Source organism: Pandoraea sp. NPDC090278, assembly GCF_044772185.1.
Taxonomy (GTDB): domain Bacteria; phylum Pseudomonadota; class Gammaproteobacteria; order Burkholderiales; family Burkholderiaceae; genus Pandoraea.
Genome location: NZ_JBIVYJ010000007.1, coordinates 56,817 through 172,159, shown reverse-complemented (window position 1 = coordinate 172,159; position 115,343 = coordinate 56,817). Strand labels below are relative to the sequence as shown.

General features: G+C 63.2%; 81 protein-coding genes, 1 tRNA gene and 1 riboswitch (2 of these 83 cut by a window edge). Of the genes, 40 read left to right on the top strand and 42 right to left on the bottom strand.

The genetic code is table 11. From position 1 onward, the window contains the following. A protein-coding gene (locus ACIQWO_RS23610) for an MFS transporter (protein ID WP_402829439.1) crosses the window boundary here: on the bottom strand, positions 1–323 show its beginning. 1,060 nt of this gene lie to the left of the window's left edge; the window shows 323 of its 1,383 coding nt (coding positions 1–323); the start codon lies at positions 321–323; the stop codon falls past the left edge of the window. A 57-nt stretch (positions 324–380) separates the two neighbouring features. Beyond that, complete coding sequence (locus ACIQWO_RS23605; RefSeq protein WP_402829437.1) at positions 381–1,019, bottom strand: GNAT family N-acetyltransferase; 639 nt, start codon at positions 1,017–1,019, stop codon at positions 381–383. A gap of 825 nt (positions 1,020–1,844) precedes the next feature. On the opposite strand from ACIQWO_RS23605, the gene ACIQWO_RS23600 reads away from it, so the two are divergent. Then, complete coding sequence (locus ACIQWO_RS23600; protein WP_402829435.1) at positions 1,845–2,141, top strand: H-NS family nucleoid-associated regulatory protein; 297 nt, start codon at positions 1,845–1,847, stop codon at positions 2,139–2,141. A 274-nt stretch (positions 2,142–2,415) separates the two neighbouring features. On the opposite strand, the gene ACIQWO_RS23595 is transcribed toward ACIQWO_RS23600, so the two are convergent. Then, positions 2,416–3,693 carry an ATP-binding protein gene (locus ACIQWO_RS23595; RefSeq protein WP_150576303.1) on the bottom strand — a complete coding sequence of 426 codons (1,278 nt, stop codon included), beginning with the start codon at positions 3,691–3,693 and terminating at the stop codon, positions 2,416–2,418. Beyond that, complete coding sequence (locus ACIQWO_RS23590) at positions 3,690–4,409, bottom strand: response regulator (RefSeq protein WP_039400753.1); 720 nt, start codon at positions 4,407–4,409, stop codon at positions 3,690–3,692. The genes ACIQWO_RS23595 and ACIQWO_RS23590 overlap by 4 nt, the downstream gene beginning before the upstream one ends. Before the next feature lie 627 nt (positions 4,410–5,036). Between ACIQWO_RS23590 and ACIQWO_RS23585 the strand changes: the two genes are divergently transcribed. The 5 genes from ACIQWO_RS23585 to ACIQWO_RS23565 all read left to right on the top strand — a co-directional run bounded on the left by ACIQWO_RS23585 (position 5,037) and on the right by ACIQWO_RS23565 (position 15,595). Then, complete coding sequence (locus ACIQWO_RS23585; RefSeq protein ID WP_402829432.1) at positions 5,037–6,401, top strand: MdtA/MuxA family multidrug efflux RND transporter periplasmic adaptor subunit; 1,365 nt, start codon at positions 5,037–5,039, stop codon at positions 6,399–6,401. Between the two features lie 52 nt (positions 6,402–6,453). Continuing rightward, positions 6,454–9,639, top strand: a complete 3,186-nt coding sequence (locus ACIQWO_RS23580; RefSeq protein WP_402829430.1) for an MdtB/MuxB family multidrug efflux RND transporter permease subunit — start codon at positions 6,454–6,456, stop codon at positions 9,637–9,639. After that, a complete protein-coding gene (locus tag ACIQWO_RS23575) occupies positions 9,636–12,800 on the top strand; it encodes a multidrug efflux RND transporter permease subunit (protein ID WP_402829428.1) in 3,165 nt (1,054 codons plus the stop codon). The genes ACIQWO_RS23580 and ACIQWO_RS23575 overlap by 4 nt, the downstream gene beginning before the upstream one ends. A 223-nt stretch (positions 12,801–13,023) precedes the next feature. After that, positions 13,024–14,538 (top strand): efflux transporter outer membrane subunit, encoded by a 1,515-nt coding sequence (locus ACIQWO_RS23570; protein WP_402829426.1) that lies wholly within the window; start codon positions 13,024–13,026, stop codon positions 14,536–14,538. 418 nt (positions 14,539–14,956) lie between these two features. Next, on the top strand, positions 14,957–15,595 hold the full coding sequence (locus tag ACIQWO_RS23565; RefSeq protein ID WP_402829424.1) for a response regulator: 639 nt from the start codon (positions 14,957–14,959) through the stop codon (positions 15,593–15,595). A 36-nt stretch (positions 15,596–15,631) separates the two neighbouring features. Here ACIQWO_RS23565 and ACIQWO_RS23560 read toward each other — a convergent pair whose 3' ends face one another. After that, a complete protein-coding gene (locus tag ACIQWO_RS23560; protein WP_402829422.1) occupies positions 15,632–17,854 on the bottom strand; it encodes an FUSC family membrane protein in 2,223 nt (740 codons plus the stop codon). 290 nt (positions 17,855–18,144) lie between these two features. Between ACIQWO_RS23560 and recC the strand changes: the two genes are divergently transcribed. Genes recC through recD form a run of 3 tightly spaced genes read left to right on the top strand, consistent with a single transcriptional unit; the run spans position 18,145 to position 27,673 of the window. Further along, complete coding sequence (gene recC, locus ACIQWO_RS23555; RefSeq protein WP_402829420.1) at positions 18,145–21,579, top strand: exodeoxyribonuclease V subunit gamma; 3,435 nt, start codon at positions 18,145–18,147, stop codon at positions 21,577–21,579. Next, entirely contained in the window at positions 21,576–25,484 is a 3,909-nt protein-coding gene (gene recB, locus ACIQWO_RS23550; protein WP_402829418.1) for an exodeoxyribonuclease V subunit beta, read from the top strand. Before recC ends, recB begins: the two co-directional genes overlap by 4 nt. Next, complete coding sequence (gene recD, locus ACIQWO_RS23545; protein ID WP_402829416.1) at positions 25,481–27,673, top strand: exodeoxyribonuclease V subunit alpha; 2,193 nt, start codon at positions 25,481–25,483, stop codon at positions 27,671–27,673. The genes recB and recD overlap by 4 nt, the downstream gene beginning before the upstream one ends. Here recD and ACIQWO_RS23540 read toward each other — a convergent pair. Further along, on the bottom strand, positions 27,621–28,982 hold the full coding sequence (locus ACIQWO_RS23540; protein WP_402829414.1) for a hemolysin family protein: 1,362 nt from the start codon (positions 28,980–28,982) through the stop codon (positions 27,621–27,623). The genes recD and ACIQWO_RS23540 overlap by 53 nt on opposite strands. A gap of 836 nt (positions 28,983–29,818) precedes the next feature. On the opposite strand from ACIQWO_RS23540, the gene ACIQWO_RS23535 reads away from it, so the two are divergent. After that, positions 29,819–30,601, top strand: a complete 783-nt coding sequence (locus ACIQWO_RS23535; RefSeq protein WP_402829412.1) for a hypothetical protein — start codon at positions 29,819–29,821, stop codon at positions 30,599–30,601. Positions 30,602–30,781: 180 nt separating this feature from the next. Here ACIQWO_RS23535 and thiC read toward each other — a convergent pair whose 3' ends face one another. Beyond that, entirely contained in the window at positions 30,782–32,698 is a 1,917-nt protein-coding gene (gene thiC / locus ACIQWO_RS23530; RefSeq protein WP_402829410.1) for a phosphomethylpyrimidine synthase ThiC, read from the bottom strand. A gap of 73 nt (positions 32,699–32,771) precedes the next feature. After that, positions 32,772–32,870, bottom strand: a riboswitch (TPP riboswitch). 99 nt (positions 32,871–32,969) lie between these two features. Continuing rightward, a complete protein-coding gene (locus tag ACIQWO_RS23525) occupies positions 32,970–34,625 on the bottom strand; it encodes a hypothetical protein (protein WP_402829408.1) in 1,656 nt (551 codons plus the stop codon). Positions 34,626–34,927: 302 nt separating this feature from the next. Here ACIQWO_RS23525 and blaOXA point away from each other — a divergent pair, with 302 nt between their 5' ends. Beyond that, positions 34,928–35,806, top strand: coding sequence for an OXA-62 family carbapenem-hydrolyzing class D beta-lactamase (gene blaOXA / locus ACIQWO_RS23520; RefSeq protein WP_402829406.1), 879 nt, complete (start codon positions 34,928–34,930; stop codon positions 35,804–35,806). Between the two features lie 72 nt (positions 35,807–35,878). Here blaOXA and wrbA read toward each other — a convergent pair whose 3' ends face one another. The 3 genes from wrbA to ACIQWO_RS23505 form a co-directional block, all read right to left on the bottom strand. Further along, positions 35,879–36,511, bottom strand: a complete 633-nt coding sequence (gene wrbA / locus ACIQWO_RS23515; RefSeq protein ID WP_402829404.1) for an NAD(P)H:quinone oxidoreductase — start codon at positions 36,509–36,511, stop codon at positions 35,879–35,881. 113 nt (positions 36,512–36,624) lie between these two features. Continuing rightward, complete coding sequence (locus tag ACIQWO_RS23510) at positions 36,625–36,918, bottom strand: hypothetical protein (RefSeq protein WP_402829402.1); 294 nt, start codon at positions 36,916–36,918, stop codon at positions 36,625–36,627. Between the two features lie 255 nt (positions 36,919–37,173). After that, entirely contained in the window at positions 37,174–38,124 is a 951-nt protein-coding gene (locus ACIQWO_RS23505; RefSeq protein WP_402829400.1) for a LysR family transcriptional regulator, read from the bottom strand. Between the two features lie 244 nt (positions 38,125–38,368). Between ACIQWO_RS23505 and ACIQWO_RS23500 the strand changes: the two genes are divergently transcribed. Both ACIQWO_RS23500 and ACIQWO_RS23495 read left to right on the top strand, forming a co-directional pair. Then, the gene (locus ACIQWO_RS23500) at positions 38,369–39,436 is read left to right on the top strand and encodes a bile acid:sodium symporter family protein (RefSeq protein ID WP_402829398.1); all 1,068 of its coding nucleotides are present in this window, start codon (positions 38,369–38,371) and stop codon (positions 39,434–39,436) included. A 307-nt stretch (positions 39,437–39,743) separates the two neighbouring features. After that, complete coding sequence (locus tag ACIQWO_RS23495) at positions 39,744–41,261, top strand: DEAD/DEAH box helicase (RefSeq protein WP_402829396.1); 1,518 nt, start codon at positions 39,744–39,746, stop codon at positions 41,259–41,261. 127 nt (positions 41,262–41,388) lie between these two features. Here ACIQWO_RS23495 and gluQRS read toward each other — a convergent pair whose 3' ends face one another. From gluQRS to ACIQWO_RS23480, 3 genes are all read right to left on the bottom strand, one after another. Continuing rightward, positions 41,389–42,330 carry a tRNA glutamyl-Q(34) synthetase GluQRS gene (gluQRS, locus tag ACIQWO_RS23490; RefSeq protein WP_402829656.1) on the bottom strand — a complete coding sequence of 314 codons (942 nt, stop codon included), beginning with the start codon at positions 42,328–42,330 and terminating at the stop codon, positions 41,389–41,391. Between the two features lie 37 nt (positions 42,331–42,367). Continuing rightward, positions 42,368–43,261, bottom strand: coding sequence for a sulfurtransferase (locus ACIQWO_RS23485; protein ID WP_402829394.1), 894 nt, complete (start codon positions 43,259–43,261; stop codon positions 42,368–42,370). Positions 43,262–43,376: 115 nt separating this feature from the next. Further along, the gene (locus ACIQWO_RS23480) at positions 43,377–44,432 is read right to left on the bottom strand and encodes an anthrax toxin-like adenylyl cyclase domain-containing protein (RefSeq protein ID WP_402829392.1); all 1,056 of its coding nucleotides are present in this window, start codon (positions 44,430–44,432) and stop codon (positions 43,377–43,379) included. Between the two features lie 169 nt (positions 44,433–44,601). Here ACIQWO_RS23480 and ACIQWO_RS23475 point away from each other — a divergent pair, with 169 nt between their 5' ends. The 3 genes from ACIQWO_RS23475 (at position 44,602) to ACIQWO_RS23465 (ending at position 49,532) form a co-directional block, all read left to right on the top strand. Then, the gene (locus tag ACIQWO_RS23475) at positions 44,602–44,811 is read left to right on the top strand and encodes a hypothetical protein (protein WP_402829390.1); all 210 of its coding nucleotides are present in this window, start codon (positions 44,602–44,604) and stop codon (positions 44,809–44,811) included. Positions 44,812–44,977: 166 nt separating this feature from the next. Next, positions 44,978–48,568 carry a DNA polymerase III subunit alpha gene (gene dnaE, locus ACIQWO_RS23470; protein WP_402829653.1) on the top strand — a complete coding sequence of 1,197 codons (3,591 nt, stop codon included), beginning with the start codon at positions 44,978–44,980 and terminating at the stop codon, positions 48,566–48,568. A gap of 112 nt (positions 48,569–48,680) precedes the next feature. After that, positions 48,681–49,532: a glycosyltransferase family 2 protein gene (locus ACIQWO_RS23465; RefSeq protein WP_402829388.1), complete on the top strand. Its 852-nt coding sequence runs from the start codon at positions 48,681–48,683 to the stop codon at positions 49,530–49,532. 69 nt (positions 49,533–49,601) lie between these two features. Here ACIQWO_RS23465 and ACIQWO_RS23460 read toward each other — a convergent pair whose 3' ends face one another. Further along, positions 49,602–50,354, bottom strand: coding sequence for a glycosyltransferase family 2 protein (locus ACIQWO_RS23460; RefSeq protein WP_402829386.1), 753 nt, complete (start codon positions 50,352–50,354; stop codon positions 49,602–49,604). A gap of 27 nt (positions 50,355–50,381) precedes the next feature. Next, positions 50,382–52,190 (bottom strand): DNA helicase RecQ, encoded by a 1,809-nt coding sequence (recQ, locus tag ACIQWO_RS23455; RefSeq protein ID WP_402829384.1) that lies wholly within the window; start codon positions 52,188–52,190, stop codon positions 50,382–50,384. Positions 52,191–52,353: 163 nt separating this feature from the next. On the opposite strand from recQ, the gene msbA reads away from it, so the two are divergent. The 5 genes from msbA (at position 52,354) to rfbC (ending at position 57,380) form a co-directional block, all read left to right on the top strand. Then, positions 52,354–54,105, top strand: a complete 1,752-nt coding sequence (msbA, locus tag ACIQWO_RS23450) for a lipid A export permease/ATP-binding protein MsbA (protein ID WP_402829382.1) — start codon at positions 52,354–52,356, stop codon at positions 54,103–54,105. A 97-nt stretch (positions 54,106–54,202) separates the two neighbouring features. Continuing rightward, positions 54,203–54,787 (top strand): peroxidase-related enzyme, encoded by a 585-nt coding sequence (locus tag ACIQWO_RS23445; protein WP_402829650.1) that lies wholly within the window; start codon positions 54,203–54,205, stop codon positions 54,785–54,787. 28 nt (positions 54,788–54,815) lie between these two features. Then, positions 54,816–55,880 (top strand): dTDP-glucose 4,6-dehydratase, encoded by a 1,065-nt coding sequence (gene rfbB / locus ACIQWO_RS23440; protein WP_402829380.1) that lies wholly within the window; start codon positions 54,816–54,818, stop codon positions 55,878–55,880. Between the two features lie 8 nt (positions 55,881–55,888). Beyond that, positions 55,889–56,776 carry a glucose-1-phosphate thymidylyltransferase RfbA gene (gene rfbA / locus ACIQWO_RS23435; protein WP_402829378.1) on the top strand — a complete coding sequence of 296 codons (888 nt, stop codon included), beginning with the start codon at positions 55,889–55,891 and terminating at the stop codon, positions 56,774–56,776. Between the two features lie 55 nt (positions 56,777–56,831). Further along, positions 56,832–57,380, top strand: a complete 549-nt coding sequence (rfbC, locus tag ACIQWO_RS23430; protein ID WP_402829376.1) for a dTDP-4-dehydrorhamnose 3,5-epimerase — start codon at positions 56,832–56,834, stop codon at positions 57,378–57,380. Here rfbC and ACIQWO_RS23425 read toward each other — a convergent pair. The 15 genes from ACIQWO_RS23425 to ACIQWO_RS23355 form a co-directional block, all read right to left on the bottom strand. After that, complete coding sequence (locus ACIQWO_RS23425; RefSeq protein WP_402829374.1) at positions 57,368–58,594, bottom strand: cation diffusion facilitator family transporter; 1,227 nt, start codon at positions 58,592–58,594, stop codon at positions 57,368–57,370. The two genes, rfbC and ACIQWO_RS23425, sit on opposite strands and share 13 nt — an antisense overlap. Before the next feature lie 82 nt (positions 58,595–58,676). Beyond that, the gene (gene rng, locus ACIQWO_RS23420; RefSeq protein WP_402829372.1) at positions 58,677–60,146 is read right to left on the bottom strand and encodes a ribonuclease G; all 1,470 of its coding nucleotides are present in this window, start codon (positions 60,144–60,146) and stop codon (positions 58,677–58,679) included. 41 nt (positions 60,147–60,187) lie between these two features. Then, complete coding sequence (locus ACIQWO_RS23415) at positions 60,188–60,787, bottom strand: nucleoside triphosphate pyrophosphatase (RefSeq protein ID WP_150576337.1); 600 nt, start codon at positions 60,785–60,787, stop codon at positions 60,188–60,190. Between the two features lie 219 nt (positions 60,788–61,006). After that, on the bottom strand, positions 61,007–61,810 hold the full coding sequence (gene ugpQ / locus ACIQWO_RS23410; RefSeq protein WP_402829648.1) for a glycerophosphodiester phosphodiesterase: 804 nt from the start codon (positions 61,808–61,810) through the stop codon (positions 61,007–61,009). Positions 61,811–61,815: 5 nt separating this feature from the next. After that, positions 61,816–62,910, bottom strand: coding sequence for a sn-glycerol-3-phosphate import ATP-binding protein UgpC (locus ACIQWO_RS23405; protein ID WP_402829369.1), 1,095 nt, complete (start codon positions 62,908–62,910; stop codon positions 61,816–61,818). Between the two features lie 2 nt (positions 62,911–62,912). Then, positions 62,913–63,758 (bottom strand): sn-glycerol-3-phosphate ABC transporter permease UgpE, encoded by an 846-nt coding sequence (gene ugpE, locus ACIQWO_RS23400; RefSeq protein WP_150576340.1) that lies wholly within the window; start codon positions 63,756–63,758, stop codon positions 62,913–62,915. After that, positions 63,755–64,651, bottom strand: a complete 897-nt coding sequence (ugpA, locus tag ACIQWO_RS23395; protein WP_402829367.1) for a sn-glycerol-3-phosphate ABC transporter permease UgpA — start codon at positions 64,649–64,651, stop codon at positions 63,755–63,757. Before ugpA ends, ugpE begins: the two co-directional genes overlap by 4 nt. Positions 64,652–64,798: 147 nt before the next feature. Continuing rightward, on the bottom strand, positions 64,799–66,130 hold the full coding sequence (gene ugpB / locus ACIQWO_RS23390; RefSeq protein ID WP_402829365.1) for a sn-glycerol-3-phosphate ABC transporter substrate-binding protein UgpB: 1,332 nt from the start codon (positions 66,128–66,130) through the stop codon (positions 64,799–64,801). A 354-nt stretch (positions 66,131–66,484) separates the two neighbouring features. Further along, positions 66,485–66,955 carry a 23S rRNA (pseudouridine(1915)-N(3))-methyltransferase RlmH gene (gene rlmH, locus ACIQWO_RS23385; protein ID WP_402829363.1) on the bottom strand — a complete coding sequence of 157 codons (471 nt, stop codon included), beginning with the start codon at positions 66,953–66,955 and terminating at the stop codon, positions 66,485–66,487. A 24-nt stretch (positions 66,956–66,979) separates the two neighbouring features. After that, the gene (gene rsfS / locus ACIQWO_RS23380; RefSeq protein WP_257958438.1) at positions 66,980–67,417 is read right to left on the bottom strand and encodes a ribosome silencing factor; all 438 of its coding nucleotides are present in this window, start codon (positions 67,415–67,417) and stop codon (positions 66,980–66,982) included. Between the two features lie 61 nt (positions 67,418–67,478). Then, entirely contained in the window at positions 67,479–68,210 is a 732-nt protein-coding gene (locus ACIQWO_RS23375; RefSeq protein WP_402829360.1) for a nicotinate-nucleotide adenylyltransferase, read from the bottom strand. A gap of 13 nt (positions 68,211–68,223) precedes the next feature. Then, complete coding sequence (hemF, locus tag ACIQWO_RS23370) at positions 68,224–69,159, bottom strand: oxygen-dependent coproporphyrinogen oxidase (protein ID WP_402829358.1); 936 nt, start codon at positions 69,157–69,159, stop codon at positions 68,224–68,226. Between the two features lie 156 nt (positions 69,160–69,315). Beyond that, positions 69,316–70,224: a mechanosensitive ion channel family protein gene (locus ACIQWO_RS23365; RefSeq protein WP_402829356.1), complete on the bottom strand. Its 909-nt coding sequence runs from the start codon at positions 70,222–70,224 to the stop codon at positions 69,316–69,318. Positions 70,225–70,525: 301 nt separating this feature from the next. Further along, positions 70,526–71,803 carry a phosphoribosylamine--glycine ligase gene (gene purD, locus ACIQWO_RS23360; protein WP_150576348.1) on the bottom strand — a complete coding sequence of 426 codons (1,278 nt, stop codon included), beginning with the start codon at positions 71,801–71,803 and terminating at the stop codon, positions 70,526–70,528. A gap of 2 nt (positions 71,804–71,805) precedes the next feature. Beyond that, positions 71,806–72,531: a YebC/PmpR family DNA-binding transcriptional regulator gene (locus ACIQWO_RS23355; protein WP_402829353.1), complete on the bottom strand. Its 726-nt coding sequence runs from the start codon at positions 72,529–72,531 to the stop codon at positions 71,806–71,808. Positions 72,532–72,998: 467 nt separating this feature from the next. On the opposite strand from ACIQWO_RS23355, the gene ACIQWO_RS23350 reads away from it, so the two are divergent. Both ACIQWO_RS23350 and ACIQWO_RS23345 read left to right on the top strand, forming a co-directional pair. Continuing rightward, complete coding sequence (locus tag ACIQWO_RS23350; RefSeq protein ID WP_402829645.1) at positions 72,999–74,459, top strand: helicase HerA-like domain-containing protein; 1,461 nt, start codon at positions 72,999–73,001, stop codon at positions 74,457–74,459. Positions 74,460–74,623: 164 nt separating this feature from the next. Further along, complete coding sequence (locus ACIQWO_RS23345) at positions 74,624–75,541, top strand: DMT family transporter (RefSeq protein ID WP_402829351.1); 918 nt, start codon at positions 74,624–74,626, stop codon at positions 75,539–75,541. 77 nt (positions 75,542–75,618) lie between these two features. Here ACIQWO_RS23345 and upp read toward each other — a convergent pair whose 3' ends face one another. Then, entirely contained in the window at positions 75,619–76,269 is a 651-nt protein-coding gene (gene upp, locus ACIQWO_RS23340; protein ID WP_402829349.1) for a uracil phosphoribosyltransferase, read from the bottom strand. A gap of 187 nt (positions 76,270–76,456) precedes the next feature. Here upp and ACIQWO_RS23335 point away from each other — a divergent pair, with 187 nt between their 5' ends. The 3 genes from ACIQWO_RS23335 to ACIQWO_RS23325 all read left to right on the top strand — a co-directional run bounded on the left by ACIQWO_RS23335 (position 76,457) and on the right by ACIQWO_RS23325 (position 78,747). Then, the gene (locus ACIQWO_RS23335) at positions 76,457–77,236 is read left to right on the top strand and encodes an SDR family oxidoreductase (RefSeq protein ID WP_402829348.1); all 780 of its coding nucleotides are present in this window, start codon (positions 76,457–76,459) and stop codon (positions 77,234–77,236) included. A gap of 64 nt (positions 77,237–77,300) precedes the next feature. Continuing rightward, positions 77,301–77,714, top strand: a complete 414-nt coding sequence (locus ACIQWO_RS23330) for a methylglyoxal synthase (protein ID WP_402829347.1) — start codon at positions 77,301–77,303, stop codon at positions 77,712–77,714. 58 nt (positions 77,715–77,772) lie between these two features. Further along, positions 77,773–78,747 (top strand): quinone oxidoreductase family protein, encoded by a 975-nt coding sequence (locus ACIQWO_RS23325; RefSeq protein ID WP_402829344.1) that lies wholly within the window; start codon positions 77,773–77,775, stop codon positions 78,745–78,747. Positions 78,748–78,846: 99 nt separating this feature from the next. On the opposite strand, the gene ACIQWO_RS23320 is transcribed toward ACIQWO_RS23325, so the two are convergent. Further along, complete coding sequence (locus ACIQWO_RS23320; RefSeq protein WP_402829342.1) at positions 78,847–79,128, bottom strand: YkvA family protein; 282 nt, start codon at positions 79,126–79,128, stop codon at positions 78,847–78,849. Between the two features lie 414 nt (positions 79,129–79,542). Between ACIQWO_RS23320 and ACIQWO_RS23315 the strand changes: the two genes are divergently transcribed. Continuing rightward, positions 79,543–81,033, top strand: coding sequence for a gamma-glutamyl-gamma-aminobutyrate hydrolase family protein (locus ACIQWO_RS23315; RefSeq protein ID WP_402829340.1), 1,491 nt, complete (start codon positions 79,543–79,545; stop codon positions 81,031–81,033). Between the two features lie 149 nt (positions 81,034–81,182). On the opposite strand, the gene ACIQWO_RS23310 is transcribed toward ACIQWO_RS23315, so the two are convergent. Together ACIQWO_RS23310 and ACIQWO_RS23305 are read right to left on the bottom strand one after the other, a co-directional pair. Next, positions 81,183–82,343 (bottom strand): porin, encoded by a 1,161-nt coding sequence (locus tag ACIQWO_RS23310; protein ID WP_402829338.1) that lies wholly within the window; start codon positions 82,341–82,343, stop codon positions 81,183–81,185. 840 nt (positions 82,344–83,183) lie between these two features. Beyond that, a complete protein-coding gene (locus ACIQWO_RS23305) occupies positions 83,184–84,449 on the bottom strand; it encodes a sigma-54-dependent Fis family transcriptional regulator (RefSeq protein WP_402829336.1) in 1,266 nt (421 codons plus the stop codon). Between the two features lie 181 nt (positions 84,450–84,630). Here ACIQWO_RS23305 and ACIQWO_RS23300 point away from each other — a divergent pair, with 181 nt between their 5' ends. After that, the gene (locus tag ACIQWO_RS23300) at positions 84,631–85,575 is read left to right on the top strand and encodes a LysR family transcriptional regulator (RefSeq protein ID WP_402829334.1); all 945 of its coding nucleotides are present in this window, start codon (positions 84,631–84,633) and stop codon (positions 85,573–85,575) included. A 45-nt stretch (positions 85,576–85,620) separates the two neighbouring features. Here the strand turns inward: ACIQWO_RS23300 and ACIQWO_RS23295 are convergent, their stop codons facing one another. The 3 genes from ACIQWO_RS23295 to ACIQWO_RS23285 all read right to left on the bottom strand — a co-directional run bounded on the left by ACIQWO_RS23295 (position 85,621) and on the right by ACIQWO_RS23285 (position 89,376). After that, positions 85,621–86,376 carry an SDR family NAD(P)-dependent oxidoreductase gene (locus ACIQWO_RS23295; RefSeq protein WP_402829332.1) on the bottom strand — a complete coding sequence of 252 codons (756 nt, stop codon included), beginning with the start codon at positions 86,374–86,376 and terminating at the stop codon, positions 85,621–85,623. Between the two features lie 102 nt (positions 86,377–86,478). Beyond that, positions 86,479–88,341, bottom strand: a complete 1,863-nt coding sequence (locus ACIQWO_RS23290; RefSeq protein ID WP_402829642.1) for a TRAP transporter large permease subunit — start codon at positions 88,339–88,341, stop codon at positions 86,479–86,481. Between the two features lie 15 nt (positions 88,342–88,356). Beyond that, positions 88,357–89,376, bottom strand: a complete 1,020-nt coding sequence (locus ACIQWO_RS23285; protein WP_402829330.1) for a TRAP transporter substrate-binding protein — start codon at positions 89,374–89,376, stop codon at positions 88,357–88,359. Between the two features lie 674 nt (positions 89,377–90,050). On the opposite strand from ACIQWO_RS23285, the gene ACIQWO_RS23280 reads away from it, so the two are divergent. From ACIQWO_RS23280 to ACIQWO_RS23265, 4 genes are read left to right on the top strand one after another with little or no spacing between them, the layout of a single operon-like run. Next, a complete protein-coding gene (locus tag ACIQWO_RS23280; protein ID WP_039400636.1) occupies positions 90,051–91,217 on the top strand; it encodes an acetyl-CoA acetyltransferase in 1,167 nt (388 codons plus the stop codon). A gap of 28 nt (positions 91,218–91,245) precedes the next feature. Continuing rightward, positions 91,246–92,823: an acyl-CoA synthetase gene (locus ACIQWO_RS23275; protein WP_402829328.1), complete on the top strand. Its 1,578-nt coding sequence runs from the start codon at positions 91,246–91,248 to the stop codon at positions 92,821–92,823. Further along, positions 92,820–93,356, top strand: a complete 537-nt coding sequence (locus tag ACIQWO_RS23270; protein WP_402829326.1) for a hypothetical protein — start codon at positions 92,820–92,822, stop codon at positions 93,354–93,356. The genes ACIQWO_RS23275 and ACIQWO_RS23270 overlap by 4 nt, the downstream gene beginning before the upstream one ends. Beyond that, a complete protein-coding gene (locus ACIQWO_RS23265) occupies positions 93,353–93,766 on the top strand; it encodes a PPC domain-containing DNA-binding protein (protein ID WP_402829324.1) in 414 nt (137 codons plus the stop codon). Before ACIQWO_RS23270 ends, ACIQWO_RS23265 begins: the two co-directional genes overlap by 4 nt. A 97-nt stretch (positions 93,767–93,863) precedes the next feature. Here ACIQWO_RS23265 and ACIQWO_RS23260 read toward each other — a convergent pair whose 3' ends face one another. Next, positions 93,864–94,616 (bottom strand): alpha/beta fold hydrolase, encoded by a 753-nt coding sequence (locus ACIQWO_RS23260; protein ID WP_402829322.1) that lies wholly within the window; start codon positions 94,614–94,616, stop codon positions 93,864–93,866. A 94-nt stretch (positions 94,617–94,710) separates the two neighbouring features. Between ACIQWO_RS23260 and ACIQWO_RS23255 the strand changes: the two genes are divergently transcribed. Beyond that, a complete protein-coding gene (locus ACIQWO_RS23255; RefSeq protein ID WP_402829320.1) occupies positions 94,711–95,490 on the top strand; it encodes an AraC family transcriptional regulator in 780 nt (259 codons plus the stop codon). Positions 95,491–95,584: 94 nt separating this feature from the next. Here ACIQWO_RS23255 and alaC read toward each other — a convergent pair whose 3' ends face one another. Beyond that, the gene (alaC, locus tag ACIQWO_RS23250; RefSeq protein WP_150740250.1) at positions 95,585–96,802 is read right to left on the bottom strand and encodes an alanine transaminase; all 1,218 of its coding nucleotides are present in this window, start codon (positions 96,800–96,802) and stop codon (positions 95,585–95,587) included. Positions 96,803–96,998: 196 nt separating this feature from the next. Between alaC and ACIQWO_RS23245 the strand changes: the two genes are divergently transcribed. Continuing rightward, on the top strand, positions 96,999–97,328 hold the full coding sequence (locus ACIQWO_RS23245) for a multidrug efflux SMR transporter (protein ID WP_046293992.1): 330 nt from the start codon (positions 96,999–97,001) through the stop codon (positions 97,326–97,328). A gap of 35 nt (positions 97,329–97,363) precedes the next feature. On the opposite strand, the gene rocD is transcribed toward ACIQWO_RS23245, so the two are convergent. Beyond that, the gene (rocD, locus tag ACIQWO_RS23240; protein ID WP_402829318.1) at positions 97,364–98,569 is read right to left on the bottom strand and encodes an ornithine--oxo-acid transaminase; all 1,206 of its coding nucleotides are present in this window, start codon (positions 98,567–98,569) and stop codon (positions 97,364–97,366) included. A 195-nt stretch (positions 98,570–98,764) separates the two neighbouring features. Here rocD and ACIQWO_RS23235 point away from each other — a divergent pair. Next, a tRNA-Arg gene (locus tag ACIQWO_RS23235) sits at positions 98,765–98,841 on the top strand. A gap of 16 nt (positions 98,842–98,857) precedes the next feature. Here ACIQWO_RS23235 and ACIQWO_RS23230 read toward each other — a convergent pair. Next, a complete protein-coding gene (locus ACIQWO_RS23230; RefSeq protein WP_402829316.1) occupies positions 98,858–99,871 on the bottom strand; it encodes a LysR family transcriptional regulator in 1,014 nt (337 codons plus the stop codon). Between the two features lie 122 nt (positions 99,872–99,993). Here ACIQWO_RS23230 and ACIQWO_RS23225 point away from each other — a divergent pair, with 122 nt between their 5' ends. From ACIQWO_RS23225 to ACIQWO_RS23205, 5 genes are all read left to right on the top strand, one after another. Further along, entirely contained in the window at positions 99,994–100,983 is a 990-nt protein-coding gene (locus tag ACIQWO_RS23225) for an MBL fold metallo-hydrolase (protein WP_402829314.1), read from the top strand. A 175-nt stretch (positions 100,984–101,158) separates the two neighbouring features. Beyond that, the gene (locus tag ACIQWO_RS23220) at positions 101,159–101,920 is read left to right on the top strand and encodes a hypothetical protein (RefSeq protein ID WP_402829312.1); all 762 of its coding nucleotides are present in this window, start codon (positions 101,159–101,161) and stop codon (positions 101,918–101,920) included. Between the two features lie 2 nt (positions 101,921–101,922). After that, positions 101,923–102,456, top strand: coding sequence for an RNA polymerase sigma factor (locus ACIQWO_RS23215; protein ID WP_402829310.1), 534 nt, complete (start codon positions 101,923–101,925; stop codon positions 102,454–102,456). A gap of 22 nt (positions 102,457–102,478) precedes the next feature. Further along, positions 102,479–103,480, top strand: a complete 1,002-nt coding sequence (locus ACIQWO_RS23210; RefSeq protein WP_402829308.1) for a FecR family protein — start codon at positions 102,479–102,481, stop codon at positions 103,478–103,480. A 157-nt stretch (positions 103,481–103,637) separates the two neighbouring features. Continuing rightward, on the top strand, positions 103,638–115,343 hold the 5' portion of the coding sequence (locus ACIQWO_RS23205) for a filamentous haemagglutinin family protein (RefSeq protein ID WP_402829306.1). The gene runs 498 nt beyond the window's last position; only the first 11,706 of its 12,204 coding nucleotides appear in the window; its start codon is at positions 103,638–103,640; its stop codon lies beyond the right edge, outside the window.

Here is a 115,343-nt window from a genome sequence, read left to right as displayed (position 1 = left end):
CCGCCCACGCCTTGCAGGAAGCGGGCAAAGACGAACGTCGGCAGCGAAAACGACACCGCGCAGAGAATCGAACCGGCCATGAAGATGCCGATGGCGGTGCGGAACACATTGCGCGCGCCGAAGCGGTCGGAGACCCATCCGCAGATCGGAATGAAGATGCCCAGCCCGACCACGTAGGCGGTGAGCGCCATCTTCAGTGAAATCGGATCCTGATGGAGGTCGCGTGCCATGGCTGGCAGCGAAGTGGTGATCACCGTGGCGTCGATGTTCTCCATGAACAAAGCGCAGGCGATGATGAGCGGAATGATGACGGCGCGCGACACGATGGGGGGAACGGCTGGCGCAAAGAGTCAGATTGTCCCACGATTTAAGCGCCTGCTTCAATCTCGCAAGCGACGCTCATCCCTTGTTTGCCGCCAATCGGCGGCGTCCAGCCGGTAAAGCACGTGACGGCGCAGCCGGTGGCCGGGCGGAATCAGCGGGTGCAGAAAGTCTTCGTCGGGGCAGTGGTGCATGCCGATGCGTTGCATCACCGCGCGTGAGCGAACGTTGGCGGGCACCGTGAAGGAAACGAGGTCGTCCATGCCTAGCGTCTCAAAGGCGTAGTGGGCTGCGGCGTTGGCCGCTTCCGTCGCATATCCCGCCGACCACCAGGCGCGGGCGAGCCGCCAGCCGATTTCGACGGCCGGGACGAAGGGCGCGTCGAACCCGACGCGCATCAGTCCCACGAATCCAGCGAACGGCGTGACGCCAGGGATCTCCAGTGCCCACGGGCCGTAGCCGTGGGTGTCCAGATGCTGTGCCAGCCGGAGCGCGACTGCGTCGCTTTGTGCGCGATCGAGCGTCGTCGGAAAGTGGCGCATGACTTCCCGATCGGCGTTGAGCGCGGCGAACAGAGGCAGGTCGCTGGTGCGCCACTGGCGCAGGATCGTGCGGCCGGTCGTAATCGTGGGGGCCTCGGTGTCGAAAGGCGAGCGTGAATCCGAGGCCGTCGTCGATGTCGTCATGCGTTCTTTCATGCGTCCCAATCCGTAGGAGATCGACGCCAATTCAATTCGGGATTTGGCGATTTCGGTTAATCAGCAAAGGCTTAATTCGACCGTCAGGGTTATGGCATTCCATCCGGGGGGGGGGGCGACGGCACTGGCTTTGGCAGGCATCGGCATGCTGGCGAATTAGCTTATCTTACGAAAACTTCCCGGATTCGTGAAATCAGATTCCCGTATGGGTTTGACGTATACGTCAACAAAAATGACAGTTTGCCTCACGTCGCGATTTATCCCTATGCCGACTTGTGGACGCTCTTCGCCTGAAATGTGGACGATATGTCGACGCATTTTGCTAAATCCTCAACTCAAGTTATCCGTAAATTGCGGCAGTTGGTTGAGAATTGTCCGAATGATTGCAGTGCTTCGGATAACAGAATGATCGGATTGCGCTTAAATATTTGTGATCGTATATTTTGATGCGTCGATTTATGTGAAAACGTGATGCAATGGGCGACTTGGCGGGATAGGCGAGGAAAGCTTTCTAAGCCTTGCGGCATGAAGCGTGAACCAATAGTGCCGTGTGGAGTCCTCATCACCGGCCAGAGGATTCATCTCATATTGCGAGGGAATTGACGGTGACCCCAACTTGTTTTCGGAGGGGTTATGGGGTGAAGGACTGTGACGGTAATCCCGGATATATGCCCCGATTCTGTGCATTTTCTGAAGTGTCCCTCGGACAATTCAATGCAATTTCTGCGTCCACAGACTCATTTGATGGAAATGCGGTTTTCAAATTATTAAAACTCGTGCTATTTTAAGTGGCGATCCATTTTTAACAAGGTAAGGACACGTCAGATGGCAACAAGCTATAAGGAACTCGTCGCGCAACGCGACAAAATCGAAAAGCAGATCGAAGAGGCCCGCGCCCGTGAAGTGGCTCAGGTCATTGCCGCAGTCAAACAGAAGATCGAGGAATACGAGCTCACCGCGAAGGATCTCGGTCTCGCTACGACGGACGGCCGCCGCCGCCCGGCCCGTGCACCCATCGCTCCGAAGTACCGCAACCCCGAGACCGGCGAAGTTTGGTCGGGCCGTGGTCGCGCGCCGAAGTGGATTGGCAAGAGCCGCGAGAAATTCCTGATCGCGAAGTAATTCGCCGGCGTTAGCCGGACTGGCATTGCCGGTCACATGCCAGGGAGGTTGGGGAGTCAATATTGCTGTGCCTCACTCGCACAGTCTTTGCCATCTCCATCGTGTCCCTGTGAGCAGTAAAGCGCAGCCCAGTAGTCGCATTGCCCCCCAACCCGGATCGCCTGGCTGTGGCTTGATGTGATGCAGTGCCGTAAAAGTCAAAACCCGCCGTTCGTTAATCGACGGCGGGTTTTTTCATTGGCTGGGAATTGGCGCGGGCGTCGGGGGATTTGTCTTATCCCTCAGCGCTGGGATCGTCGGGCGGGAACATCAAGGTGACTTGTAGGCCACCGGAGGCGCGGTTGGCGAAGGAGACGCGTCCGCCGAGTTGCTGGGTGAGCTTATCGACGATGGCGAGACCGAGGCCGCAATGGGCATTGCCGCCGCGCGCCGGGTCAAGGCGCACAAACGGGCGCACGATGCGGTTGATGTCTTCGTTCGGAATGCCGGGGCCGCTGTCCTCGATCACGAGGCGCCAGCCACTTGCGTCCTGCGACGTGCGGATCGTCAGCGGCGCGCGGCCGTACGTCACCGCGTTATCGAGCAGATTGTTCACGATGCGCTCCAGATACGTCTGGCGCAGTTTGAAGCCTGGCCCGGCCTGCAAATCCAGGTCGATGGTGTATCCCTGATCGAGGAACGGCGCGATCAGCGATGGAATCCGGGCTTCGACCGGCGAGGCGGCGCTGTCGAGTTCCACGCCTCGCGCGAACAGCAGGAACTGGTCGACGATGCGCGTCATCGATTCGGCGTCGCGGGTAATGCCTTCGCTCATCTGTACGTCGTCGAGCATCTCAGCGCGCAGACGCAGCCGGGCGAGCGGTGTTTTCAGATCGTGCGCAATGCCGGCGAGCATCGTATTGCGCTCGCGGTCGGTCTGGACGATGTCCTGACTCATGCGATTAAAGCGCTCCGTCAATTGCCGCAGCTCCAGCGGGCCGCGCTCTTTGACCTGCGTTCGAACGCGATGGGTCGCCAGTTGTTCGGCGGCGGCCGCCATGTCCCGCACCGGGCGTTGCAACTGCCACGCGGCGAACAACGCAAAGATGACGGTAATCCCCAGTACGGCGGCCAGGCCCGGCAGAATCGTCGCTGTCCCCGGCGGATTTCTTACAGACAGTACGGGGGTCGCAATCCAGTAGTCACGGCCGGGCAGACGCGCCCAGATCCGTGGCGGCGGCGTGCGCTCCACGCGCAATTGCGTACCGGCGGGCAAACGGCGGGCGAGTTCGGTCGTCAGGCGTGCGCTTTTGCTGGCCGGTTCGAAAACATCGCCATGCGCGAACGAGACGGGCACGACCTGAACGAGATCGGGCAGCGTGAGCGTCGAATTGCCTTCGTGGACCTCGGACGCCGCCTTGATGATGAACGCCATCTGTTCGGCGGCGTTCTGCACGCGCATCTCATCGTGATCGCTGCGAAGGATCGTGAGATACGAGAAGTGACTGATGACCAGCGCCGCGATGATAAGCACCGCGAGCCGGCCGAACAGCGTGTCAAAACGGCCTTTCATGCGGTGGCCATGTCGGCGCGTTGGCCGTCGGGAACAAAGATATAGCCGCGCCCGCGCACGGTCTGAATAAAGCGCGGGCTTTGTGCGTCCTCGTCGAGCAGACGGCGCAGGCGCCAGATCTGCACGTCGATGCCGCGATCGTTCACGTCGCTGTCGGCACCGTAAAGCAATTCGATAATGCGTTCACGGGACAAGACCTGCATCGCGTGGTTCACCAGTAGCCGCAGCAGGCCGTATTCGCCATCCGAGAGCGTGAGCAATTGCGAGTCGCGCGTCAGCGTGCGGCTGCGAAAATCGAGCATGAACGGGCCGAACGCGTAATTCTCGCGCTGTTCCGGCACGGCGGCGTCGGGCGTCTTGCGACGGCGCAGCACCGCGTTGATACGGGCGAGCAGTTCGCGCGGGCTGAAGGGCTTGCCCAGATAATCGTCGGCCCCGATTTCCAGTCCGACGATACGGTCGATTTCGTCGCTGCGTGCGGTGAGCAGAATCACCGGCACGTCGTCGTTACGTGCGCGCAGATCGCGCAGGGCGGTCAGACCGTCCACCTTGGGCATCATCAGGTCGAGCACGATCAGGGCGGGGCGCTCGCGCTCAAGGCGTGCGGCCAGCCCTTCGCCGTCGTGCATGACCGCGACGGAGAAGCCGTGGCGGCTCAAATACTCGCGCAGCAGATCACGCAGATCGGGATCGTCGTCGACAACAAGAATCTTCATATTCGCTCGGACAGGTTGTGTCGTCATGATAGTGGCCTCGCTGCGCGGCTTTGTACGTGTTTTGTTTCCGGAAATTACAGTCTTGGTCGCCTGTAACGATGCGTAATAATAGTGCGAGCCGCGATAACGCAGGAAACACGCACTAATTTCATCGACGTCGAGTAAGCTTCGGTCTCTTAATCAGACTGCCTGATTGGCCCTGACGGAATCGGTTTTGCCAGTGTTTCGTCGCGCGTCATCCTTAACAGGCGGTCGGTCTGGCAGTAAATCGCACACCCAATCGCACGTCTCATCTCACGGGACGCTGCGCCAAGGCACTGCACAGCGATGCACGGCAAGGCGATGCAAGGCATCGGTGGACACGATCGGCGGGCAGGTGCGAACCATCGTTCGTCCAGCCGGTCATTTAGCAGCGTCGGACAATTCCGATCGACGGCACAGAAGAAACGCTTGTAACAAGCCATCCCATCGAGCTGTTACAACCGTCTGCTATGCTGGTCAGCCAATGAGGTGCATGCCGCTGTTTCGGGGCTTCCCGGGCAGTTTGCCGCGCCGCAGCAAACCAAAGAAAAGAACGTCGTCCGCATTGGACGAATCCGCCAACTACTCCGCTGTTACGAGGAAGTCATGACCGAGCACGGTCCCCACGGTTCCGAAAAACCGAACGGTTCTGAGCGTTCGCCTGCCCCGCAGGTGCCGCCGACACCACCGGTTTCGCTGACATCCACCGAGCCGTCGCGCAAGCGCCGCTGGCTTGTGCCGGGCATCCTCGGACTGATCGTCGTGCTTATCGCCGGGGGTGTTTACTACCGTCTGCACTCGCAGAACGCCCAGGGACCGGCACAGGCCGGTGGACGCCGGGGCGGGCCGCCAGCAGGCATGGCAGGCACGGGTGCACCGGCTACACCGGTCACGGCAGTCGCGGCGAAGACCGGCGATCTGCCGGTGTTCCTCAACGGGCTGGGCACCGTCACGCCGACACGCAGCGTCACGGTGCACTCGCGCGTGGACGGCCAGCTCATGAAGGTGCACTTCAAGGAAGGCGATCTCGTCAAGGCGGGGCAACTGCTCGCGGAGATCGATCCGCGTCCGTTCCAGGTGCAGGTCACCCAGATGGAAGGCCAGTTGGCGCGCGATCAGGCGCTGCTCAAGAATGCGCAGCTCGACCTCGCGCGATACGAAACGCTGCTCAAGCAGGATTCGATTGCCACGCAGACGGTCGACACGCAGCGCGCGCTCGTCAAGCAGTACGAAGGGACGGTCAAGTCCGATCAGGGCCAGCTCGACAATGCCCGCCTGCAACTGACCTATGCGAGCGTCACGGCACCGGTCTCCGGCCTCGCAGGCCTGCGTCAGGTCGATCCGGGCAACATCATCCATGCGTCGGATACCAACGGGATCGTCATCATCAACGAAGTCACGCCGATCACCGTCGTCTACACCATTCCTGAAGACAACCTGCCGAAGGTCGTCAAGCGCTCGCGCGGCGGTGAGACGCTGCCCGTCGAGGCGTTCGACCGGGCAGGCAAGACCAAGCTGGCCGACGGCAAGCTCGCCTCCATCGACAACCAGATCGATACGACGACGGGCACGGTCAAGCTCAAGGCCGAGTTCGCCAATGCCGACGGCATGCTGTTCCCGAATCAGTTCGTCAACGTGAAGATGCTGGTGGACACGCTCAAAGGCGCGACGCTCATCCCGAGCGCGGCGGTTCAGCGCGGCACGCAGGGCAGCTTCGTCTACACCGTCCAGCCGGATCAGACGGTCAAGCTCAAGACGGTGAAGCTCGGACCGACCGACGGCACGAACATGGCGGTGGAGTCCGGGATCGATCCGGGTGAGAAGCTCGTGATCGACGGCATGGACAAGCTGCGCGATGGCGCGAAGGTCGAAGTGATCACGGCAGAGAGCCGAGCCGCAGCGGTTGCGCCGCGTGCCCCGGGCGAGAAGCGTAACGGCAACGGCGGTGCGCATCGCCGTCAGGCGCAGTGAGCGGCATCCCGCAGTGAGCCACACCCAGCAGTGAGCTAGATTAACGTCGCTAATGAATCCGTCACGTCAGTTTATTCTCCGACCGGTCGCCACATCGTTGCTGATGCTGGCGATTCTGCTCGCCGGTTTCGTCGCTTACCGGCTGTTGCCGCTCTCGGCACTGCCGGAAGTCGACTATCCGACCATTCAGGTCGTCACGCTCTATCCGGGCGCGAGCCCGGACGTGATGACCTCATCGGTGACCGCGCCGTTGGAGCGTCAGTTCGGGCAGATGCCGGGACTGAACCAGATGTCGTCGACCAGTTCGGGCGGGGCGTCGGTGATTACGCTTCAGTTCTCGCTCGACCTCGGCCTCGACGTGGCCGAGCAGGAGGTGCAGGCCGCGATCAACAGCGCCAGCAACCTGCTGCCGAGCGATCTGCCGATGCCGCCGATTTACAACAAGGTCAATCCGGCGGACACCCCGATTCTGACGTTGGCGATCATGTCGAAGACCATGCCGCTGCCGAAGCTGCAGGATCTGGTCGACACGCGCGTGGCGCAGAAGATTTCACAGTTGCCGGGCATTGGTCTGGTGAGTATTTCCGGCGGGCAGCGACCGGCCGTGCGCATTCAGGTCAATCCGCGTGCCATCACGTCCTATGGACTGAACATCGAAGACGTTCGTACTTCGATTGCGGCCGCCAACGTCAATCAGGCGAAGGGGAGTTTCGACGGTCCGCTGCGCGCTTCGACCATCGACGCGAACGACCAGTTGGCGTCGGCAGACGAATATCGCAATCTCGTCATTGCCTATAAGAATGGCGGGCCGATCCGCCTGTCCGACATTGCCGATGTGATCGACGGCGCGGAAAACACCAAGCTCGCCGCGTGGGCCGACACCACTCCCGCCATCGTGCTGAACGTGCAGCGTCAGCCGGGTGCGAACGTGATCGAGACCGTCAATAAGGTCAAGGCGTTGCTTCCGCAATTGCAGGCAGCGCTGCCGGGCAGCATCGACGTGCAACTGCTGACCGATCGCACCACGACGATCCGAGCGTCGGTCTCGGACGTTCAGTTCGAACTGATTCTTGCCGTCGCGCTGGTGGTGATGGTGATTTTCGTTTTCCTGCGCAACGTATCGGCCACCATTATTCCGAGTGTCGCGGTGCCGCTCTCGCTGATCGGTACCTTCGGCGTGATGTATCTCGCTGGCTTTTCGATCAATAACCTGACGCTCATGGCGCTGACCATTGCGACTGGCTTCGTGGTCGATGACGCCATCGTGATGATCGAGAACATCGCCCGGTATATGGAGCAGGGTGAGAAACCGTTGCAGGCGGCGCTCAAGGGGGCCGAGCAGATCGGCTTCACCATCATTTCGCTCACGTTCTCGCTGATCGCCGTGTTGATTCCGCTGCTGTTCATGGGCGACGTGGTGGGGCGTCTATTCCGCGAGTTCGCGGTGACGCTGGCGGTATCGATTCTGATTTCGGCCGTGGTGTCGCTGACGCTCACGCCGATGATGTGCGCCAAGTTGCTGCGCCATGTGCCTGACGAGAAGCAGGGCAAGTTTTATCGCAAGACCGGCGAGTTGTTCGATCGCATTATTGCGAAGTACGGCGAATGGCTCACGTGGGTGCTCGACCGCCAGACGGCCACGCTGCTCGTCGCGCTCGGCACGCTGGTGCTGACGGTGTTGCTCTATATGTGGGTGCCCAAGGGCTTCTTCCCGGTGCAGGACACCGGCGTGATTCAGGGCATTTCCGAAGCGCCGCAGTCCATCTCGTTTGCGGCGATGGGCGAGCGTCAGCAGGCGCTGGTCGCGGAGGTGCTCAAGGATCCCGCAGTGGAATCGGTGTCGTCGTTCATCGGTGTGGATGGCGTGAACGCTACGCTCAACAGCGGGCGTCTGCTCATCAACCTGAAAGACAAGGCGACGCGCGGGATCGACGCCTCCGAGGTGATTCGCCGTATTCAGCCCGAAGTCGCGAAGGTCCCCGGCATCGCACTCTATATGCAGCCGGTTCAGGATCTGACGATTGAAGACCGCATCAGCCGCACGCAGTATCAGTTCACGTTGCAGGATCCGAGTCTGGATACGTTGGGCGTCTGGGTGCCGAAGCTCGTCGACAAGCTGCAACACGTGCCGCAACTGGCCGACGTGACAAGCGACTTGCAGGTCAACGGCTTGCAGGCCTATGTGGAGATCGATCGCGATACGGCGAGTCGTCTGGGCGTGACACCTGCGGCTGTCGATCAGACGCTATATAGCGCCTTCGGTCAGCGTCTGATTTCCACGATCTATACGCAGGCGTCGCAGTATCGCGTGGTGCTGGAAGTGGCTGACGACTTCCAGCGCGGGCCGGATGCGCTCAAGGGCATTTACGTCGCATCGACGACTGGCGTGCAAGTGCCGCTCACGTCGTTCGCGAAGATTATCGAGAAACCCACACCGCTGGCGATCAACCATCAGGCGCAGTTCCCGGCGGCGACGATCTCGTTCAATCTGGCCAAGGGCGCATCGCTCGGCGAAGCGGTGAAGGCGATTACCGAAGCGGAACAGTCCATCGGCTTGCCGGTGAGCACGCAGACGACTTTCCAGGGCGCTGCGCAGGCGTTCCAGGCGTCTCTCTCGAATACGTTGTGGCTGATTCTTGCGGCGGTCGTCACGATGTATATCGTGCTGGGCGTGCTCTACGAGAGCTACATCCATCCGATCACCATTTTGTCGACGCTGCCGTCAGCGGGTGTGGGCGCGCTGCTTGCGCTCATGGTCTCGGGCAACGACATCAGCATCATCGCGATCATCGGCATCATTCTGCTGATCGGTATCGTGAAGAAGAACGCCATCATGATGATCGACTTTGCGCTCGAGGCGGAGCGCGAACACGGCATGGCGCCGCGCGAGGCGATCTATCAGGCGTGCCTGCTGCGTTTCCGGCCGATTCTGATGACGACGATGGCCGCCGTGCTGGGCGCGCTGCCACTGATGCTCGGCTCCGGTGTCGGCTCCGAGTTGCGTCAGCCGCTGGGTATCACGATGGTCGGCGGTCTCATGGTCAGTCAGGTGCTCACGCTCTTCACCACGCCGGTGATCTACCTGTGGTTCGACCGCTGGGCAATGCGGGCACGTGCATGGCGCGAGCGCCGCTTCGGACCGTCGGATAGCGAGGGGCACGACGGACACGATGGTCATGGTGGCCCGGGTGGTTCCGGTCCTGTCGGTGCGGTGACAACGGACGGTCCGGCACGATGAACCTGTCGGCTGTCTTCATCAAGCGCTCGGTCGCGACCGTTCTGCTCACCATCGGGGTGACGCTGGCTGGCATTGTCGCCTTCGGGCTGTTGCCGGTTTCGCCATTGCCGCAGGTGGACTTTCCGACGATCTCGGTGTCGGCGTCGCTGCCCGGCGCGAGTCCGGAAACGATGGCGGCCAGCGTGGCCACGCCGCTGGAGCGCTCGCTCGGACGCATCGCCGGTGTGACGGAAATGACGTCGAACAGCTCGCTCGGCTCAACCCGCATCACACTGCAATTCGACCTTTCGCGCGATATCAACGGCGCGGCGCGCGACGTGCAGGCGGCGATCAACGCGGCGCGCAGCTTGCTGCCGACGGGACTGCCGAGCAATCCGACCTACCGCAAGGTGAACCCGGCGAGTGCGCCGGTGATGATCATTGCGCTGACGTCCGAGAGCATGACGCGCGGTCAGATGTACGACGCGGCATCGACCATCCTCGCGCAGAAGATCTCGCAACTCGAAGGGGTGGGCGATGTGACGGTGGGCGGCAGCTCGCTGCCAGCCGTACGCGTCGAACTCAATCCCACGGCGCTCAACAAGTATCAGATTCCGCTGGAGACGGTGCGTACGGCGATTCAGGCCGTGAATGCGAACCGACCGAAGGGCGCGCTTGAAGACGGCGACCGCCGCTGGCAGATTCTTGCCAACGATCAGGCGAAGACGGCCAAGGAATACCTGCCGGTCATCGTCGCCTATCAGGACGGGCGTCCGGTGCGACTCTCCGATATCGCCGACGTGGTCGACTCGGTGCAGGACGTGCGCAATGCCGGTTCCGCCAACGGCAAGCCCTCGGTGCTGCTCATCATTACGACGCAGCCCGGCGCGAACATCATCCAGACGGTCGACGGCATCAACAAGATACTGCCGAACCTGCGCGCTTCGATTCCGGCGGCGATCAATCTCGACGTGGTGATGGACCGGACGCCGACGATCCGGGCGTCGCTCAAGGAAGTCGAGCGCACGCTGCTGATCTCGATCGTGCTCGTGATCATGGTCGTGTTCCTGTTCTTGCGAAACTGGCGCGCCACGCTGATTCCGAGCGTGGCCGTGCCGGTCTCGCTGATCGGCACGTTCGGGATCATGTATCTGTGCGGCTTCAGTCTCGACAATCTGTCGCTCATGGCGCTCACGATTGCGACCGGCTTTGTCGTCGACGACGCCATCGTGGTGCTGGAGAACATCTCGCGGCACATCGAAGAAGGCTTAAGTCCGTTCGCGGCGGCGCTCAAAGGGACGCGCGAAGTCGGCTTTACCGTGCTCTCGATGAGTATTTCGCTGGTGGCGGTGTTCATCCCGCTGCTGCTCATGGGCGGCATCGTCGGCCGCCTGTTCCGCGAATTTGCGGTCACGCTGTCGGCGGCGATCATGGTCTCGCTCGTCGTGTCGCTGACGACCACGCCGATGATGTGCGCGCGGCTGCTCAAGGGGCGAGCCGCACCGGGTGTACCCGCTGGCACCGCGCCGCTTGCGCCTGAACCGCCCAAACCACCGTCCATCTGGATGCGCATGGGCAACTGGACCGAGCGCATGTTCGAGGCGATGCTGCGCGAGTACGAGCGCTCGCTCGCTTGGGCATTGCGCCACGGTCCGCTCATGCTGCTGATCCTGCTGGCGACGATTTGTCTGAACGTCTGGCTCTATATGGTGGTGCCGAAAGGCTTCTTCCCGCAGCAGGACACCGGGCGCATGATCGGCTTCATTCAGGCCGACCAGGCGATCTCGTTCCAGGCGATGGAGAAGAAGCTCGCGGACTTCATCAAGATCGTGCAGGCCGATCCCGATGTCGCAACGGTCACGGGCTTCACCGGCGGTTCGAACCGCAACGGCGGTTCTATGTTCGTCACGCTCAAGCCGCTGGGCGAGCGAAAGCTCACGGCCGATCAGGTGATCGCACGTTTGCGGGGCAAGCTGGCCAAGGAGCCGGGCGCGATGCTGTACCTGCAATCCGTGCAGGACATTCGCGTGGGCGGACGTTCGAGCAATGCGCAGTATCAATACACCTTGCAGGCGGATGACCTCCAGCAGTTGCGGGAGTGGGAACCGAAGGTGCGCAATGCGATTTCGCGTCTGCCGAATCTCACCGACGTGAACACCGATCAGCAGGACAAGGGCCTGCAGACCACACTCGACGTCGATCGCGACCAGGCGTCGCGGCTCGGTCTGACGATGAGTCAGATCGATAACGTGCTCAACGACGCGTTCGGTCAGCGCCAGGTCTCGACCATCTACAACCCGCTCAATCAGTACAAGGTCGTGATGGAAGTGGCCCCGCAATGGTGGCAGAGTCCGGAGTCGCTCAAGGACATTTACGTGGTGACGTCGGCGGGGGCTCAGGTGCCACTTTCGGCATTCGCACGTTATCGTCCGACGAATACGGCATTGGGCGTCTCGCACCAGGGCCAGTTCGCTGCGAGTACGATTTCGTTCAACCTGCCGGCGGGCGTCTCGCTTTCGCAGGCGCAGGCGTCGATCAACGATGCGGTGGGGCGTCTTGGCATGCCGACGTCGGTGCAGGGCAGCTTCCAGGGCACGGCGCAGGCGTTCCAGTCGGCATTGTCCTCGCAGCCCATTTTGATTCTGACGGCGCTGTTGACGGTGTATATCGTGTTGGGGGTGCTCTATGAGAGTTACATCCACCCGCTGACGATTTTGTCGACGTTGCCTTCGGCAGGCGTTGGCGCTTTGCTGGCGCTGCTGCTGTTCAATACCGAGTTCAGCATCATCGCGCTCATCGGTGTGATTCTGCTGATCGGCATCGTGAAGAAGAACGCGATCATGATGATCGACTTCGCGCTCGATGCCGAACGGCGTCAGAACCTGCCGCCGCGCGAGGCGATCTTCAAGGCGTGCGTGCTGCGTTTCCGTCCGATCATGATGACGACGATGGCCGCCATGCTTGGCGCGATTCCGCTGGCGCTGGGCTCGGGCGACGGCGCGGAACTGCGCCAGCCGCTCGGCATTTCCATCGTGGGCGGTCTGCTCGTGAGTCAGGTACTCACGCTCTATACGACGCCGGTGGTGTATCTGTATCTCGACCGTGTGCGGCTGCGCTGGATGCGTTGGCGTGCACGTGGCCAGACCGGCCACAGCGACGTGGGGGAGGTAGGCCATGGCTGATGCAATGCGCGACGCGCGCTCGTCGACGGCTGCCCTGACTCCACGGACTCCCGGGATTTCCTCGCCGTTTGAACCCTCGGTTGTCTCAGTTAATTCAGTGACCTCTGTTGCGGCCGAAGGGCCGATGTCCGCCATGCCTCGTACCGTGAATCGTCAAATGTCCAACGTTCGCTCACACGCCGCTGCCGTGAGGGTGGCGAATGTGCCAGGGCGTGGTTTTGGAATGTCGCCGCGTGTGCGTCGTTCGGCAACGTTCCTCGCGGCGAGCGCGGTGCTGTGGCTTGCGGGCTGCGCGCTGGGGCCGGACTATGTTCGCCCGGAGATCGACACGCCTGCGGCGTTCAAGGAAACCGGCGACTGGAAGCTGGCCGAGCCCAACGACGCGGCCGATAAGGGCGACTGGTGGGCGATTTATCAGGATCCGGTGCTTGCCGATCTGATGTCACAGGTCGACATCAACAACCAGAACATCAAGCTGGCCGAGGCGAACTATCGTCAGGCGCTGGCGGTAGCGGGGCAGGCCCGCGCGGCTTTCTTCCCGACGATTGGCGCTAGTGCCGGTGTGACGCGCAGCAGCTCGCGCGTGAGCAATACGGCCGTCAGCGGATCGGGCGTGGGGGGGATTTCCAACAGCTACAGCTTGTCGGGGACGGCAAGCTGGGAACTCGATATCTGGGGCAGCGTGCGCCGGTCGGTGGAAGCCGGGAACGCGAGCGCCGAGGCAAGTGCGGCGGATCTGGCGAACGCACGTCTGTCGGCGCAGGCATTGCTCGCGCAGAACTACTTCGACCTGCGCGTGACGGATGCCCAAAAGGCGCTCCTTGGGCGCACCGTCGCGGCCTACGAGCAGACGCTGAAACTCACGCAGAACCAATATGCCGTGGGTGTCGCGCAGCGCTCGGACGTTATTCAGGCGCAGACTCAACTGCAGCAGGCTCAGGCGTCCGCGCTCGATATCGAAGTGACGCGTGCCCAACTGGAGCACGCCATCGCGTTGCTCGTCGGCAAGGCTCCGGCTGTGTTCTCTCTGACGCCCGCGCCGTTGCGCGCCGCTTTGCCGCCCGTGCCGGTCAGCTTGCCGTCGAAACTGTTGGAGCGTCGTCCCGACATCGCGTCCGCGGAACGTTCGGTGGTCGCCGCGAACGCGAAGATCGGCGTGGCGAAGGCCGCATTCTTCCCGACGCTTTCCCTCTCGGCCACGGGGGGCTTCCAGAACAACAGCTTTGCCGACTGGCTGACGTTGCCGAGCCGTTTCTGGTCGGTCGGCCCGGCACTCGCGGCCACGTTGTTCGATGGCGGCCTGCGACGCGCACAGACCGACGCAGCGATTGCCGCCTACGACGCGCAAGTCGCGACGTACCGCCAGACCGTGCTCACGGCATTCCAGGCTGTCGAGGACAATCTGGCTGCGCTTAATTATCTGGGGCGTGAGGCGGCCGTACAAAATCAGGCGGTGCAGTCGGCTCAGGAAGCGGCGCAACTGATCCTCAACCAGTACAAGGCCGGGACCGTCGGATTCCAGAATGTGCTGACGGCGCAAGCGACTGCATACACCACGGAGCGTACAGCCCTGACCATTCTCGGCCGACAGTTCACGGCGAACGTGTTGCTCGTGACGGCACTCGGCGGTGGGTGGCATGGACTGCCACATGACGGGACGGCAGTAAGCGGCGCGGCCAGCAGCGGGACCGACGCGCCGAACGGCGGTAAGGCTTCGGGGCCTTCCGCGCAGGAATAACTACGCATCTCGGGAGGCGCGCAACGCGCCGACCATTAAATCCAGCGCAGGTGTTTAAGGTAATTCCGACTTTCTCAATCGGAATGCCGGAAACCCGCGCTGCGAATCTTCCGAATGCCGGTGACGCGAGTAGCACAAACTCCCGCGTTATGTGGCTGTGCAATTTCACGTCCGTGCAAGGCACTTCAAGTAGTTAGCGTGCAGTACCCGCTCTATCGGGCAGTATGCGGGCCTCTCGTGGATGGACCACACCGCGTGGCAAGCTGCTGTGTCCGATACGACTATGTGACGTTTCCCATCCGGTCGCCCCGTTCCCTTTTTGCCAGAATGGACCCGCTTCGTTGTGACGGCCGACGCGAAGCACCGCGTGCCTCGCGCGGTCACCACGGTCTGCCAAACGAAGAAAAAGGGGGGACAAATGACGATCAATGTCGTGGTCGCTGACGACCATCCGATTGTGCGGTTTGGAATACGACGCCTGCTCGAAGAGCGGGACATGATCCACATGGTCGGGGAGGCGGGAAACTCGTCGGAGCTGGTCAATCTGCTAGCCAAAGCGCCGTGCGACATCCTCGTCACCGACTTCTCCATGCCCGGCGGCAACTTCAAGGACGGCCTCTTTCTCATCGGCTATGTGCGCCGCTACTTCCCCAACATCAAGATCATCGTCGTCACGATGCTGGAGAATCTCGCCATTCTGCGGGGCATGCTCAAGCTTGGCGTGCACTCGATTCTCTCGAAGCTCGATGAGCAGAGCTCGATTGCCGACATCGTTTGTGTGGTGGCCGATGGCAGCCGCTATATTCCCGCAGGCCTGGCGACGCGCTTGCACGACTCCGTGATCGATGACCTCGAAATCGATGCGTCGAAGCTCTCGGGGCGCGAAGTCGAAGTGGTGCGCTTGTTCGTCTCCGGGCTGACCATCAGCGAGATCGCGTTCCAACTGAGTCGCAGCGTCAAGACCGTGAGCTCACAGAAGACCAACGCCATGCGCAAGCTGGGATTGGATCGGGACGTCGATCTCTATCATTACGCGACGCGATCGGGCATCACCTGAAGCACAGGCGAGCCGGTCCGGCGCGGCATGACGGGTTCACGCGGGCAGACGAATAGCCCGCATGTCGCGCAGAATCAGCTCGCCCGCGCGCAACATCTGTTTGAGCTGATGCACGACCTGCTTGATCTCCTGCACGTGAGCGTCGACCGCGTCGGGTTGCTGTTCCTGCGCGACGACCAGGGCATCGAGACGCTTCGTGTAATCGCGCATCGCTTCGGTGGCCGCTTGCGTGTCCGTCGGCACGGACGCCGCCGGTGCCGCGACCGCCTGTGAGAGCAGGTCGCTGATCGCGCCAACCACCTGTCCCAACTCACCGCTCTTGTCTGCTGCGATTTGCCGCGGCAGCACGTCCGACAGGCCCGTGATGTACGACGCCATCACGTGGTTCTGCACCAGCAAATCGTTCAGCTCTGCAACCGCGACCTGCTTGGACTTCGGTTCGAGCATCATCCGCTTGAAGGCAGCACCGAAATTCCCGAAGGCAATGTGCATGTCCTTGCGTGCCATGCGATAGGCGAAGTCGTCGCGTTTGCCGTCCAGCGCGGCGCTCGATTCGAGATAGGTGCGCGTGGACTGCACCGCGTTGCGGATCAGCGGACCCATCAATCGGTATTCCCAATACGGGAACAGATACGAACACACCAGCGCAATGGCCGATCCGATCAGGGTGTCGATGGCGCGCTCGCCGATCACCGAGAGCGAGCCCGGCAACAGGAAGTGGAACAGCAGCAGCACGTACGACGACATGAAGACAACCGACAAGCCGTAGTTGAACAACGACAGGCTGTTGCCCATGACCATGCAGAAGAACATGAGCGCGAGCAGAATCCAGGCCTTGTGAACGAAGGACAGGATCACCAGCACGCTCACACAGCCGATCAGCGTGCCGGTCAGACGCTGTGCGTTCTTCTGCTTCGTCAGGCTGAAACCCGGCTTCAAAATCACGATGATCGTAAGCAGTACCCAGTAGCTGTGATCCTGCCCGGCGAGCAACGACCAGTTTTCGCAGATGAGCAGCCCGGCGGCGATGGCAATCGTCACCCGCAACGCGTGACGGAAACTTGGCGACGAAAAAGTCAGATTCTTCCAGAGAAGTTTCGGAGAAAAGCTCTGTCGCGACGTGAAACGTTGCAGGGCCTGATCGATCTGCACTTCGGTTGCGCTGCCTGCGGTGCTCACATCGGTGTTGCGGTGCATCCGCTCGACGATACGCGTGGTGCTCCACACGCGGCGGAACGTGCTGGTGAGCGCCTGATAGGCTTCCGGGGATTTCTGTTGCAGCGACTGCTTGCGCATCAGTTCGATTTCGTACTCGATGGCCCGGAATTCCGCGCGCCAACTGCGTTGTGCCCGCGAAGGCTCGTTGGTCGCAATGGCGTAGCCAATCGCATCCACCTCGATGGCGATCTTGCGGATCATGTCGCGGAAGAACAGCAGCACGTCGTTATTGGCGAACTCGCGACGCAGCATCGGGTAGTCGGTATGCACCGACACCACCGTCTCATGCAGATCGACGATGTTGATGAAGAGATTGAACAGCATGGTGCGGCGCGGTTCCAGCGCACCGATGCGCAGCCGGGGCAGGTTACGCAGAATGATCTCGCGCGCCGCCTGCTGCTTTTCCACCACATTGACCTGTGCGGCGATCAGACGGCGATAGCAGTCGTCGATATCGGTCGACGTATCGTAGAAGGCCGCTTTGGCTTCCAGATACTCGGATGTGACGAAGAAGCACTCCGCCAGCGTTTGCTGCTCGATGCGAAACCACCAGATGCGACAGACGAACAGGCTGAAATAGGTGTACCAAAGCCCGCCAGCGAGCACGGCCCCGGCGTCGAGCACCGCCTGATGGCGCGTGAGGTCCGCTTCGACGTTGAGGACCATCATCATGAGACAGGCGAAGCTCACGAGCGACGCGCGCAACCCATAGACCACGAGCATCGACAGACCGAACGTCAGAATCAGCGAGGTGATCCAGAGTTGCCACGGCTGTGCGGCCGTCGCCATGCCGGTGATCAGGACCGTCAGTGCACCGAGGAGTGTGCAGCTCAGCAGTTCGGTGTGCTTGTGACGCAGCGGCCCGTTGATGTCGACCACGCTCGCGCAGAGCGCGCCCGAGGCGACCTCGATGCCGAGCAGGTGCTTATCCATCCCCCAGAACAGGACGAGCGCAGGCAGGATGACGCCGACTGCCTGCCGGGTGCCGCTGAAAAAGTAGTGGCTATAGAGAAACTTCTTGATATCGGTCTGGTAGTCCATGCGTCGGGTGCGAGGGTTCCGCAGCAAAGCTGGCCGCGCGATGGGGTGGGGCGCGGCGCAGTGAGAGTCTAGCCGATGCCCGGCGTGCCGCGAAGTGGGGATACCGCTGGTTACACGCGAGCCGCCGAAGCGGGCTAGGCGAGCGCGCCGGGTATGGCGTCGGGGCGCCTTCAACTCGCAATGACCCCACCGTCACCCATGACGGGGTGAGCTTTCGGATCTGTCCGATGGGCTTTGGCACAGGGCATTTGTTATGCTTGCGAACAGACTCGCTAAGCCGCCACGCCCGCATGCTCCATCTATTCTTCTCCAATCGGTTCACCACGCTCGAAGCCGCCCTGTTGCGCGATATCGCTCAGGCACCTGAGGCGTCGGCGGGGGCAGTGAATCCCTTCGAGACGGAAACCATCGTTGTGCCGAGCGTGGCAGTGCGCCGTCGGCTCGAACTGGACTATGCGGACGTCTTCGGCGTGTGTGCGAACGTCCGTCTGACGTATCTGGCGCAATGGCTCTGGGACATGGCAGGCAAACTGCTCACCGTGCCGGAAAGCTCGCCGTTCGCGCCCGACCGGCTGGTCTGGCCGCTGTACCAGTGTCTCGCGCAACCGTGGGTTGAGGCATCGCCGCGGCTGGCCGGTTATCTGGCCGGGGCAGACGACGTCATGCGATTCGAGCTGGCCGACCGACTGGCCCACATCTACGATCAATACCTGACTTACCGGCCGGACTGGCTGGAGCGGTGGCAATCCGGTGAAGTCATTTCGCCAGGGGCGTCGACGGCCTGGGGCGATGCCCAGCGTGCCGACGAGGCTTGGCAAAGTGCCTTGTGGCGACAGGTGTTGGCGCATCTGGAGATTCGCGAGCGCCACCCGACGCTGCGGGCCATCGACCGGATCGAACAGCTCACGCCGGAAACCGTTCCTGCAGGCTGGCCGTCCCGAGTCTGCGTGTTCGCGCTGTCGTCGATGCCGCCGCTTTCGATGGCGCTGCTCAAGGCCATGTCCCGCCTGATCGACGTGCATCTTTATGTCCTTAACCCCTGCGAGAGCTACTGGTTCGACATCGTGCCGCCGTCGCGGCTGTCGTATCTGACCCAACGCGATGGCAAGGCACACCGCGAGGTGGGGCACCCCTTGCTGGCGGAATGGGGACGACAGACGCAGTCGCACATCGACGCGTTGTACGCGGACCTTGCGCCGCAGGCGGTGGAGGATCGGGCGTTGTTTCAGCCGAATCCAGAGCCCACGCTGCTGGCCGCCTTGCAGAACGGCATTCTTTCCCTGGACGATGGTCGTCATGGCGCACCCGATGGCGTCGCGGCCGATGGCTCGGTGCAGGTGCACGTCTGCCATAGCCTTGCGCGTCAGATCGAGGTTCTGCACGATCGCCTGCTGGCGTGCTTCGACGAGATCCCCGATCTACGTCCCGACGATGTGCTGATTACCGTGCCGGACCTTGGCCGTGCGGCACCGCTCATCGACGCCGTGTTTGGCACGGCAACGCCCCGTATTCCTTATCTGGTGACCGGCCTGCCGCCGACGCGGACCAACCCTGTCGCACGCGCCTTCGCGTCGATTCTGGCATTGCCGCAGCAGTGGGTGGCGGCGTCGAGTCTTGTCGAGCTTGCTCGGACAGAGGCGGTAGCGCAGCGTTACGACCTGGGCGGCAATGTGCTCGACGCCATTCAGAACTGGCTGCACAGTGCAGGCGCACGCCGGGGCTGGCGCGGAGACGCCTTGCTGCGGCTTGACGGTACTGGACAGACCTCACGTGACGGCGCGATGACCGGCGCCGGTGCGGATGTACCTCCTGCGTTGGAGCGCCATACGCTGGGCGACGCCATGATGCGCCTGTTCCTCGGCTACGCCTTGCCGGATGACGCCATGCCGGTCGACGACTGGCTGCCTGTCGGCGGGATCGAAGGCGGCAAGGCCGAGTTGCTGGGGCAACTGGCGCGACTGATCGACGATCTCGACATGACGGCGGTGTCGCTCCAGACCGAGCGGACTGGCCTCGCGTGGCGGGATCAGTTGCTGGCAATGCTGGAGCAGTTCTTCTCGGATGAGCCACGTTTTGCCGATGACGTCGCCGAAGTGCGTATGGCCATCGAACAGATCGGCACAGCCATTGCCGACGGTGCGCCCGAGGTGCGCGTGCCGGTGGAAGTGGTGGCGCGCGTGCTGGCCGACGCGCTCGACGATCCGACGCGCGGCGGGGTACCGTCGGGACGCGTGACGTTTGCCGCGATTCCGAGCTTGCGTCTGTTGCCGTACCGCGTGGTCTGCATGATCGGCATGGACGATGGCGTCTTACCCGGGCGCGTGCGCGCCGACGAGTTCGATCTCATGCGTGCGCTGCCACAACGCGGCGACCGCCAGCGTCGCGATGACGAGCGCAATCTGTTCCTCGATTTGATGCTGAGTGCGCAAGACCGCTTTCTCATCACCTACACGGGGCGAAGCGTTCGCGACAACGCGCCGTTGCCGCCATCCACCGCTGTGGACGAATTGCTGGACTTCACGGGGCAATTGCTCGCACCGGCATCGCAGGGATTCGACCTCGACGAGCAACGCAAAGCGCGTGAGACGCTTGTTGTCCTGCATCCGCTTCAACCGTTCTCACCCGCGTACTTCGATGGGCGCGAGCCGTCGCTGTACAGCTATGACGTCGCTAACGGCGAGGCGGCTCAGCAACTGGCTGGTCAATTGGCACCCCCTGTGCCGGACGCAGCCGCAACGCCATTCGTCCACGAGCCATTGCCCGCCATTGCGCAAACGCATCTGACGTTGGACGACCTGCTGCGCTTCTGGCGTCACCCAGGGCGGGCGTGGGCGCGCGACCGGCTGGGCCTGTCGCTCGGCGACATGCTCACCGAAGTCGACGACGAAGAGCCGTTCGTACTCGACTGGTCGGGGCGCGACGCGCTCGCCGCGCGGCTGCTGCCGCGACTGTTGCGCGACGGGGCTCAGGATGCTCGGGCACAGGCGGCGGCGATCGAGCGCATTGCGAACGTCAGTCATGAGCTGCCAGGCGGCGCGACGGGTGCGGTATGGCGTCGACGTGAACTCGGTGGACTGCGCGCACTGGCCACGCAAGTGAGGGAAGCGCAGGCGGAGGGCACCCAGGAATTGCTCGTGACGTTGCCGCTCAAGCCCGCGCTCCCACCGTCGTGGACGGGATCGACGGATGCGATCTGGCACGGCGATGCTACGTTGTCCGCAGAGTGTTTGCTGCAAGGGCGTCTAGCGCCGGTGTCGCGCCACGGACTCGTCATGTATCGCTATGGCAGCATGCGTCCGAGCGATCTGCTTGCCGCCTGGCTCGCCCACCTCGCGCTATGCGCACATTTGCAGCAGCCGGAGCATGCGGGGCTTGAGGTTGCACCGCGAACGCTCTGGTACGGAGAGGACGAGACATTTGCGCTACGTCCCGTGGACGACGCAGCGGCGCTGCTCGCGCAATGGGTGGCGTTGTATCGCCTTGGGCAGACCCGACCGTTGCCGTTCTTTGTCCGGAGCGCGTGGAAGCTGGCGAGCACCGGAAAAATGACAGATGCCGAAAGCGCATGGTCCGGCTCTGCATTCGCGCGCGGCGATGCCGACGATCCCTATACCAAGCTGATCTGGCGGGGCGTCGAAGACCCGCTGGCGTCGCCGTTCGACTTGCTGGCAAACACGATGTTCGGACCGATGGTGCAACACCTTGAAATCGTGGAGGGCGCATGACGCAACTCATCGACCTCGACGTTTTCGGTTGCAATCTCGATGGCGTCTGCCTGATCGAAGCGTCGGCCGGTACAGGCAAGACGTGGAACATCTGCGCGCTCTATGTCCGGTTGTTGCTCGAGAAACAACTGACCGTCGAGCAGATTCTGGTCGTGACGTTCACGAATGCCGCAACGGCAGAATTGCGTGAACGGATCCGGGGACGACTTGCCGGATTGGTCGCAGCGATGGCCCCGGTCTTCGATGAGGGCGAAGGCGAGGGTGGCGGCGAGGACGGTGACGATGGCGCAGACGACTTCCCCGACTTCGACCCGGACGCCAGCGACGATCCGCTGTTCAACGTGATGATCGCCGGGCTGATCGAGCGTGGCGAGATGTCGCCGAAGGCGATTCGCGAGTGCCTTCAGCGTGCGTTGCGCGGTTTCGATCAGGCGTCGATTCACACCATCCACGGCTTTTGCCAGCGAGCGCTCGCCGAAGTGCCGTTTGCTGCCGGGCTGCCATTCGCTTATGAGCTGGTGCCGGACGACAACGGCGTGCGCCACGATTTGGCGGTGGAGTTCTGGCGTCGCGTCGTTGAGCCGATGGCGGCGCAGGATGACAACTTCGCTGCATGGCTGGTGGACCGCAAGCGTTCACCGGGCACGCTCACGGATCAATTGGCGCGTCGCCTGAAGAAGCCGATGTCCGAGTTGCGTTGGCCGGAGGCCGTGCAAAGCGATGCGGAGGCATCGCCTGACTCGGCCTTGCTGGCGACGTATTCGGCGGCATGCGATTGCTGGGAAGCCGAAGCATCGGTGATTGCCGACCTGATGCGCGCAGTACTACCTTCCTACAAGAAGAATATCTACAACGAGACGTCTCTCCCGCAGGCCGTCTCGGCATGGCAGCGATATCTTGGCGCGCGCGACGCCGGTGCATTGCTGGGGCCGAAGGCCGAGTTGCTGACGACGACGCGGCTCGCCAAGGACATCAAGAAAGGGGAGACGCCCCCCGACCATCGCTTCTTTGAAATGGCGGACGTACTCGTCCGGGCGCGCGCGGATGCTGACGAGCGCTACGCGATGCAGTGGCTGCGCATCCTGCGTGAGTGGCTGATACAGGCGCCGGAACAGTTGGCGCTGCGCAAGCGCGAACTGCGCGTGGTGTCGTTCGACGACTTGCTTGGCAATATCGCGCGCGCGTTGCATCAGCATCCCGATCTGGCGGACGCGTTGCGCGAGCGCTATCCGTGCGCACTGATCGATGAATTTCAGGATACCGATCCGCTGCAATTCGCCATTTTCAGCGCCGTGTACGGACATCGGTCAGCCACATCGGATGACGTCTCGGGCGAAGTGACGGACGAAGTGGCGGACGAAGCGACGGAACAAATGGCAGCGGCCAGCGGGCGCGGCCCGATGTTCATGGTCGGCGATCCCAAGCAGGCCATCTACAGTTTCCGTGCGGCGGATCTGCACACGTATCTGGCCGCGCGCGAGAACGCCGACGCGGCGTACACGCTCGCCGTCAATCAGCGCTCGACGCCAGCCATCATCGAAGCCGGTAACCGCTTGTTCGGTGCCAACGATCGTGCGTTCGTGCTGGACGGGCTCGCGTATCCGCCGGTGCGTCCGGGCACGCGTCGTCGTCCTCCGTTGACGGACGTACGGGCCGTCGCCGACTTTACGGTCTGGTGGCTGCCCGACGCCGACGAGCCGCTACCCAAGGACGAGGCGCAGCAAGCGTGCGCCCGCGCAACGGCGGCCGAAGTGGCGCGCTTGCTGGCGGGGGCGTCGCGTGGCGAGGTACTGGTCGGCGACGAGCCGCTCGCACCCGGCGATATTGCCGTGATCGTGCAGACGCACCGTCAGGGAGCGTTGATGAAGTCGATGCTCGCCGAGCATGCGGTAGGGAGCGTGGAGTTGACGCAGGACTCGGTATTCGCGAGCGAAGAGGCGGAAACCTTGCTGCGTGTGCTTCGCGCAGTGGAGGCCCCGGGCGATGTTCGAGCGCTTCGCGCAGCGCTCGCGACAGAGTTGTTCGGACTCGATGCCACGGCGCTTTACCGCATGCAGACAAGCGATGCCTCGGATGCGGAAGCGATCGCGTGGATCGAGCGCCTGCAACGCTATCGTCAGTTGTGGACGGATCGTGGGTTCTCGGCGATGTGGCGCACGCTCATGCGCGAGCTTGGACTTGCGGCACGGTTGGTCGCGCAGTCGGGTGGAGAGCGTCGTCTGACCAACTTCATGCATCTGGCTGAGCTTGCACAAGCGCGATGGGCAGAACAGCCGGGCATGCCTGCGTTGCTGCGCTGGCTGGCGTCGCAGCGCAATGCCAGCGGCGGCGAGGAGGCGCAACTGCGCCTGGAGTCGGATCAGAATCTGGTCCAGATCGTGACCGTTCACAAATCGAAGGGCCTTGAGTACGGCGTGGTGTTCTGCCCGTTCCTTTGGGACGGGGCGGTGCGCGACGGTGGCGGTCTCGAGGGTCTGGAGTACCACGATGGTGCGACGGCCGTCATCGACTTTACCGACGCAGCGGGCAAAGGTTCGCCTGCCGCTGCCGCGTTGCGACAGGAACAATCGGCGGAGCAGGCGCGCCTGCTTTACGTTGCGCTGACGCGCGCGGTGTACCGCTGCTATCTTGCGGCGGGCATCTATTCGTCGCGTCGTAGCGTGAAGGAAGCGTGCGGCGGCATGCTCAACTGGCTTGCGGCCGGGCAAGGGACGACGTTCGACGCATGGATCGCTTCGACCATCGACGCCGATGAGCGCGTCGAGGCGATTCGCTTGGCGTGGAAGGCGCTCGTTGGCGGGCCACTTGACGTCGTGCCGTTGCCCGTGGGCGATGCGCTCGACGGCGATACGCGCGTCGTGCACGATGCCGCGCCAGAACTGACTACGCGCGCGAGTACGCGAGCCTTGCGCGAAGCATGGCGCATCGGCAGCTTCTCCGGGTTGCTTGCGGGCATGCACACCGGACCGCAACTGGGTGGTGGGCAGTTGAGCGCACCGGAGCGCACGCGTCCCGATTACGACGCGCAAGCCAATGCGGGACCGACGTTTGCGCTGCCGCCGGAAGGCGATGACGCCTGGCCGCCTGCAGACGACATTCTTCGCTTTCCGCGTGGCCCGGCTGCCGGGGAGAGCTTGCACCGAGTGTTCGAACTGGCGGACTTCCAGTCGCGTGCCCAATGGTCGCATGCGGTGTCGCGGGCGCTACGCGAGCGTCCGCCGGGACGCGGTGCGGAGCAAAACGATACGTGGCGCGCCATGATGACGAACATGCTGAGCGACACGCTCGCCACGCCGTTGCGCCCAGGCATGCAACTGGCGGATGTCTCGCTGGCCGAGCGTCTCACCGAGATGGAGTTCACGTACCCGGCGGATGCGGTGTCGCTTGACGCACTGCGCGGCCTGTTGCGCCAATTCGGGTATCCCGATCTACCGTTGGACGCGACGGTCCTGCGGGGCTATCTCAAGGGCTTCATCGATCTGGTGTTCCGTCACGGCGGTCAATGGTGGATTCTCGATTGGAAGTCGAACTACCTCGGCACGGCTCCCGAGAACTACGGCGGCGACGGCTTGCGCGAGGCCATGGCCGAGCACGGCTATCACCTCCAGTACTTGCTTTACACGCTGGCGCTGCATCGTTATTTGCGGCGTCGCTTATCTAATTACGATTACGACCGCGATATGGGCGGCAGCCTCTATTTGTTTGTGCGGGGCGTGCGTCCCGATTGGGCTAACGCGCATCTTGCTGGGGATGAAGTTCCGGGTGTTTTCTTCGACAAGCCTTCTCGGGAAATGGTCGACGCCCTCGATGGACTGTTCGCCGCAGGTGAAAACGCGGCGCTGGCTCAGGCGCTCTCGCTGGACACGAACAGTGCTTCGGTCGGGACCCGCGAGGAGAACGCATGAGCGATAGACGCCATATGGGCGATGCGTCCGGCGCACCGCTGGCCGACAGCGGCGTGGTGCGACTGGCGCAAGGTTTCGCGCGTCGCATGGGATTGCTCGCGCGAGGGAACGGGGCTGACGAGGTTACGTGCCGCTACGTTCGACGGGCGGCGCTCGAAGTGAGCCTCGCCACGTCGGAAGGTCACGTGTGCGTGCCGCTCGACAACCTGCTCGACGCGCAGGCCAGCGGCGAACTGTTTCCCGGTGACGCACCGGCCTTGTCCGTCTGGCGAGACGCGCTCTTCGCAAGCGGCTTGTGTGCGCCCGCCAGTCTCGCGCACGTACTTGCGGGCGATGGACAGACAGACGCCTATCCGCTCTTGCTCGACGATCAGGACCGTCTGTATCTGGCTCGCTACTATCACTATGAAGCGCGCCTAGCCCTCGCGCTCGGACGAAAACTGACCCTGAGCGACGAGGCGACTTCAGCATCGACGGCACCGACTTCGGCGATCACGGAGGAAGACCGTAAGCGCTTGCAACGCTACTTCCGCGATGGTGTGTTGCACTCGCCCGAAGGCCAGCGCGAGCCGAATTGGCAGATGGCGGCGGCGGCGCTCGCATTGCAGCGCTCGTTGGTCGTGCTCAGCGGTGGCCCGGGAACGGGGAAGACGACCACCGTTGTCGGTCTGATCGCGTGTCTGCTGGAGCGTGATGCCAACCTGCGCGTCGCGCTCGCGGCACCCACCGGCAAAGCGGCACAGCGCATGCAGGAAGCGCTGACGGCACGTCAGGACTTGCCGGAAGCTGTGCGACTCGCGCTCCCCGAAGCGGCGGTGACGTTGCATCGACTGCTCGGGGTATTGCCGGAATCGGCGGAGCAGGTCGGGCGACGCTTTCGTCATCACGCAGGCAACCCGTTGCCTTACGATCTGATCGTGGTGGACGAAGCGTCCATGATCGATTTGTCGATGGCGACGCAACTGTTGGAAGCGGTGCCGGAGGGGGCGCGTCTGGTTTTGCTGGGCGACAAGGACCAGTTGGCGGCCGTCGAGGCGGGAGCGGTGTTCGGCGAACTGAGCGCCCAGCGGGTGTTTTCGCCTTCGATGCGCATGCAATTGCTGTCGGCACTCGGCTGGCCGTCAAACGACCTTCCTGGCTCGGGGCCGTTGGCCGTGAGTCGCGACAGCGTGTCGAAAACCAGCGTTGTGCCGACGGCGCAAGCCAGGGCACCACGCGGTTTGGAGGACGCCGTCGTCTGGCTGGAACGCACCTATCGCTTTGGCGCGAACTCGGCGATTGGCCGTCTGGCTACGGCCATCAAGACAGGGAAGGTCATCGATGCGCGTAAGGAGTTCACTGTTGCCGAGAGCGAGTCCGGCCGCATGAATGCCGGACGAGGGGAGGGTGTCGCACTCTCAGGAGCCAATCCGGTGGACCGCGTGCTCTTGAGCGAAGATGGCGGAATCCAGTTGTCTCCAGCAACACTGAACGCGCTGGCGGATGGCTACGGCGAATACCTCGATGCGCTCGCTCAGGCGTTTACGACGATTGAGCAGTTGGGCGATCCCGCTGCGGCCACGACGGCCGACATTGCGATGGTCGCGCAGCCGGTCTTTGCTGCTTTTGGGAAGTTTCGCGTGCTGTGCGCGACGCGGGGCGGCCGACGGGGCGTCGAGTTTCTCGGCGCACAACTGACGGCGCTGCTAGCGCGTCGTGCGGGCGTGGCGTTGGGCGCGGGTGGCGGTGCGTGGTTTGCGGGGCGTCCGGTGCTTGTGACGCAGAACGAATACGCGCTGAACCTCTTCAACGGCGATATCGGCATTGCGTTGCCGCTGGGTCCTTCCGGTACGTTGCGTGTGACGTTTGCTACGCCGGACGGCGGCTATCGTCTCTACTCGCCTGCGAGTTTGCCCGCGCACGAAACGGCGTTCGCGATGACGATTCACAAGTCGCAGGGATCGGAATTCGAGCGCGTCGCAATCGTGCTGCCCGAGCAGGCGAGCCGGGTGCTATCGCGAGAACTGATTTATACGGGGGTCACGCGTGCGCGCCGGGAGGCGTGGCTATATGCGCCGTGGCCCGTGATCGCGTCGGCCATCGCGCGCCCGACGCAGCGCGATGGCGGTTTGACCGACCGCCTGACAGAGGTGCTGACTACGATGTCTGATTTTCCGGCGGGTTCGCGTTCAGCTTTGCCGCTGCGATAGCGGCCTCGGCAACGGCACCGATGCGGGTGACGAGCAACTGGTCGATCTTGTAGTTGTCGATGTCGACCACTTCGAACTTGTAACCCGCCGCTTCGGTGGCTTCCGACTTCTTCGGAATGCGCTTGAGCTGATAGATCATGAATCCGGCGATGGTCTCGAACTCGCCCTCGCCGGGGAGTTCGTCGATATCGAGCGCCTTTTTCACGTCCTCGACCGACGTGACACCGTCAACGAGCCAGGAGTGCTCGTCACGCTGCACGATCTGGTCTTCGTCGGCCGGGTGGACGACGTCGCCCATGAGCGCGCCAACGATGTCGTTCAGTGTCACGACGCCGACCACCAGGCCGTACTCGTTGATGATGACGGCGAAGCCCTCGCGGGTTTCCTTGAAGCGTGCCAGCGCTTCGGACAGGTTGAGCGTGTCCGGAATCACCAGCAGTTTCTTGGCGTAGAGACGATCCAGATTGCGGATCACGCTGGAGAGGTCTTCGCTCGCAATGCGCTGGAGCAGGTCCTTCGAGTCGACATAACCGAGCACGTTGTCGATTTCGTCGCGACACACGAGATACTTCGAATGCGGACTTTCCGTGATTTTCTGACGGATGCTGCGCTCGTCTTCGGCGATGGTGAAGTACACCACGTCGTCGCGGAAGGTCATGACCGAGCCAACGGTACGCGACTCCAATTCGAACACGTTCTCGATCAGATGCAGTTCCTGCTTGCGCAGCACACCGGCCTGCGCACCGGCACCGACCATCGCTGCGATGTCTTCCGACGTGATGTTGTCGATCGCATGGGTGGGTAGCTTGAACATACGCAGAAACAGGTTCGCTACGCCGTTGAAGACGTAGACCAAAGGACGCAGGATTTTCAGGCAAAGCAGCATCGGATCGATGATGGCCATCGCGACGCGCTCAGGATTGACCATAGCGAGACGCTTCGGAATCAGATCGGCAAACTGGATGAAGGCGATCGTAATGAACAGGAACGAACCGATGCCAGCCAGTCGGAGCGCGAGCGCCTCGTCGGTGAAAGGGAAGAACCAGTCGAACAAATAGCCGGTGAGGAAGCTCTCGCCGAGCACGCCGCCGAGCACGGCGACGGCATTCACGCCGATCTGAACGACGGTGAAGAAATTGCCCGGCTGCTCCTTGAGCGCGAGCACTTTGACCGCCTGTTCGTCGCCCTTCTCCATGAGCACCTGAAGTTTGGTGCGCTTGGCCGCAGTGAGCGAGATTTCGGCGGCGGAAAAGAAGGCGCTTGCCAGCACCAGCAAGAGAATACTGAAAAGAAAACCGTAACCACTCATATTGTTGTCCCTGAAAGTGCGAGTGCGGATACATAGCCGCGACGCAGGCCGGACCGGTTCGCACGGGAGTGGGTCCGGGAGCAGGGAGACATTTCAAAACAAGGCCGGCGGGCCATCATTTTGAGATGCCTTCGGGCTGGAGCGCGGGAGCAGCGTACCCGCAGGGCGGGTCGCGTCAGCCGCGTCGGCTGTACCGCTGTCCGATAGCATGCCATAAGTTCGGGGCACTCCGACAGCGCGACCCCTGCGTACCCGACGCGCACCGGACGCATTCAGGCGGCCCGGCTGTCCACTCCGAGGCGGTCGCTTGCACGAGCTACGAGAGCCCGCGTGCAGAACCGAAAAGTGCCGAACGACCGTTCGGGCATCGTGGACGCCGTCTTGACGACGCCTCCCGGCGACATCCGAGCTTTGTCGGCGTCTGTGGGGCGCGGCGCAGGCGACGTCGAGACCGTGGTGCACACCACGGATCTCCCTTTCCCCAATTTGAGGACTTTTCGATGACTTTCGGTATGCAATTCGCGAATCACGCCCCCGCTATGGGCGGACTTGCCCCGATGCCCGCCACACTTCATCCCGGCGGAATCAATAACGTCGTGGACATGCCGCTTACGGGCATCTCAAATATACGAAGCGCTCGCCTGGACCATCCTAGGACCCCGAGCGCGTCTCAGACGACCGCCGCTGCGCAATCGTCGAGTCACGCCGCTCGGGACATTGGTCGTCGTCAGTTCGAAGCCGACTTTGCGAGCGTATCGTCGCAAGAGAATCGGTCCGGTGAGACATCTTCGGGCGGGCTCGTGGATGTCGACAGTGTTGATGTTCTTGAAGCGCCCATGACCGGTGAAGCGCTGACGTCCTTTCTCGCGCCGCGTGTCGCGCAACCTGTCCTCCCGCCTGCGGCACTGGCAACGCTGCACGTCTGCGCCGGTTCGCATCAGGTCAGCACGCGTGTGGCATCGCTGGACGGGCGCAATCACCCGGTTGTCATGCCGGACGGACGCAGCGAACGCGCGCAAGTCTGTCGCGACATCGTCAACGGTTCGTTGCTCGGCACCGACGGTCGCAATGGCACGGTGCCGTACGAGCCGACGCGTGCCGACGTGACGAAGACGGTGGCGGACACGGCGCGCCGATGGACCGGCAAGCCCGCACTGGCAGGCAAGAAGGAGTGGTCGACAGCATGTTCCGTGCGCGAGGCGCCGTCGAAGTTCATCGGCAAGCTGAACGCGCGTCTGCAAGCAGGCACGCGTCCCATGCCCACGAGCGAAAGCACCGAGTGGATGCTTCGTGTGGGGTTTGCTGCCGGTCTGCCGATGCATCAGGCGATTGTGCGCGGCGATCTGCCCGCGTCCATCGGGTTGGGCACGGACGAGTGGGCGAAGCTCGCGCTCGGCGTCGAACAACTGGGCGAGCGTCACTGGGACATGCGCCACACTGAAGTGATGGATGCCGCCGCCATGCCCGCGACCAACACGGAGGCGTTCACGGCGCTGGCAACCTCGATGTCTTCGGTTGCCAAGCACATCGCCACGGAGCGGTTACGCAACTATCTCACGCAGCGTGGCGTGCCGACGGTGCCAGCCGCCGTCACCAGTGAATCGCCTTCCGTCGCATAACGACGATTTCAAACCTTTCGGTGATGCCGTCCGCTTGACGTAGACGGCAGTCGACAACGTCATCGCAATAAAAAAACGTGCCCGGTTTTACCCGGGCGCGTTTCGTTCGCTACGTGATGATTTGCGGCACACGACGGCGGCGTAGATGCCACCGTCGCGCACGCATCCCTCTCGCGCTAATCAGGTGCGACGATAGATTTCGGCGCCGCTCTTCACGAACTCGACCGCCTTGACCTCCATCCCTTGCTTGAGGGCGGCTTCGTCGGTGAGTCCTTGCTTGGCGGCGTAATCGCGCACGTCCTGCGTGATCTTCATCGAGCAGAAGTGCGGTCCGCACATCGAGCAGAAGTGAGCGACCTTGGCCGAATCCTTCGGCAGCGTTTCGTCGTGGAATTCACGCGCCTTGTCCGGGTCGAGGCCGAGGTTGAACTGGTCTTCCCAACGGAATTCGAAGCGTGCTTTCGACAGCGCATTGTCACGAATCTGCGAACCCGGGTGACCCTTGGCGAGGTCGGCTGCGTGGGCGGCGAGCTTGTACGTGATGATGCCTTCCTTCACGTCGTCCTTGTTCGGCAAGCCAAGGTGTTCCTTCGGCGTGACGTAGCAAAGCATGGCCGTGCCGTACCAGCCGATGGTGGCCGCGCCGATACCCGACGTGATGTGGTCGTAACCCGGGGCGATGTCCGTGGTCAGCGGTCCGAGCGTGTAGAACGGGGCTTCGTCGCAGTACTCGAGCTGGAGATCCATGTTCTCCTTGATGAGCTGCATCGGCACGTGGCCCGGGCCTTCGATCATGACCTGCACGTCGTGCTTCCACGCGATTTGCGTGAGTTCGCCCAGCGTCTTGAGTTCGGAGAGTTGCGCTTCGTCGTTGGCGTCGTAGATCGAGCCGGGACGCAGACCATCACCCAGCGAGAACGCGACGTCATACGCCTTCATGATTTCGCAGATCTCTTCGAAGTGCGTGTACAGGAAGCTTTCCTTGTGATGCGCGAGGCACCACTTGGCCATGATCGAGCCACCGCGGCTGACGATACCCGTCATGCGGTTAGCCGTCATCGGCACATACGCGAGACGCACACCGGCGTGGATCGTGAAGTAGTCGACGCCTTGCTCGGCCTGCTCGATGAGCGTGTCGCGGAACATTTCCCACGTCAGATCTTCGGCCTTGCCGTTGACCTTTTCGAGCGCCTGATAGATCGGCACCGTGCCGATCGGCACCGGGCTGTTACGCAGAATCCACTCGCGCGTTTCGTGAATGTGCTTGCCGGTCGACAGATCCATGACCGTGTCGCCGCCCCAGCGGATCGCCCACGTCATCTTGTCCACTTCTTCGCCGATCGACGACGTCACGGCCGAGTTGCCGATGTTCGCGTTGATCTTCACGAGGAAGTTGCGGCCGATGATCATCGGCTCGGATTCCGGGTGGTTGATGTTGTTCGGGATGATGGCGCGCCCGCGTGCGATCTCGTCGCGCACGAATTCCGGCGTGATTTGCTCGGGGAGGCTGGCACCGAAATGCTGTCCCGGATGCTGGCGCGAGAGCAGCTTCGCGAGACGCTCGCCCTGCGGACCGGCGGCGCGCACGCTTTCGATGTATTCCTGACGACGCAGGTTTTCACGAATCGCGATGTATTCCATTTCGGGCGTGATGATGCCCTGACGCGCGTAGTGCATCTGCGTCACGTTCTTGCCCGCCTTGGCGCGGCGCGGCGTGCGATGCAGGCCCGGGAAACGCAGGTCAGCGGTGGCGCTGTCGTTAGCGCGCTCAAGGCCGTAGGCCGAGGACAGGCCCGGCAGGGCTTCGGTGTCGCCGCGCTCTTCGATCCACTTCGCGCGCAGCGCGGGCAGGCCGGAGCGGATGTCGATGGTCGCGTTCGGATCGGTGTACGGGCCCGAGCAGTCGTAGACGTAGATCGGCGGATTCTTCTCGCCGCCGAAGCTCGTGGGCGTGTCGGCTTGCGAGATTTCGCGCATCGGGACCTGAATGTCCGGGCGCGAGCCTTCGACGTAGATCTTGCGGGAATTGGGCAGCGGTGCGATCGCAGCTTCGTCCACGCGCGCGTTGGCTGAGAGGAACTTCGGATTGGCGTTCATGCAATGTCTCCTGGCGGGGCACGTGTTGACGCCGACAATTTCGGCGCAAAGCGGCTCAGGAGCATGAACGGGGGCGAGGAATTTCTACGCTCCCTGCGCTGGCATTATCCAGATCAGGTTCTAAGGGTATTTCTCACCCACAACTCACGTTGCAGGACCCCTGCGCTTAGCTTTGCGGCAACGATACACCGACACGCGGGGCAAAACAAGCACGATGTGTCCCGAAAAACGTGAACTGAAAATGGTGCGGTGCGACATATCGATGGGCGCGTCAACCGTCCTGCGCCACCCGCACTTCGCGTTGAAAGTCGCGCGGCATCAGACGTAGCGCATCGCGGAAAAAGCGACGGTCGGGCGGCGGCAGCATCGGCAGTACACGACCGAGTGATTGCGCAGCGTGGAATGCCTGTGGCGAGTCGCCGTCCTGATGCAGCGCGAACCACAGCATTTCGAACCACAGGTTGGCGAGCTGCAATGGCTCGAAGCGCACGCGTCCTTCCTCGTGGTCGGCGAGCGTGGTGGCCACGACATCCGTCCAACGCAGGAAACCCTTGGCGCGGGAGAAGGGCGCGCCGAATGGCTGGACGGCATCGAGAAAGGCGTCGACCGCGAGGGGCGTACTCGCGCGCAGCGTCTCCAGATCGGGATCGCGTCGCACCGGCACAGCACCGCGTGCAATGCGCAGCAGGAACACCGTATTCCAGACGGAATTCCCGCCCACGCCGAAGCGATCGCAAATCCACTCTGATAAACCGATCCATCGCAATGCCTGACGCTGGACTTCGGCCGCCGCAAGTCGCCTGCCCGGATCGATCAGTGCCCCTTGCCAGAACAGCCAGAGCGACAGACCGATGTTGGCGGCGACGTGCTGGGCCAGCTCGATGGAGTCGGCTTCGAACGCCGCTTGCAGGGCGTCCGAGAAGGCGGCCAGCGCGTCGGCGGCGGATTGCGCACGGGCAGGCATCGGACCATTGCGCGCGGCGTGCGATTTGTGCAGCAATGCCTGGAGATTACGGCTTTCAAAGCGGATGCGCGGGTTGTAGACGAGGCACGGGGCGAGCGACGCGTCGTCGCTGATGCGTTGCAGATGCGCGAACGCGCCCGGCTCGTCACGCAATGCGTAGGCCTGCCATGCCTGCACGATCCAGTGCATGGCGCGTAACGTCGGCGAGCCGGGCTGGCTCGCACCGAAGGTGGCCGCGAGCGTGGCTAACGTCTGCTTCGTACGCGCGGCGTCTCCCATGCGACGCCACACGATGGTCTCGGCAAGCAGCGCAATGCCACGCTGTACGTCGTCCACGGCACACACTTGCGCCGCATGGAACGACGGGATCGCGCCCGTGCGCTGACGTCTGGCTTCGCTTTGCGTCGAAGGCGGCGACGGCGCGAAGAACACGCCGTCCTGCATGTCGCGCTTGCCGAGCGTCAGGTGATGCCAGAACGCAATGTCCTGCATGACGTAATCGAGCGCGGGTGGCTGGGCGTCGGGCGTGCTGTCCTGCGGCAGACCGAGAAACGCGGCGATAGCGCGGCGCGGATCGGCAGGGGTCGTGTCGCCGATGGCGACCTTGATGCGCGACATCTCGTGCGCGGCGAGCCAGAAGGGGCCTTTTCCACGTCCGCGTGTCGGCAGCAGACGCACGTCGGCTTGACGGTCGTCGCCCCAGCCGACCGCGACGCCCCATCGCGCAAAGTCCGAAAACGCGCGACTGATGAGCATGCGCAGATCACCCCCGAGGCCTGCCTGACCGAAGCGGATCTTCAGCGACGCAAGCGTCACCGGCGACGCCTCGAAATGCGCCGCGTAATAGACGCGCATCAGCAACCACAGGCTTTGGTATCGCACCGGCTGACCGTCGATTTTCTGCGGCGCGTCGAGTCGCACGACGAGTGCGGGAGCGAGCGACGGCTCGGTGGTGTCGTTCATGTTGACTGAGTGACTCGGGCAGCAAGCTTGGCAGGGACCGGCGACGCGCGTTGTGGCGCGAACCGCGTGCGCACGTTCCACGCATTCGTGGAAGGGGCGAGCCGATGATACGGCGGTTACGTCGGTTACGGTAGCTTTGCTTTGCAGCTGCCGAAACGCACACTAAGCTGCAAACGCTTTTGAAAAAGCAGTGCCTGGCCAGCGCGACTTGTATCGGCAGTGATGACGCTTCGACGTCGCTGCCACACCCGGTGTGTCATCTGTATGTCACCCACTAGCTTCTTGAAAATAAGGATAACGAAATGAAACGAATTCTCTCTCGCTGGCGTCGCGTGGCCATCGTGCTGCGTCTCGCGTCGGCGGTCGTCGCGTATGGTGTGCTGCCTTCGCCAGCACACGCGCTGGAATTGGCCCGGGCGTCGGCGGCGGGCGCACCTTCCGTCGCTGCTCCGGTCCACCTGACCGAGCGCGCCGACTGGGGCAAGTTCTTCGCGGCAGAAAACGTGAAGGGCACGGTCGTTGTGCTCGACGGCAAGACGCAGACGTATCAGGCGTACGATTCGGCGCGCGCCGAGCGGCGCATGTCCCCGGCGTCGACGTACAAGATATTCAACAGTCTGCTGGCGCTGGAATCGGGCGCGCTGGACAACGAGCGCGAGACGATTCCGTGGGACGGCAAGCCGCGCCGGATGAAGGCGTGGAATGCGGAATTGAATCTGCGTGACGCGTTTCGCGTGTCTTGCTACCCGTGCTATCAGGTCGTTTCGCACAAGATTCCGCGCGCGTATGCGCAGGCGAAGCTCGACGCCGTCGGGTACGGTAACCGGACCATCGGTCGCGTGAACGACACCTATTGGGTGGATGACAGTCTGCAGATCTCGGCGCGCGAGCAAGTCGATTTCCTGCAACGTCTGGCGCGCGGCACGTTGCCGTTCTCGGCTCGTTCGCAGGACATCGTCCGGCAGATTTCGATTGTCGAAGCGAACGCCGACTATGTGCTGCACGGCAAGACCGGCTGGTTCGTCGACAAGAAGCCGGATATCGGCTGGTGGGTGGGCTGGCTGGAGCGTGACGGCAATCTGACGATGATTGCGCTGAACATCGATATGAACGGTGAGGCCGACGGCCCGAAGCGCGCGCGTATCGTGCGTGAGGTGCTGAAGAACCTGAAGTTGATCTGAGCCTGATACCGTGCGACGCGAACGTCGAGTGACGTCGCGTCGCGCGTGTTGCCGGTGATTTGCCGACGCGTTTTACAGAGCGCGTCCGTGTTTGAGCGCGGCGGCGATTTCCGCGACGTGACGGCCTTGCGTCCGTGCAATCGTCAATTCGTTTTCGCTCGGATGACGTGAGCCGTCGGCACCGGCGAGCGTCGTGGCACCGTAGGGCGTACCCCCGGTGATCTCTTTCATGTTGGTGAGTGCGGGTTCCGTGTACGGCACGCCGACGATGATCATGCCGTGGTGGAGCAGGGTCGTGTGGAAGCTGGTGATCGTCGTTTCCTGTCCGCCGTGCTGTGTGCCGGTGCTTGCGAACACGCTGCCGACTTTACCGGCCAGCGCGCCCTTGGCCCAGAGGCCGCCGGTCTGGTCGAGGAAGTTGCGCATCTGCGCGGTCATATTGCCGAAACGCGTCGGGGTGCCGAAGATGATCGCGTCATATTCGGCGAGCTGGTCGACGCGCGCGACAGGCACGCTGGCGAACGCGGCGCGGGCGGCCTTGGCCCCGCTCTTTTCCAGCACTTCATCGGGGACAAGTTCGGGGACCTGCATGACAGTGACTTCGGCGCTGGCGACGCTGCGTGCGCCTTCGGCGACCGCTTCGGCCATCTTGTAGATGTGCCCGAACATGCTATAGAACACCACCAGGATCTTGGCGTTGGCCATGGAATTCTCCTTTGGGGTCGAAAGATGCAGGCGTCGCGGACCGTCGGCCGCGCGAGGCGAGCCGTTTCATCATAGTCGACGCGGATGACGCTTTAGCGCAAGCGCGATCAGCTTCAGCGCAGCCGCGAGCCGATAAGACAGCCCAGCGCCAGCGCTGCCATGAGCACCGCCACGCTCGCCGACACACCGCCCGCCAGTGCGAGTCCCGTGGCTGCCAGCCCATGCGCCATCACAGCGGCGGGCACGAGCAGCATGACGCTCACGACACACCAGCGCATGACATAGCGCCACATGAAGCGGCTCACGATCTGCATGCGCGCGTCGAGCTGATGCCGCTGCCAGAAAGACAGATCGGCTGCCGCGTGGAAGAGCCACAGCGGGCTGAAGTATTTGATGAACAGGTCCATGGCGACGTACCGGAAACACAATGCCCGCAGGGCGCGGGCATGTCGTCGAGGCACGATGGCGGGGCAGACGCCCGATGGCACAGTCACGCACTTGGGGGGAGTCGACGCACTGGCATTGTAGCAGGCGCTCACTTACTTTGATGTGTCGAGACCTCTCTCGGTCAGGTGATTTTTCTCTGAATTTCGCTCAATGGTGCGCAAACTTCCTGTATCCGCTGGTTATTCCCATCATGTCAGGGGCAGTTGCCTAGCGTGTCACTTGCGAGGCTTGCCCGACGCAAGCGAGTGCGGCGTATTGGCTGTGATCTGCTGGATCAATTCCCAGACGGATTGGGCGGCGGGGGAGAGCGTCCGGTTCTTGCGGCGCACCAGCATGATGGTCCGGTCGATCTGCGGCGTGAGCGGCAGGGCCACGAGGCGGCTGTCCGCTTCCGGGCTGTTCGCCGCCAGTCCCGGCATGGCAGGCAACGCCAGCGCAGGCATGATGCTGATGCCGATACCCGCTTCGACCATTCGGAAGACGGTGATCGCGTGCCCGACTTCCTGCGCCACGTGACAGTACGCACCGTGTTCGGCCAGCGCGCGGTCGATCAGCGGTCGGCTGCCGGACGCGTAGTCGAGCAACACCAGCTTTTCGCCATTGAGTTCCTTCCACGTCACCTCGGTCTGCTTCGCAAAGCGATGTGAGCGGTCGCACACCACGAGGAACGGCTCGACCATGATGGGTTCGCCTACCAGATCGTCTGTACCCTCCGAGGCGACAATCACGCCAAAATCCACTTCGCCGTGCCGCACGCTGTCGGTCGCCAGTGTCTGGACCTGATCGCGCAGCATCAGCGTGATGTCGGGATAGCGGGCGGCGCACGCCGAGATGCACTCGGGCATGAGATTCGCGGAAATGGTCGGCGCACTGGCCACGCGAACGCGGCCACGGCGCTCTTCCGCCAACCCGTGCGTGTCGCGCAGGGCGCTCTCCAGTTCGTCGAGCACCCGGGCGAGGGTGGCCGAGAGGCTAGCGCCCACTTCGGTCAGCGTGACCTCCCGCGTGGTGCGGTCCACCAGCTTGAGCCCGAGTTCTTGCTCCAATTCCCGGATGCAGCGGCTCACGGCTGGCTGAGTCAGGCCGATATCCTCGCCCGCGCGGCTGAAACTGCCGTGCTCGGCCACTGCGAGGAACACTTTGAGCTGGCGCAGCGAGATATTCATGCGTCTTTGGTATGAATAAAATTTTTAAATGAATTTGTATTTTAACTACCCTTGCGCTCTAATACGTAAAAACCCGTAGCGCGAGCGCACACTTCCGGTCACTTTCCGGTCAATTTTTGACGCCTGGGACCTCCAGGAACGACAGTCGACCTCGCTGACGGCCCTCAATGCCGTCGTGTCCCGTGTTCTGGCGGAACGGGCTTTGTCATTTCAGACGTATCCGAGAGAGTATTCAAGAGCACCGATGGCCAGACCGCGTTTCCTTCCCGACAATTTCACGTTGATGCTGGTGGCTACCGTTGCGCTGGCCAGTTTCCTGCCCGCGCACGGCGAGGGCGAAGTCGCCTTCAACCTGCTGACCAACGTGGCGATTGCCGCATTGTTCTTTCTGCACGGCGCGAAGCTGTCGCGCGAAGCCGTGCTCGCCGGTGCGACCCACTGGCGTCTGCATCTGCTGGTGTTCGCCAGCACGTTCGCCATTTTCCCGATCGTCGGCGTGGCGCTCAAGCCCGTGCTGTCGTGGATGGTGACCCCGGAGTTGTATCTGGGCATCCTCTTCCTGTGCACGCTGCCCGCCACGGTCCAGTCGGCCATTGCCTTCACGTCGATGGCGCGCGGTAACGTGCCCGCTGCGGTGTGCAGCGCATCGGCGTCCAGCTTGTTCGGCATTTTCATTACGCCGCTGCTGGTCGGCCTTGTCGTGATCCATCACGATGGCAACAGCGGCGCGTCGCCGTTCGACTCCATCGGCAACATCATGTTGCAACTGCTCGTGCCGTTCATTGCCGGTCAGTTGTCGCGCAAGGCCATCGGCAAGTGGGTGGAGCGCAACCGCGGGCTGCTCAAGATTGTCGATCAGGGCTCGATTCTGCTGGTTGTCTATACCGCGTTCAGCGAAGCCGTGAACACGGGACTGTGGCATCAGATTCCCCCGCTGGCGCTGCTGGGCCTGCTGGGCTGCTGCGCGGTCATTCTCGCGATCATGCTTGCGATCACGACGTATTCGGCACGCTGGCTCGGATTTTCGCGCGAAGACGAGATCACCATCGTCTTCTGCGGCTCGAAAAAGAGTCTGGCGAGCGGCATTCCGATGGCCAAGGTGCTGTTCGCGACCGGCTCGCTCGGCGCGATTGTCCTGCCGCTCATGCTGTTCCATCAGATGCAACTGATGGTGTGCGCCGTGCTGGCGACGCGTTACGCCAATCGTCAGCGGGCCGCTCAGGCCGCGAAGGCCGTGGCCGGTAAGGCCGCGCCCGGTGCCAAGCCTGGCAAGCCGGAGAGCGGCAGCGCCAACGCAGGCGCGGGCCGCTGAGCGCCCGACGCACCCGTGCTTCGACGCATTCGCCAACGCATAACCCCACGCGTTATCCGACAGACACGGCCCGGCAAGGGCCGTTGTCACACGTTGGTCGTGCGCAAGTGCTAGAATTGCGTCTGTTTCGCTTCTTGACGACCACCCCGGTCCGGCGGCGCCCGACGCATCTGTTACCTGACAGACCCCTCTCGCGCCAGCCTTGAGCATGGCGCGCAGCGCCCCTTGAATCTTCGCGAGTGAGCTTTGATGCGGAAACCCTTCCGCGTGGCGGCCCCCGTTTTTTTAAAAGAGATGTCCCTTCATCATGGCTGATGTAAATGCTGTTCCGACCCCCGGCTTCGATAGCTTTGGGCTGCATGCGGACATCTTGCGGGCCATCGCCGAGCAGGGCTACACCCAACCGACGCCCATTCAGGCACAGGCCATTCCGGTGGTGCTGTCCGGTCGCGACGTCATGGGTGCCGCACAAACGGGGACCGGTAAGACCGCCAGCTTCTCGTTGCCGATCATCCAGCGTCTGCTGCCCGATGCCAACACGAGTGCATCGCCCGCCCGTCACCCGGTGCGTGCGCTGATCCTCACGCCGACGCGCGAACTCGCCGATCAGGTGGCCGACAACGTGCGTTCGTACGCCTGTCACACGGCATTGCGTAACACTGTGGTGTTCGGCGGCGTCGACATGAACCCGCAGAAGGACGCACTGCGCCGTGGCGTGGAAATTCTCATCGCCACGCCGGGCCGTCTGCTCGACCACGTCGAACAGAAAACGGTGAACCTGAGCCAGGTGAAGATGCTGGTGCTCGACGAAGCCGACCGCATGCTCGACATGGGCTTCCTGCCGGATCTCCAGCGCATTCTGAATTTGCTGCCGAAGCAGCGCCAGACGCTGCTCTTCTCGGCCACGTTCTCGAACGACATCAAGCGGCTCGCATCGAGCTACCTCACGAACCCGGTCACGATCGAAGTTGCGCGTCGCAATGCGACGGCCGATACGGTCGAGCAAGTCGTCTACGAAGTGGATGAAGACGACAAGCGCGCAGCCGTGGTCCAAATTCTTAACGAGCGCGATCTGAAGCAGGTCATCGTGTTCGTGAACAGCAAGATCGGCGCGAGCCGTCTGGCGCGTCAGCTTGAGCGCGACGGCATCGTGACGGCCGCCATTCACGGCGACAAGTCGCAGAACGAGCGCATGCAGGCGCTCGAAGCGTTCAAGCAGGGCGGGATTCGTGCGCTTGTCGCGACCGACGTCGCCGCACGCGGCCTGGACATCTCCGATCTGCCGGGCGTCATCAACTACGACCTGCCGTACAACCCGGAAGACTATGTGCACCGCATCGGCCGTACGGGTCGTGCCGGTGCGTCGGGTGAAGCGCTCTCATTGTGCGCGCCGGACGAGCGCAAGCAACTCGTGGAAATCGAGAAGCTGATCAAGCGCGAACTCAAGCGTGGCGAGTTGGTGATGGAGCGCCGCAGCCGTTCGCGCGACGACCGTGGCGATCGTTACGAACGCAGCGACCGCGGTGAGCGTGCGGAACGTGGCGAGCGCAGTGATCGCAGCGAGCGTGGAGAGCGTCACAGCCGTCATGACGGCCTGCGCGCTGGCCGCAGCGGCGGCAGCACGCCGCGTCGCGTGCGTCCGGAAGATGAATTCTTCTACAAGCCGTACGAGCCGTCGCCGTCGGCCGGTGAGTCGCAGCGCGACCATCGTGCGTCGCATGACGTTGCTGCACCGACGACCTTCGGTGCGCCGTCGGAAAAGGCCCCTAAGCGTCAAGTCGCTGCACTGCTCGCGGGCTTCCCGCGCAAGGCACAGGACCGCTAATCCAAGGCCAAGCGCCGGGTGCGGTAGTTTCACGCACCATGCAGTCGTGAAAAAGCCAGCGTACATACGCTGGCTTTTTTCATTGAGCGGCCGTATTCGGACCGTGCTGGACAGTGAGCCGACGATGTCAGCGTACGTGTTGCGCCTGCCACGCGAGCGTGGCCGCCGCGTAGAAGTCGTCGCGATGAGAGATGTCGGCGAGTGCCGCGGGTAACCCGAGGTGCGAGGCCGCCTCTTTGAGGGATGCGAGGACCGCGTCGGGTGAATCGAGCGACAGCGGCGCGGCACCGTTCTGCTTGCTCAGCTTCTCGCCGTCGTCGGCCATGACGAGCGGCACATGCAGATAGTGAGGCTTCGGTGCGCCGAGGCAGGCTTGCAGGTAGATCTGACGCGCGGTCGAGTCGAGCAGATCGGCCCCGCGCACGATGTCCGTGATGCCCTGCAACTGATCGTCGACGACGACCGCCAACTGGTAAGCCCACTGTCCATCGGCACGCTTAAGCACGAAATCCCCGACTTCCGTCGCCAGATCCTGCGTCTGCGATCCCATCCAGCGGTCTTCGAAGTGCATGCGCGCGGCATCGCCATCCGGCACCCGAAGACGCCATGCGCGGGCCGTCTTGCCGTGCAGTCCCTCGCGGCAGGTGCCCGGGTAAGCCAGTGTGCTGTGACGCGCATGCACGCGCGTGAGCGAGTCCGCAATTTCGCGACGAGTGCATCCGCAGGGATAGACGAATCCGCGTGTCGTCAGGGCCCCGAGCGCCTGCTCGTAAAGCGCATGACGACGGCTTTGCCAGACAATCGGTTCGTCCGAATGCAGGCCGAGACGCGTGAGGGTGTCGAGAATATTGTCGGCAGCACCGGGCACGCTGCGCGGTTCGTCGAGATCTTCCATGCGGACGATCCAGACGCCGCCGTGCGCCCGGGCGTCGAGCCAACTGGCCAGTGCCGTGACGAGTGAGCCGCGATGCAGCGGCCCGGTCGGGGAGGGGGCGAAGCGTCCGCGATAGCTGCCGACGCTTGCACGGGCCGACGACGTCGGGTCGTCGGCAGATACGGTGGCGGGTATGGTGGCGTCGCGCGCCGTAGCCTGCGCCACCGGGGACTCAGGCCGACGTTGCCGTGACAGCCGCAGCGGTATCGGCGGCATCAGCGGCGGTGGCACCTGCCTTGTCACCCACGCACGCCGGGCACTGCTCGCCTTCGATGTAATCGGGGCTGCACTGATCCTCGGCCGTCACCACGGCGCGGCAGGCGAAGCACTGCTTGGTCGTCGACGGGGCGAGGTCCGGCGTGAGTGCCGTGCGGTAGTCGAACACGAAGCAGTCGCCCTGATAGTGCGCGCCGCCCACGTCTTCGAAGTACTTGAGAATGCCGCCGTCAAGCTGATACGTGTGCTCAAGCCCGATGTCGCGCATGTAGATGGCGGCCTTCTCGCAGCGGATGCCGCCGGTGCAGAACGACACGATGGTCTTGCCCTCGAAGTCTGCGCGATGTGCGGCGATAACGTCAGGGAATTCCGAGAATTTCGTGAGACGGTAGTCGACAGCGTTGTCGAACGTGCCCACGTCCACTTCGAAGTCGTTGCGCGTGTCGAGCATCACCACCGGACGGCCTTCGTCGTCCTGTCCGGCGTCGAGCCAGCGCTTGAGCGTGGCGGGCTCGACACCCGGTGCACGTCCGTCTGCCGGTTTGATGACTGGCATCTTCATGGTGATGATCTCTTTCTTCTGGCGCACGAGCATGCGGCGGAAGGGCTGATCGTCCGAGAGACTTTCCTTAACTTCCAGATCGGCAAACCGGGCGTCGGCGCGCAGGCCCGTCAGGAAGGCATCGATCGACTCGCGCGAACCGGCGAGGAACAGGTTGATGCCTTCCGGGGCGAGCAGGATGGTGCCTCTCAGATCGAGCGCGTTGCAGCGTTCAAGCAGGGCCGGGCGCAGGGTCGCGATGTCGTCGAGCGTGACGAACTTGTACGCAGCGATGTTGACGATAGACATGGCAACGAAATTCCGCAAAAGCGTGAAGCAATAAACCGCCATTATCGCCGATTCGGTGCAAGTTCGCGCTTGATTCAGGACAAAGCGGGTCAATTCGGGACCCGTGCAGCAAGCCTCAAGTGGGTGCTTCGACAGACAGACGCGGGCTGAGCTTGGCCGCGTAGCCCATGGATCGGAGCGTGTCCATCACGTGGCGCAGGCCGTCGAGGCTCGATGCGCTCAACGGCTCGGCCCCGGGCACGAAGAAAAGCGGGGCGTCTGAGCTGGAAAAGCCGGGAGAAAACGGATTGCCGTTCTCGGGGTTGTGCCAGAAGAGTTTGCCGCCAGTGTAGCCGTCGCTAGCGACAGCAGTGTTAAGCGCATCGACGATGGTGCGGTGAAAGAGCGGAATGTTGCCCATATTCGGGTCTTCCGGCTCGCTCGCCCCCTCGCTGATGGACCGCAGGTATTGGAACGCGCGATGGCTTGCCGGGTTTTTCGGGCCGACGAGGATGCGTGGCTGCACGGGCATGGGAGGTAGGTCGATGTCGCGTTGCCAGCGGGAGAAGATGCAGAACAGGTCGTAGTCGGCAGTAATCGGTAGCGCGCTCGCCTTGAGCGCCTTGTCTCTGGCGAATCCTCCCGGCAGCTCCGGTGGGTTTGTCATGACAGTGACGGGACGCCCGGCATCATCGAATACGCTGAGCGAGTTTTGCGTGGACCGGCGCAGTGAGAAGTTCATTTCGCCAGCCGGATAACGTGCACGGTAGGTTGTGCCGCCGACGTGGGTCATCGCGCCGAGTTCGATGAGTTCCGCGACGCGCACCGATGTGAGTCGTAAATCGACCGCACGGGCCCCGGCTTGCAGCGAACTGGCAACGGCGCGGGCTTGTTTGTCCCATTGCGCGACGCCCACCTTCGAATACTTCGGCTCGATAGGTACGAATCCTGCGGTTGGCCCACTCCCGCTCGACTTCGCTTTGACGTGGAAATTCTTGGAAGGAAAGCCCTCGCGAAGCAACGACTGCCCGTGCGCGCTGGGTCTGCGCAGGCCGATGACGACGTTGTACCGGTTGGCAACGCGCTGGATCGACTCGGCGAAGAGCAACGTCGACGCACCGAGCCGAAGGTGAGCGCAGGCCTCATTGGTGCCCGTGGTGGGAGCGGTCCAGTCAACGACATCGGTCTCCATATTGCGCGCACTGAGCAGCGCGCGTCGCAAGCCATCGACCGTGGAGTGACCGATGCGCCAGGCGTCGGGGTCCGGTTCCGCTTCGAGAGGCGTGCTGTTGCCAGACGGGTCGGGTGTATTGCCGTCGTTACTCTCGTAGCCCGATTCGCCTTGATCGACGGGCGTTTCGGTGACAGAACAGGTCGGGGCGTCCAGCGGAGTGCCGGAGGGTGAAGGGGACGAGGAGGACGAGGAGGATGCGGAGGATGCGGAGGAAGTCGAGCGCGACGAACTTGTTGCCGAAGCGTTTGTGGATGACGTCGTGCTGGGCAACGTGAGAGGCGTGGGCGTCCCGAAGCGCGAGATTTGCATGCGAAGCCGTGTGGAGATCTGGTTTTAGAATGCGACGAGGGGCGTCGCACATTTCGTTTTCACTCTAGATGGCCGCGTCACGGCCGGGATTGCCGTATTCGCTCGCGTTCCACCGAGGACCCATTCGAATTCGGCAGGAATCTCGTTCGGCATCGATTCTCCGAAGACGGTCAATCTGGGGGCGCCGCGTTACAATACGGCCCATGTCAGAACCTCGCTTCGTCCACCTCCGTCTCCACTCCGAATATTCGATCGCCGATGGCATCGTGCGGCTCGACGACGTCGTCAAGGCCGCCGCCAAGGATGGTCAGGGCGCGCTCGCGCTCACCGACCTCGCGAACATGTTCGGAGCCATCCGTTTCTATAAGGAAGCCCGTGGCAAGGGCGTCAAGCCGATCATCGGCTGCGACGCCTGGATCACGAATCCGGTCGACCGCGACAAGCCCTCGCGTCTGCTGTTGCTCGCGCGCGACCGGGAAGGCTATCTGAATCTGTGTCAGTTGCTGTCCAAGGCGTGGCTCGGCAACCAGCACCGGGGACGCGCAGAGATCGAGCCGTCGTGGCTTCAGCCCGACGGCCTCGCCCGTGGCCTGCTGGCGCTCTCCGGCGCGCAGATGGGCGACGTGGGCGCGGCGTTGGCCGCAGGCAACCCCGACCTGGCGTTGCAATGCGCGAAACACTGGGAGAGCGTTTTCCCGGGCGCGTTCTACATCGAACTGCAACGCACCGGCCAGCAGGGCATGGAGACGTACGTGCAGCAGGCGGTGCAACTGGCGGCGAAGGCCGGGCTGCCGGTCGTCGCCACGCATCCCATCCAGTTCATGACGTCCGACGATTTCACCGCGCACGAGGCGCGTGTGTGTATTTCGGAAGGCGAGATGTTGGGCAACGCCCGCCGGGTGCGCCGTTTCACGCAGGACCAGAGTTTCCGCACGCAGGACGACATGCTGGCCGCGTTCGAGGACGTGCCGTCCGCGCTGGCCAACACCGTCGAGATCGCAAAGCGTTGCAACCTGACGCTCGAACTTGGCAAGCCGAAGCTGCCGCTGTTCCCCACGCCGGACGGCATGTCGCTCGACGACTATCTCGTCCAGTTGTCCAAGGAAGGGCTGGAGACGCGTCTCGCGCAGTTGTTCCCGGACGAAGCCGAGCGCGACAAACAGCGTCCCGAGTATTACAAGCGGCTCGATTTCGAGACCGGCACCATCATCAAGATGGGGTTCCCGGGCTACTTCCTGATCGTGGCCGACTTCATCCAGTGGGCGAAGAACAATGGCGTGCCGGTGGGACCGGGCCGTGGCTCGGGGGCCGGTTCGCTCGTCGCCTATGCGCTGGGCATTACCGACCTCGACCCGCTCAAGTACAACCTGCTGTTCGAGCGTTTCCTGAACCCGGAACGTGTGTCGATGCCCGACTTCGACATCGACTTCTGTCAGGACGGCCGCGACCGCGTCATTCAGTACGTGAAGGAAAAGTACGGCGCGGACGCCGTCTCGCAGATCGCTACCTTCGGCTCGATGGCCGCCAAGGCAGCGGTGCGCGACGTGGGCCGTGTGCTCGATCTCGGCTACAACTTCGTCGACGGCATCTCGAAGCTGATTCCGTTCAAGCCGGGCAAGCATGTCACCATCGACGACGCGCTCAAGGAAGAACCGCAACTCGCCGAGCGCTTCCAAACGGAAGACGAAGTCAAGCAGCTGATCGAGCTGGCGCAGCGGGTGGAAGGGCTCACGCGTAACGTCGGCATGCACGCGGGCGGTGTGCTAATCGCCCCGGGCAAGCTCACCGATTTCTGCCCGCTCTACACACAGGGCAGCGGCGAAGACGCCAGCGGTGTGGTGAGTCAGTACGACAAGGACGACGTGGAAGCCGTCGGTCTGGTGAAGTTCGACTTCTTGGGCCTGACCACGCTCACGATCCTGAACTGGGCCGAGCGCTACATCAAGCGCCTGCATCCGGAGATGGCGGACTGGTCGCTCGAACAGGTCTCGCTCACGGACCCGGCCGCGTTCAGCATTCTCAAGAAGGCCAACACGGTCGCCGTGTTCCAGCTGGAAAGTCGCGGCATGCAGGGCATGTTGAAGGACGCCCAGCCTGACCGCTTCGAGGACATCATCGCGCTGGTGGCTTTGTATCGTCCGGGCCCGATGGATCTGATCCCGAGCTTCTGCGCGCGTAAGCATGGCCGCGAGAAGACGGAATATCCGGATCCGCGCGTGGAGCCGGTGCTTCAGGAGACCTACGGCATCATGGTCTACCAGGAGCAGGTGATGCAGATGGCGCAGATCATCGGCGGATACTCGCTCGGTGGCGCCGACTTGCTGCGCCGCGCGATGGGTAAGAAGAAGGCCGAGGAAATGGCCGAGCACCGCGAGATTTTCGCCAAGGGTGCCGCCGAGAATGGTCTGACGCGCGAAAAGTCGGACGAAATCTTCGACTTGATGGAGAAGTTCGCGGGCTACGGCTTCAACAAGTCGCACGCCGCCGCGTATGCGCTGCTGGCCTACTACACCGCGTGGCTGAAGGCCCACCATCCTGCCGAATTCATGGCCGCCAATATGAGCTTGGCCATGGACGACACAGACAAGGTCAAGATTCTTTACGAAGATTGCCTGGCCACGGCCAACGGCTTGGGCGTTCTGCCGCCGGACGTCAACGTTTCGGCCTATCGCTTTGAACCGGCGGACTCGAAGACCGTGCGTTACGGTCTGGGCGCCATCAAAGGCAGCGGTCAGTCGGCCATCGAAGAAATTCTGCGCGCCCGCGAGGGCAAGCCGTTCACGGACCTGTTCGACTTCTGCGCACGGATCGACCGTCGCGTGGTGAACCGTCGCACGATCGAAGCGCTGATTCGCGCGGGCGCGTTCGATTCGATCCACGACAACCGGGCGCAGTTGATGGCGTCGGTGCCGATGGCGATGGAAGCGGCTGAACAGGCGAGTGCTGCCGCCAATCAGGTCAGCTTGTTCGATCTGGGTGACGAAAGCCTGCAGGCGCCGCTGGAACTGGCCGACGAACCGGCATGGACCGACAAGCGCAAGTTGCAGGAAGAGAAGCAGGCGCTCGGCTTCTACCTGTCGGGTCACATGTTCGACTCGTACTCGGACGAAGTGCGACGCTTCGTGCGCACTCGCATTCGTGATCTGTCCGAAGGGCGTGATCGTCTCGTCGCTGGCGTGATCTCCAGCATGCGTACCATGATGACGCAGCGCGGGAAGATGCTGATCGTCCAGCTCGACGACGGTACGGCCACGCTCGAAGTCACGATCTTCAACGAGCAGTTCGAAGCGAACAAGCACCTGTTCAAGGAAGACGAACTGCTGATCGTGCATGGCAATGCACGACCGGACAGCTTTACGGGTGGCCTGCGTTTCAACGTCGAAAGTCTGATGGACCTCGGCCGCGCGCGTGCGCGCTTCGCCCGGGCGCTCAAGCTGTCGTTCAACGGTAACGCGGACTGGACGCGTCTTCGCGCCACGCTGCAACCGCACTGCACGATGTACCGAGTGGCCGCCACGGCGGGCGCGGGCGGTGGTGGCGGGTTCAATGGCGGCGGCGGGTTTAATGGTGGTGGAGGCGGTGGCTTCGGTCGACGTAACGGTAATGGCAACGGCGATGGCGACGCGGATAAGCAAAACGGCCTGCCGGTGCATATCGTCTATCGCCGTACGGACGCCGAGTGCGAGTCGCGTCTCGGCGATGAATGGAAGGTGCAGCCTGGCGACGAGTTGCTGGGCGAACTTCGTCAGTGGCTCACCACCGACTCGGTACAAGTCGTCTATTGATGCATCGGTGTTAGCAAGGCAGCGCTGGTTGGCTGCCTTTCGCTAGCTGGCGCGTTGGCGTAGTCGCGTAATGTGCCCGTTGCCCGCCGTTCGATATCACAAGGAAATCCGGATGTTCTCCATCATCGTTCCGACCTGGAACAACCTCGCCTTGCTGCAACTCTGCGTACGCAGCATCCGACAGAACTCGCGTTACCCGCATCAGATCATCGTGCACATCAACGACGGTTCCGACGGTTCGCTCGACTGGGTCCGGACCGAGGGGATCGAGCATACGGCGTCGCCCGATAACATCGGGATCTGCTACGCGGTGAATCAGGCGGCGGCGCTGGCGCGCGAGAAGTACATCGTCTATCTGAACGACGACATGTATTGCTGCCCGGGTTGGGACACGACATTGATCGAGCGCGCCGAGGCGCAACCGGACAAGGCATTCATGCTGTCGGGCACGATGATCGAGCCGGTGGATACCGGCAATCCTTGCGTGCTGGTGCAGGACTTCGGCCGTGACGTCGATACGTTCGACGAGGCGGCGCTGCTCGCCGCCGTGCCGACGTACAAGAAGCCCGACTGGTTCGGCGCGACGTGGCCGCCCACGCTCGTGCATCGCGACTGGTGGTTCCTTGTCGGCGGCTACAGCACGGAACTGAGTCCCGGCATGAGCAGCGACAACGACTTCTCGATGAAGATGTGGGGCGCGGGCGCGCGTCGCTTCGTCGGCGTGGGCGCAAGTCTCGTCTATCACTTCCAGTGCAAGAGCACCGGCAAGGTGGTCAAGAACGACGGGCGCACGCAATTCCTTCGTAAGTGGGGCATGACACAGTCGATCTTCGATCGCTACTATCTGCGTCGCGGCACGCCGGTGCCGTCGGGCAGCGATGGCCGTCTCGCCGAGCCGGTCGACGACAGCAAACTCCGCTGGCAGTTGTTCCGCTCGCGCATCAAGCGGGCGCTGGCGAAGTAAGCCCGGAAGACGCCGCACGCGGAATGAGAAACGGACGCCAATGGCGTCCGTTTTGCTTTGGGGCCGTCGTCAGACGTCGCCGCGTCGTAGCAATGCGTACTTCAGGAATGCACTGCGAGCGTTCATGCGGGCAATCGACGCACCGGCAGCACCGTCGAGAAAGCCGCGACGTAACACGTAGGTCCGAACGAACGCCCATCCCCCATTGATCCACGGCTTGAGTGCAGAGACACGTTTGCCGCGCAGCGACATTTCCTTGGCACCGGCGCGTGCGTATCGCTGCACCTTGTCCTCGACCTGACGGACTTCCGTGTAGCTGTAATGGAGCAGGTGATGGGTGAGGGTGCCGATCTCGCCGTCGACGATCACACGCTCGTGCACGAGATTGTCGGAGAAGCGTCCGGCTTCGCGGCGAAACAGGCGCAGCACGTAATCGGGATACCAGCCGCAATGCTTCACCCAGTGCCCCAGAAACTGCGACAGACGCGGCATGCGATAGCCAGCGTGGGATGCACTCCTCATCGCCGCCGCGATCTCAGCGGCCAGTTCCGGCGTGACGCGCTCGTCCGCATCGAGCGACAGCACCCACGGTTGCGTAGCGAACGACAGCGCGCGATTCTTCTGCGGCCCAAAGCCCGGCCAGTCGGGCGTGATGTGGACATCCGCCCCGGCAGCGCGTGCGATATCGGCGGTGCCGTCCGTACTCGCGTTATCCACCACCACGATCTGCGAGGCGAACGCCTTCACCGATGCAATGCAGTCGGCGATGTTGTGACGCTCGTTGCGCGTGAGGATCGTGACGGTCAGCGGTAATGTGGGCATGAGCGGGGCGTGGGCGGGACGTGGAACTCAGGCGTTCAACAATTCGACGAGCGCTTCGCCGTAACGCTCGATCTTCGCTTCTCCGAGGCCGGTGATATCGACCAGTCCTTCGCGGTGACGCGGGCGGCGCTGAGCAAGTTCTCGCAGCGTACGGTCGTGAAGGATAACGTACGCGGGGACGGCCTGCGTCTTCGCCATTTCCTGACGCCACGTGCGAAGCTTCTCGAACAATTGCTGATCGGCTGTATCCAGCTCGATGGCCTGCGACGACGCGTATCCGGCAAAGCGGCTCTTTTTGCTCGCCGTGGGCCGCTGACGTCGCAGCGACACGACCGTCTCACCCTTGAGCACCGGACGCGCCGCCGCATTCAACGTGAGCGCCCCGTACTGGCTGCTGTCCGGTTCGATGATGCCGTGGGCAATCAGTTGACGAAACACAGCCCGCCAGCCCTGATCGTCCATCTCGCCGCCCACCCCGAAGGTCGGCAGGCTTTCATGGCCGAACTGACGAATCTTGTCCGTGCTGCGCCCGCGCAGCAGGTCGACCAGGTGGCCTGCGCCAAAGCGCTGGCCCGTACGCAAGATCGCCGACAGCGCTTTTTGCGCCGCAATCGTGCCGTCGAAGACTTCCGGGGGATTCAGGCAGACGTCGCAGTTGCCGCAGGGCTCGCTCGACTCGCCGAAGTACGACAGAAGCACCGTGCGGCGGCAGCGAGGGGCTTCGCAGTAACCGAGCAGCGCGTCGAGCTTCTGGCGTTCGATGCGCTTCTGGAGGTCGGGCGCGTTCGACTCGTCGATCCGGCTGCGGTGGACCACCACGTCGTTCAGGCCGTACGTCATCCAGGCTTCGGCCGGTTCGCCGTCGCGCCCGGCGCGTCCCGTCTCCTGATAGTAGGCTTCGAGGCTCTTGGGCAAGTCCAGATGGGCGACGAAGCGCACGTCCGGCTTGTCGATGCCCATGCCGAAGGCGACGGTCGCGGCCATGACCAGCCCTTCCTCGCGCAGGAAACGCTGCTGGTGCGTGCGGCGCACTTCGGCGTCCAGCCCCGCGTGATACGGCAGCGCCGGAATGCCTTGCGTTTCCAGCCACGCGGCCGTTTCTTCCACCTTTTTGCGCGACAGGCAGTAGACGATGCCCGCTTCGCCGCGATGCCGACTCAGAAAGGCCAGCAACTGTTTGCGCGGGTTGTCGCGGTCGACGATTTCGTACCGGATATTCGGTCGGTCGAAGCTGGAGACGAACAGGCGTGCGTCCGTCAGGCCGAGCCGCGTTTGAATTTCCTCGCGCGTCGCGGCGTCCGCCGTGGCCGTGAGCGCAATACGCGGCACACGCGGATAGCGCTCATGCAGCGCCGAGAGCTGGATGTACTCAGGACGGAAGTCGTGCCCCCATTGCGAGACGCAGTGGGCCTCGTCGATGGCGAACAACGCCAGTTGCCCGCGTTCGTCGAGTCGGTCGAGCAGATTGAGGAAGCGGTCGGTCAGCAGCCGTTCCGGCGCGACGTACAGCAAATCGAGTTCGCCTCGCGCGGCGCGGCGTTCGATATCGACCGCTTCGTCGAAAGCGAGACTTGAATTCAGATAGGCAGCGCGGACCCCAGCCTGGAGCAGGGCGTCGACCTGATCCTGCATGAGAGCGATGAGCGGGGAGACGACGATACCGATGCCCGGGCGCAACAGCGCGGGGATCTGGTAGCAAAGTGACTTGCCGCCGCCCGTGGGCATGAGCACGAGTGCATCGCCCCCGTCGGCCACATGGTCGACGATGGCGGCCTGATCGCCACGGAATGCGTTATAGCCGAATACGGTACGGAGAACTTCGAGTGCGCTTGCCATGCGCCGGAGTATACCGGTTCCACCCGGCGTCCGGCGTGCCAACAGCCCTTGAAATCTGGCGTTAGGGCGATTTTTGGGGCGCGGTCCGAGTCCGCGTCGGACACGTCCCGACGGGACCGGCCGGTACGTTAGAATAGCGGTTTTCCCGCTGTCCCCGACTTACATGAGCGCACCGCACAAGCCCACCGGACCGATTCTGCGACGTCTGCTGGGCTATCTTCAGCCATATTGGCACATGGGCCTGCTGGCCGTTCTCGCCATGGCGCTGGTGGCGGCCACCGAAGCGGCCATCCCGGCAGTTCTCAAGCCGGTGCTCGACAAGGGCTTCTCGGGCGGCGATCCGTGGAAGCTCTGGTACGTCCCGGCCGCCGTGATCGGCCTGGCCGTGATCCGGGGTCTGGCTCAATATTCGGCCAACTACATGCTGTCGTGGGTCTCGAACCGCGTGCTGCTCGACTTGCGCGTGAAGATGTTCGAGCGTCTGCTGCACGCCCCGGCCGCCTACTACCAGCGCGAGACGACCAGCACGCTTATCAACGCGATCGTCTACGAAGTCAATCAGGTGCTCGGCGTGCTCACTACGGTGCTGATCACGCTCGTGCGCGATTCGCTCACCGTCGTCGGCCTGCTGGGCTATCTGTTCTATCTGAACTGGCGTCTGACGCTGGTCGTGGCCATCATTCTGCCGCTGATCGGCTGGCTGGTCGGCAAGATCAACCGCCGCCTGCGCCGTCTCAATCGTGAGCAGCAGACGCTGACCAACGCGCTGTCGTATGTGGTCGAAGAGGCGGTCGGTGGCTACAAGGTCGTGAAGATCCACAACGGCGAAGAGTACGAGAAAAACCGCTTCGACCGGATGACCAGCACGCTGCGCGGTTACGCCATGCGCGTGACGGTCTCGGGCGGTCTCGCGCAGCCGGTCACGCAGGCGCTGGCCTCGCTGGCGCTGGCTATCGTGATTACCGTCGCGATGATTGAGTCGTCTTCGGGCGAGATGACCGTGGGCGGTTTCACGGCGTTCGTCACGGCACTGCTGCTCGTTGTGTCCCCGCTCAAGCATCTGATGGACGTCAACCAGCCGCTGCAACGCGGCGTGACGGCCGCCGAGCTGATCTTTGAAGTGATGGACGTCGAAGTCGAGCCGGCCGGTGGCGAGCGCACGCTCGAACGTGCGAAGGGCCGTGTGACGTTCGATCAGGTGAGCTTCAACTACGGCGCGAGCGAGCGCCCGACGCTCGACAAGATTTCGCTGGAGGTCGCGCCGGGCGAGATGGTGGCGCTGGTCGGTCCCTCGGGCAGCGGCAAGACGACGATGGTCAATCTGGTGCCGCGCTTCTTCGATCCGACCGGCGGACGCATTCTGCTCGACGACATTCCGCTCAACGATCTGCGTCTGGCCGATCTGCGCCGTCAGATTGCGTTCGTGAGTCAGGACGTCGTGTTGTTCAACGACACCATTGCCGCGAACGTGGCCTACGGTCAGGAAATCGATGCCGAGCGCGTGCAGGCAGCGCTGCGCGCCGCCAATCTGGCCGATGCGGTCGCTGCCATGCCCGATGGCGTGAACACGCTGGTGGGCGACAACGGCATGCGCCTGTCGGGCGGCCAGCGTCAGCGTCTGGCGATTGCCCGCGCGATCTACAAGGATGCACCGATCCTGATTCTGGACGAAGCGACGTCGGCACTGGATTCGGAATCCGAGCGTCATGTGCAGGCGGCGCTCGAAGTGCTGATGGAAGGCCGTACCACGCTGGTGATCGCGCACCGCCTGTCGACCATCGAACGCGCCGACCGTATCGTCGTGCTCGAACATGGCCGCATCGTGGAGCAGGGGTCTCACCAGGCACTCGTGGCGCATAATGGCCTCTACGCCCATTTGCACCGCATTCAGTACGCACAACAACAGGAAGCGTGACAACTGGGACGCCCGCGGGTGCCGCGTGCACTGCGGGGGTCGCAACGTCATGTCCGAAACCGCATACCCCTGCATTTGAGGATTTGAGGAGACTATGATGAGCCAGCCGCCGATCAGTCGTTTTCCCGTGCCGGACCTCGCTGCGTTGCCGGACGATATTCGCGCACGCATCGACGCAGTCCACGAAAAGGCTGGCTTCATCCCCAACGTTTTCCTTACACTCGCGCACCGTCCCGACGAATTTCGCGCATTTTTCGCATATCACGATGCATTGATGCTCAAGGAAGGCAATCTGAGCCAGGGCGAGCGCGAGATGATCGTGGTCGCAACCAGTGCGGTGAATCAATGTCTGTATTGTGTGGTCGCGCACGGTGCGCTGGTGCGCATTTACGAAAAGCAGCCGTTGCTGGCCGATCAGGTGGCCGTCAATTATCTGAAGGCGGATCTGACCGAACGTCAGAAGGCGATTCTGGCGTACGCGATGAAGGTCTGCGAGCGCTCGCATGAAGTGAGCGACGATGACTACGCCACGCTGCGCGGCCACGGACTGAACGACGAGGATATCTGGGACATTGCGTCCATTACGGCGTTCTTCGGCATGTCCAACCGGATTGCCAATGCTATTTCGATGCGGCCCAACGACGAATTCTTCTTGATGGGGCGCGTGCCTCGCACCCGTTAAACCTACTTCTCACAAAACTTCGATACCTATGATCTTCGTGACTGGCGGCGCCGGATTTATCGGCGCAAACTTCGTTCTCGACTGGCTCGCGCAACATGATGAACCGGTCCTGACGATCGACAAGCTCACCTACGCAGGCAATCTGGCGAACCTGGCGAGTCTGGAACGCGACCCTCGTCACCACTTCGCGCAGGTCGATATCTGCGATCGCGCAGCGCTCGACAAGCTGTACGCCGAGCACCGTCCGCGTGCCGTGCTGCATTTCGCGGCGGAAAGCCACGTCGACCGCTCCATTCATGGTCCGGGCGAGTTCGTGCAGACGAACATTGTCGGCACCTTCACGATGCTCGAAGCGGCCCGTGCCTATTGGGGTTCGCTCGACGGCGAAGCGCGCGATAACTTCCGTTTCCTGCATGTGTCGACGGATGAGGTCTACGGTTCGCTGAGCCCGACCGATCCGGCCTTCACCGAAACCACGCCGTACGCGCCGAACAGCCCGTATTCGGCGTCGAAGGCAGGCTCCGACCACCTGGTGCGTGCGTATCACCACACGTACGGCATGCCGGTCCTCACCACCAACTGCTCGAACAACTACGGTCCGTACCAGTTCCCCGAGAAGCTGATTCCGCTGGTGATCGCCAACGCGCTCGCCGGTAAGCCGCTGCCGATCTACGGCGACGGCAGCAACGTGCGCGACTGGCTGTACGTTGGTGACCATTGCTCGGCGATTCGCGAAGTGCTTGCCAAGGGCGTCCTGGGCGAGGTCTACAACGTGGGCGGCTGGAACGAGCAGAACAACCTGTCGGTCGTGAAGCATTTGTGCACGTTGCTCGACGAGTTGTCGCCGCGCGCCGACGGCAAGTCGTACGTCGATCAGATCACGTTCGTGACGGATCGCCCGGGACACGATCGTCGCTACGCCATCGATGCCCGCAAGCTTGAGCGCGAACTGGGCTGGCGTCCGGCGGAAACGTTCGAGACCGGCATGCGCAAGACGGTGCAGTGGTATCTGGCCAACGGCGAGTGGGTGCGTCAGGTGCTGTCTGGCGAATACCAGCGCTGGATCGAAACGCATTATCAAAAGAACGACTGAGGCAACGTATGAGTACTAAACGTAAGGGCATCATTCTGGCGGGCGGGTCCGGCACGCGCTTGTACCCGGCGACGCTGGCCGTCTCGAAGCAACTGCTTCCGGTCTACGACAAGCCGATGATCTATTACCCGCTGACCACGCTGATGCTCGCGGGGATCCGGGACGTGCTGATCATTTCGACGCCGCAGGACACGCCGCGTTTCGAGCAATTGCTGGGCGACGGCAGCCAGTGGGGCCTGAATCTCCAGTATGCGGTTCAGCCCTCCCCGGACGGTCTGGCTCAGGCCTTCCTGATCGGTGCCGACTTCATCGGCAACGATCCGTGCGCGCTTGTGCTCGGCGACAATCTGTTCTACGGACACGATTTCGCTGCCTTGCTCTCGGCAGCCAACGCGCAAACGGACGGTGCATCGGTGTTTGCCTATCCGGTGCACGATCCGGAACGCTACGGTGTGGTCACGTTCGACGAACACGGCAAAGCCATCGAACTCGTCGAGAAGCCGAAGGAGCCGAAGTCGCGCTACGCCGTGACGGGCTTGTACTTCTGCGACAACAACGTCATCGATATCGCACGCTCGATCAAGCCGTCGGCACGAGGCGAGCTGGAAATTACCGACGTCAACAACGAATACCTGAAGCGCGGCAAGCTGAACGTGCAGATCATGGGCCGCGGCTACGCCTGGCTCGACACGGGGACTCACGAGTCGATGCTCGAAGCGAGCACGTTCATTCAAACTATCGAATCGCGTCAGGGACTCAAGGTAGCTTGTCCGGAGGAGATCGCGTACCGCCGGGGCTGGATCGATGCGGCGGCCATCGAAAAGCTGGCACAACCGCTGGCGAAGACGGGGTACGGTCAGTATCTCCTCTCGATGCTGCGCGAGCGCGTGTTCTAAGCTCGGCGCCTCTTCGTCTCAGTTCTCTGTCTCAGATATATACCGGTACCTCAATATGCAAGTGATTCCGACCGCCATTCCGGCCGTTCGCGTGATCGAACCCAAGGTGTTCGGTGACTCGCGCGGTCATTTCTTCGAAAGCTTCAACCAGCGTAATTTCAACGACGGTCTTGGCGAGACGCTCACGTTCGTTCAGGACAATCAGTCGCGCTCGGTGCGCGGCGTGTTGCGCGGTCTGCACTATCAGGTCAAGCAGCCGCAGGGCAAACTGGTCCGAGTGCTGCAAGGCGAGATATATGACGTCGCAGTCGACATTCGCGAAGGATCGCCGACGTTCGGCAAGTGGGTCGCCGAAGTGCTGAGCGCCGAGAACAAGCGGCAGCTTTGGATTCCGGTGGGCTTCGCCCACGGGTTTGTGGTGACGTCGGAGACGGCCGAGGTGCTGTACAAGACCACCGACTACTGGGCGCCGCAATTCGAGCGCTGCATCCGCTGGGACGATCCGACGCTGGCGATTCCCTGGCCCCTTGACGGCATCACGCCGGTCGTCTCGGACAAGGACAAGCAGGGCATGCTGTTCGCCGACTACACTCACGAAGACTGAGTTTCGCCCGTCACCCTGAGCACCCGCACGTACCGCAATCCCAGCGGAGCGAAGCGGGCGGTCAGGGCATCTGCGACAGTTTGCGACGGCCCTTCGATGCCACCGTCGCCCGCTGCCAAACTGTTCGACCCGTTCGTACCGATCGAACCGTTCAGCCCTTCGACGATCACATCGGCTTCCAGCCCATTGTTCAGATAGTGCAGCTTGACGTCGTGCAGGGCCAGCGCATTGGCCCTGCACAGCAGTTCGGCCGCACCGACGACCACGGCGCGCGCTGGCCACTGTTGCAGCGCGGTGCCCTTGGTGTCGCTTTCCGGATCGACGTGCACCAGCACGTCTAGGATCTGTGGTTCGTTCATGACAGCGGCCCGGGCCTGTTCGGCCAGGTAGTGCCCCTCCGAGACCGACAGCCTTGCGTCCACCAGAATGTGGACGTCGACGACGATCTCATCGCCCATGCGTCGCGTACGCAGCATGTCGATGCCACGCACGCCTGGTGTGTCGAGCAGCCGCTGGCGAATCGTGTCGGTCGTGTCGTCGTCCACGCCGCGATCAATCAGGTCCTGCAAGGCGTTCCAGCCGAATTTCCATCCGGTGCGTCCGATCATCAGTCCCACAAGCGCTGCCGCGAGCGGATCGAGAATGCGGTAGCCCGCGAGGTTGCCGAGAATCCCGCACGCCACCACGAGCGACGACAGGGCATCCGAGCGCGCATGCCAGGCGTTGGCGACGAGCATCGCCGAGCGCACCCGTTGTGCCGCGCGCAGCATGTAGCGAAAGAGTCCTTCCTTGCTGACGAGCACGATCACCGCCACGACCAACGCGATGGTGTGCACCTCGGGAATGTCCTCGGGGTGCAGCAAACGCTCCACGCCACGCCACAACATGCCCGCCCCCACCACGAGCAGGATCACGCCCAGGAACAGCGACGCGGCATTCTCGTAGCGGCTGTGGCCGTAGGGGTGATCGGCGTCCGGTGCCCGGGCGCTGCCGCGTGCGGCGGCGAGCACCACGAAGTCGGAGACGATATCGGAGAATGAGTGGATGCCATCGGCGATCAGCGCCTGTGAGCGCGCGAAGATCCCGATGACGATCTGGGCGGTCGTCAGCACGACATTGACCCAGATGCTGACCCAGGTCGAATGGCGCGCGACGGCATGTTTGTCGAGCGCCTCGCTCGATGCCGCCAGGTTGTCGTAGTTCGAGTAGGGCATGGCCGGGGCGTGCTTTCGCGCACGACGAAATCGGATCTATTGCGTATTGTATTGCGGATGCCCCGGTTTTTTGTGAAAGCGCTTACATCAGAATAATGTCGTACTGCTCCTGATGGAACGACGATTCGACCTGAAGTGAGATCGGTTTGCCGATGAAGTCGATCAGCATCGCGAGGTGCTGCGACTCTTCTTCGAGGAACAGATCGACGACTTCCTGCGAGGCGATCAGACGGAACTCGCGCGGATTGAATTGGCGCGATTCACGCAGAATCTCGCGCAGGATGTCGTAGCACAGCGTGCGCGGCGTCTTGACCTGTCCCTTGCCCTGACACACGGCACACGGTTCGCATAGCACGTGCGCGAGCGATTCGCGCGTGCGCTTGCGGGTCATCTCCACCAGCCCCAACTGCGAGAAGCCGTTCACCGTGATACGCGTGCGGTCGCGTGCGAGCGCCTTCTTCAACTCCGCGAGCACGGAGTCGCGATGGTCGGCGCTCTCCATGTCGATGAAGTCGATGATGATGATCCCGCCCAGATTACGCAGCCGCAACTGGCGCGCAATCATCAGCGCTGCTTCAAGATTGGTCTTGAAGATCGTATCGTCGAAGTTGCGCGCACCGACGTAGCCGCCGGTGTTCACGTCGATGGTCGTCATCGCTTCGGTCTGGTCGATCATCAGATAGCCGCCGGACTTCAGATCGACACGACGCGACAACGCGCGCTCGATTTCCGTCTCGACGTTGTACAGATCGAACAGCGGACGCTCGCCCGTGTAGTGCGTGAGCTTGCCGAGCACCGCCGGGGTGTAGATCGACGCAAACTCGGCCAGCTTTTGATACGTCTCGCGCGAGTCGACGAGGATCTTGCCTGTCTCTTCATGCACGAAGTCGCGCAGCACGCGCTGGGCCAGATTCAGATCCTGGTACAGCAGCGCAGGGGCGGGCACACGCGTGCTTTGCTCGCCAATCGTCTGCCATGACTTGCGCAGATAGGCGATGTCGTTGGCGAGTTCGGCGTCGGCCGCATCTTCCGCAATGGTGCGCACGATGAAGCCGCCTTTCTCGTCGGCGGGCACGAGCGCCTGAATCTTGCTGCGCAGCGCCTCGCGCTCGGCTTCGCTCTCGATACGCTGCGAGATGCCGATATGCGGCTCCTGCGGCAGGTAGACGAGCGTGCGTCCGGCAATGCTGACTTGCGTCGACAGGCGCGCGCCCTTCGTGCCGATCGGGTCCTTGATGACCTGCACCATCAGCGTCTGCCCTTCGAAAACCGTCTTCTCGATGGGCGGCTGCGGATGCGGCACGGACGTGTCGTTATTCGTGCGCGGATGCCAGATATCGGCCACATGCAGGAACGCCGCGCGCTCCAGCCCGATATCGATGAAGGCCGACTGCATGCCCGGGAGCACGCGTACGACCTTTCCCAGATAGATGTTGCCTACCAGACCGCGCGAGAGCGTGCGCTCGATGTGCAGTTCCTGCACAGCGCCGAGCTGCATAAGCGCCACACGGGTTTCCTGTGGCGTGATATTGACCAGAATGTCTTCGTTCATAAATTGTCGACCAGACTCGAAATGCGCGGGGCCAAATGGCGTTAGAAGTCGACGCCCGCCTGACGCAGCAGCGCGGCGGTTTCGCAAAGCGGCAGTCCCATGATGCCGGAGTAGCTGCCGTCGATTCGCATCACAAACTCGGCGGCCTTCCCCTGAATACCATAAGCGCCCGCCTTGCCTTTCGGTTCTCCCGAGGCGACGTAGCGCTCGATCTCCTCGCGGCGCAACGGCCGGAACCAGACGTGCGAGATGTTCACGGCCTGATGGATCTGTCCGTCGGCACAGACCGCTACAGCGGTGAGCACACGGTGACGGGTGCCCGACAGACGGGCGAGTACGGCGCAGGCGTCGGCGTCGTCGAACGGCTTGCCGAGGATGGTGCCGTCGAGGCAGACGGTCGTGTCGGCCGTCAGGATCGGCGCGCCGGGCAGTCCGGCGCGCGCCAGACGGGCCACCGCCGCTTCGGCCTTGGCGCGCGTGACGCGCTGCACATAGTCGTCGGGCGGCTCCCCAGGCAGCACGGCTTCGAGTGCTTCGGCGTCCTCGTCGGCATGGGGCAGCAGCAACTCGAAACGAACGCCGAGCTGTTGCAGCAGTTCCTGACGGCGGGGGCTTTGCGAAGCGAGATAGATGTATGGCATGGCGGCTTGGCTTGAATTCGTCCAGCCCGGCACACGGCTTTGCAGTAAATTGCAGCGCGCGCACCGGGCCGCTGGATGGGCTGGGCGAGGGGAACGCCCTATTATGCCGCCTTGCGACCCCGCCCGCCACCATGCGGCAGCGCCAGGGGGGTGCCGTTTTTCAAGGGAATTGCGTGCGAGAGCGGGCTTTGGGGGACGGTAGGGACGTCGGCGACGTCCCTACCTGCCTTTCGACGATCGGAGGTCGGCGAGGAAGTCCGCGCCGATCAGGTCGATGCGGTCGGTGCAGATGGCGTCCACGCCCCACGCGGCCAGTTCGCGGGCGCGGGCCGGTTCGTTGACCGTGTAGACGAGCATGTGCAGCCCGGCGGCTTTGATCTCTGCGACCTGCGGGCCGTCGAGATGCTTATGGCTCGCATGCAGCGTGACGGTGCCCAATTTGCGGGCATCGTCGCGCCAGTGCGCCGGTACGGCCTCGTACAGCATGCCGCGCGGCAGTTCCGGCACGGCAGCGGCCGCCGCTTCAAGCGCCTCATAGGAGAACGACGAGAGCAGCGGCGGCTGAGCCTGACCGGCCCACAGCGCCTTGACGGCCTGTGCCACCAACGTGCCCGTCTCGGCTTCACGCCCCGGGCACGGCTTGATCTCGACGTTCGCCGCGAGTCCCAGCGCCTGACAACGCTCCGCTACCTGCGCCAGCGTCGGCATCGTCTGACCGGCAAAGCGGCCATCCGCGCCAAACCAACTGCCCGCGTCGAGCTCCTCGATCTCGGCGTACGTCATTTGCGCCGCCGAGCCGTGGCCGTTGCTGGTGCGATCGACGGTGTCGTCGTGCAGCAGGAAGACGACGTTATCCGCCGAGAGCTTGGCGTCGAATTCGACCATTTGCAGGCCCAGCGATGCGCCCATCTCGAAGGCAGCCAGCGTGTTCTCCGGCGCGAGCTTGCCGCCGCCGCGATGCGAGACGATGCGCGGATACGGCCAGTCGCGCCACAAATGGGCGGTTGCCGGGTCCGGGCTCATGCCGCTCATGCTTCCACCCGCTTGCCCGTCGACGGATCGAACAGGTGCAGCGCCTTGGCGGAGATGGCCAGCGGCATGACGGTCCCGGCCGCCGGACGCAACTCGTGCGGCAGGCGCACCGTCAGGTTTTGCTCGCCCCAGCGGCCGTGCAGCAGGTTGTCCGCGCCGAGCAGTTCGAGCTGATCGACGGTGATGCTGGTTTGTGCGGCGAACGCGCCCAGCCCGTTCTGCTGTTCGGCAGGCACCAGATGTTCCGGACGCACGCCAAGCACCAGTTCGCGCCCTGCGTGGGCCATGCTCGTCGGCGGCAGACGCAGCGCCGGGCCACCGTCGACTTCGAACGTACGGCCTTCCGCGTCGACCCGGCCCTTGAGCAGGTTCATCGCGGGCGAGCCCATGAAGCTCGCCACGAACAGCGACGCCGGACGCTCGTAGACGTCGGTCGGCGTGCCGATCTGCTCGGCGTAGCCCTTGTTCATCACGATCACGCGATCGGCCAGCGTCATGGCTTCGACCTGATCGTGCGTGACGTACAGGCTCGTCGTCTTCAGACGCTTGTGCAGACGCTGGATTTCCAGACGCATTTGCACGCGCAGCTTGGCGTCGAGGTTCGAGAGCGGTTCGTCGAACAGGAACACGGCCGGTTCGCGCACGATGGCGCGGCCCATGGCCACGCGCTGACGCTGACCACCCGAGAGTTCACGCGGCTTGCGCGCGAGCAGGGGTTCGAGTTCGAGAATGCGCGCCGCCGCGAGCACGCGCTCTTCGATGGCCTTCTTGTCGATGCCGCGAATCTTCAGGCCGTACGACATGTTCTGACGCACGTCCATGTGCGGATACAGCGCGTAGTTCTGGAACACCATCGCAATGTTGCGATCCTTCGGCTCCAGTTGATTGACGACCTGCGATCCGATCAGAATGCTGCCTTCGCTCACCGATTCGAGACCGGCGACCATGCGCAGCAGCGTCGACTTGCCGCAGCCCGACGGGCCGACGATGACCACGAACTCGCCGTCTTCGATGTCGATGTCGACACCGTGCAGCACGTAGTTGTTCTGGTCGTAGGTTTTCTTGACGCTATGGAGTTTGAGATTTGCCATGATTACTTATCCGAATCGACCAGACCGCGCACGAACCAGCGTTGCATCAGCAGCACCACCGCGAGCGGCGGCAGCATAGCGAGCAACGTAGCGCTCATGACGAGTTGCCATTGGGTAGCGGTGTCGCCGCTGCCGATCATGCTCTTGATACCCACGACCGCCGTGGTCATTTCCGGCGCGTTGGTCACCAGAATCGGCCACAGGTACTGATTCCAGCCATAGATGAAGGTGATGACGAACAGCGCCGCAATGTTCGTCTTCGACAGCGGCAGCACCACGTCGAAGAAGAAGCGCATCGGCCCTGCGCCGTCGATGCGCGCGGCTTCGACGAGCTCGTCCGGCAGCGTCATGAAGAACTGACGGAACAGGAACGTGGCCGTGGCCGAGGCGATCAGCGGGATCGTCAGACCGGCATAGCTGTTGATGAGCCCGAGGCTCGAAATCACCTGCACCGTCGGGAAAATCCGCACTTCGACCGGCAACATCAGCGTGACGAAGATGAGCCAGAAGAACAGATTACGCAGCGGGAAGCGGAAATACACGATGGCGAAGGCCGACAGGATCGACACCGAAATCTTGCCGATCGTGACGACCAGTGCCATGAACAGACTGTTGCCGAGCATCAGTCCGAAGGGCATGGCAGCGTTGCCGGTGCCCGCGCTCCACACCGTCGAGAAGTTCTCGAGCAGGTGCGTGCTCGGAATGAGCGACAGGGGAACGTTGAAGACTTCGCTCTCGTTCATGGTGGCGGCGACGAACGCCACGTAGAGCGGGAAGACCACCAGCAGCACGCCGATTATCAGCATGACGTGGCAGAAGATATCCAGGCCGCGACGGTTCTCGATCATGCGTATTGCACCTTGCGTTCGATGAAGCGGAACTGCACGACCGTGAGCACGATGACGATGACCATCAGCACCACCGACTGGGCAGCGGAGCTGCCGAGGTCGAGCCCCTTGAAGCCTTCCGAGTAGATCTTGTAGATCAGCGTCATGGTCGACTGACCCGGACCGCCGCCGGTGGCCGCGTCGATCACCGGGAAGGTGTCGAAGAACGAGTACACGAGGTTGACCACGAGCAGGAAGAACGTCGTCGGCGAAATCAGCGGCAGCACCAGCCCGAAAAAGCGTCGGATCGGGCCTGCACCGTCAATCGCGGCGGCTTCCACGAGCGAGCGCGGAATCGCCTGCAACCCGGCGTAGAAGAACAGGAAGTTGTAGCTGACCTGCTTCCAGATCGAGGCGAGCACGACGAGGAACATCGCCTGCCCGCCGTTGAGCGCGTGGTTCCACTCGATGCCGACCTTCGCCAGGCCGTACGTGACCAGACCGATACTCGGGTTAAAGAGGAAGGCCCACAGCACGGCGGCAATGGCCGGTGCTACGGCGTACGGCCAGATCAGCAGCGTCTGGTAGAGACGCTTGCCGCGCGTGACCCGGTCGGCCATCGCCGCGAGCAACAGCGAGATGACCAGTCCGCAGACGGTGACCAGTCCGCTGAAAATCATCGTCGTTTTAAACGACGCGAGATAGAGCGAGTCACCCCACAGCGAGGTGAAGTTGTCGAGCCCGACGAATTCGCTCGACAGGCCGAAGGCGTCTTGCGTCGAGGTGGATTGCCACAGGGCCTCGCCCGCAGGCCAAAGGAAGAACAGGGCCGTGATGATGAGCTGCGGCGCGACAAGCGCGTAGGGCAGCCAGCCGGTGCCGAAGCGGGGGCGTTCTCTGGAGTTTTGCGCCATAACGTAGTGACCGAAAAAAACCAAACCGGCCCGCGTATCACGCGAGCCGGGGTGGTGTCATTGTAACGTCACGATTCCTCCCGCAAATGCAGGAAAAGCCCCCGCATTGCGTGCGTCATCGTGCGTTCACCAAACGTTGAGGGCGACTTAGCTGCCTTGCTTCGCGAAGCGAGCCAGCAGGTCGTTGCCACGTTCCACTGCCTTGTCGAGCGCAGCTTTAGGCGTTTGCTTGCCGCTCCACACGCCTTCGAGTTCCTCGTCGACCACCGTACGGATCTGCGGCATGTTGCCCAGACGCAGACCGCGCGTGTACGGCAGCGGGTCCTTGTTGAGCATCTGCTTGATGGCCGTGTCGGCACCCGGGTTCTTCGCGTAGAAGCCTTGCTTCTCGGTCAGCTCGTAAGCGGCCTTGGTGACCGGCAGGTAGCCGGTGTCCTGGTGCCACTTTGCGGCCACGGCCGGCGAAGCGAGGTAGTTCAGGAACTTGGCCACGCCCTTGTACTCAGCGGCCGACTTGCCCGCGAGCACCCACAGGCTGGCACCGCCGATGATGGCGTTTTGCGGTGCGCCCTTCACGTCGGCGTCGTACGGCATCATGCCCACGCCGTAGCTGAACTTGGCGTACTTGCCGATGTTGGCAAGCGCGCCCGACGTCGTCATGGCGATACCGCAGTCGCCGCTGTAGAACTTCGAGGTCACTTCATCCTTGCGGCCCACGTACGTGAACGTGCCTTCCTTGGCCATGTCGGCCAGGAACTGGATGTGCTTGATCTGTTGCGGACCGTTGAATTCCAGCTTGGCGTCGAGGCCGCCGAAGCCGTTGTCCTTCGTGGCAAACGGCAGGGCGTGCCACGCGCTGTAGTTCTCGAGCTGCGTCCAGCCTTGCCAGCCCATCGTGAAGCCGCACGACATGCCCGAGGCCTTCAGCTTCTCGGCGTCGGCCTTCACGTCGGCCCACGTCTTCGGCGCTTTGTTCGGGTCGAGACCGGCCTTCTTGAAGGCGTCCTTGTTGTAGTACAGCACCGGCGTCGAGCTGTTGAACGGCATCGAGATCAGGTGATTGGTCTTGCTGTCGGCGTAGTAACCGGCGATGGCGGGCACGAAGGCCTTTTCGTCGAACGGCTCACCGGCGTCCTTCATCACTTGCCACACGGGCTTCACGGCCTTCTTGGCACCGATCATCGTGGCGGTGCCCACTTCGTACACCTGAAGAATGGCCGGTGCGTTGCCAGCGCGGAAGGCGGCGATCCCTGCGGCCAGCCCTTGCTCGTAGTTGCCCTTGTAGATCGGGACAATCTTGTAGTCGCTTTGCGATGCGTTGAAGTCGGCTGCGATCTGGTTGACGCGATCGCCGAGGGCCGATTCCATCGAATGCCAGAATTGGATTTCCGTGGCGGCCAGGGCCGACGTGCTCATGCCGAGTGCCAGTGCGGCGCCAACGCCAGCGAGGGCGAACGTGCGCAGGGAAGGTTGCTTCATGCCAATCTCCGGGGGTTCACGAGAAGTCAAGGGTCTGATTGTGTGAGTGGACCCTACTTGTTCGCGGTGCGAACTGTAGCGCCGCGTAGACTAACACGTCGCCGTGTTATTTCCATCCGCAGCGCACAACGCGTGTTGCACGCGAGTGCAACGGGGGGATTGACACGGGGTGAAGCGCCCCGGCCAGCAAGGCCCGGCGGGGCATCGACGGTCCGGTACAACGTTGCGTTGCACCGCAAAAAGCGTTGATGACTTACGGATGACTTATTTTTTTGTCATACAAGGATGGTGTGCGCAACGTCACGTAATGCAATGCGAAGTCACGTTGCCAGCCATCCTGTCGACAGCGCGCCGTCACACCCGATGGTAGGGGTGATTGGCGTTGATGCTCCAGGCGCGGTAGAGCTGTTCGGCGAGCAGCACGCGCACCATGCCGTGCGGCAGGGTGAGGCTGGAGAGGCGGATGAGGGTGTCGGCACGCGAATTGAGGGTCGGGTCGAGTCCGTCGGCGCCGCCGATCACGAAGGCCACGTCGCGCCCGTCCTGTTGCCAGACGGTGAGCGACTGAGCCAGCCGCATGGTGGTGAGATCCTGCCCGCGTTCGTCCAGACAGACGAGACGACAGCCGCGCGGCAGCGCCGCGTCGATGCGTTGCGCTTCGGCGGCCATGACCGTCTCGGCCGTGCGGGAGTTGGAGCGCTGCTCCGGCTTGATTTCCTTGAGTTCGATGCGCAGCTCGGGCGGCATGCGCTTGGCGTACTCGGCGAAGGCGGTCTCGATCCAGCCGGGCATCTTGTGCCCGACTGCGAGAATGAACAGACGCATGTCGGCAGGATCGTGTGCGGCGTCTTACTTGCTGGTCTTGCGACGAGCCGGTGCCGGGGCGGCGGGCGCGTCTTCCTCGTCTTCGTCTTCCGCGCTGGCCTTTGCACCGGCCTTGGTACCGGCGGCCTTCAGGCGGACGGGCTTCTCGCCCCAGATTTCTTCGAGGTTGTAGTACTGGCGCAGGGCCGGCTGCATGATGTGCACGATGGCGTCGCCGGTGTCGACCAGCACCCATTCGCCCACGTCTTCGCCTTCCATGCTGACGATGTCGCCGCCGGCGGCCTTGACCTTGTCGCGTACGCTCGCGGCCAGTGCCTTGGTCTGGCGGTTCGATGTGCCGCTCGCGATGATCACGCGCTCGAACAGGGCGGTGAGGTGTTCGGTGTTGAACACCTTGATGTCCTGGGCCTTGACGTCTTCGAGGGCGTCGACGATCAGGCGCTGAAGTTTACGAATATCCATAGTGCGTCTATTTGGTGAAACAGGGGTGCGAGATAGCGGCCCGGCAATTGCCGTGGGGCCGTCAGGCGCGGTACAGGTGTTGCGTGCGGATGTACTGCCACACGGGTTCGGGCAGGTTTGCCGGGGGTGTGACGGTGTCTCGCGCGTGCGCCAGCATGGCGCGCAACTCGGTGGCGGAGATGTCGACGGCCAGTGAGTCGTCGATCAGGATGCCGCCGCATGGCGTGGATTGTACCCCGAGCGCGGACTTTTCCCGTTCTCCGAAGACCTGACGCAGTTCCGGCGACGCTGTTTCGCGACTGAAACCGGGCCGTGCCGCCGCACAGACGTGGGCGTAATCGAACAGTTCGCGCCATGCGTGCCAGGTGTCGAGCCGCACCAACTGGTCCGAGCCGATGAGCAGAGAGAGCGACGCGTCGGGCCCGGCGTCCTGCCGCATGTCCCGCAGGGTATCGACGGTGTAGCTCGGCCCGGCGCGCTCGATCTCACGCGTGCTGACGATCACCTGCGTCGACGGATGGGTGACGGCCAACTCGGCCGCCAGCCCCTGTGCGGCAAGCCGGGTCATGGCCAGCCGGTGCTCGGCGGCCGTGCTGCCTTGCTTCTGCGGCTGCTGCCCGGCGGGCATCAGCACCAGTTCGTCCAGCGCCAGCGTGCGTGCGAACAGCGCGCCGAGCGCGAGATGGCCGGTGTGGATCGGATCGAACGTGCCGCCGAGCACGCCGATGCGCTTGCGCGTCGGGCTGGCCGGGTTGCCCGCGTCGGCTTGCTGTGCAGAGGAAGTGACGGTCATGCGCGCAGAGCCTTTACACCCACTCGCGGCGCACGAGGAAGTCGGTGTAGAGCTTTTCTTCGGGCGTGCCCGGCTCCGGCTTCCAGTCGTAGTGCCATTTCACGATCGGGGGCATCGACATCAGAATCGACTCGGTGCGTCCGCCCGATTGCAGGCCGAAATGCGTGCCACGGTCCCAGACCAGATTGAATTCGACGTAGCGACCACGGCGATGCGCCTGAAAATCGCGTTCGCGCTCGCCGTACGGCATGCCGCGTCGGCGCTCGACGATAGGGACGTAAGCATCGAGGAACGCGTCGCCCACGCTTTGCATGACGGCAAAGCCCGTGTCGAAGCCACCACCGGAGAAGTCGTCGAAGAAGATGCCGCCGATGCCGCGCGGTTCCTGACGATGCTTCAGATAGAAGTACTCGTCGCACCACGTCTTGAAGCGCGGATACCAAGTGGTATCGAACGGATCGAGCGCGTTCTTGCACGTCTGATGGAAGTGTTGGCAGTCTTCCTCGTGCGCGTAGTACGGCGTGAGGTCCATGCCGCCGCCGAACCAGAACGCGGGCAGCTCGCCGGGCGCGGTGGCAATCAGAATGCGCACGTTGAAGTGCACTGTGGGGCAGTACGGATTACGCGGATGCAGGACCAGCGAGACGCCGAGCGCTTCAAAGCCGCGTCCGGCCAGCTCAGGCCGCGAGGCGCTGGCCGACGCGGGCAGCTTGTCGCCGATCACATGGGAGAAGTTGACGCCGCCGCGCTCGAAGAAGTCACCGTCGTCGAGCACGCGGGTGCGCCCGTCGCCACGGAGCGCGCCATCGGCGGGACGCTGCCAGTCGTCGACCAAGAAGCGTTTGCCGTCCAGGCGCTCCAGCGTCTCGACAATGCGGTCCTGAAGCCCGAGAAGATACGTGCGTACCGCGCCCGTGTCCGGCGCCGGTGCGGTGTCTTGCGCTGTCATTCTGTGACGTCCCTTGCGTGGTCTGTGTATGCAAATTGCGGTTTTATCCGCGATTGTACCGGCACGAGGGCAGACGCGGGCGGGCGGCACCGCGTGCAGGTGCCGCCCGAATGACCTGAATCAAAGCTGAATCAAAGGATGTCTCGCCCGACGGGTTCAGGGTGCCGGTGCGTTCGGCAACGTCCCGGCAGGCGCGGTGCCACCTGCGCCCGGCACGATCGGTGGCACGGCGCTGGTGCCGCCGACCGCCGGTCCGGCCACACCTGGCGGGGGCATGAGAATCTGCCGCGTGGCGGGCACCGGCCAGTGAGCTGTGCCGCCGACTTCGGCAATCGCCTTGTTGGTGTCGAAGTAGACCTGCCAGTAGTCGCGGTTGTGGCAGTAAGGCCGCACCGCGAGCACCGGCCCGGACGGATTGAACTCGAGAATCTCGACGTCCACGGCAGGCTTCTCGGCCACGTTGGGAATCTGCGCCACGCGGGCCTTCAGACGGGCCACAGCATCGTTCAGATCGACCGTATGCGCGAGTTGTGCCGTGAGATCTACGCGCCGGAAGGCGTTGGCGTCGTACACGGTGATGTTGTCGCCGAACACCTTCGTGTTGCCGACGTACACGCGCAGGTTGTCCGGTGTCGTAAGCGTGGTGACGAACAGGCCGATTTCGTCGACCACGCCCGTCACGCCGCCCGCGCTGATCATGTCGCCCGACTTGAACGGACGCAGCACGATCAGGAAGATGCCCGACGCGAAATTCGACAGAAGTCCGGACCAGGCGGCGCCGATGGCGATACCTGCGGCAGCAAGCAGGGCGGCGAACGATGTCGTTTCGATGCCGCAGACACTCAGAATGGAAAGGATCAGCGCGATACGCAGGGCAATGCGCATCGTCGATTCGGTATAGCGAACGAGGGTGGGATCGATGTGGCGGCGATTCATCGCGCTGCGAACGAGCCGCGCCAGCAGATTGATGACGATGCCACCGATGATCCAGATGACGACGGCCATCACGATTTTCAGGCCGAACGGCACCAGATAATCGTTGACCAGCTTATCGAGGTCGAACATGTAAGTCTCCGTCGAGCGAGGGTCTGTCGGGAAAACTGCATGAATGCCGCCGGGGCTGGCCGGCCGCGTACTCTCCGGGTAAACCTTCGATGTCACGCGACGCCAGCGTGCCAATTTGGCCAGCGCTTGTCAATCGCGGGGGAATGAAGATGTGAGGCGGCCCATCAAGGGGGCGCGGGGATGGTGGGGATGGACGACGGCTACGCCTGCGTCAAAAGACAACGGCCCGGGGAACGCGAAGTTCCCCGGGCCGTGGTGAAGCGATCCGGCGTAAGTCAGGTAACGGCCGGACGCTCGCGACTTATTCCGGCTTGCGTGCGAGTGCGCGGTTGCCGATGTCGTGACGATACTGCATGCCGTCAAAGTTGATCTGATTGACGGTCTGGTACGCCACGCTTTGCGCGCCGCGCACGGTGTCGGACAGGCCGACCACGCACAGCACACGTCCGCCCGTGACCTTGAGCACGTTGTCTTCGAGTTGCGTGCCTGCGTGGAACGTCACGCATTCGTTGGTCTCTGCCGGAACTTCCGAGATACGGTCGCCCTTGCGCGGCGTGTCCGGGTAGCCGTGAGCGGCGAGCACCACGCCCAGCGCATAACGACGATCCCAGTCGAGCTCGATCTTGTCGAGCGTGCCCGCAATCGCGTGCTCGACCACCACCGAGAAGTCGCCCTTCAGACGCGCCATGATCGGCTGCGTTTCCGGGTCACCCATGCGGCAGTTGAATTCGAGCGTCTTGACGTTACCGTCGGCGTCGATCATCAGACCGGCGTAGAGGAAGCCCGTGAAGCGAATGCCGTCGGTCTCCATGCCGCGCACCGTCGGCATGATGATCTCGCGCATCACCTTCGCGTGAATCTGCGGCGTGACGATCGGTGCGGGCGAGTAAGCGCCCATGCCGCCCGTGTTCGGGCCCTGATCGTTATCCAGCAGACGCTTGTGATCCTGCGACGTGGCCAGCGGCAGCACGTTCTTGCCGTCGACCATCACGATGAAGCTGGCTTCTTCGCCTTGCAGGAATTCCTCGATCACCACGCGCGCACCGGCGTCGCCGAGCTTGTTGTCCGCGAGCATCATGTCGACGGCGTTGTGCGCTTCTTCCAGCGACATCGCCACGACCACGCCCTTACCGGCGGCCAGACCGTCGGCCTTGATGACGATCGGCGCACCCTTGGCGTCGATGTAGGCGTGCGCGGCGGCAGCGTCGGCAAACGTTTCGTAATCGGCGGTCGGAATGCCGTGACGCTTCATGAACGCCTTGGCGAAGTCCTTCGACGATTCGAGCTGCGCGGCTTCCTTCGTCGGTCCGAAGATCTTCAGGCCACGGGCGCGGAAGATGTTGACGATACCGGCGGCCAGCGGCGTTTCCGGGCCGACGACGGTGAGCGCAATGCCTTCGCGTGCGGCGAATTCGGCCAGCACGTTCGGATCGCTGATCGGCACGTTGCGCAGACGTTCGTCGAGCGCCGTGCCACCGTTACCCGGTGCGACATAGACCAGTTGAATACGCGGCGATTGGGCAAGCTTCCACGCGAGCGCGTGTTCGCGGCCGCCCGAGCCGACAACCATGATCTTCATACTTATTCCCCGATGACGGCGTTGGTGAACACTTCCTGCACGTCGTCGAGGTTTTCGAGCGCGTCGAGCAGCTTTTGCATCTTCACGGCGTCGTCGCCGGTGAATTCCACTTCGGTTTGCGGCTTCATCGTCACTTCGGCGACTTCTGCCTTCAGGCCTGCGGCTTCGAGCTTGTCCTTGACGGACTGGAAGTCGTTAGCCGGGCAAACCACTTCGAAGCTGCCGTCTTCATTGGTGATGACGTCGTCCGCACCGGCGTCGAGCGCCACTTCCATGAGCTTGTCTTCCGAGGTTTCCGGCGAGAACAGGAACTGACCGCAGTGCGTGAAGAGGAAGGCGACCGAGCCGTCGGTGCCCATGTTGCCGCCGAACTTCGAGAAGGCGTGACGCACTTCGGCCACCGTACGCACACGGTTGTCCGTCATGGTGTCGACGATCACGGCCGCGCCGTTGATGCCATAGCCTTCGTAGCGGATTTCTTCGTAGTTCGCGCCGTCCAGACCGCCCACGCCGCGATCGATCGCGCGCTTGACGTTGTCCTTGGGCATGTTCGCGTCGGCAGCCTTTTCGACGGCCAGACGCAGGCGCGGGTTGCTGTCGGCGTCACCGCCGCCCAGACGGGCCGCGACCGTGATTTCCTTGATCAGACGTGTCCAGACTTTACCGCGCTTGGCATCTGCCGCAGCCTTCTTGTGCTTGATGTTGGCCCATTTGCTATGACCCGCCATGAATTTCTCCGTCGTGCCGCGCTGGGCGGCGAAGTATGCTCTGCCGGCCTGCGCAGTCCGGCGCGGCCAACCTTTGAAACGGGAGCGCCCGCCACCAATGGGGTCGCGGGCGCCGATTGCCTCGCCGCCCCGTCGTCTCGCACGGATCCTGTCGGTCGCGTGGGGCATTTCGGGGCGGTGCAGTCCGAGCGGCAACCTGTGCCGCTATAATCGGAGGCAATTTTATCATGCCGCCGCACCGTGCCACGGGTGTTTGCTGCGCCGTGTCACGAGCCACGCCGCGTCTACCGCAGAGGTCGCTCATGCCCAAGAAGCCCGTGCCGTCGCAAGCGTCGTCCACCGCGACCCCAGCCGTTCCCGTCTCCCCCGTCGCAACATCCGCTGCTTCAACGAGTTCCGCTCACGAGTCCAGTGAAGGGCTGGTGATCGCGCGCAACGCACAGCACCTGCTCGGCCTGCTACCCGCGATGGGCAACCGTCACGGGCTCATCACCGGCGCGACCGGCACCGGCAAGACCGTCACCTTGCAAGTCATCGCCCAGGCATTTTCGGACATTGGCGTGCCCGTCTTCATGGCGGACGTCAAAGGCGACCTGACGGGAATCACGCAGCCCGGCGTCGAGACGCCCAAGCTCAAGGAGCGCATCGCCAACCTCGGCTTCGACACGCCCGACTGGCACGGCAGCCCCGCCACGCTGTGGGACGTCTTCGGCGAACAGGGCCACCCGGTGCGCGCCACCATCTCCGATTTGGGGCCGCTCCTGCTCTCTCGCCTGCTGGGCCTGAACGAGACGCAGACCGGTGTGCTCAACCTCGTCTTCAAAATTGCCGACGACAACGGTCTGCTGCTGCTCGACAGCAAGGACCTGCGCGCCATGCTCCAGCATGTGGGCGACAACGCGTCGAACTTCACCACGCAGTACGGCAATATCTCGGCGGCATCGGTCGGGGCGATCCAGCGCGGGCTGCTCACGCTGGAGCAACAGGGCGCGGACAAGTTCTTCGGCGAGCCGATGCTCAACATCGAAGACTTCATGCAGACGGACGCGCAGGGACGCGGCATCGTCAATATTCTCGCAGCGGACAAGCTGCTGGCCGCCCCGCGCATCTACGCCACGTTCCTGTTGTGGCTGCTGGCGGAGCTGTTCGAGCGCCTGCCGGAAGTGGGCGACCCGGACAAACCCAAACTCGTCTTCTTCTTCGACGAGGCGCATCTGCTGTTCAACGAAGCGCCGAAGCCCTTGCTCGAACGCATCGAGCAGATGGTCCGGTTGATTCGTTCGAAGGGCGTCGGTGTGTACTTCGTCACGCAGAACCCGGTCGACGTGCCGGACACGGTGCTTGGCCAGTTGGGCAACCGCGTGCAGCACGCGTTGCGCGCTTATTCGCCGCGCGATCAGAAGGCGGTGAAGGTCGCTGCGCAGACGATGCGCGCCAATCCGTCGCTCGACATCGAGACGGTCATCGGCGAACTGGGTGTCGGTGAGGCACTTGTGTCGTTGCTCGACGAAAAGGGGCGTCCCGCCATCACGGAGCGAGCCTACATCTCGCCGCCCGCGTCGCGTATCGGGCCGATCACACCGCAGGAGCGCGCGGCGTTGATGGCCAACTCGCTGGTCGCAGGCGTGTACGAGAACGTGGTCGACCGCGAATCGGCGTACGAGAAGCTCGTGGGCCGTACGCAGGATCGGCAGCCGGACGGCTCGCCTGCGCCAGCGGGCGGTGCACCCGCCGGGGCCGGTGGAGCGGGTGGTGGTGGCTGGCTCGACTCTCTCGGCGGCTTGCTGGGCGGTAGCGGGTCACGCAGCAAGGACTCGCCCGTCGAAGCGATGGTCAAGAGCACGATGCGCACTGTCGGCAGCCAGCTCGGACGCGAAATCGTGCGCGGCGTGCTGGGCAGCATTCTGGGCGGCAACAAGCGCCGGTAAGGCGGATACTGACGCTGACGCTGACGCGGGCGTTGCATTGCGCATCGCGCGCCCGCGTTCTCTCGTTTCTCGCTTATCGCTTATCGCTTATCGCCTCTCGCGTCTTCTTTGCCCGTGTTGCAGATCCGGTTCCCGTCAAACAATAAAAGGTCGCTCACTCGCCGATGTCCCTCAAATCTTCGCTGGAGCCGGTGCGAACCGGTGTCGCACACGATCCGCTGTGGCTGCGCGCCGCACCGCTCATCTTCCTGTTCCTGTGGTCCGTTGGTTTCACCGTCGCCAAGATCGGGCTGGAATATGCCGATCCGCTGACCTTCCTGGCGTTGCGTTACGGGTTGGTGCTCGTGGTGCTGGCACCGCTCGCGGTCGTCATGCGCCCGCCGTTGCCGAAGACGGCGGCGGCATGGGGTCATCTCATCGTCATCGGCCTGTTGATTCAGGCGCTGTATTTCAGCATGACGTATCTGGCGCTGCGACTCGGCGTATCGGCGGGGAGTGTGGCGCTGATCACGTCGCTGCAACCGATTCTCGTAGCGCTGGCGGTGCCGCATCTGGTGGGCGAGCGCGTGAGCGGGCTGAACTGGATCGGGCTCGGTCTGGGACTGGCCGGGGCGGCGCTGGTGATCGTGGCGCGCTCGGCGGTGGAGGCGACGTCGGCCGTCGGACTGCTATTGACGTTCGTGGCGCTGGGCGCGATTACGTGCGGCACGTTGTACGAAAAGCGCTTCGGTGTGGGCCAGCACCCGGTGACCTCGAATCTGGTGCAGTACTTCGTCGGGTTCGCGGCGACGCTGCCGCTCGCATGGTGGCTCGAGCCGATGCACGTCGCGTGGACGTGGCAACTCGGCCTCACGCTCGTCTACCTGGTGATCGGCAACTCGATCGTCGCGATTTCGTTGCTGCTGGCGATGATCCGGCGCGGCGAGGCGTCGCGCGTGTCGGCGCTGTTCTTCCTCGTGCCGCCCTCGGCGGCGCTCGCGGCCTGGCTCATGGTCGGGGAGCATATGCCGCCGCTGGCGTGGGCGGGGATGGTGCTGGCGGCCATCGGCGTGGCGATGGCCACGCGACGCAAGGCGGCATGAGGTAGACGCCGCAAGACGCGCCCCCAAAGCAAAAGCCCCGGCAGGACCGGGGCTTTTTTCATCAGCGCATCAATGCATCAGTTCTTGGTGCCGAACAGGCGGTCGCCTGCGTCGCCGAGACCCGGGATGATGTACGCGTGGTCGTCCAGACGCTCGTCAAGCGAAGCGACGTAGAGCTTCACGCCCGGATGCGCGTCGTGCAGCACCTTCACGCCTTCGGGCGCGGCCACGAGTGCGAGGAATGCGATGTTTTCGGGCGTGACGCCGCGCTTGATCAGCACGTCGACGGCGTGCACGGCCGAGTAACCGGTCGCGACCATTGGATCGCACAGGATGAAGCGGCGGTCGGCGACGTCGGGCAGGCGCACGAGATACTCGACCGGACGATGCTGCTCGTCGCGATACACGCCGATATGGCCGACGCGTGCGGACGGCACCAGATCGAGCAAGCCGTCGCTCATGCCGACGCCAGCGCGCAGCACGGGCACGATGGCGAGCTTCTTGCCCGCGATGACCGGGGCGTCCATCTCGACCATCGGCGTGTCGATGCGCTCGGTCGTGAGCGGCAGGTCGCGCGTGATCTCATAGCCCATGAGCAGCGTGATCTCGCGCAGCAGACCGCGGAACGTGCGCGTCGACGTTTCCTTGTCGCGCATGTGCGAGAGCTTGTGCTGAATCAGCGGGTGATCGCAGATGAAGAGGTTCGGGAATCGGGTGTCTTGTTTCATGGCAGGCAATTTGGGGCTGGGCCGCTGGATGGCCGGGTCGGTATGACCCGGTTCGGCCCGCATGGCCGCGATTTTAGCCGATGCGGGCGATGCCGGTCCGGGTTTCGACTTAGAATCGCTGCAAGACGGCCGCAAGACACTGAAAAGCGGCCAACGACCAACGCATCACTTGTCTTGAAGGCAGAACATGGATCTGGGAATCAAGGGCCGCACCGCGCTGGTGTGCGGCGCGAGCAAGGGACTGGGGCGCGCCTGCGCACAAGCGCTGGCCGAAGCCGGTGTCAATGTCGTGATCGTCGCGCGCACGGCCGACGCGCTGAACGCCGCCGCTGCCGACATCCGTGCATCCACGGGCGTGAACGTGACTGCCGTGGCCTGCGACATCACCACGCCGGAAGGCCGTGCGCAGGCGCTCGCTGCCTGCCCTCAGCCCGACATCCTCGTGACGAACGCGGGCGGTCCGCCCCCGGGCGACTTCCGCGACTGGCAGCGCGACGACTGGATTCGTGCGCTCGACGCCAACATGCTCACCCCCATCGAACTGATCAAGGCCACCGTTGACGGCATGATCGCGCGGGGCTTCGGGCGCATCGTGAACATCACGTCGTCCGCCGTGAAGGCACCCATCGACATTCTCGGGCTGTCCAACGGCGCGCGCTCCGGGCTGACGGGCTTTGTCGCCGGCCTGGCGCGCACCACCGTGTCGCACAACGTCACCATCAACAATCTGCTGCCGGGCGCGTTCGACACGGATCGTCTGACGGCGACCCTGAAGGCGTCGGCGGCCAAGAGCGGTCAGAGTGTCGAGGATATGCGCGGCAAGCGCGCTGCCGCCGTTCCGGCGCGCCGCTTCGGCCAGCCCGAGGAGTTCGGCGCGACCTGCGCGTTCCTGTGCAGCGCGCACGCGGGCTACATCGCCGGACAGAACGTGCTGATCGACGGCGGGGCGTACCCCGGCACGTTCTGACCCGCGCCACGGCGCATTCATCTATCGCATTCACTGCACGCATCAGCACTCAGGACTCGCATTCATGACGGTTTCGACGGTACCCAAGGTAAGGATTGCGCTGATCGCGCACGACAAGAAGAAGGACGAGATCCTCGCGGTCGCACGCGACTACGTCGAGGTACTGCGTCAGTGCCAGCTCGTCGCGACGGGCACGACCGGCGGGCGCATCGCCTCGGAACTCGGTCTCGACGTCGAGCGCATGCTCTCCGGCCCGCACGGCGGCGACCTGCAGATCGGCGCGCAGTTGGCCGAGGGGCGCGTGGACATGGTGCTGTTCCTGCGCGACCCCATGACGCCGCAGCCCCATGAACCCGACATCAACGCATTGGTGCGCGCTTGCGACGTGCACAACGTACCGTGCGCGACCAACAGCTCGACGGCGCGTCTGCTGCTCGAACAGTTGATCGTCCAACTGGCCGCACAACCCTCGGCGTGAGCGACCGCCACGCTGGGGCATAACACTACCCAGACAGAAAGGAGCGAGGAAGACAATCATGACAAAAGCCATTCGCATCGAACAGAACGGCGGCCCGGAAGTGATGAAGTGGGTCGATGTCGAAGTCGGGGAACCCGGTCCGGGTGAGGCGCGTGTGCGCCATAACGCCGTCGGGCTGAACTACATCGACGTTTATTTCCGCACTGGGTTGTATCCGCAGCCGCTGCCTGCCGGTCTCGGCATGGAAGCCGCTGGCGTAGTCGAGGCAGTAGGCGAGGGCGTGACGCATGTGAAGCCCGGCGACCGCGTGGCTTACGCGAGCCGTCCGTGCGGGGCTTACTCGCAGGCGCGTGTGATGCCTGCTGCACCGCTGGTGCGCGTGCCCGATAACATCAGCGACGATCAGGCCGCCGCCATGATGCTGCAAGGCATGACGGCGCAATACCTGCTGCGTCGCACGTATTCGGTCAAGTCCGGGGACACCATTCTGATTCACGCCGCTGCCGGTGGCGTGGGGCTGATCGTGTGTCAGTGGGCGAAGGCGCTGGGTGCGACTGTGATCGGTACCGTCGGCTCGGACGAGAAAGCCGCGCTGGTGCGCCAGCACGGCTGCGATCACCCCATCGTCTACACCCGTGAGAACTTCGTCGAGCGTGTGAAAGAGATCACGGGCGGCGAAGGCGTGCCGGTCGTGTACGACTCCATCGGTCAAGACACCTTCATCGGCTCGCTCGACTGCCTGCGTCCGCTGGGCACGATGGTGAACTTCGGTAGCGCGTCCGGCCCCGTCACGCAAATCAACACGGCGGATCTGGTGTCGCGCGGCTCGTTGTTCTTCACGCGTCCCACGTTGTTCAACTACACCGCCAAGCGCGCCGATCTGGACGCCACGGCCAACGAGTTGTTCGATGTGGTCGGCAAGGGCACGGTCAAGATCGAGGTCAATCAGCGTTATGCGCTGGCCGACGTCGCACAAGCGCATCGCGATCTCGAAGCGCGTAAGACCACCGGGTCGACGTTGTTGATGCCCTGAGCCACTCGCGCGCGTTTTGCACGTTTTGTGCGACGCCAATGAAAAAGGACGCCTCGGCGTCCTTTTTCATTTCTTGCGATGCGCGCCCGTCAGCAAGCATCAGGCTCGCTGGGTGAACACATGCGCGCGCGCGTCCTCGCGCACATCGACCGGCAGGCGCTTGATGAGCCAGTGGACCACCATGCCGATCACGACCACGTCGTCGAGCAAACCGAACACCGGCACGAAATCCGGGATCAGATCGATGGGGCTGAGCAGATAGATCGCGAGCAGCACCACAGCAGGCAACAGCCAGCGCGGACGGCGCGGGTCACGGGCCGCATGCCAGAGCACGCGGAAATCATGGCGGGCGATTTGCCACAGACGAAGAAAACGCTTCACTTGCAGACTCCTGGTACCAATGCGTCCGCCGGGAAGCCCCGGTCAGGCCCGGGCAACGTTGGACGCCGAAACGCGATTTCACTCAATCGACACGAACGTCGTTCAATATCGATTGAATATCGTGCAATTTGTCTCGATTATACGCAATCAGTGTGATATGTGCCGAGCCGAGCTCAACCGCCGCTGGCGTGCATCCCATGCGTAACAATGAACTAAGACATCGCCCGACCGGGACGGTTTCATCGGTGTGCGAAAGCGGGGCGGGGCGAGGCTGATGTCGCGGGGCTCGCAAAAAGGGACGTTTGGGATAGCGGTTGCGGCGGGATTGTGGCGGCGGGATAATTCCCGGGCCGACGTGGTCAATCCTACTTTCCCCTTTCGTCCACCTTTTTTCGGACGCATCCAAACGCCATCATGACCGACGCTCAAGATCCGAAATCGCCGCAGCAGCCGTCCAAGCCCGAATCCGATACGAGTAAGAGCGCAACCTCGCCGACGGCTCCAGCCTCCGAAGCACACGAACCCGCAAAGCACAGCGACTCGCCCGCAGACTCGCCTGCGACGCGTTCGTCCGAGTATGTGGAGCCCGCGTCGCCTGCGACGCCGCGTCCCACGGCAAAGCCGGTGGCCGGTACGGCCGAAGGGTCCGGCGACATGCCGCCCAATCCTGACACGCTGACACGTCCTGCGCCGCCTGCCGAGCAAGGCAGCGCGGTGCGAGCCGACGGATCGGACGATTCGAAGGCCGAGACGCCTGCGTCCGCCGCCAAATCTGCCAGGCCCGCCTCGGCCGCCGAAGTGGCGTCCGACCGCAATCCGATCGGCTCACCCGTGCCGAAATCGGGTGATGACGTGAAGGCGGCCGGTGTAGGGAGTGCCGGGGGCAACATCGGCGAGACGGGGGCAGGTGCTGCCGGTGCTGCCGGTGGCGCGGGTGGCGGTTCAGGCGGTGGTGAGCCACCGCATCAGCCGTCGTTCGGCGGGGCCGGGCCGCGTCCGGGCAGTCCGGCGTCGATGGGCGGCCAGCCGTCGTACTTGCAGGCGGGCGACTCGCCGTGGTCGGTGCTGCGCCGGATCACGTCCGCGCGCTTCCGTGCCTGGTACGACCGCGCCGGTCAGCGCATCACGCAACGCACGCTGAAGATCGGCATCTCGGCCCGTATCTTCCACCCGGAACCCGGTTCGAAGGGATTGCGCAGCAAAACGCTGCAATACCTCGAAGAGTCGATTGCGCACTGGGTGATGTCGCGCGATGTGCTCGTCTTCATGATTCCGACGGTGGACACGCAAGGCTTGCTTCACCCGAGCCATATCCGTCTGCACGATTACGCGAAGCACCTCGACGGGCTGGTCTTGCAGGGCGGAGCAGATGTTTCGCCGCACACCTATTCGGAAGTGGCGACGCGTCACGAATGGCAGGGCGACCGCATGCGTGACATGTACGAACTTGAATTGCTTCACGAGTTTGTCGAGCAGGGCAAGCCGATTCTCGGCGTCTGCCGTGGCTGCCAACTGATCAACGTGGCGTTCGGCGGCACGTTGCATCAGGACATTGCGACGGATTTGCCCGAAGCGATCCCGCACGTCACGGAAACGTACGAACACAATCGTCACACGCTGACTTTCCCGGAAGGTTCGTCGCTCGCGCAGATGCTGGCGCCGGTCGATGTGCCGATCGTCAACTCGATTCACCACCAGTCGGTCAAGACGCTGGGGCGCGATCTGAGCGTAGAGGCGGTGTGTGCGGAGGACGGAGTGGTGGAGGCGATTCGCTACCGCAAGGCACCGTTCGTGATGGGCTTGCAGTGGCACCCGGAATTCCACCGCGCAGGCGGTCCGGAGTTTCTGGATTGCACGCCGGTGCTGGACAACTTCCTGCGTGCCGCACGCGAGACGCGTTTCTGATGTGACGAGCCGACGGGCGGCGCTGTTTTACGCGGCGTCGTAGCGCCCAGGCAATAAGTTCGCGCAATAAAAAATGGCAGCCCGAAGGCTGCCATTTTCATGTCAGGAGCACCGCGATACGACTGTCGGTGCTCACGCCACTTCGATGCTTAGAAGCGGTGACGGATGCCCGTGCCCACAACGGTTTGCGAGCTGGTCGACGACATACCGCCGGCAGCGCCGACACCGGCTTGGAGGCCCGTGCCTTCGTTGTCGGAGATGTGCTGGTACGAACCCGTCAGGTACACATCGGTGCGCTTCGACAGACGGTAGTCAGCTTGCAGCGTAACGGTGTGGAACTTCGGCTTCTTGTCCGTCGAATCTTGCTTGGCCATCGTGTACGTGTACGCGGCCGACAGCGAGACTGCCGGGGTCAGCATGTAGCGACCGTTGACTTCGAAGTTGTCGAACTTCAGGCCGTCGTTGCCGAAAGCAACTGCGGTGCTGTTGTAGTTCAGACCCGTCAGACCTTGAAGTTGGGTGTGGGTGTACACCAGGCCGACCGTTGCCGGGCCGAAGGCGTAGTTACCACCGATACCCCAGACGCGTTGCTTCGACGACTGGAACACCGAGTCACCGCCGTTCGACGTGTCGACAGCGCCCGTGCCGTTGTTGTTACCCGGATTGCCTTGACGCTCCAAGTAAGCAGCAGCAACCGTCAGCGGGCCGTTTGCGTAGTTCACGCCGGCGCTGAATGCACGGTTGTTGGCGAAGTCACCAGCCTTGTTCGAGAAGCCATACAGGCCGCCGAACGTCAGGCCGTTGTAGTTGGCGCTCGAGTACTTGACCGAGTTGTTCACACGGAACGAGTTGTTCGTGTTGTCGTTGTCATACGGGTGCGAAGCGATCGTGCCGCCGAACGACGAACCGTTCAGGGTCAGCGGTGCCAGGTAGTCGACCAGCGAGTCGTACTGACGACCGATCGTCACAGCGCCGAAGCGGTCGTTTTGCAGACCAACGAAGGCTTGACGACCGAACATGCGGCCGTTTTGGCCCGACGTGCCGTTGTTGATCGAGAAACCGTTTTCCAGCACGAAGATGGCCTTGTTACCGCCACCCAGGTCTTCCGAGCCCTTCAGGCCCCAACGGCTGCCGTTGACCAGGCCGCTCGTTGCACGGAAGTTCTTCGAACCCGAAGCCGACGACGTCGTCGAGTTGCTCGTGTAAGCGACGCCAGCGTCGATCAAGCCGTACAGGGTGACGCTGCTTTGAGCGTGCGCGGTCATCGAGAACGCGCCGACGACGGCAGCGGCAAGAAGAGTTTTTTTCATGGTTTAAGCTCCAGTAACGTGACACGAATCGCAGAATTCGCGTGTAAACAGAACGCGGCGAAACAGAACATGTCGAGGTGACGATTCATCACGCTTCATCACTCGCGGACCCGTACAGCTATCGGCACTGCTCTGTTGACAGGGGGCAGTGTATGAGTCGCTGCTACTCCCGCCTATTTCAGAATCCGCAAGAATCTATTTCAGATATGAAAAGAATCTGTGAGACACGTCCTAAAGCGTTGTCGGACAAGGGATTGGCTTGATTAAGCGTAGGCGAGAAATCGCGATGCAAGCGATGTGTGTTGCGCTCGGGACACAGTGTGGTGTGCAAGTGAAAGCGCGCGCGAAGCATTGCCAGCACTGGTTTTGCGCGCGACATGCGTGTTCGCGTTAAGTTCCATCGCAGTGAATGCGCGCGGCAGTGACGGCTCGCACGCCCGATGCATCGCGTGAAAAGTGCGATGTGAATTTGTGTGAGGAAGTGAGCGCGTTGTCGCGATGTGCGACGTCGCTATATAGAGAGCGATTCATCGCCGTGTCAGGTGGCTGCCATCTCGCTGTCATAGGGCTCACGTACTCGCGCGCATTGAGCCATTTCTGAGATGTTGGCAAGCGCGAGAAATCGGCGCGAGCAAAAAAGGCCTTTATTTATGGGGTTTTACGGACTATTGCGAGTCGCCGAATAATTCATTGCGTCGAATGATGACAATGATTTTCGGATGCGCACCTATACTACGTTCCGCGAGAAGTAGACTTTTGCGTTGAGTGAAAAGTCTCCAAACCTTGGCGCGGCCTCATCGGCCGCGCTTTTTTTTGCCTGCGATTTTTGTGTCGAAAAAACTAGGCGTATTGCCTTGTGCTGAGGGCTTCGCCGCAGTCGCGAACATGCGGAATGCTCAACTGCTTGAGCTTGCGATATAGCGACGCACGACAAAATCCCAGCGTGCGCGCCGCTGCTGAAATGTTCCAGCGATGTTGTGCGAGCGCTTGCAGAATGCGTTCGCGTTCCTGATCGTGCGGCTCGTGTGACGCGTCGTGTGCACGATATTGCGTGTGCGAAGCAACGCTGGCGGTATAGGCCGTTTCCTCGATCCGGACGTCGCGCGTTTCCTCGTGGCGATTCGCTGAGTGCGTCGAATGCAATGCAGGCGAGGACGCAAATTCCGGTGGCAGATCGTCCACACACAAGCGTTCCCCACTCATCACGGCACACGCATATCGCAATGCCGCGCGCATCTGACGCAAATTCCCCGGCCACGCATGCGTGAGAAGACACGAGAGCGCGTCGGACGTCACACGCGCGAGCGCCTGATCGACACGCAGGTCTGGCCATTCGTCGCACAACATGCGCGCGATCAGCTCGCGCTTGTCGTCGCGCTCACGCAAGGTGGGCAGCGTCAGCACGCCGACGGCAATCCGGTAGTAGAGGTCTTCACGGAACGTGCCTTGTGCGACAGCGCTTGCCAGATCCTGATGCGTGGCACAGATCAGTTGGACATCGACCGGCACCGGCTGACTCGCCCCTAGCGGCGTGACTTCACGTTCCGAAAGCACGCGCAGCAAACGCGTCTGCATCGCGTAGGGCATGTCGCCGATTTCATCGAGGAACAGCGTGCCGCCATCGGCTTGCTGCATCTTCCCTTTCATCCCTCCAGGCAACGCGCCGGAGAAGGCGCCACGCTGATAGCCGAACAGCTCACTCTCGATCAGATGCTCCGGCAGCGACGCCGTATTGATGGCGACGAACGACTGTGCGCGTCGCTCGCTGTATTCGTGTAATGCGCGGGCGAGAAACTCTTTGCCGGTGCCCGTCTCACCGAGAATCAGCACGGACAGGCCACGGTCGACGAAGCGTTTGCCGCGCGCGAGCAGATCGCGCATGCGGGCATCGGTGCCGCACAGATCGTCGATGGCGAGGTAATCGGGGCGAAGCTGACGGGACGCCGGGGCTGGCGCGGTAGCGGCTGGCACGCGCACTACATGCTCGGCAAGCGCGGCGATGTTGTTGAAAGCGGTATTGGCACTATGGGCGCTGGCTGCGCCGAGGGGGGCGGCGTGGCCGACAGGTCGAGCGGGGGCGGACGCTACAGCGAGGTGAGCGGGCATGACTTGTCTCCTTCTCGTATTGGTACGAAAGGGCGCCGTCGGTGGCTTGTGGCCTGGCGATTCCTGACGTCTCTTTATGTCGCGGTCGGCTCGGGTGACCTACCGCCAAAGCAGGATACGACCGCGCAGTCATAACATCCAATACAATATTGATGCGCTATTAATACCTCAGGGGTATCAAATGATCGAATTGCGCCATTTCCAGTATTTCGTGGTGCTCGCGCAGACACTGCACTTCGGCCGCGCGGCCCAGCAGTTGCATATCTCTCAGCCGCCGCTCTCGCGTCAGATCGCCTTGATGGAAGCGGAGCTGGGCGTGCAGTTGTTCGAGCGCACGAACCGCAGCGTGCGACTCACGCGGGCGGGCAATCGCTTCTATCAGGACGCAGTGGAAATTCTCAACTCGGTCGATCGCGCGCGCCGCAACGTGGTGGCGGCCAGCCGGGGGGAGGATGGCGCGATTACGGTCGGCTTCATGATGTCCTCGGCGTACAACATCCTGCCAGCGCTCACGCGGACGTACGCGGCGGCGTTCTCGCGTGTCGACATGAAGCTTGCGGAGACGCTGCCCAACCTGTTGGCAGAGGCTGTGCGCGCGGGTCAGACCGACGTCGGCATCATGTATCGCCCGGAGGATCTGACCGGCCTGGACACGGCAACGGTGTTTCGCGAAGAGATGGTGGCGGTGATTCCCCGCACGCACCCGCTGGCGAAGGTGCGCGTGCTCGACGCCGCGCAACTGGCTGAGGAGTCGTTCGTGAGCATCCCGCGTGAGATTGCACCGCTCGTCTACGATCTGGTCGTGACCCACTGCCGCCGCTCCGGGTTCTCGCCGCACATCCGGCTCGAAACGAACCTTCAGCAGACGATCATCAACCTCGTGGGGGAAGGACTGGGTGTGGCGATGGTGCCGATGTCGATGAGCAGCGCGAGTGCGTCCGGCAACGCGGTGTTCAAGCCGCTGCGCAATGCGCCGGTGGCGGAGGTGGCGCTGCTATGGAGCCGGGACAATCACAACCCGTGCGTGGCGACGTTCGTGGAAAATGCGCGCAGCGTGTGGCGCGACATGCAGCGTGCGCCCGGCGCGCGGCTGGTGCCCGATCTGCCGGACACCAGCGTGCTTTGAGGCTAACAGGAATGGCGTGAGACGATTTCGTCGCGCTTTCCTTCGTCAGATTTCCAGAATCCCGGCGGCGACGAAGCCGCCGTCGACCGGCAGGATATGGCCGGTGACATACGATGCGTCGTCCGACGCGAGAAAGCTCACTGCACCGGCGATTTCATGCGGCTGCCCGTAGCGCCCGAGCGGCGTCGTCTCTGTGTAATGACGGCGCGAAACGTCCGAGTGCAGCACTTTGGTCAGCGGCGTGTCGATGGGGCCGGGGGCGATCCCATTGGCGGTGATACCGAACGGCGCGAGTTCGATGGCCATCTGACGCGTCAGTCCGATGACCGCCGCCTTGGACGTGCCGTAAGCCGTGCGTCCGGCACTGGCGAGAATGCCCGCGACCGACGCCAGATTGACGATCCGTCCCCAGCGCTGCTCGCGCATGAGCCGCGCGGCGTGCTGGCCGCACAGTAGCGTGCCCGTCAGATTGACGGCCATGACCTGATGCCAGTGATCGAGCGGGTAGTCGAGAAACGGGAACGTCTTGGCCACGCCCGCATTGTTCACCAGCACGTCGCAGCGCCCATGCCGCTTGGCGATCTGCGCGAAGCCGTCGGCAATCGACGCCTCCTCACCCACATTCATGCCCAGCGCCCACGCGCGGCCACCCGACGCACTCAGCGCTGCGGCCGTCTCGCTCGCCGCGCCTTCGTTCAGGTCGGCCACGACAACCGTCATGCCGTCCTTGATCAGACGTTCGCAAATGGCGGCACCGATACCCATTCCACCGCCCGTGACTACTGCTACCTTCTCCGTCATGCTATGGACTCCTAAATGTACTGATGGCTACAGCACGGGCCCCGCCGCCAGCAGCGTGGCGGAGCCCGTCGGTGATATCGCGAGACCGTTAAGGGGTTAGCGTTACTTCAGGAAACCGATCGAGATCCAGGGGATGAAGACCACGATGAGCAGGGCGACGAGTAGCGCGCCCATGTAGGTCCACATCCGGTTGAATACTTTGTCGGGCGACGTCTTGCCGATGGCGCATGCGGCGTAGAAGCCCACGCCGAGCGGCGGCGCGAACAGGCCCATGCCCATCGAGAGGATGACGACCATCGCGTAGTGCACGTCGTGAATGCCGAGCGAGCGGGCGACCGGGAACAGCAGCGGGCCGAACAGCACGATGGCTGGAATCCCTTCGAGCACGCTGCCGAGCACGATGAACACGACCATCGAGATGAGCAGGAAGCCGACTTGTCCGCCCGGCACGCCGTGCATCAGGCCGACCAGCTTCGCGGAGAAACCCGATTGCGTGAGCGCCCAGGCCATGGCCGTCGCCATGCCGATGATCAGCAGAATCGCGCCGGAGAGTGCAGCCGTTTCCGTGAGCAGCGGATAGAGACGCTTGAAGTTCAGATGCTTCTTGAAGGCGTGGACGATCAAGCCGATTACGATCGTGTAAGCGATACCGATGGTCGAGACTTCGGTCGCCGTGGCCGCACCTTCGATCACCGCCGTGCGGATCAGGATCGGCAGCGCGAGGGCGGGCAGCGCGACGATAAACGTCTTGCCGATCACACCCCACGGTGCACGACGTGCTGCGCTCGGCGCTTCCTTGCGCGAGCGGGCAAAGCACACCACGACGATGGCGAGCGTGGCGATCACGGCGGGTAACAGACCGCCGACGAAGAGCGCCGTGATCGAGACACCGCACACTGCACCGATGGTGATAAGTACGAGGCTCGGCGGAATAGTCTCCGTCATCGCTCCCGTGGCGGACAGCAGTGCGACCAGGTCTTCCTGCTTCGAGCCGCGACGTTGCATCTCGGGGAACAGCGCCGGGGCGACGGCAGCCATGTCTGCCGCCTTCGAGCCGGAGATGCCGGAGACGAGGAACATCGCACCGAGCAGCACGTATTGCAGGCCGCCGCGCACGTGGCCGAGCAGCGACGCCATGAACTCGATCAGGCTACGTGCCAGACCGCTCATCTCGATGAGGGCGCCTAGCAGCACGAACAGCGGCACGGACAACAGCACGAGGCCGGACATGCCTTCGTCCATACGGCTGACGACGATTTGCAACGGTGCGTCCGTCACAAGCGCCAGATAGGCGAGCGTGGCAGTCCCGAAGGCAAACGCAATCGGAATGCCACCGGCCACGCATGCGCCGACGATCAGCACGAAGAAGATCAGCAGGTTGTAGTTGCCCATCGCGATCAACGCGGGACGGCCGAGCCAGAGCGCCGCACCGAGGGCCGCGACGAACAGCACGCCGAGGCCGAACTGACGCACACTGGAGCAGCGCGCCATGCGCGAGATCGCGGCAATGAGCATGAGCGCCGCGCCCACCGGCAGGGCGGCTGCGCGCAGCCCGTCGGGGATTTCCAGCGCGGGCGTGGTGATGTCCATCTGTTCGATGGCATGCGTGTACGCGGGCATGATGATGAGCGCGACGAACACGCACACCGTCAGCGCGGCCATGGTCTGGAACCAGTCGCGCCAGGCAGCGGGAAGTTTGTTGACGATGGCGGACAAGCGCATGTGCTCGCCCCGGTCGAGGGCGAGTACGGCACCGAGCATCGAGAGCCAGATGAACAGAATCTGCGCGAGCTCATCCGACCACGTGAGCGGATTGTCGAACCCGTAACGCGAGATCACGCCCGCGAGCAGGATGAGAGTTTCCGCCACCACCAGCAGCACGGCAACCGCCTCGGTGACTTTCATCACCGCGCGGTTGACGTGGCAGAAGAGGCGGGCGAGCGCGTGCGTCGGCTCGGCCGTCATCGTCAACGTTTCCATTTACGCGAGCTTCCCAGTGTACTTTTCCAACATGGCCCATGCTTCGTCGCCAAACTTCTTGTGCCATTCGGCGTAGAAACCGGCCGAGCGAAGTTTGTCGCGGAACTGCTCATTGTTCGGGGCGTTGAACACCAGACCCTTCTGCTTGAGCTCGGCCGTCACACCTTCGTTGAGCTTGCGCACGTCGTCGCGTTGCGCCACGGCGGCGGCGTTCACGTTGGCGGTGACAATCTCCTGAAGGTCCTTCGGCAGCTTGTCCCACTTCTGCTTGTTGGCGAGGAACCAGAAGCCGTCCCACATGTGATTCGTCATCGACACGTACTTCTGCACTTCGTAGAGCTTGGCCGTGGTCAGCAGCGCCAGCGGGTTTTCCTGCGCTTCGACGATGTGCGTTTGCAGGGCCGAATACACTTCGGCGAAGTTGATCGACGTGGGCGACGAATCGAACGCCTTGAACATCGACGTCCACAGTGGGCTCGTCGGGACTCGGATCTTCAGACCCTTGAGATCGGTCGGCGAGTTGATCGGACGGCTGCTCGTGGTGATCTGGCGATAACCGTTCTCCCAGATCTTGTCGAACGCGAACACGGTCGTCTTCGAGATCTGGCCGCGCACGTGCGCACCGAGATCGCCGTCCATGGCCGCCCACACCTGGCTGTAGTCCTTGAACGCGAAGCCCACGCCCGAAATCTGCGCGGCAGGCACGAGCGTGCCGAGAATCAGCGGCGAGAGCGTGAAGTAGTCGATGGCGCCCGAGCGAATCTGGCTCAGCATGTCGCTGTCGGAGCCGAGCTGATTGTTCGGATAGATCTGGAAGTCGATGCGGCCTTTCGATTGCTCCGCGATCTTCTGCGCCATCTCCTTGGCGCGGATGTTCATCGGATGGCTGACCGGCAGGTTATTGGCGAACTTCAGCGTGAATTCGGCAGCGTGTGCCTGCGTTTGATACAACCCCGTAGCGGCGGCGGCCGATGTGGCGGCCACAACCTTGATGAAGTGGCGGCGATCCATGGTGCTCATACTGCATGTCTCCTGTTTTTTGGTTTGGTGACTGCGTCTGAAGCGCGGGCCGTGCATACGTGTTGCCATGCAACGTCCCGGCCAACTCGGAAAAGTGGCTGGCTAATCTTACGCAAATCGAATGCCAGTTCGGCATCCGAACGGGAAAACCCTTACGTTGTTAAGCATTAGTGAATTCCCGGGGGGCGTGCTGCGCGTGCGCCATGCGCCTGTCAGGCGCCTTTCATCAGGCGCAACAAGCCTTCGCGGCGATGTCGAGGGCGTGGCGCGTTTTGCTGCACGCGCGGTGCTCGGCTGAACACAGCAAACATGCGGGTGTGACACCTGTCGCATTTCGCCGACGCCTTGCGACACCTGTCGCAAATGCCGCCGCGCACGGTGCGACAGGTGTCGCATGCATTTCGGTGTGCGGGTCATTGCTGCGGTACAGCAAATTTTCTTCATCTGGCGTGCTTAAGAATTCACTTGATGGGCCAGTGACTCCCGCTTTACGCTTGCGTCAATTGCATAGGCGCCAAAAGCGCAGCAAGGGAACGACCTCGCAACGACGACTGACCGAGCCGTCGATGTGACAGATCAGGCGTTGCGCTGCCAGCGAACAAACGCCTTGCAGGGATCTGGCATCGAAATTGCTCACCGGAGTCTGGATGACCCCAATTTTCCGGAGACACTTCATGGTTGCTGCATGCCTTACCGGCTGGGCCCACTCCCAGTTCGGCAAACTCGATAACGTCGACGCCGAGGTCCTGTTGGCCGACGTCGCCCAGGCCGCCCTCGACGATGCGGGCCTTTCGCCCGAACAGATCGACTCCATTCACGTCGGCACCTTCAACGGCGGGTTCCTGTATCAGGACTTCCCGTCGTCGCTCATCTTCAACCGCATTCCCGGCCTGCGTTTCAAACCCGCCACGCGCTACGAGAATGCGTGCGCGACCGGTTCGGCCGCGGTGCACGGCGGGCTGCAATCCATCGAAGCGGGCAAAGCCACGCACGTGCTCGTGATCGGCTTCGAAAAGATGACCGAACTCGCCACGCCGCAGGTCGGCGAAGTGCTGCTCAAGTGTTCGTATGCGCGTGAAGAGGCCGGGATTCCCGGTGGCTTCGCGGGCGTGTTCGGCACCATCGCGCAGGCCTACTTCGACCGCTACGGCGATCAGTCCGACGCACTTGCGCGCATTGCGGCGAAGAACCACCGCAACGGATCGGTGAATCCGTATGCGCATATGCGTCGCGACTTCGGTTACGACTTCTGCCGCAACGTCTCCGAGAAGAACCCGTTCGTGGCCGGTCCGCTCAAGCGTACCGACTGCTCGATGGTGTCCGACGGTGCCGCCGCGCTGGTCATCTCGAAGGCCGACGTCGCACGCAGCATGCCCAAGGCGGTCGGCTTCCGCGCGGCTGTGCAGGTCAACGATTACCTGCCGCTCTCGCGACGCGACCCGCTGGCGTTCGAAGGCGGCCAGCATGCGTGGCGTCAGGCGCTGGGCGTGGCTGGGGTCTCGCTCAAGGATCTGTCGCTGGTCGAGACGCACGATTGCTTCACCATCGCCGAACTCATCGAATACGAAGCGATGGGGCTGGCCAAGCCGGGACAGGGTGCGAGTGTCCTCGCCGAAGGGTTGACGGAAAAGAACGGGCTGCTGCCGGTGAATCCGTCGGGCGGTCTGAAAGCGAAGGGGCATCCGGTGGGGGCTACCGGTGTCTCGATGCACGTGATGGCGGCCATGCAACTGACGGGAACGGCGGGCGACATGCAGATTCCCGATGCGAAGCTGGCGGGCGTCTTCAACATGGGCGGCGCGGCCGTGGCGAACTACGTGAGCATTCTCGAAGCGCGCTAAGCGTGCCGGGCCATCAAGGAGACGAGAAATGCTCAAGAAGGTCATGAACCTCGGCCGGATGTTGGCCGCCGTCGCGCGGCGGCACCCGGACGAACCGGGTTTGATCGTTGGCGACAACGTCACGACGTGGGGCGAGATCGATGCCCGCGTGAACGCGGCCGTCGACGCGCTGCGCAAGCTCGGTGTGAAGAAGGGCGACAAGTTGCTCGTGCACTCGCGTAACAACCTGCCGATTTTCGAGAGCGCGTGGATTGCGTTTCGCCTCGGGGCCGTGTGGGTGCCGACGAACTTCCGCATCACCGCCCCCGAGGCGGCGTATCTGGGGCAGTCGAGCGGCGCTTGCGTGATGATTTACGACGCGGGTTTCGAAGGCCACGTCGATGCGGTACGTGCGGCGTCGCCCGCATTGCGACACGTCATCGCCCTCGGTGCGCCGCGTGCGGGCGAGCTGCATTACGAGACGCTCGTTGCCGAACATATGGGGGCAGAGGGGTACGAGGAGGAGGTGGAGTACGAGGATCCGCTGTGGTTCTTCTACACCTCGGGTACGACCGGCCATCCGAAGGCGGGCGTGCTCTCGCATGGGCAGATGGCGTTCGTCGTCACCAACCATCTGGCCGATCTGATGCCTGGCATCACATATCGCAGCCGCTCGATGGTCGTCGCGCCGCTCTCGCATGGCGCGGGCATTCACGCCATCGTCAACACGGCGCGCGGCGCGGCCAGTGTGTTGCTGCCGGGCGAAAAGATGGACGCGGAACAGGTCTGGCAGGCGGTCGAGCGTCACCGGGTCGACAACATGTTCACGGTGCCGACCATCGTCAAGATGCTGGTGGAAGATCCGGCGGTGGACTGCTACGACCATAGCTCGCTGCGCTTCGTGATCTATGCGGGCGCGCCGATGTACCGCGCCGATCAGAAGTACGCGTTGCAGAAGCTGGGCCGTGTGCTGGTGCAGTACTACGGACTGGGCGAGGTGACGGGCAACATCACGGTGCTGCCGCCGTGGCTGCACAGCGATGACGACGATGCGCCCGATGCGCGCGTCGGCACGTGCGGGGTGCCGCGCACCGGTATGGAAGTGGCGATTCTGGACGAGCAGGGGCAGCGTCAACCGGCGTTCGCGTCGGGCGAAATCTGCGTGCGCGGTCCGGCCGTCTTCATGGGGTATCACAACAATCCGGACGCCAACGCCAAGGCGTTCAAGGACGACTGGTTCCACACCGGCGACCTGGGTCATGTGGATGCGCAGGGGTTCCTGTACATCACGGGCCGTGCGTCGGACATGTACATCTCGGGTGGCTCGAACGTCTACCCGCGCGAGATCGAAGAAGCGCTGCTCACGCATCCGTGCGTGTCGGAGTGTGCGGTGCTGGGCGTGCCCGACCCGAAATGGGGTGAGAGCGGGCTTGCAGTGGTGGTCGCCCGGGAAGGCATGGCCGCACAGGCCGATGAACTGCTCGGACATCTCGAAGCGCGTATTGCCCGCTACAAGTGGCCGCGTCGCTTCGTGTTCTGGAGTGCCATGCCCAAATCGGGCTACGGCAAGATCGTGAAGAAGCAAATCAAGACGATGCTCGAAGAGCAAGGAGACTATCGACTATGAAACCTGCGCTTTCACGGGTCTATCGACATGCTGGCGCCCCCACGTTAGCCCGTGTGGAAGACTGCGTGTTGAGCGGGCAGCACGAACTGCGCGTGACGATCCGGACTGGTGCCAATCTCGGCGAGGCTTTACGCGCGGCGTTATCCCGCTATGCGTACGGCGGCGGCGTCGGGCGTTTCTGTGCGGGGACCGCGCGAGGTCTGCGGTACCACATGATCGAGAACACGACGGATGCGGATCGTCCCTTCGGCTATGGGCAGCCGGTCGACGAGATGCGTGAAGTCGATCTGATCGGCGGCGCGATTACCGTGGGCCGAACGGCCGACGGCGCGACGCTGATGCATTGTCATGCGGGCTTCTCCGATCCGTCGGGCGAGCTGCATGGCGGGCATCTGATCCTCGATCACACGTGGGCCGGAGACGAACCGGTGGTGATTCGTCTGTGTCTCTTTGCGCACGGCGGTTACGTGACGGGCGACGACGAGGAGACGCGGTTCCATCTGTTGCGTCCGGTGGCGGGAGAACTGTCATGAGCGTCGCGCTGGATGTTCCCGTCGCCATCGAAAATGGCACGTTGGGCAGGTTGGTGGTGGCGCGTCTTAAGCCGAATCAGGATCTGACGGAAAGCATCGAGGCGCTGTGCGCCGAGCATGCGATTGCGCGCGCGATCGTGCGTGGCGCGGTCGGGAGTCTGATCGATGCGAGGCTGGCGTTTCGCGCTGGCGACGGCTGGCGCGAGCAGGTGGTGAACGGTCCCGGGGTCGAGATCCTCAACGTGTTCGGCGAGGTGGATGCGCGTCCTGGGGCAGCGAGTGCCATGCCGATGCTGCACGGCATGGTGGCGGACACCGAGGGGCGCATGTTCGCAGGACGCTTTGTGCGCGGCGGCAACCTCTCGTTCATCACCATCGAGGTGACGTTGCAGGAGTGGTTGCCCGCCTGACGGCGGTCTATCGCTCTGTTGAAAGGCGCAGTTGGCGCGTCGATGGGGAGTCTGCGGACTCCCCATTGTTTTTTGAAACGATGCGACGATATCGGCGCTACTCGCGAAGGAACGATTCGATGGCGCTCACCAGCGCTAGCGGCGTCTCGTTCATGGGGTAGTGCCCTGCGTTGGCAATGACCTCGACGCTCGCGTTCGCATAACGTTGCAGATAAGTGCGTCGCATCATATCGGTATCGAACACCGGGTCGTGCTCGCCGACGAGCACTCTGATAGGCGCGTCGACATGGAGCTGCTCGCTGAAATCGGTGTCCGCCCACGCCTGAAAATAGGCCGCGAAGGCCTCCATTGACGAATGCGTTGCCGAGTAGGTGGCCTTCCAGTTGATCCATGAAGCTGGCAGTCGGTGGCCCGTGCTGCGGGCGATGATCGCCATGCGATCTTCGAGCGAGGTTGCGGCGTTCTCGAACAGTGCGCGACGCTCTGGATCGAACGATATGCCGCCGCAAGGTACGGGCGCGACAGGGATGAGCTTGCGCACGCGTTGCGGGGCAACGGCCGCAATTTTCTCGATGGCCATGCCGCCCATCGAGTGCCCGATCAGACTGAACGTGGTGAGATCCATGGCGTCGGCCAGCCCGAGGGCGTCACGCGCGATTTCGTCGATGGTGTAAGCGCCTCGGGCGTCACGCATGCCGCCATAACCGCGATAGTCCATGAAGACATAGCTGAACATGTCGCGCGAAAGCCAGGGTTCGCAGTCGTGGAAGGAGCGGGCGTCGCCGAACCAGCCGTGTAGAACGAGCACGGCATGTGGGCCGTAGCCGACGCGATGAAAGGTGTTGGGCATCTTGCTTGTGGAATCAGAATGGGACGCGCTCATCCTAACGACACGAAAAACCGCCCGCCGTCGATGGTGGGTCGTTCACTGTAGAATTCGGGTCATGAGAAACGTCTCAATCGATCCATACGAGCATCTGCCGCGCAGTGTGGTGGTTGCCACCAACGACTACCCTGCGGGACTGACCTTCCCCGCGCATGCCCACGCGCGCGGCCAGTTTGCGTTGGCGTCGCGCGGCATGATTACCGTGTCGACGCCGGAGGGGCGCTGGTTCGTTCCGCCGCAGCGGGCGTGCTGGGTCCCTGCGGGCGTCACGCACGAGATGACGATGAGCGGGCCAGTGACGATGCTCAACACCTTCGTGACTCCTGAGGCGTCGGCGTCTGCGGGACTACCGGCCGAGTGTTGTGTGTACGCGGTGTCGCCGCTGCTCAGGCAACTGCTGGACTACGCCATCGACCTGCCGCCGATGTATGACGAAGACGCGCGCGACGGCAAGCTCATGGCGTTGCTGTTGGCGGAGATTGCGGCGATGCCGCGTCTGATGCTCCATGCGCCGTTGCCTGCCGATGCGAGGCTCGCTAAGGTCTGCCGCAATGTGTTCGCGTCGCCGTCGATGGCGCTGGATCTCGATGCCGTCGCGGCGATGGCGTCGATGAGTCGCCGCACCTTCACGCGACACTTTCGGGAGGAGACGGGGGTGAGCTTTGCGCAGTGGCGTCATCAGGTGTGTCTGATGGCGGCGCTCGAGCGCTTGAGTGACGGGCAGTCGGTGACGCGTGTAGCGTTCGATCTCGGGTACGGCAGTCCCAGCGCCTTCACTGCGGCATTTCGGCGGGTGCTGGGAGATGCGCCGAGCCGGTATCTGACAGACCTGCCTTAGTCGCGGCTGTCTTCATCGTCTTTGACGCCCGAAATACATCGGGGCGCCTCTAGCGAGTGCGCCCCGATGTACTATTCGGCGGTATTGTTGACGCTTACGCGACGGTCGGCTGCACCAGTCCGTCTTCACGGAACATGTGCTTGATGCCACGCACGGCCTGACGAATACGCGACTCGTTTTCGATCAGTGCGAAGCGCACGTATTCGTCGCCATACTCACCGAAGCCGATGCCCGGCGAGACCGACACCTTCGCCTGTGCAAGCAGCTTCTTGGCGAATTCGAGCGAGCCGAGCGCGCGGTACGGTTCGGGAATGCGTGCCCAGATGTACATCGACGCCTTCGGCAGATCGACCGCCCAACCCGCTTCCGTCAGCCCTTTGTAGAGCACGTCGCGGCGGCGCTGATATTGCTCGCGAATTTCCTCGACGCACGTCTGATCGCCTTCGAGTGCGGCAATGGCGGCGACCTGAACCGGCGTGAACGTGCCGTAGTCGTGGTAGCTCTTGATGCGCGCGAGTGCGGCGACCAATTCCGCATTGCCGACCATGAAGCCGATACGCCAACCCGCCATGTTGTAGCTTTTGGACAGCGTGAAGAATTCGACGGCGACGTCCTGCGCGCCGGGCACCTGCATGATCGACGGTGCTTTGTAGCCGTCATACACGATGTCGGCATAGGCCAGATCGTGCACCACGAGAATGTCGTGTTTGCGCGCGAGGTCGACGACGCGTTCGAAGAATTCCAGCTCGACGCATTGCGCCGTGGGATTCGAGGGGAAGCCGAGAATCACCATCTTGGGCTTCGGATGGCTTTCGCGAATGCCGCGTTCGAGTTCGGTGAAGAAGTCGATGCCGGGCGTCATCGGCACGGAGCGGATGTTCGCACCGGCGATAACCGCGCCGTAGATGTGAATCGGGTAGGACGGATTCGGCACGAGCACCGTGTCGCCCTGATCCAGCGTGGCGAGCATCAGGTGGGCGAGGCCTTCCTTCGAACCGATGGTGACGATGGCTTCGCGCTCCGGGTCGAGTTCGACGTCGTAGCGGTCCTTGTACCAGCGCGTGATGGCGCGACGCAGACGCGGAATGCCGCGCGAGGTCGAGTACCCGTGCGTATCGGGACGTTGTGCGACTTCGACGAGCTTGCTGACGATATGCGGCGGCGTGGCCCCATCGGGGTTGCCCATCGACAGATCGATGATGTCTTCGCCACGACGGCGCGCAGCCATCTTCAGTTCGGCGGTGATGTTGAAAACGTACGGGGGAAGACGATTGATGCGCGCAAAGCTGCGCGAGCCCTGAGAGCTGGACATGTTGAACCCTGGAACGTAAGCGCCCGGAACCGTCCGAGCGACGCCGGTGTGCTGGCCACACCGTGACGGCGACTGTAGCGCGGCGTCGTGCGCTTTGGCAAGAAATTCTTGCGTGTGACGTGAGCGGCACCGAGCAAGTGTGTCGGTTAAGATGACCGGCCTTGAACCGGGCAGCGCGAAAGCGAAAGGAGTGTCGATGGCGTATGTGTACCTGTTGGTGGCAATCGTGGCGGAAGTGATCGCGACGTCGGCGTTGAAGGCATCCGATGGATTCTCGCGCGTCGGTCCCGTAGCGCTGGTCGTCGTCGGATACGGCATCGCGTTCTACATGCTGTCGCTCACGCTGCGCACGATTCCGGTGGGCATCGCCTATGCGATGTGGTCGGGGCTGGGCATCGTGCTGATCTCGATTGCGTCACGCGTGCTCTTCGGACAGAAGCTCGACGCACCGGCATTGCTCGGCATGGCGCTCATCATCGCCGGGGTACTTGTGATGAATCTCTGGTCGAAGTCGTCGGCGCATTGAGACGGTTGCGATTGTCGAGACGCTGAGCAGTGAGATCAGCGATGACCTTCGGCTTCGGCAAGCACCGCCTTGAGCGCGGCGATACAACTGTCGATTTCTGCGCGTTCGATGACGAGCGGCGGTGCGAGACGCAGCACCGTCGAGCGCGTCTCCTTGGCGAGCACACGCCGTCGTAGCATCCCCATCGACAGATCGTGAGCATCGGCCCGAGCCGGATCGATTTCGATGCCTGCCCACAGACCGCGTCCGCGCACCTCCCGAATCAGCGGCGAATGAATCGCGTGCAAGCGCGATAGCAGATATTCGCCCATCTCAGCACTTCTGCCCGGCAGGTCTTCGTCGGCCATGACGTCGAGCGCTTCGAGTGCGACGGTGGCTGCCAGCGCGTTGCCACCGAACGTCGAACCGTGGCTGCCCGGCTCAAACAGGTCGATAACGTCGCGTCGCGCGACGAAGGCGGACACGGGCAGCAAGCCGCCGCCGAGGGCTTTGCCGAGCATGATGCCGTCCGGCACGATGCCTTCGTGCTGATAGGCAAACCAGCGGCCGCTGCGCCCTAGACCCGATTGAATTTCGTCGAGCAGCATGAGGACATTCTGCTCGGTACACAGTTGACGCAGCCCTCGAAGAAAGCCGTCCGGTGGCACGACGATACCGCCTTCGCCCTGAATGGTTTCGAATAGGACGGCGCAGGTGTTGGGGGTGATGGCGGCGCGCACGGCGTCGATGTCGCCATACGGCACGCGGATGAACCCGGGCGTGAACGGCCCGAAGTCGGCGCGATAGGCGGGTTCCGAGGAGAAGCCGACGATGGTGGTGGTGCGTCCGTGGAAATTGCCGTCGGCGACGATGATTTCGGCGCACTCGGCGGGAATCCGTTTGACGCTGTAACCCCAGCGGCGCGCTGCCTTGATGGCGGTTTCGACGGCTTCCGCGCCGGTGTTCATGGGCAGGGCACCGCCGAGCGTGGTGAGATCGCAGAGGCGTTCGAGAAAAGCGCCGAGACGGTCGGTGTAGAAGGCGCGGGAGACGACGGCGAGGCGTTGCGCCTGCGCAGTGAGCGCGGCGACGAGACGCGGATGCGCGTGCCCGTGACTGACGGCGGAATAGGCGCTCATCATGTCGAGATAGCGATTGCCCTCGACGTCCCAGACCCAGACGCCCTTTGCATGCGAGAGCACGACGGGCAGGGGTGAGTAGTTGTGCGCACCAAAGCGTTGTTCGCGTTCGATCTCGTTCATGAGCACGTTCCTCCACACCTGAAGTCTAGATGCGAACGAGATGGCACGCAAAGGGGACAACTCCCGAAGCGCCGCGCATGAAACTGGCTTGTACGTGCGCTATAATCGCCGATTACTCGGATGTGGCGCACGTTTCACGTGTACTCAGCCCCCCGAGTCTCTCCGGCAGCGATACTCGATCGCCGCCATCACGCACTGCCCATAGCTCAGTTGGATAGAGCATCGGCCTTCTAAGCCGACGGTCGGGGGTTCGAATCCCTCTGGGCAGGCCAGCCAATTTGACGCGTTTCAACCTGGCCGAAGTCCGGCCTGTCGCTTATTCCCAGTACGGTCATGGCTTGTCGAGTCGACCATTGCGCGTGTTCTGGCAACGTTGGCCCCCACGTGCCGCACAGCGCTCACAAACGCGTCCAGCGCCGGCGTCTGATTTGTCTCCGCGCGCGTCACAAGACCCACAGCCGGCATGGGCCATTCGCCCTGTGCGTTCAGGATGGCGATGACGCCGAGCCGCTGATACTGGACGGCAATCGGCCGGGGAAGAAAGGCGAGCCAATCGGTGTCTTGCAGCATTTGCAGGTTCGCAAGCACCGAGACACATTCCACCTTGGGTATGGGGACTGTCGTCAGATGGTCGGCGAAAAATTGCCGAATCGACGCGCGTAGCGGTGCATCGCCGCCCGGGAATATCCAGTCGGCGGATGCGAGCATGGCCGGAGTGATCTTCTTTCGTCGGGCCAGAGGATGATGATGGCGAGCGACGATACAAACGCTCTCCTCGAACAGCGCTTCCCGGGAAAAATGGGCTGCCGCAGTCCCTTCGCCCAGTCGACAGACGACGCAGTCGAGCTTGCCCTGAGCCAGTCCGCCGAGCATCCAGTCGATAGACCCTTCATGAAACTCTGCCACTACGCCGGGCGAATCCTTCGATAAGTGCGTCAACACTTTGCTCAGAAGATCGGGAATAGCGACCGGCATGATGCCGACGCGAACCTTTCCGAGGGCACCGTTGGCGATCAATTCAAGATCGCTGCCGAGCTTTTGCATCTCGGTCAACATGATCCGTGCACGGTCGATAACGATCTGGGTCGCAGCGGTGGGCCTGAGTCCTCGTGGATGGCGATCAAACAAACGTGTGCCGAACAGTGTCTCCAACTCGCGAAGTGATTTGCTCGCAGCGGGCTGCGTCATGTGAAGACGCGTGGCCGCGCGGTGAATGCTGAGCGTATCCGCCAGAGCGACAAGCAATGCCAGATGCCGTGCCCTCAGGCGGGCGAGGAGATGTCGTTCTATGACTGGTGGCATGGAATACCCTGATATCGCGAAGTTATCAGTCCCCAAAAAGAAAGCATTACTGACGTGCGGGAGGGTCGTGCAATTCTACATGCGCAAATCGTTCGATAAATCAAAACAACCGGAGACCCCGTATGCAGAAGATGCTACGAAAGTGTGGTGTGATTTTGGCGCTTCTGAGCGCAGTAGGCAGTGCCCCGGCGAGTGCGGAGACGATGCGCGTCACGCTTCTCGGCACTGGCACACCGATACTGAACATCAACCGTTTCGGCATCAGCGTGCTTGTGGATGCGGGCAAACAAAAGCTGCTGTTCGATGCTGGCCGGGGCGTCGCGATGCGCCTGCACCAGCGGCAGGTTCCATTGCGTGACATATCCGCCGTCTTTATCAGTCTGTTGAACTCAGACCATATCACCGGGCTGCCGGACCTTTATGCGACCGCGCCGCTTCCGACCGATGACGGACGTCTCAAAACGCCGATGACCTTGTTTGGTCCGGATAGCATCGAAAACGTCGCGCGCGGCATCGAGCTGATGTTCAAGGACCAGAACCGGATGCGAATGCTGGAAGGGGAAGTGGTCGAGCCAGCGACGCATATCGACGCAAAGCGAGTCGAGCCCGGGATCGTTTATGAGAGGGATGGTGTGAAGGTCTCGGCCTTCCTGATCGAACACGGCCATGTGAAGCCGGATTTCGGTTACCGCATCGAATACGGCGGACACGCCGTGGTCATTACCGATGACACGACTTACTCCGAAAACCTCGTCGCACATTCGAAGCATGCCGACCTCATGGTTCAGAGCGTCGCAATCGGCAGTCGCGCGCTCGAACGGGCCGCACCGGACTACGTCAATCACTTTTACGGATATCTCGCCAGTCCGGAGAGTGCGGGGCGCATTCTTTCGGAAGCCAAACCTAAGCTGGCGGTGTTTGCCCACATCTCGCTTTACAGCCTTCCGGACATCCCGCGTGCCACCGTGGATGAGTTGCGTGAGCGCATTCAGGCCGTTTATCGCGAAAATTTCGTCATCGGAGAGGACTTGATGACCTTTGATATCGATGACCGCGGTGTCACACAAGCCCCGTACTCGTCAGAAGTCAGACAACAGGAGCCGAGGACCTGAGCGTGGGGCCATTCGCGCCGCCCGAATCGCGAATGTCAAAAAAAATTCATGATCCGATGCGAATATGCGAGCACCTGACATTGCCCGGACCGGGCGAGGTCAGGGCGTGCCGTCTTGATGTCCGGTGCGGCAGCAACAAGCGGACATCTGGCGCAACGCATCGAGGAAATGGGGAATGCTTCAGCGCACGAAACCCATCGACATGCGTTGGCAGTGGCTTTCCCTCGGCATTTTCCTGTGCGTGATCTGCGCATCCTTGCATGCGGGCAGCGGCGCGCCGTCGATACCGGCAGATACCGGATCGACTGAGCGCACGGCGGGCCCCGGGGACACCGGCAGTTCTCCCATGCATTTCGAGATTCCGGCGCAGCCGCTCGCCGAGGCGCTGGATCGATACGCCGGTCTGACCCATCGACCGGTCGTCTATCCAGGCGATCTGGCTGCCGGGCGCATGGCGTCCGCAGTCCATGGCTGGTTGACCCCGGAAGCCGCGCTGCACATGTTGCTGCAAGGCTCGGGCGTGTCGGCGCGCAAGCTTCGTACGCCCGCCGGCGAGACTTTCGTATTGAGCGAGATTCCGGCTGTCGACGACGGTTCGCCGCAAGGCTCCCCTTCGTTGCTAACGAATCCGCAAGGTTTTCAGGCACAAGTGCAGGCCGGGATTCTGTCGGCACTTTGTGCAGACCCGAACACGACGCCCGGCAACTACAGCGCCCTGTTCCGGTTTCGGTTGGACGCCGAGGGATATGTGCGCGATGTCCGGCTGCTCGATGCGACGGGCAACCCCAGTCGCGATGCAGCGATCGTGTCGGTCCTTGGGCAACTCCGGATGGCACCGCCATCCAGGCCTCTCGCAGGGAGAATACTTACCATGGCTGTGCTGCCTCAGGGGCCGAATGTCCGCGCGCAATGTCCTTCGGGGATGCGAGCAAACTAGCTATGGCCGAGAACGCGCCCCCGCTGCTGCTAGACTACCTGACCACTCGCTATCACAACCTCAAGCTGCGCTTGCGCAAGGTGCTGGGGGATGACGAACTGGCCGACGATGCACTTCACGACACATGGCTGCGCCTGAAGAAGCAAGAAGACGAGGCGTCCGGCGCGATCCAGAGTCCGGCGTCCTATCTCGTGCGGATGGCCGTCAACCTCGCCGTCGACGCACGCCGTAAACATGGCCGTACAGTCTCCGGCACCGAAATCGACGAATTGCTCGACGAGATCGCCGACGCGTCGCCCGGCCCGCTTCAGGTGACGGAGTCACGCGCCGATCTGGCCTCTCTGATGGACGTGCTTAACCGCATGCCGGAGCGTCGTCGCCAGATCGTGGTGATGGTCCGCTGGAACGGGATGACGCAACGTGAAGCAGCGCAGGCGCTGGGCGTCTCGCTGCGCACCGTGGAGTCCGATCTGCAGCGGGCCAACGATTATTTGAATGCCTATATGAGCGCTCGGGAAAACGATGAGCGGTTTTGAGCGACGCCGTTCGTCTAAGGATATGAGCCAAATCGATGCCATGACCGGCCACCCCACCACGTCCAGCGAAGTCGAGCGAGAAGCCCTGATCTGGCTTCAGTTGCTGACGTCTGGCGAGCCGAAGGCGTGGGACGTCAAAGGGTTCAAGCGCTGGATCAGTCTGAATCCGGCGCATCGCACCACATTCAACGAAGTGCGACGCCGCTGGGAAGGCATGCAACTGCCGGAAGGCGTCATGCTGCCCCCGCAGAAACCTCAAGCCACGCCGTCCAAGGTGCGCACCGCCAGCGCCTTCAACCCTCGCCGTCGCTACTGGCTCGGCTCGGCCGTGAGTCTGGCCGCCGTGGCCGGGGTGGCGAGTGTGTACCCGCCGCTTGGGTTGTGGCCCTCGCTGGCCACATGGGGCGCGGACGAGCGCACCGGCATCGGCGAGCAGCGCACGCTGTCGCTCGCACAGAACGCCCGCGTCACACTCAACACGCGCACCAGCATTCGCCGACAGACGGTCGGCGGGCAGACGGTCGGCTTCGATCTCATCTCGGGCGAGGCGGCGATCGATCTCTCGACTTCGCCCCGGCCGTTCGTCGTGGTGGCTGGTGTAGGGCGCAGCGCCGCGCAGACTGGCCGCTTCGAAGTCTGCAATCTGGATGACCGGGTGCGCGTCACTTGCCTCGAAGGAACGGTGACTGTTGAGCATCCGGCGGGACGCCACACACTGCTTGCCCGCCAGCAGACGGCTTACAACGCCAGCATGCTCAGCGTCGTCACGAACGTCGAACCGGCGCAGGTGAGCGCGTGGCGCAACGGCGAACTGGTCTTCAACCAGACACGTCTGGCCGATGTGATTACGGAGATCAACCGTTACCGGCCGGGCAAGGTCGTGCTGATGAACGATCAGGCGCGCCACCGCCCTGTCAATGGACGCTTTGCCATCGCGTCGCTCGATCTTGCGCTCGAACAACTCGAACATGCCTTTGGTCTGAACGCCCAGTCGTTGCCCGGGAAGGTCCTCATCCTGACCTGACAAAAAAATACTGCGGTATTTGCGATGTCTCTTCCGTCATAGGGCATCGCGCATGCCGACTTGATGCCCATCGAGGTCTCAGGAGGTGAGCGCACGACGAACCCGGATTCGCGCACAGAACGCCGTCCGGGCGATACGACCTCACTTACGGGCAGGCATGGAAATGGGCATTGGCGAGCGCAGCGTCAAGCAGGGATCACAACGCGACAACAGGGTGGTGCTTCGCAAGGTGCCTATCGCACAGGCAATTGCATTGACGCTGGCGACGATGGGTGCGGTCGGTGAAGTCCACGCGCAGCAAGCGTTCAGCAGCCAGTGGTTTGCCGCGCGAGGCGCAGCGCAGGCCACGGCGTCGCAAACGGGCCGTCTGCCGAACGGCATGCCGGTCACGTCGCTGATGGATCCGTCAGCACAGCAGCAACAGGCGAACGCGCAATTGCAGCGCTCCATTGCAAATCTCGGCTCCGCCGCACAAAACATTGCCGCCATGCAGGCAGCGCAGGCCAATGCGCGCACGGCTGCAGCCAACACGCCCGCCACGATCCCCGACGGTCTCACCGAAGGCGGTCTCAAAGTCGATACGAACAGCCTGACGCAGGGCTGGATCAACGCCAACGCGCCGACGCAGTCGACGTCGAACGGCAAGACCAACGTCAATATCCAGCAGACGGCCGACAAGGCGATCCTGAACTGGGAGACCTACAACGTCGGACGCAACACGTCCGTCAACTTTGCACAACAAAGCGACTGGGCGGTGCTCAACCGTGTGAACGATCCGAGCGCGCGTCCGAGTCAGATTCAGGGGGCGATTCACGGCGATGGCACCGTGATGATCCTGAACCGCAACGGCGTTATTTTCGGTGGCACGAGTCAGGTCGACACGCGCAACCTCGTCGTCGCGGCAGCGAAGATGTCCGACGCGCAATTCCGCACGGGCGGACTCTACGGCGCGAGCGGTACGACACCGAGCTTTACGGACGCGCTCGGGAACGTCGAAGTGCAGGCCGGGGCGAACATCGCGACCCGCACGCCGACGTCGGTCACGCAAGGTGGCGGCTATGTGCTGATGCTCGGCAAACAGGTCAGCAATGCAGGCACCATCGTCGCGCCGCAAGGTCAGGTGGCGATGTCGGCTGGCGACAGCTTCGTGATTCGCAAGGGCTACGGGACCGACGCGAATCTTCCGTCGACTACGCGCGGTAACGAAGTGTCGCCGCAGTTCGTCGCACAAAGTACGGCGGGCAAGGTCGTCAACACCGGCTTGCTGATGACACCGGAGGGCGACATCACGATGGCGGGACGCGATGTCCGCCAGCTCGGTGTGGCGGTGTCGACAACCTCCGTCAACACGCGCGGCACGATCCACCTGCTGAATTCGGCGAGCGACACGTTGGGTAGTGTCACGCTCGGCAGCGGCGCACTCACGTCGGTCCTGCTCAGCGACAACGGCGCGACGGCGCTCGATAGCCAGCGCGCGGCGATGATTCAGGACTCCGCCGTACAGGACGCGCTCCGCAACAAAAGTGCTACCGGCATTTTCGACAACCTGTCTGCGCTCACGGATCGTCGCGATCAGTCGCGCGTGGAAATCGTGACCGGTGGGAACGTCGAGTTTCAGGGCGACTCTCTGACGCTCGCCACCGGCGGTCAGATCGCTGTGAGCGCCGCGCGCCGCAGTTTCGTCGCGAGCCGCGCGCAACTCGATGTGTCGGGCGCGGTGGGCGTGTCGCTGTCGATGGATAGCAACAACGTCAAGGTCAACGTGCAGGGCAATGAGCAACGCGACGCGCCCGGCAACCGCGACAACCTGGCGCTGAACAATGCGAACGTCTACATCGACCGTCGACGTCTGGTGTATGTGCCTGCGGCTGTCGGCGGCTATGCCAACGAGCGCTGGTACACACCGGGCGGCTTGCTCGAAGTCGGCGGGTATCTCTCGAATCAGGGGCACGGCATCGGAGAGTGGGCCGCGCAGGGCGGCACCGTCACGTTGGGCGGCAAGGAGGTCGTGACGCAAACGGGCGCGACGATCAACCTCTCCGGCGGTTCACTGAATGTGCAGACCGGCTACCTGAATCAGTCTTGGCTCAAGGGTGTCGACGGTCAGCTCTACAACGTCAACACGGCACCGTCGAACGTGCTGTACACGGGCGTGTACAACGGCTTCGAAGTCGATCACCCACGCTGGGGCAAGAGCGCGACGGAAGCGTACGCCAGCCCGTTGATCGCGCCGACGAAGGTGCTGCAAAACGGCTACTCCGTCGGTCGCGACGCTGGTCGTCTGAACATTGCTGCGCCGACGGCGGTGCTCGAAGGCGACGTGATCGCCAACGTCTATACCGGTCCGGTGCAGACGCAGATACGCACCGTCGGTCTGACCGACGGCTATGCGTTGAGCCAGTTCGCCGTGGCGCGCGCCGGTTCGCTCATGCTCGGCCAGTACACGGGCGTGGGACGCACTGGCGTGTTCGCCAGCGATGTGCAGATCGGTGCGGTGCCCGACATCACGTCCGCGATGCAGGTGGCCGACGCGCTCGATACGTCGCGGGGCAATACGGTGTGGCTCGACGCGTCACGCATGACGCAGACGCGATTCGGCGAAATCGACCTCGCAACAAGTGGCAGCATCGCCGTCAATTCGGATCTTCAACTGGACAACGGCGGCCGTTTGACGCTGATAGCACCCGTCATCGATCTGAAGGGCAACATCACGGTGCCGGGCGGTATCGTCAGCGTTTCCAACATGCTGTGGCGCGCGGGCGATGCGTTCGCCACGGCGATTGCACCTGCAAAGGGCAACGCGCACATCACGCTGGCCCCCGGATTCACTGTCAGTACGCGCGGCGTCTGGGTGAATGCCGCGCAGGACCCGAACACTACCCCGCTCGCGGCGTTCATCAATGGCGGTAACGTCACCTTCGACACGACAGGTGACCTCACGATTGCCAACGGTAGCCTGATCGATGTGTCCTCCGGCGGCGCGGTGCTCGCAGGAGGCAAGACGAGAGGCGGTACGGGCGGCAATGTCACGCTGATCGCCGGTGATCCGATTTCAGGATCGAGCGTCGGCACGCTGGTCTTCGATGGCAACGTGCAGGCTTACGGCGCGAACGGCGGCGGCAAGCTCACGATCTCGACACCGGACAGTATTCTCATCGGCAACAACGCAGGTATTGCCGGGGGGACGCTCGCCGCCGGAACACCCGCAGCGGTCGCCGTGAAGCTCGCGCAGACGCTTACCGTCGGCGCGGGCACGCCGCTGCCGATGCAGTACATCGAGAAACACACCACCCTCGTCCTCGATGCGCCGTTGCAGGCTGACATTTATATGAACACCCCGCCCACCGATGCCACGCAGGCCGACTGGGTCGTGCCACAGGGCATCCTCTTTCAGTCGCAGCAAAACGGGGGGACGAACTATTACGCCCCGGGCGACACGATACCCAAGGGGACCTTCATCACCGGCTGGAGTGGCTACGGCGTGCTTCCGAAAGGAACGATTATCCCGTCGGCCGTCTTCCCCAACGGGATTCCTGTACTGCCTTACCAATTCGTCTATGCGGCGGGTAGCGTCCTCACGACACCGATAACGTATCCCGTTGGCGCAATTATTCCCGCAGGCACGAAGCTTGCGCAGACGGTCGCTGTCGCGAGTGTGCCGATGTTCAATGCCGGTAACTCGGGAAGTGGCGGTTCCCTGTTCGCTTCGGGCTTCGCGTCATACGACATCAACGGTGGGCAGGGCGTACGTGTGGACAACGGCGTGGCGCTTGCGCCGGTGATACCTGTCTATCGCTTCACGGCGGACAGCCTGAAAGCGGCGACCGGCAGCGCCCCGTCTCAAGCCATGGCGCTGTGGACGCCACCCCTGTTTGCCGACAATCCCCTGACCGATACGATCTCGCAGCGTGTGGGCGCCAGTATCGCGCTGCGCTCGCAGCGCAAAAACGATCAGGGCAATTCGACGGGCGGCCCCGTTGTGGTTGCGACGGGCGCATCGATTACGGTTGATCCGGGTCAGAGCATCACGCTCGAAGGGGCGGGACAGATGACGGTCGACGGCACGCTGAGTGCCCGCGCTGGCAAGATCAATCTGATCGGCGATGCCGATGGCAGCGCCCCGACACTGGTCAATTTCGCTGCTGACGGGACGCTATTCGGCACATCGCTCTGGCTTGGCGCGAACGCGAAACTCGATGTCTCCGGGCTGGGCTATTCGGCGGTGGACGCCAACGGTCGCACCTACGGCACGATCTTCGACGGCGGGTCGATCAACGTGAACGGAGCGACATCGTTCGTCGTGATTCGTCCGGGCGCAGAGCTGAACGCCGACGGCGCGAACCTGAGCGTCGATGCCGCGACGGTGCCGGGTCAGTCCACAAACGCCAGTGGTCGCATGACGCGTGTATCGAGCGGCGGTGCCATCGCGCTGATTTCGGGCGCTGGCCTGCAACTCGACGGCAATCTGCATGCGTTTTCGGGCGGTGCCGGGGCGTCGGGCGGCGACTTGTCCGTATCGATGATTACGCCGCAGTACCCCACGCTGACGGTGGGGGCGCCGACCAGCGTGCTTGTCCCAAGCACGCTCTTCGTCACGCAGTCGCGGGCGGCGGCCCCTGACCTTTCGGGGCCGGGCGCACCGGTGGCCGCGCTGCCGCTCGGGGTGGCAACCGTGAGCGCCGACATGGTCCGCGAGGGCGGCTTCAGTTCGCTCTCGCTCACGTCAACCGACTTCATGCAGTTCAAGGGCGACGTGTCGCTCGCGCTCGACAAGAGCGTCAGGCTCAGTGCCGGGGCATATACGTCGGGACTGCCGTTGATCCCGAACAGCGATCCGAAGGCGAGCGCCCCCAGCAACACGGTGCGTATCGCGGCGCCTTACGTGCTGTTTAGCGCGACCCCGCTCACGGTCCCGGACGGCATGGCGAGCGGCACCATCGCCAATCCTGGCGCCTCGGCGCGGCCGACGTCGGCCACGTTCGAGATCGACGCCAATCTCATCGACGTGAAAGGCCCGACGGTGTTCGGGGCGAGCCGCGCCTATTACGACTCGGTGAACTACGTGTGGGTCGACATTTCGTCGCCCGGCTTTCGCATGGCCAAGCTCGTCAGCCAGGGCGACATTCGGTTCCTGGCGGCGCCGTCGCTCCAACGGGGCACCACGCTTCTCAGTGCGTGGGACATGGAACTCGATGGCGCACAGATTTACCCGACGACGGGCGCGGTGGCGAACATCGTCGCCGGTCAGCAAAGCGTCACCAACTATGCCGGGACGCTCACGCTAGGCCGCACCACGGCGGCGCTGCCCGACACGCCGCTGTCCGTGCAGGGCACGCTGTTTCTGGCCGCACCGAATATCCGTCAGGGCGGCGTGGTGCGTGCCCCGTTCGGCCGAATCCTGATCGGACCACCGACCGCTTCGATCGGCAATGTTACGGTGAACGACATCGAGTTTCTGCCCGGCAGCGTGACGTCCGTATCGATGAATGGTGTGACGGTGCCTTACGGTGGCACCGTCGATGGCGTGACTTACACCTACAACGGCACCCCTGTCACGGCGCTCACGGGTAACGGGATCGGATATGCCGCTGGCTCCGGCATTACGCTGGAAGGCCTGACGATGCGCGTCGACAATGGCGCTGTGCTTGACCTGTCGGGCGGCGGCACGCTTGCAGGCGCAGGCTTCGTGTCGGGACGTGGCGGTTCCGTCAATGTGCTGAACACCCCGCTCGTCAATGCAAACCCGACGATGAAGCTGAGCCAGGCGACCGACAAGGTCTACGCCATCGTGCCCGGTTACAACTCGCCGTATGCGCCAGTCGCGGCGGAGAATGGCGCGGGCGACCCGGTGTTGGGGCAGCGCATCACCATCGGCGACGGCGTGCCGGGGCTGCCTGCCGGTACCTACACGCTGCTGCCGTCGAACTATGCGCTGCTGCCCGGTGCCTATCGCGTCGAGATCGGCGGCACAGGGCAGACACTCCCGGCAACCACGACAGCCACAGGCAACGGCACGTATCTGACGGCCGGTTACACGAGCATCGCGAATACGTCATCGCGCAGCCAGTTGCCGTCGACGTTGCTCGTGACGCCCGGCACCGCCGTGCGCAAGTATTCGCAATACAACGAGCAGGACTACAGCACGTTCTTCACGAATCAGGTTCAGCAGTTCGGTGGCCTGATGCCGATGTTGCCGCGCGACGGCAAGGGTCTTCAGATCACGTTCGACGTGCCCTACGCCCCGGACCCGATGCCCACGACGACCGTGCTGAAATTCGACGGCAGCGCGTTGTTGCAACCTGCGACGGGTGGTGTGGCGGGCCAGGTTGCCGTGCTCAACATCGGCGAAATCACGAACGGGGAGCCGACGCCCGGCTTCAACGGCTTGTCGGTGAACGCAAGCGACCTGAATGCCATCGGTGCGCCGCGATTGAGCATCAACGGGACGTCGGGGCCGCTCAATGGGACGCTCTACTTCAACATCAGTCCGCGTGCCGGGGATCTGTATGTTCGCGACGGCGTCACGCTGAGTGCCGGGGAAATCTATCTCGTCGGCAACAATCTGAACATCGGCAACGATGTAACGCTGTCCACCGTTGGGCGGGGCCCGGCCGTGATCGACACCGCGTCGACGGGCATGAAGTTCTCACCGGGCGGATCGACCGTGCTGGCGCTCTCCAACGGCGATGTCCAGTTCCTCGGGTCGGCGAGCAGCAACGGGTCGATCAATATCGGCGCCCGCTCGGGACTCTATTCCGAGGGTACGCTGGCGTTTGCCACCAACGGTGCGTCGAGCATCGACAGCAGCGCCCATTTCGGCGCCCGCTACATCGCGCTGGCGGTCGGCACGCTGAATGTCGGCGATGCTGCGCAGCTCGCGGCCGTTGGTAATCCGGCAGGCGTGATGTTCAATCAGTCGCTGCTCAACACGTTGCTGCAAGGCGATGCGACACACGGCGCACCCGCACTGCAACGTCTCACGCTGAGCACGGCAAACGCCATCAATCTGTTCGGCAGCAACGGACTCGACACACGCGGCACCGGTGTCGATCTTGTGCTGAATTCGTCTGCGATCTACGGCGCGGGCGCGTCGGCCGATCAGTCGGTCATTGCGGCCGACCGGATTATCTGGAACGGCGTGCAGGGCGCGAGCGTACCGGTGGTGACGACCGGCGGTGCCGGAACCGGCCTCGGCTCGCTTCGACTCGTCGCCCGTGAGATTGACCTCGGTCAAACCACGACGCTCGACACGACCAACCCGAGTCGCACGATCTACGGCTTCAACGACGTCAACCTCGCCGCGAGCGACCGGATCGTGTCGGCAGGACGCGGCTCGCTGTACGTGTATCAGGCACCGAGCACACAAGCGGGCGATGTGTTCGGACAAAGCGGCACCGGCGGCAACCTGACGCTCACCACGCCACTGCTGACCGGCGCGGCGAAGTCCATCATGAACTACACGGCGGGCGGGACGTTGCGTCTGGTCGCGCCCGCAGGCGTGACACCGAGCAACACTATGACGACCGTCGCCGGTGCGGAGATCGACCTGACCGGCGGTAATGTGAGCCTCGGCAGCACTGTGCTGCTGCCCAGCGGCAAGTTCGTGGTCAAGGCCGCGAACGACATCGTGCTCGACAGCGCGAGCCGGATCGATCTGAGCGGTCAGTCGACGACCATTCAGAACGCCACGGTCGACGGCTTCGGTGGCACCGTCGTCTTCGACAGCGCGCAGGGCAACTTCCGGCAACTGGCGGGCTCGCTGCTCGATGTGTCGGCGAAAAGCGCCGGTGCGGGCAACGTCTCAATCGATGCGGCAAACGGGGTCGTCGCGTTGGACGGCAGCGTGCGCGGTGCGGCGAACGACGGCTACACGAGCGGCGCGTTCGGCGCGTCGGCGCGCACGTTTGCGGACTTCGCCGGGCTGAATGCGAAGCTGACGCAAGGCGGATTCTTCGACACGCGCAGCTTCGATCAGAAGCAGGGCGATCTGCTGGTTGGCAACGGGGTGAAGGCACGCAACGTGAACATTGCCGCCGACGCTGGCGCGCTCACCGTCAACGGCATCATCGATGCATCGGGGGCTGCGCCGGGCACCATCCGTCTCTCGGCGAGCAACGGGCTGACGCTCGGCAGCAACGCGGTACTCGACGCGCACGGCACCAAGCTGCAAGTCGATAGCTATGGCGCGCCCATCGAGGCGAAGAATCGTGGACACATCGAGTTGACCGCTGCGGGCGGCACGCTGACGCTGTCGCCGGGGGCTACGCTCGACGTGAGCGCGCCGGGCGGAACGCACTTCGGGGACGTGATCCTCAACGCCATGCGCACAGCGGAAACGGCAGGTGACGTGGCCATCGATGCCGCCGGACCGCTCACGATTCGCGGGGCGGACAGCATTGCGCTCAATGGTGTCTGGACATACACGCTGCCCTCCGGCAGCGTGATCACGCAGAGCACGCTCGATGGCTACGACGCAGCTAACACGGCGTTCATGAACAGCGCTGGGGCCAACGGGGCGCTGTCTGCGCGCACAGCAGGCCTCTCGGCGTATGGCAACGTCTATCACTTGCGTCCGGGCGTGCAGATCGCATCGACGGGCGATCTCTCGACGTCCGGCGATATCGATCTCGCCAAATATCGCTACGGCGCGGGGGCCGACCGCAATCCGTCGTCGGCAACTTACGGCGCGGGTGAACCTCTGGCGCTGGTGCTTCGCGCAGGTGGCAATCTCAAAATCGACGGCAGCATTTCCGACGGATTCACCGGTACGGTCGCGGGCGCGCCCGCCTTCTCGACATTGACGCCAACGACGTTCTCGACCGACACGGCGCATTTCGCCAGGCAAGGCACCATCCTTTGGAGAATGCTGCCGAACAACGTGATGCAAGTGAGCGACCCGGCGGGTTGGGTGGTGCCGACGCTCAATACGGGCGGTATCTTGCCCGCACCGTTCCGGCCAATGGCAGATAACGGTACGACTTATGCCAGCGGCGCGGTCATTCCTTACGGCACGAAATTGAGTCGGTTGTATGTGCCGGTGGGGGCCGAAGCATCGGCCGCGCAGAGTTTGAAACTTCAGACAGATGCAGGCACACCAGCGGCCTCGGCAACGTCGGCACGCGCGAGCCTGCTCGCAGCGGGAAGCCGCTCGGCATCGCTGCGGCTGGTCGCGGGCGCGGACCTGTCGGCTGCCGATCAGCGCGGCTTGCAGCGCGTGGCGGCATTGGCTGGCAGCGGCAATCTCACCTTGAGCGACAGCGCGTACGATGCGTCGCAAACCGGTACGTTCTTCAGCGTGCTGCGCACCGGCACCGGCGCGCTTGACCTGCTGGCCGGTGGTAGCTTCAGCGAAGCCACACCGTACGGCATCTATACCGCCGGAACGCAGTCCGCGCCGATCCTGAGCGCCGACGGGCGCAACCTCTACAACCTCGCAGGTGCAGCAACCGGTAACGTGCTGCAGGCGTGGTATCCGGAGCACGGCGGCGACGTGCTGGTCCATGCGCAGCAAGACGTCAGCGGCAACCTGCAACTTGCGAACAATCCGCTGCGTTACGTGGACAGCAATCTGGTCTCGAACTGGCTGACCCGTCAGGGCGGCGGCGGTGCCACGACCGACCCGACCGCGTGGTCCGTCAACTTCGGCGCACTGGCGAGGACGGACGCCAATGCCACCGACATGCAACTGATCGGCTTCCAGGGGATCGGTACGCTTGGCGGCGGCAACCTGACGGTGATTGCCGGGCGCGACGCCGGTGTGATGACGGGAACCGGGGGACAGACTTCGACGGGGCTCGATCTGGCCGTGGCGTCGACCGGCCGGGTGCGCGCGGACGGCACGCTGGTGCAGACCGGCGGTGGCGATCTCACCTTGAAGGTCGGTGGCATGCTCAACGGGGCCAGTGTCGGGAGCGTCAACAACTACGCCAAGGACTATTTCGGCTCGCTCACGGCCCTGCGAGGCAACACAACACTCGATGCCGGTGCCATCGGCGCGATTGCGCTGCCCATCGGCTATGTCGGCGGCACGCTCGATCCACGCGCCTATGATCCGAATGCGATCAAGGGCACCAGTCGCACGGCGGGCCCGACGTTGGTGTCGGGCGACGGCGCGGTCAATGTGAATGCCCGCGGCGATCTGGTCATTGCCGGTGCAGGCGACGCGACTACGGGGTTCTTCGCTGACTCGGCGGGTGGCTATTACACGAACGCGTCGGGAGCGATCTCGAAAAGCGGCTTCACCAGATTTACCCTTTGGACACCGACTTCCGGGATCAGCTTGATGTCCGCCGGTGGCGACGTCGCGCCGTTGTCCGGCGGCGCGAACTCTGGCGACAAGGTGAACACCACGGGGTTCTACCCGGGAAGCCTGAGCGTCGCAGCCCTCAACGGCGATGTCCGCTTCGGTGAGGGGCAGACGCTTGAGCTGATGCCTTCGCCGAGCGGTCAGCTTCAGGTGCTGGCTGCCGGATCGATCTACGGCGGCCAGTCCGTTCTCGCCATGTCGGGGGCCGATATGGCGAGCGTGGCTACGCCGTTCCACCCGCTGTTCGCATCGATGCAGGGTTTCAATCCGACGACATTGACGAACGCTCCGGCCAATTCCGCCTCACGGATCAGCAATCTCAGCCCGATAGCCTTTGGCGAGGACACCGCCTCGGGCAATCTGCATGCGCAAGACGCGACACCGGCGCAGATCTACGCTGGTATCGATATCGACGATCTCCAGGTCGGCAATTCGAAAGGCGTCCTCTTTACACCGTCGAGCCAGTTCACGCCGACGCATTCGACGTGGTACGTCGCGGCCAAGCCGGTCGAGATGATTGCGGGGCGCGATATCGTCGGGACGGGCACGTTGCCGAGCACCTTCCTGAATCAGACGGACCGCGACATCTCGCTGATCACGGCGGGGCGAGACATCATCTATCAATCGGCGAACGTCGTCGGCCCGGGGCTGCTTCAGTTGCAGGCCGGACGCAACGTGTATCAGGGCTATTACGGTCAGTTGCAGAGCGTGGGCGACGTCGCCCATCCAGCGAGTACGAATAGCGGCGCGGGGATCTCGGTGCTCGGCGGCGTGGGCGCGAACGGCCCGGACTATCGAGATTTCGCCCAGCGTTACTTCGACCCGGCCAATCAGCTTGCGAGCGGTGCGGCGCTCGCTGACAGCGGTAAGGTCGTGCATGCCTATGGCGACGAACTGGTGAACTGGTTGAAGACCCGCTTCGGCTACGACGGCAAGCCTGCCGACGCGTTGGCGTACTTCCTCGCGCTGCCGTCGGCGCAGCAAGGCGTGTTCGTGCGTCAGGTCTACTTCAAGGAGTTGCTGCTGGCAGGACGCGAGTACAACGACGAAAGCAGTTCGCGCTACGGCAGCTATCTGCGCGGACGCAACGCCATCGCTACGCTGTTCCCGACGACCGATGCGCAGGGCAAACCGGTGACCTACGGCGGCGCGATTACGCTGTTCAGCAGCGTGACCGGTAGTACGACGGTCAATGGCAAGCCTGTGCCGGTCACGACCGACGCCAGCGTGCGCACGAACTTCGGGGGCAACATCCAGATGCTGAACCCGGGGGGCCGCACGCTCGTCGGTGTGGAAGGGGTGACGCCGGGCGCGACAGCGGGTGTCGTGACGCAGGGCGAGGGCGACATTCAGCTCTACAGCCGTGACAGCATCCTGCTCGGGCTCTCGCGCGTGATGACGACCTTCGGCGGCAGCATTCAGGCGTGGTCGGCGCAGGGCGACATCAACGCGGGACGTGGGGCGAAGACTACGGTGCTCTACACGCCGCCCAAGCGGGTGTACGACGCTAACGGCGACGTGACGCTCTCGCCGTCGGTGCCGTCGAGCGGCGCGGGT

Coding starts and splice junctions, on each gene's coding strand:
- ACIQWO_RS23585 (WP_402829432.1), top strand. CDS start 5,037: ATGACCGAGCACGGTCCCCACGGTTCCGAAAAACCGAACGGTTCTGAG.
- ACIQWO_RS23445 (WP_402829650.1), top strand. CDS start 54,203: ATGAGCCAGCCGCCGATCAGTCGTTTTCCCGTGCCGGACCTCGCTGCG.
- upp (WP_402829349.1), bottom strand. CDS start 76,269: ATGAAACAAGACACCCGATTCCCGAACCTCTTCATCTGCGATCACCCG.
- recQ (WP_402829384.1), bottom strand. CDS start 52,190: ATGGCAAGCGCACTCGAAGTTCTCCGTACCGTATTCGGCTATAACGCA.
- ACIQWO_RS23305 (WP_402829336.1), bottom strand. CDS start 84,449: ATGCCCGCTCACCTCGCTGTAGCGTCCGCCCCCGCTCGACCTGTCGGC.
- ACIQWO_RS23295 (WP_402829332.1), bottom strand. CDS start 86,376: ATGACGGAGAAGGTAGCAGTAGTCACGGGCGGTGGAATGGGTATCGGT.
- ACIQWO_RS23540 (WP_402829414.1), bottom strand. CDS start 28,982: ATGAGTGGTTACGGTTTTCTTTTCAGTATTCTCTTGCTGGTGCTGGCA.
- ACIQWO_RS23415 (WP_150576337.1), bottom strand. CDS start 60,787: ATGCCATACATCTATCTCGCTTCGCAAAGCCCCCGCCGTCAGGAACTG.
- ACIQWO_RS23580 (WP_402829430.1), top strand. CDS start 6,454: ATGAATCCGTCACGTCAGTTTATTCTCCGACCGGTCGCCACATCGTTG.
- ACIQWO_RS23345 (WP_402829351.1), top strand. CDS start 74,624: ATGTCCCTCAAATCTTCGCTGGAGCCGGTGCGAACCGGTGTCGCACAC.
- recC (WP_402829420.1), top strand. CDS start 18,145: ATGCTCCATCTATTCTTCTCCAATCGGTTCACCACGCTCGAAGCCGCC.
- ACIQWO_RS23275 (WP_402829328.1), top strand. CDS start 91,246: ATGCTCAAGAAGGTCATGAACCTCGGCCGGATGTTGGCCGCCGTCGCG.
- ACIQWO_RS23510 (WP_402829402.1), bottom strand. CDS start 36,918: ATGGACCTGTTCATCAAATACTTCAGCCCGCTGTGGCTCTTCCACGCG.
- rfbA (WP_402829378.1), top strand. CDS start 55,889: ATGAGTACTAAACGTAAGGGCATCATTCTGGCGGGCGGGTCCGGCACG.
- rfbB (WP_402829380.1), top strand. CDS start 54,816: ATGATCTTCGTGACTGGCGGCGCCGGATTTATCGGCGCAAACTTCGTT.
- thiC (WP_402829410.1), bottom strand. CDS start 32,698: ATGAACGCCAATCCGAAGTTCCTCTCAGCCAACGCGCGCGTGGACGAA.
- recB (WP_402829418.1), top strand. CDS start 21,576: ATGACGCAACTCATCGACCTCGACGTTTTCGGTTGCAATCTCGATGGC.
- ACIQWO_RS23300 (WP_402829334.1), top strand. CDS start 84,631: ATGATCGAATTGCGCCATTTCCAGTATTTCGTGGTGCTCGCGCAGACA.
- recD (WP_402829416.1), top strand. CDS start 25,481: ATGAGCGATAGACGCCATATGGGCGATGCGTCCGGCGCACCGCTGGCC.
- ACIQWO_RS23375 (WP_402829360.1), bottom strand. CDS start 68,210: ATGACCGTCACTTCCTCTGCACAGCAAGCCGACGCGGGCAACCCGGCC.
- ugpE (WP_150576340.1), bottom strand. CDS start 63,758: ATGATCGAGAACCGTCGCGGCCTGGATATCTTCTGCCACGTCATGCTG.
- msbA (WP_402829382.1), top strand. CDS start 52,354: ATGAGCGCACCGCACAAGCCCACCGGACCGATTCTGCGACGTCTGCTG.
- ACIQWO_RS23575 (WP_402829428.1), top strand. CDS start 9,636: ATGAACCTGTCGGCTGTCTTCATCAAGCGCTCGGTCGCGACCGTTCTG.
- ACIQWO_RS23500 (WP_402829398.1), top strand. CDS start 38,369: ATGGCCAGACCGCGTTTCCTTCCCGACAATTTCACGTTGATGCTGGTG.
- ACIQWO_RS23260 (WP_402829322.1), bottom strand. CDS start 94,616: ATGCCCAACACCTTTCATCGCGTCGGCTACGGCCCACATGCCGTGCTC.
- wrbA (WP_402829404.1), bottom strand. CDS start 36,511: ATGGCCAACGCCAAGATCCTGGTGGTGTTCTATAGCATGTTCGGGCAC.
- ACIQWO_RS23460 (WP_402829386.1), bottom strand. CDS start 50,354: ATGCCCACATTACCGCTGACCGTCACGATCCTCACGCGCAACGAGCGT.
- ACIQWO_RS23215 (WP_402829310.1), top strand. CDS start 101,923: ATGGCCGAGAACGCGCCCCCGCTGCTGCTAGACTACCTGACCACTCGC.
- ugpQ (WP_402829648.1), bottom strand. CDS start 61,810: ATGAGCCCGGACCCGGCAACCGCCCATTTGTGGCGCGACTGGCCGTAT.
- rng (WP_402829372.1), bottom strand. CDS start 60,146: ATGAACGAAGACATTCTGGTCAATATCACGCCACAGGAAACCCGTGTG.
- ACIQWO_RS23485 (WP_402829394.1), bottom strand. CDS start 43,261: ATGTCTATCGTCAACATCGCTGCGTACAAGTTCGTCACGCTCGACGAC.
- ACIQWO_RS23230 (WP_402829316.1), bottom strand. CDS start 99,871: ATGCCACCAGTCATAGAACGACATCTCCTCGCCCGCCTGAGGGCACGG.
- ACIQWO_RS23355 (WP_402829353.1), bottom strand. CDS start 72,531: ATGGCGGGTCATAGCAAATGGGCCAACATCAAGCACAAGAAGGCTGCG.
- ACIQWO_RS23285 (WP_402829330.1), bottom strand. CDS start 89,376: ATGAGCACCATGGATCGCCGCCACTTCATCAAGGTTGTGGCCGCCACA.
- ACIQWO_RS23280 (WP_039400636.1), top strand. CDS start 90,051: ATGGTTGCTGCATGCCTTACCGGCTGGGCCCACTCCCAGTTCGGCAAA.
- ACIQWO_RS23600 (WP_402829435.1), top strand. CDS start 1,845: ATGGCAACAAGCTATAAGGAACTCGTCGCGCAACGCGACAAAATCGAA.
- blaOXA (WP_402829406.1), top strand. CDS start 34,928: ATGAAACGAATTCTCTCTCGCTGGCGTCGCGTGGCCATCGTGCTGCGT.
- ACIQWO_RS23525 (WP_402829408.1), bottom strand. CDS start 34,625: ATGAACGACACCACCGAGCCGTCGCTCGCTCCCGCACTCGTCGTGCGA.
- ACIQWO_RS23425 (WP_402829374.1), bottom strand. CDS start 58,594: ATGCCCTACTCGAACTACGACAACCTGGCGGCATCGAGCGAGGCGCTC.
- ugpB (WP_402829365.1), bottom strand. CDS start 66,130: ATGAAGCAACCTTCCCTGCGCACGTTCGCCCTCGCTGGCGTTGGCGCC.
- ACIQWO_RS23560 (WP_402829422.1), bottom strand. CDS start 17,854: ATGGACTACCAGACCGATATCAAGAAGTTTCTCTATAGCCACTACTTT.
- ACIQWO_RS23350 (WP_402829645.1), top strand. CDS start 72,999: ATGGGCAACCGTCACGGGCTCATCACCGGCGCGACCGGCACCGGCAAG.
- ACIQWO_RS23310 (WP_402829338.1), bottom strand. CDS start 82,343: ATGAAAAAAACTCTTCTTGCCGCTGCCGTCGTCGGCGCGTTCTCGATG.
- rlmH (WP_402829363.1), bottom strand. CDS start 66,955: ATGCGTCTGTTCATTCTCGCAGTCGGGCACAAGATGCCCGGCTGGATC.
- ACIQWO_RS23480 (WP_402829392.1), bottom strand. CDS start 44,432: ATGGAGACCGATGTCGTTGACTGGACCGCTCCCACCACGGGCACCAAT.
- ACIQWO_RS23495 (WP_402829396.1), top strand. CDS start 39,744: ATGGCTGATGTAAATGCTGTTCCGACCCCCGGCTTCGATAGCTTTGGG.
- ACIQWO_RS23565 (WP_402829424.1), top strand. CDS start 14,957: ATGACGATCAATGTCGTGGTCGCTGACGACCATCCGATTGTGCGGTTT.
- ACIQWO_RS23535 (WP_402829412.1), top strand. CDS start 29,819: ATGACCGGTGAAGCGCTGACGTCCTTTCTCGCGCCGCGTGTCGCGCAA.
- hemF (WP_402829358.1), bottom strand. CDS start 69,159: ATGACAGCGCAAGACACCGCACCGGCGCCGGACACGGGCGCGGTACGC.
- ACIQWO_RS23255 (WP_402829320.1), top strand. CDS start 94,711: ATGAGAAACGTCTCAATCGATCCATACGAGCATCTGCCGCGCAGTGTG.
- ACIQWO_RS23570 (WP_402829426.1), top strand. CDS start 13,024: ATGTCGCCGCGTGTGCGTCGTTCGGCAACGTTCCTCGCGGCGAGCGCG.
- ACIQWO_RS23225 (WP_402829314.1), top strand. CDS start 99,994: ATGCAGAAGATGCTACGAAAGTGTGGTGTGATTTTGGCGCTTCTGAGC.
- ACIQWO_RS23465 (WP_402829388.1), top strand. CDS start 48,681: ATGTTCTCCATCATCGTTCCGACCTGGAACAACCTCGCCTTGCTGCAA.
- ACIQWO_RS23220 (WP_402829312.1), top strand. CDS start 101,159: ATGCTTCAGCGCACGAAACCCATCGACATGCGTTGGCAGTGGCTTTCC.
- ACIQWO_RS23365 (WP_402829356.1), bottom strand. CDS start 70,224: ATGTTCGACCTCGATAAGCTGGTCAACGATTATCTGGTGCCGTTCGGC.
- rsfS (WP_257958438.1), bottom strand. CDS start 67,417: ATGGATATTCGTAAACTTCAGCGCCTGATCGTCGACGCCCTCGAAGAC.
- ACIQWO_RS23330 (WP_402829347.1), top strand. CDS start 77,301: ATGACGGTTTCGACGGTACCCAAGGTAAGGATTGCGCTGATCGCGCAC.
- ACIQWO_RS23245 (WP_046293992.1), top strand. CDS start 96,999: ATGGCGTATGTGTACCTGTTGGTGGCAATCGTGGCGGAAGTGATCGCG.
- ACIQWO_RS23605 (WP_402829437.1), bottom strand. CDS start 1,019: ATGAAAGAACGCATGACGACATCGACGACGGCCTCGGATTCACGCTCG.
- alaC (WP_150740250.1), bottom strand. CDS start 96,802: ATGTCCAGCTCTCAGGGCTCGCGCAGCTTTGCGCGCATCAATCGTCTT.
- ACIQWO_RS23325 (WP_402829344.1), top strand. CDS start 77,773: ATGACAAAAGCCATTCGCATCGAACAGAACGGCGGCCCGGAAGTGATG.
- ACIQWO_RS23265 (WP_402829324.1), top strand. CDS start 93,353: ATGAGCGTCGCGCTGGATGTTCCCGTCGCCATCGAAAATGGCACGTTG.
- ACIQWO_RS23210 (WP_402829308.1), top strand. CDS start 102,479: ATGAGCCAAATCGATGCCATGACCGGCCACCCCACCACGTCCAGCGAA.
- ACIQWO_RS23290 (WP_402829642.1), bottom strand. CDS start 88,341: ATGACGGCCGAGCCGACGCACGCGCTCGCCCGCCTCTTCTGCCACGTC.
- ACIQWO_RS23505 (WP_402829400.1), bottom strand. CDS start 38,124: ATGAATATCTCGCTGCGCCAGCTCAAAGTGTTCCTCGCAGTGGCCGAG.
- ACIQWO_RS23335 (WP_402829348.1), top strand. CDS start 76,457: ATGGATCTGGGAATCAAGGGCCGCACCGCGCTGGTGTGCGGCGCGAGC.
- purD (WP_150576348.1), bottom strand. CDS start 71,803: ATGAAGATCATGGTTGTCGGCTCGGGCGGCCGCGAACACGCGCTCGCG.
- ACIQWO_RS23590 (WP_039400753.1), bottom strand. CDS start 4,409: ATGAAGATTCTTGTTGTCGACGACGATCCCGATCTGCGTGATCTGCTG.
- ACIQWO_RS23315 (WP_402829340.1), top strand. CDS start 79,543: ATGACCGACGCTCAAGATCCGAAATCGCCGCAGCAGCCGTCCAAGCCC.
- ACIQWO_RS23595 (WP_150576303.1), bottom strand. CDS start 3,693: ATGAAAGGCCGTTTTGACACGCTGTTCGGCCGGCTCGCGGTGCTTATC.
- rfbC (WP_402829376.1), top strand. CDS start 56,832: ATGCAAGTGATTCCGACCGCCATTCCGGCCGTTCGCGTGATCGAACCC.
- ugpA (WP_402829367.1), bottom strand. CDS start 64,651: ATGGCGCAAAACTCCAGAGAACGCCCCCGCTTCGGCACCGGCTGGCTG.
- ACIQWO_RS23405 (WP_402829369.1), bottom strand. CDS start 62,910: ATGGCAAATCTCAAACTCCATAGCGTCAAGAAAACCTACGACCAGAAC.
- rocD (WP_402829318.1), bottom strand. CDS start 98,569: ATGAACGAGATCGAACGCGAACAACGCTTTGGTGCGCACAACTACTCA.
- ACIQWO_RS23270 (WP_402829326.1), top strand. CDS start 92,820: ATGAAACCTGCGCTTTCACGGGTCTATCGACATGCTGGCGCCCCCACG.